This is a genomic window from Bacillus sp. S/N-304-OC-R1 (genome assembly GCF_019749375.1).
Lineage (GTDB): Bacteria > Bacillota > Bacilli > Bacillales > Cytobacillaceae > Cytobacillus.
In genome coordinates this window covers 1-115,343 of record NZ_JACWFE010000021.1, presented here as the reverse complement: position 1 = coordinate 115,343, position 115,343 = coordinate 1, and the positions used below count along the sequence as shown (strand labels likewise).

Below are 115,343 nucleotides of genomic sequence, written 5' to 3'. Positions count from 1 at the left end.
GCAATAATCAGCGCCTCATCTTCTTCTGTTTTTGCATTTAGAATTTGATGTTTAATATTAGCCTTAGTTAAAAATGAAGATAAGCGTTCAGATTGTTCAATAGAAGTTGTTCCAATTAATACTGGGCGTCCTAATTGATTATGCTTGCTCACTTCATCAACAATTTTCTGCACTTTAGAATCATAATCTTTGTAGACTAATGGATCTTCATCCTGGCGGGCATTTGGTTTATTCGTTGGAATAGCAACCACTCGTAAATTATAAGTTTCCCAGAACTCCTGCTTAGCAGGCATAGCACTTCCAGTCATCCCGGCAAGTGTGGTATACATTCTAAAGTAGTTTTGAACTGTAATAGAGGCTTGTGTTTGGTTTTCCTCTTTTATTGTTACGCCTTCTTTTGCTTCAATGGCTTGATGAAGTCCGTCACTGAAAGTACGGCCTTCCATAATTCGACCTGTGTACTGATCGACGAGCATAATCTGATCATTTTTTACAATATAGTCTACATCTTTACGCATAACGACATGTGCTCTTAAAGACTGCATGATATTGTGAAGCAGTTCACGGTGCTCGGCGTCGTACAGGTTTGCAATTCCAAAAGCTTCTTCAAATACGTTCGCTCCATTATCAGCTAGAACGATTTGTTTTGTTTCAGGGTAAAATTCATAGTGATTGCTATCTTCAAAGTCTCTCACAATTTCGGATGTAATTTGAAAGAGTTCGGTAGCAATATCGGATTTACTAGCAATAATTAATGGTGTTCTTGCCTCGTCTATTAATATACTATCAATCTCGTCGACAATAGCATAATGTAAAGGTCTCTGCACTTGATCTTCAAGGCGATTGACCATGTTGTCCCGTAAATAGTCAAATCCAAACTCAGTGCCTGTTCCGTATGTAATATCAGCGTTATAGGCATCCTTTTTCTCAGATTCAGAAATTTGGGAAATGTTTAGTCCGACATTAAGCCCAAGGAATGTCAAAACTTTTCCCATTTGTTCACAGTCACGCTTAGCTAAATATTCATTGGCTGTGATGACGTGAACTCCTTTCCCTTCCAGCGCTTTTAAATAGGTTGGAAGTGTTGCAACAAGTGTTTTACCTTCTCCAGTTGCCATCTGAGCAATACCGCCGTCGAGAAGGACAAGCCCTCCAAGTATTTGGACGTCATAATGACGCATGCCAAGCACGCGATTTGATGCTTCGCGGACAATAGCAAAGGCTTCTTCTTTTAAATTTTGTATGGATACGCCAGAAGCAATTTTTTCTTTAAAGTATTGTGTTGCTTCTTTCAATTCTTCATCACTGAGTTGAGAAACCTTTGCCTCTAATTCATTAATGTTTGTAACATGTTTATATAGACGTTTTAGTTCGGCAGAATCTTCATTAAAAACTCGCTTCATTAAAGATAGCATGTTGTTCTCTCCTAAAACTTTATTTCTAGCTAAATTATAACATATTATGTAGTATAATATATTTTAGTCGGAATACGTCAGTTAATTTTTTACAGATTCTATTATTCTCTATTATTTGAAACCTTTTTCGAGAATATTCGTCAATTTTAGAGGATACTTCCTTTTTAGGTTGAAATGTTATAAAGATTTTTCGATGATTGAGGTGATAGTATAATTAAGGTATTAAATGATGCTGTTTTGTAATTTTTGTAAAAATGAAATTAATTGAATTCTTTTTGATATATGTTAGGATTATTCTAATCGAATTAAACATACCATTTAGAGGGATAATACTTGCCCCTAGCGGGATTACTACGAATACAAGGTGATATCATTGGATATAAAATTTATCGCTGCATTCCTAGCGGCTATAGTAACATCCTTACTTATTACACCCCTAGTCATTAAATTAGCGATTAAGATCGGCGCTGTAGACAAACCAAACAAGAGAAAAGTGCATTCAAGAATCATGCCGCGTCTTGGTGGTTTGGCAATTTTCGGCGGGGTAGTTGCCGGATATTTGGTTGGCGGTCTTTACAATGAAAAAATAACGGGAATTACAGTCGGTGCTATTATTATCATCATTACCGGTATCCTTGATGATAAATATGAATTGTCCGCAAAATATAAGCTTGCTGGCCAGCTTCTTGCTGCTGGAGCTGTTGTCGGAAGCGGATTAAACATCGATCACTTAACAATTCCTTTTGTAGGTACTTATGACATTGGAATATGGACGTATCCAATCACAGTCTTTTGGATTGTGGCTATTACAAATGCTATTAACTTAATTGATGGTCTTGATGGTTTGTCTGCGGGGATTTCCGCTATTGTAATCGGCACAATTGCCTTCATGGCTGGTGTTGCTGGCAAACCGCTGATCTTAATGTTATCACTTATATTATTAGGAAGTACGCTTGGATTCTTGTTCCACAATTTTCACCCGGCGAAAATTTTTATGGGTGATACGGGAGCGCTGTTCCTAGGTTACTCTATTTCTGTACTATCCTTATTGGGTCTATACAAAAGTGTCACGCTGTTTAGTTTTATTGTCCCAATTATCATATTAGGTGTTCCTGTTTTTGACACAACTTATGCAATCATTAGAAGGATTGTTAATAAAAAGCCAATTTCGGCTCCAGATAAGTCACATTTGCATCATAGGCTTTTAGCTCTTGGGCTTTCCCATAGAAAAACCGTATTATGTATATATGGTTTTGGAATTGTTTTTAGCGTAAGTGCCATACTATTCTCAACAGCTACATTATGGGTTAGTATTTTTCTGATCTTCGGTCTGCTGTTAATATTTGAACTGCTTGCTGAAGCAATTGGATTAGTTCATGAAAAGTATAAGCCTGTAATTAAAATTTATCGCAAAGTAACGGGAAGACAATAGAAATTGGCCGTTTGTGGACGCCCGCAAACGGCTTTTTTTAGAAGAATGGTTCGAAAAATGTCATAAAACCATAACGAAAATTGTCTGTTCTGCACCTATTTTGTGTTAAAATAATTTAGTATTTCATCTAGAAAGCTGGAGGAAATGAAAATGAATATTCCTATGTTAGATTTAAGTGAACAGTATCAAGAATTAAAAGAAGAAATGCTTACTGCTTTAGATCAAGTTATGAGTTCTTCCCGATTTATTTTGGGTGATAACGTTAAAAAGCTTGAAGCTGATGTAGCTGAGTTTAGCAATGTTAAACACGGTATTGGCTGTGCAAATGGCAGTGATGCAATACATATTGCTCTTCAGGCTGCAGGTATTAAGTCTGGAGATGAAGTCATTACAACACCATTTACATTCTTTGCAACAGGTGGTTCTATTGTCCGTGCAGGTGCAACACCTGTTTATGTAGACATTGACCCTGTTACGTTTAATATTGATCCTGCAAAAGTAGAAGAGGCCATTACAGATAAGACGAAAGCGATTATTCCGGTTCATTTATATGGACAAATGGCTGATATGGAAAAACTTCGCGAAATCGCAGACAAACATAATTTAGCGATTATTGAAGATGCTGCACAAGCAATCGGTGCAAAGCGCCACGGCAAAACAGTAGGAGAATTAGGAACAGCGGCTACTTACAGTTTTTTCCCTACGAAAAACCTTGGTGCATACGGAGATGCGGGAATGATTGTTACAAACGATGATGAAGTTGCTGAAAATTGTCGCGTTATTCGTGTGCATGGAAGCAAGCCGAAATACTATCATCATGTGTTAGGCTATAATAGCCGTCTTGATGAGCTTCAAGCTGCTGTATTAAATGTGAAATTTCCTCATTTAAATAAATGGAGCGAGTTAAGAAGAGAAAAAGCTGCTGTGTATACTCAGCTTCTTAATGAGCAATTAGGCGAGCTTGTGAAAACTCCAGTCGAAAAAGAAGGAAATTACCACGTTTTCCATCAGTATACGATTAGAGTAGAAAAACGTGACGAGCTTCAAGTATTCTTAAAAGAACAAGGCGTTCAAACGATGATTTACTATCCGCTTCCACTTCATGTTCAGCCTGTATTTAAAGATTTAGGCTATAATGAAGGAGACCTTCCTGAATCTGAAAAGGCTGCTAAGGAAGCATTATCCCTACCGATGTTCCCTGAGCTAAAGCAAGAGCAACAGGAATATGTAGTGGCTAAGATCAAGGAGTTTTACAACAAATAAAAAACCGAATGAAACGTCGCCGAATAGGGGGCGTTTCTTTTACTTGCTTGTGTGATGAACATAGTGCTGAAAAAAATTTTATTATTTAGGCCCTCATGTTGCATCTTTCAAGCACTACAACACAGAACAATGATTATATAAACTTTAAAAGGAATGGTGGTCCTGTTGGCAGAACAAAAAAGGTTTGTTTTATATGAGTACTTATTATTTTTTTGGAAAAAGAAGATATTCTTTATCATAATTCCATTAATATTTATGCTATTAGGGTTTGGGGGCTCATATTTAGTTCCTAAAGAGGGGAAATATGTAGGAACTTCGACTGTTTTTACTGGCTCAGTTAAATTAAAGGCTTTGACGAATCCGACTAATATCGATGCTGAATTTGGAAAAGATGTACACGGCGTCATTGATTCCTATGTTTCAAGCGAAAGTTATATCAAAATTAAAATTTATGATGACAATAAAGAGCGCTTGGAAAAAGATCTTCAAAAGATGACTTCAGGCGTTGAAGAAGCGCTTATAGAAAATTATAACCTTCGCTATAAGAAGACTGAAGAAGGAATTGAGGAAACACAGGCAAAGCTAGACGCCATGAATAATGTATTAAGTTCAGCAAGTAAGAAGATCGAGAGCAAGGACTTAACTATTGATGAAACAGCAAGAATTACTAGTTTACTTGAATGGACTGAGGTAGAAGCTTCAACAGCGTTAGCGTCCATCCAAAAAATGAATACAGATCTGGCCTTTTTCGAAAAGCCTTCAATTGTAAAACAAGACATTAACACAGTCGACACATATAAAAAAGAACTTACCTTAGCAGGTTTACTATTAGGAATCTTTGCGACATTCTTAATCCTGATGCTTTGGAAATATATTATTGAAGCCCGGAGGTATTACCAACATGATTAATTTTGCCATCGTAGGGATGGGCCATATAGCAAACAAACATATAGAGGCAATTCAAAATGCGGAGAATGCCCATTTATTTGCGATTTGTGATACAAATCCATCACGTTTGGAATTAGATCTTCCAGATGTGAAGAAATATACTGATTTACAAAAAATGCTTGAAGAAAATCCAGAGATTCATGTAGTTAATATTTGTGTGCCTTCAGGCCTGCATGCTCTCTTAACAAAAATAGTGGCAGAGAACGGCAGACATATTATTGTGGAGAAGCCGATGTCATTAAAGCTTCAGGACGCTGAGGATATGATCCAATATGCAAATGAGCACGGTGTAAAACTCGCGGTCGTTCATCCAAACCGTTTCAGACCTGCCATTCAAAAATTAAGAGAACAAATGGATGCAGGCGCATTCGGAAAGTTAAGTCATGCCAATGCTACTGTTCGCTGGAATCGCAATCAAGCTTATTATGATCAAGCTGAATGGAGAGGCACGAAAGAATTTGATGGTGGCGTCTTAATGAACCAGGCGATTCATGATCTTGATTTAATGCTATGGCTAATGGGTCCAGTTGAATCTGTACAGGCAATGGCAGCAACTCGTCTTCGTAAGATTGAAACAGAGGATGTAGCCGCAGCAGTCGTTCAATTTAAAAATGGGGCATTAGGTGTGATTGAAGCAGCTACAACGATTTACCCTAAAAACTTAGAAGAGTCTATTGCGATTTTTGGAGAAACAGCTTCGGTAAAAATAAGCGGCCGTAATGCAAATTTCATTGAAACGTGGGACATCGAGGGTGTAACAGAAGAGGAAGCGGACAAAATAAAAGATGAAATTAAAGCAGACCCATTTGGGAAGCCAGGGCATCAATGCATTATCGAGGACATGGCAATGGCAATACAAGAAAACCGTAATCCAATTGTAACTGGCGAAGACGGTCTCGCTCCTGTAAAATTAATACTGGCAATTTTAGAATCAGCCGAAACAGGGAAAAAAGTCGTTTTATAAAAGGAGAAAATAAAGATGGACGTATATACATCATTATTAAATAAAATTGAAAATAAAGAAGCTGTTATTGGAGTAGTTGGACTTGGTTATGTGGGTCTGCCTTTAGCAGTTGAAAAAGCAAAGGCTGGCTATAAAGTAATTGGCTTTGATGTTCAAGCAGCACGTGTTGAACAGGTAAATATGGGTATTAACTATATTGGTGACGTTGTTGACCAAGATTTAGCAGATATGATTAAAAGCGGTCATTTAGTAGCAACAACTGACTATGCACGAATTCAAGAGGTTGACGCTGTTGCCATCTGCGTTCCAACACCGCTTGATATTTATCAGCAGCCTGACACATCTTATGTGAAAAGCTCTTCAAAAGAAATTGCTAAGTATGCACATGAAGGTATGCTTGTCGTGTTAGAGTCCACAACATATCCTGGCACTACAGAAGAAATTGTAAAGCCTGCTCTTGAAGAAAAAGGCTTCAAAGTAGGGGAATCTGTTTTTGTTGCTTATTCACCTGAGCGTGTTGATCCAGGTAATAAACATTTCAAAACAAAGAATACTCCAAAGGTTGTTGGAGGGATTACGGAAAATTGTACGAAGGTTGCAGCAGCTCTTTATCGCAATGTACTTGAAGGTGATGTACACGAAGTATCTTCTCCTGCTGTAGCTGAGATGGAAAAAATCTTCGAAAACACATTCCGTCATATTAACATTGCATTAGCCAACGAAATGGCGATTTTATGCGAGAAAATGGGCATTGATGTTTGGGAAGTTATTGATGCAGCGAAAACTAAGCCTTATGGATTCATGGCATTCTATCCAGGTCCTGGTCTTGGCGGACACTGTATTCCAATCGATCCATTCTACTTAACATGGAAAGCACGTGAATATAACTACCATACGAAATTAATCGAGCTTGCTGGCGAAATTAACAACAGCATGCCTGAATACGTGATTACACGTTCTATGCAAGTTCTAAACGAAGACGGCAAAGCTCTTCGTGGAGCAAAAGTGGCAGTTCTTGGCGTAGCTTATAAAAAGGATATTGACGATGTTCGAGAATCCCCAGTATTAAAGATTGTTGAGCTTCTAGAACACCATGGTGCTGACTATACAGTTGTAGATCCATATGTGAAATCATTTAGATCATGCAATAAAAAGATTGAAACTGTGGATCTGACGAAAGAGCTTTTAAACGATGCGGATCTTGTTTTAGTTACAACTGATCATACTGATTTTGATTACAATATGATTGCACAAGAAAGCAAAGTTATTTTTGATACGCGTAATGCATTAAAAGATATCAATAAGCCTAATAAATATATTAAATTGTAATTTTATTTGGATTCAATAGGACTCCTCTGAATGAGGTTTAGGCTGAATTCGGAGGAGTTTTTTCATAACCTTGGTACCGATTTTAATGCGAAGTTATGCTGGAAACACCTTTCTTTCTGAGCTATTAGTCATTTAAGCAAGATCAGCTTATAATTTTATTGAATTTGGTGAGATTGTAGCTAAAAAAGGTTACTTTCTGAGAAATATTAGCAGACTTCTTCGATATATAGGCGACTTTCGAAATATATCGGCGACTTTCGGGATATATCGGCGACTTTCGGAATATATCCGCCAAATCAATCCAGATATCTGCAACTCTATAATTTTTAAAATAAAGGGAGATATACGAATATGAACTTTATTGATCCTTCCGCTCAATTAGATGCTTCTGTTCAAGTTGGACATTTTTCTGTTATTGAAAAGGATGTAAAGATTGGCAAAAACGTTATTGTTGGTAACCGTGTAACGATTCATGAAGGAACGTCAATCGGCGACAATACAACAATTGCAGATGGTGCTGTTGTAGGTAAACCGCCAAAGCCAGCAAAGACAAGTACAGTTAAGCTTTCTGATTCTATTCCTGCGTTAGAAATTGGGGAAGAGGTAACCGTTGGGGCGAACGCTGTGATTTATCGTGGCGCTAAAATTGGTTCAAGCACGCTGATTGCAGACCTTGCAAGTGTAAGGGAAAATGTTGAAATTGGTAACTTTGTCATTGTCGGCAGAGGAGTAACTGTAGAGAACTATGTGAAGATTGGTGATCGGACAAAAATTCAATCTAACTCGTATATTACAGCTTATACGACTCTTGAAGAGCAAGTTTTTATTGCACCGTGTGTGACGACGACGAATGATAATTTTATGGGAAGAACAGAAGAGCGCTTTGATAAAATTAAAGGTGCCCATGTAAAAAAAGGCGCACGTGTTGGCGGAGCCTCTATTATATTACCTGGAATTACAGTGGAGGAAGAAACATTTGTGGCTGCAGGTGCATTGGTGACGAAGGATACAGAGCCTAAGACATTAGTTAAAGGGGTTCCTGCGAAGTTCTCTAAAATGGTAGACGAGCGGGAGCTGTTATAGGGTGTTCGCCCAAATTAGGCGTTTAGGAGCGGATTCGCTCCTTTACGCATTTATGAACGTAGGAACGAAGCTGATAGCGTTTATCATGCTTCCGATTTACACATCTTTTCTTCCGGATCCTGCTCAATATGGAGTATTAGATTATCTGGATCGCTTTACATCTATGCTAACCTTTGTCGTCATTTTTGGTACGGATTCGGCTCTAGCTTATTATTACTTTGATAGTGAAGATAAGAAGAAGAGGCTTGAATATGTCAGATCGGTAATGACGTTTAGATTGCTGATTGTTTTTATTATTGCGATCGTTTTTCTAATTGGCGGGCAGTGGCTGACTCAGCTCTTAATTGATGACGCGAAACTTTACTACTTATTATATCTATCCATTGGAGTTATGGCCCTAGACACAGTCATCGCTTTAATCTTAACGGTTCTTCGTTATGATTTTTTCACAAAAAAGGTTGTTACCTTTACCATTCTTAAAATGCTTTTAATAGCTGTACTGTCTTATGTATTTCTAGCTTATGTAAGCCCTACGATTGATGGTATTATATACGGACGTCTAATCAGTGTGGGTATTGTTATATTGTTGCTAATTAAACCTGTATTAAAATTTACAAGGTTTACTTTTAATAAGAACCTATTAAAAGAAATCTTAATCTATGCCGCTCCTTTGGTACCTGCTTCTTTGGCTTTTTGGGTGATTGTAAATGCAAATTCATTCCTTTTAAAGGCATTCACTTCTTTACATGAAGTTGGTATATATGGAACAGCAGTTAGATTTGCTTCTTTAATTACTCTACTCACAAGTGGTGTGCAAATGGCTTGGAGACCGTTCTCCATGTCACTCAAGGATAAAAAAGACAGTCCTGTTTTATTTGCTAAGTTGTATTATGGTATTCTGTTGATAGGGACATTAGGCGTTCTATTTGTTGCAACCTTAATGCCATGGATTATTCGTATGTTAGGCAGCGGTTATCATGAAGCTTATCAATATGTTGCCATATTGTCTGCAGTTACCTTCTTAAATTTTTTCTATATGATTATCTCCGTGGGCATTTTCTTTACAAAACAAACGAAAATCATCTCATATGCCTTCGGAATGGCAGCGGTAGTGAATATAGTGTTAAATCTAATGCTAATTCCTTCTTTTTCAATATGGGGAAGTGTTTCTGCTTATTTAATTTCCTACTTGATTGCCATTACTTATATTTTTGTTAAAAGCCAAAAACTGTATCATGTTCCTGTATCCTTCGGGAAAATGGCCTTTTTGTTTCTGTCTTCTCTGTTAGCTACAGCTGCTATCGTCTATATTCAGGAGACAGATATTTCTAATAGCAACATTGTTTTTGCCTGGTTAGGTTATTTCGTTATGATCCTTATATCAAGGCTCGATAAAGATCTATTAAGAAAAAGATCCAAAGCACTATAATTTAAAATAGGTGATAGACTTGCAATTCTGTAAAGTAAAACTAAATACTAGAACCCAATTTAAACAAATGACCTTTCCCTTTGGCCAAATCTACTTTGCTGGATATTTTATCTTTCAAGGAAAGTATTATCCTGCACACGAGGCTTATGAGGTTTTTAAGGAGGAGGGCTTTTTCCTTAGTAACTTACATGAGATCATTGGTGAGTTTGCTTATATATGTGTTGGCCAAAACCAAGTAACTGCTATTGTAGACCGGAAACGAAGTATTCCTTTGTTTTATTATCAAGAGGGTTCAAGCTGGATTATTACCGATAGAATCACGCAGCAAGACGGGACTTCCTTCAATCAGACTGCTGTAAAAGAGTTTTTATTAACGGGCTTCACAGCCAATGAAAAGACACTTTACACGAATGTATTCCAAGTTGAAGCCGGCTCTTATATTCAAATTTCTAAAGCGGGAAAGCTTGAGAACAAAGAATATTATCAATTTTATCACCATCCAGTGGAAAAGGATTTAGAAACATTCAGTGAAGAATTGAAATGTGTTCTTCATGTTGTTTTCGAAGATTTAATCAAACGTTTGATTAATAAAACGCCAATCTTACCTTTAAGCGGTGGATATGACTCAAGAATCATTGCTCTTCTGTTAAAAGAGTTCGGAATAGAGAATATTGCCTCCTTCACATATGGAAAAAAGGAAAATAAAGAGGCCCAGGTTAGCCGTGATATTGCTAATCGGTTAGGGTTGAAATGGGACTTTATTGAATATAAAAAGGATGACTGGTATCGCTGGTACCATTCCAAAGAGTGGAAGAATTATGTTTCTTTCGCCGTTAATGGATCATCCATGGCTCACCTTCAAGACTGGCCGGCTGTTAGAGAAATAATTGGCAAGCAGGATGCCGAATATGTGTTTATCCCAGGCCACTCAGGTGACTTTGTCGCTGGTAGCCATTTGGCGTATGAGATAACAGTTGACCGAGAATTTACAGTGGAGGATGTTCTTCAATTTAATCTTAATAAGCATCATAAATTATGGGAAGTTGAACAGGGTATACACACATCTGCTCAAGATGTCCTGGCAGAAATGAAACGGTCGTTTAAAAATCTTCCTTTCCAAACAAATGAACAAGCGAGTGCCCTGTTTGAGTATTGGGACTGGAGAGAACGCCAGGCAAAATTCATTATTAACTCTGTCCGTGTATATGAGTTTTACGAAAAAAATTGGGATATTCCATTATGGGATGACCGGTTAATGGATTTTTTCAATACAGTTCCTGTTGATTTACGTTTTAAGAAGTATTTATATGATTACACATTAAACAAAATGTACCCAGATTATTTTCCGGAGCCTGTAAAGCCAGTCGGCAAGGAAGCATCCTTGAAACAAAAATATGGGGTCTTCTATAAGACCGCTAAGAAGCTATACAATCGGAAAAAGCTGTACCAGCAATATTACACAGAGCCAATGGAATGGTATGGGATTTATAAGAATTATCCAGAGTATGTAAAAGCATTGTCTTTCAAACATGATGGGCTTAAATATAAACAGCCTTATAATATTAATTCATTTTTAGCAAAAGACTATATTCAAAGCTTGAAAGGTGAATTTAAATGAAAATATTAACGATTCTAGGCGCAAGGCCGCAATTTATTAAAGCAGCACCAGTATCAAGAGTGTTAAGAAAGCATATGGAGGAGAAAATTATTCATACTGGCCAGCACTATGATGCCAATATGTCTGATATTTTCTTCGAGGAGCTTCATATTCCAAAGCCTGATTATCATCTAGGTGTGGGATCTGGTAATCACGGAAAGCAAACAGGTGAAATGCTTGCGAAAATCGAAGAAATCGTTTTAAGCGAGCAACCGGATTATTTAATGGTTTATGGGGATACAAACTCTACGTTGGCGGGCGCACTAGTGGCTGCTAAATTGCACGTTCCAGTCATTCATATTGAAGCGGGTCTAAGAAGCTTTAATAAGAAAATGCCAGAGGAAGTTAACCGCATCATGACAGACCATGTTTCAGAATTCCTTTTCTGTCCAACAGATACGGCTGTAGAAAACTTAACAAACGAAAATATTACCCACAATGTTTTTAACATTGGAGATGTTATGTACGATGCCGTTCTTTATAACCGCGAACTGGCTAAAGAAAAATCAAACATTCTAGAAGAAGCTGGGTTAACATCTAAGAATTATCATTTAATTACGATTCATAGAGCGGAAAATACAGATGATCTTCAAAATATGAAGAATATTTTAGAGGCTTTCTCAAAAATTGAAGATGTGAAGGTATGGCCGATTCATCCAAGAACAAAGCATAAATTAGCTGACTACGGTTTAAATCTTGGTGATGTACCGAACCTGAAAGTCATTGATCCTGTCGGTTATCTGGATATGCTGACTCTCGAAGCGAATGCGAAGAAAATTGTTACAGATTCAGGCGGTGTCCAAAAAGAGGCTTACTTTATGAAGGTCCCATGTGTTACAATTCGCGAACAAACAGAATGGGTTGAAACATTAACAGGAGAAGCGAATATTTTAACAGGAACAGATACAGAAAAAATACTAGCTGCCGTTGAAAAAGAGGTTCACCCGGAATATAAAGAAGTATTTGGTGATGGACAAGCTTCTGAAAAAATTGTTGACTTGCTCAGCAAAAAGTAGGTGCTAACGAATGTTGGCTTTTATTATATGGGTTATTGTTTTAGCCGTTTCCATAAAGCTATTTGCTAGTGTGTCTGGAAGCCTTTCATTAACGAAACCAAATTTAGGTTCATTAATCTTTTATTATTCCTTGCTTGTTTCCAGCTATATAGGCAGCCTGCTCATTGCGCTTGATATTGATCATTATTATATGATTAATAAGCTTCATCATGATGTTTACCGTTATATTGGTTTTGGAGCGGTTTCCTTTGTTATGGTTTTCCTGCCGTTATCTATGCTCCTAGTAAGCAGGCTTGCGGGATTTGACGCGAAAAAGGAATTCAATGATTATTTGAAAAAGCCGGTTGAAAATACATTTAGCCAGAAAAATGAATTCTATCTTCTGTTTCTCGGTTTATCTTTAATAAGTATGCTAGCTGTCGCTTATACTCTTTTAAAGACAAATCAAGTTCCTATTTTCTCACTATTAAAAGGGAACTTTTCAGAATTGGGCTTGCAAAGGATTGAAGCAGCAAGGAATTTTCATGGCAATGTCTATATAAGAAATATTTTTGCAATTGCTTTGACGCCTTTGCTTTCATTGATTGCCTATGTTTATGCGGTCAAAACTAGACATTTGAAATGGATATTCTTATTCTTTGCTCTATTTGCTTGTGCGGTTGCCATTAGTGTATATGATCTTTCAAAATCACCAATTTTCTTCTATATCATTATGTATATTTTTGTCAGATTATACGTAGGGAAGTTAGTCCTGACTTGGAATAAGATCATAGGCTACACGCTTAGCGGAGCCGTGGTTATTGTGGGGATGTATGTATTTATTCAAGGAGTTAAAGATTTAGAAAGCTTTTTCTCCTATTCGTCTGGACCGATTGGAAGAATTATTTTGGCGCAAATTTCGCCTACTTACCTGCACTTAGATTTGTTTGGGAATTCGATTCCATTTTTGAATGGCAGAAGCCTTCCATCCATTGTGATCGGATGGTTTGATTTAGAGCAGGTGCGTTCAGCAAGATTAGTGATGGCGAATGCTTTCCCGAATCGAATTGATGACGGAACAGGCGGAGTGCTGAATACGTTATTTATTGCAGAAGCTTATGCAAATTTCGGGTATTTGGGGATTATTCTTGGAACGATGTACGTAGGAGTTCTTGTTCAGCTTATTTATATCATTTTTATTAGGCTACCAAAGAACCCTGTCTTTTTATGCTTGTTTATTTATTTCTCAATTAATATTCCTCGGACATTAGTAGGTGGATTTACTGATTTTCTCTTTAATCCAATTTGGATTTTTATCACTTGCTTATTCGCTGGGATTCTATTGTTTATTAGATTTCGATTGGATTTGTTCGCTTACTTTTCAAGAAAAAAAGCTGCGGGCAATGAACGATAAGGAGAACACGTATGAAATCAGTTTTGCTTTATTATCCATTTGAAATAGCGGAAAATGCGAATAGCGGATCTAAGCTTCGGCCAAAGGAAATGTATAAGGCATTTCAGGAATGGGGAGCGAAAGAGAATATTGATATTCTGCTGTTGTCAGGAAACTCTTCTGCTAGGGAAGCCCTTTTTGAGCAATGGAAGGCAGAAGGGAAGCTTGAGAATGTTTGGTTTTGCTATATGGAAAACCAAACGATTCCTTTCTGGATGACAGATAAAGGACATATTCCAAAGAAACCGTTTATCGATAAAAAGGTGATGAGCTATTTAAAAGAACGTCATGTACCCGTTGGCGTTTTCTATCGTGATGTGTACTGGAAGTTCGATGAGCTTTATCCGTTAAAAGGGCCGAAAAAAGCAGTCATGAAAACCATTTATCGAATGGAAGAACGTTTCTATAATAAATACTGTCAGGTTATTTTCTTGCCAAGTGATGCAATGGGCAAGTTTGTTAACATACAAAGAACGATGATTTCTCTTCCGCCAGGCGGCAAGGAAATGAATATTGTTAAAAAGGAAAAAAATACTGAGCTGGCTCAGGGGCTTTATGTCGGCGGGATTAATAATGAAGATTACGGGTTGTTTCTTCTGCTCGATGCAATGGAAATCGCTAATGGGCAAGGGAAAGTGGCCGAATTGACAATTGTGTGCCGTGAGGATGAGTATAAGCAATTGCCAGAAGAGAAAAAAGCCCGAATTCAAGAGTTGGATGTGACTGTACGTCATTTGAGTGGAGAAGCCTTAAATGAGCTTTATCGGGAAATGGATTTTGCGTTTATCCCAAGATATCGCAGTACTTACAATGACTTCGCTGTTCCTGTAAAGCTTGTAGAGTATCTCTCTAATGAGCTTCCAGTTATCGCCACATATTGTCAAGCACAAAGAGAGATAATAGAGACAGATGGTTATGGAATTATTTGTGAGGATAAGTCTAATGACATGGCAAGGGCAATTGGAGAAATGGCACAGCATGCTGCGGATTACCGGGCAAACATTCAAAAAACCTTTTTGCAAAAGCATTCATGGGCTGCTAGGGTAGAAAAGGTCAAGAATGCTTTAGTAAAAGAGTAGTTTCAGCGCTCGAGCGCATCTACAGGAGGAAATATGAAAGTTCTAATTTTGGCTCCGAGCAGATCGATTCATACGCATAAGTGGGCCTTATTTTACAAAAACAACGGAATAGATGTGAAGGTCGTTACCTTTGCTGATCATTATTCTGAGGAGAATGCGAAGGAAGTTGATACGATCACACTTCCAAAGCTTTTACCTGGGAAGCTATCCTATTTTTCAAGCGTATTTGCACTTAAAAAAGTATTAAAACAGTTAAAACCGGATATTCTTCATGCTCACTATGTATCCAGCTACGGGTTCATTGGAGCACTTGCGAATTACAAGCCTTTTTATGTATCTGTTTGGGGAAGGGATGTTTTTCAATTCCCTCAGCAAGGCTGCGTAAATCGGAAAATTGTAGAGTATACACTGTCTAAAGCAGATGTGATTTGTTCTACAAGTCATATCATGGCTAAAGAGACAAATAAGTATACGAACAAAAACATTTTCGTCACTCCATTCGGTGTAGATATGGAGAAATTTAAGCCGATTCCAGGTTTAAATTCTGAAGATGATATTACAATTGGTACGGTTAAGGCCTTAGAAGATAAATATGGAATTGGGGATTTAATTCATGCGTTCGCGGAGATCTATTCTGCTACTAGCAATGCACGCCTATTAATTGTGGGAGATGGAAAGCAGAAGGATGAGTATATCCAATTAACACGCGATCTGAAAATCGATGGTGTTACTACTTTTACAGGCCGTGTTCCAAATGATAAGGTTCCTGAATACATAAATAAAATGGATGTATTCGGTGTTCCTTCCACAGAGGACAGTGAAAGCTTTGGTGTAGCGGCGGTAGAATCAATGGCTTGCGGTGTTCCAGTTGTTGTGTCCAATGTCGGCGGCCTTCCAGAGGTTGTCCTGGAAGGGAAGACGGGGTATGTGGTACCGAAGGAAAACCCGAAAGAATTGGCAAAGGCCATTCGCTCTTTAATAGACAACAAAGAAAAAAGCAGAGAAATGGGTCAAGCAGGGATTGACCATGTAAAAGCTCATTATAACTGGGTGGACAATGCTAACGGCATGCTAGATCTATACGATCAAACCTTGAATAGGGGGATGAAATCATGATAAAAAAGGCGGTAATTCCTGCTGCAGGGTTAGGAACGCGTTTCCTTCCAGCAACGAAAGCACAGCCAAAGGAAATGCTTCCGATCGTTGATAAGCCAACGATTCAATATATTATTGAAGAAGCTGTTGAATCCGGCATTGAAGATATTATTATCGTAACAGGAAGAAGCAAAAGGGCGATCGAGGATCATTTTGATAAATCTGTTGAGCTTGAAATGCTGCTTGAAAGAACAGGTAAGCATGATATGCTCGAGATTGTTGAGAATATCTCAAACCTTGTGGATATACACTATGTCCGCCAAAAAGAGCCATTAGGCTTAGGACATGCTGTGTTATGTGCTAAGAAATTTATCGGCAATGAACCATTTGCGGTTCTGCTAGGTGATGATATTGTTGATAGTGAAGTTCCAGCTTTAAAGCAAATGATTAATCAGTATAATGTCGTTCAATCCAGCATTCTTGGCTGTAATGAAGTTCCTCGTTCTGAAGTGAATAAGTATGGGATTGTGAATTACTCAGAGAAAGAGGGCGATTTATACAAAGTCGAGAGCCTTGTTGAAAAGCCATCTATCGAGGAAGCTCCATCCACACAAGCAATTGTAGGACGCTACATTTTATCGCCAGCTATTTTTGAGTTACTGGAAGAAGTTGCTCCAGATAAAAAAGGCGAAATTCAGCTAACAGATGCGATTGACCGTCTATTAGGAAAAGAATCTATCTATTCTTATATCCTTCAAGGAAAACGCTATGATGTAGGAGATAAATTTGGCTTTTTACAGGCGTCCATTGATTATGCCTTAAAACGTCCGGATCTTAAAGATAAGCTAGAAGCTTATATCAAACAATTAAATGTGAACTAATTGGAGATGGGAAAATGAGAGTGATTTATTTGTGTCAGCATTTTCCCCCTGAAACAGGTGCTCCGCAAATTCGTGTGTATGAAGTAAGTAAAGAGCTAATTAGCAGAGGACATCAGGTGGAAGTATTGACGGCCTTTCCTCACCACCCTCATGGTATTATCCCTGAGGAATATCGAGGAAAGTTTTATATGTTTGAAGAGTGGGATGGGATCCCTGTTCATAGATCATGGATTTATCCATCTCCAAAGGGAAGCTTTTGGAAGCGGCTTGCTTCTTATTTTTCCTTCACCTTTAGTGCCTTTTTTTCCATAATGAAATCGAAACCAACCGATGTGATTATCTGTAATTCGCCGCCATTGTTTCTTGGCATTACAGGCTATCTCGGTGCGAAAATGAAGCGGGCTAAGTTTGTCTTTAATGTTGCCGACATTTGGCCAGAATCAGCCGTTGAATTAGGCATCTTGAAAAATAAAAACTTTATTCGCTTAGCAGAAAGGCTGGAAAGATTTCTATACAAGAAATCTTGGAAAATTGCTACTGCAACGGAAGGTATTAAGGATTACATGATTCGGAAGGGGAAAAGCGAATCAGATGTATTTCTTCTACCGAATGGGGTGAATACAGATACCTTTAAGCCGCTGCCAAAGGACCATGAACTATTAGAAAAAATCGGCATCCAAGGGAAAAAGGTCTTTATGTATGCTGGTGCGCTAGGGTATGCTCAAGGATTGGATTCCGTATTGGAAGCAGCGCTATTATTAAAGGACAAGCTTCCAGATGTACATTTTCTCTTTGTTGGAGACGGCCAGGAGCGGGAGAAGCTGTTGAGCATGAAAGAGGAGCTACAGCTTGATAATGTAACCTTCTACGGATCCGTTCCCGTTTCAGAAATGCCAAGGATGTTCTCGATCGCTGATTACAGTGTTGTTTCACTGAGAAATATTGAGCTGTTTAAAGGGGCAAGGCCATCTAAAATTTTCCCAGCCATTTCTTCAGGCGTACCAGTTCTCTACTGCGGAGATGGAGAAAGTGCTGCGATTTTGGAAGAATTCCAGTGCGGAAAAATTGCTCCACCGGAAAATCCAGAGGGAATTGCAGCTGCTATTGAGGAATTAATGAAAGTATCAGATGATGAGTATCAGGTTATGACTGAAAATGGCCGCAAGCTTGCCATTGAGCAGTACTCATGGAAAAGTATTGTGGATGATATACTTGATAATCTTGATACAAAGCAAAAAGCGAAGGAAGTACAATAGGTTTATTAGATGAAGCAAGTGGAGTGTAGGGGCTCTGCTTGCTTTTTTGTTTATTGGACAGCAGTGAAGTATAAGCAGTGCAGCGTGTCCAATAAAGAGGTATATTGGACAACTTCGAAGGAAAAGTCGCTACTCGTGTCCGATAAAGAGGATTATCGGACTGCTTTGACTGTAAAAGCGGTCGCCTGTGTCCGATAAAAAGGTTCATTGGCCAGCTTCGAAGGAAAAGTAGCTACCCGTGTCCGATAAAAAGATTTATTGGTCAGCTTCGAAGGAAAAGTAGCTCCTTGTGTCCGATAAAAAGGTTTATTGGCCAGCTTCGAAGGAAAAGTAGCTCCTTGTGCCCGATAAAAGGGTTTATTGGCCAGCTTCGAAGGAAAAGTAGCTTCCGTGTCCAATAAAAAGGTTTATTGGCCAGCTTCGAAGGAAAAGTAGCTACCCTTGTCCGATAAAAAGGTTTATTGGCCAGCTTCGAAGGAAAAGTAGCCCCTTGTGTCCGATAAAAGGGTTTATTGGCCAGCTTCGAAGGAAAAGTAGCTTCCGTGTCCGATAAAAAGATTTATTGGCCAGCTTCGAAGGAAAAGTAGCCCCTTGTGTCCGATAAAAGGGTTTATTGGCCAGCTTCGAAGGAAAAGCCGCTTCCGTGTCCGATAATAAAATTTATCAGCCAGCCCGGAAGAAGGCTGCCACTGTATCCAATAAAAGGTTTATTGGATGACTGCAAGCAAAGGACAAAAGTTGAGCATCATTCACCATTCCAAAAACTCAATCAACAGTTCAAAGTGATTACGAGCATATAGTTCAACCACAATCGAGCACTTACAACACCAAAAATTCATCTCCAAAAGCCAAAAAGAGCATCCAATTAGCCTAAACTAACTAATGGATGCACCTTTGAAGGTATTACTTAGAAACAGTTGTTCCTTGGAAGTAGTGAGTAATAATTTGTTCAGCTGTCCAGCCTCTTTCAGCTAAGCCTTTTGCTCCATATTGGCTCATGCCGATACGGTGGCCCCAGCCTTTTCCGTTAAGAGTCACAGACGTAATGTTTCCAGTGCCTTCATTTGTGATGACACCGTTTGCTGTTTGAATAGAAACGTTAGAATCGGTTAATGTAACTTCTCCACTTGCTGTTAGTACTTTTTGTCCCTTCATATCTCCAATGGTAGAAGTGCCGCTGTCTGTTTGAACGGAGAGTTCTTGTGAAACAGATCCATTAAGCTGGATGTCAAACCAATTGGATTGTAGTTTATTGTATAGCAAAGGATTGTTGATAGGGAAAAGGTCGCGAATAACGGACTCATTGCCAGTAACCGTTTTGTCGCCAGCAGATGTTTTTAAGGTAACCCCTTTTACTTCTCCGTTTGCCCCAGATTTATTTAATATGACATCATAGATTTGTGCAGATAAATCAGTGAAACCAAATGATTTAAGCAGTGTCTCAGCAGAGAATGTTTCAGTCCAATTACTATACGGAGACGACTCATATGGGTCCTCTACTGAAACAAGATACGGAAAGTTTTCTTGCTTCGAATTCCACACATCTCCTACATTGGCTGTTCTGCCGCCGCTCGTAGAAAAGAAGAATGTTTGAATCGGCTTGCCGTTATATTTAACAAGTAAGCCTTCAGTTTCTTTAATAGCTGCATTCGTTCTAGGATCTTCACCTGTATAACCACGATAGACTTGGCTCGCAGCGGTGCTTGTCAGCATCATCGTATTCGCCGCATAGCTTCTTGCAGAAATGGCTTGGGCTTTTAGGGCTTCTTTATGAAAGGAGGCAGGCATTTCACTAGGAACCACACCTTTTAGATAATCCTCCATATCTAGAAAATTAATAATCTCAATTTTACTTCCATTTGGTTTTAAGAAGAAGCTTCCTCTGTAAGTGATGCCATTGCTGACTCTTACTAGAGAGGTGCTTGAGTTTATTTTCTCTTGTAAATCAAAGCCTTTTACCGCATTTAGGCTTTTCCCGCTGAAAGAAACGTTAACATTTGTATTATCCTTTTTTACTGTTAGAACCGTTCCTTGAGGGATATCGGTTATTTCCCCAGAATCTCTGTTGCTTAATTGATAGTTTCCATTCACAGTCATTGTTACACTTGCCGCTAAATGAACAGAGACATTTACTTCTTGGGGATAGCTGACTAGATCTGCTGCTTTAGAGTTAGTCGGAAGATAGACAAGTAGGATCAATAAACTAGCAAGAATCGCAGTGAATTTTTTCAATTTATTTCACCTCGCTAAGAGTCCCGGATATCCAACCTTTAACTCCAGCAGAAGTTTCAGCATTGTACCAAATTTCGCCTTTTGTATTAGTAAATGTTGAAATATACTTCAGCGTTGTTCCCTTTGGCAGAGTTTGAAGAACAGCATAACTTGTCGTAGCCCCTTTACGTAAATAAACCTCACCAGTCGTTACGACTTGTGTTGGGCCACTCGTGCTAGGCTTTGTTACAGATACTTCGTTAGAGAACACCCATCCTTTTAACGTAGCTGAAAGTTCAACACGATACCATAGGCCGGTAGCTGAATTAAATTTATCAATAACTTTTAGAGACGTTCCTTTTGTTTGAGTAGCAATGACCTTGTAATCCTTTGTTGCTCCTGAGTGAATATTTACCGTTGCATTAGCCGCATATACAGTGGATGGCAGGTCTCCAGTTGCTGGTGGCTCTGTTGTTGTAGGCGGTGGTGTTACTGGGTTTGTGCCTACTTGAGATAATTGTGTTTTAAGACTATTAATCTCTTGCTGCTGTGAATTAATCTTATTCTCTAATTCCGTTAATTTTGTTTTCATTGGATTTAATTGGGATGTAACCCAATCAACACTTGCTAATACAACATTGCTAGAAGCTTTCATAGCCTGGGGAGTTGCCAAAATAGCGCCCGCTCCAATGCTAAGTGTCAATGCTCCAGCAACGATTATGTTTTTAGATCGGTTCATTTTTTTTCCCCCTATGTAGTTTATACGAAAAAAATTGGGTATTTTTAAAGAAATACCCAAATTCATTTTACATATAGTAGATTAACATAATTCCCTTTGTCAGGAAATAGGTTACAAGATTTTAGAAGTTGTTAAAGTATTCCTCTAACCCTTTTGCGATTCCAATAGCTGCTTTTTTACGGAATTCGGTAGTTTTTAACAGTGCTTCCTCTTGTTTATTCGATAGGTACGCTAATTCAACTAGAACACTTGGAAGCTCATTCATACGATTTACATAGAATTCTTGTTCCTTAACCCCTCTGTTATATGTGTTCATTGAAGAGATCATATTCTTCTGAACAGCATCTCCTAGGGTTTTACTCCGTGGACCATTATAATTAACAGTTGAATTATAGTAGGTAGTTGTTCCTTTAGCTGTTGCCGAAGCAGAATCGCTATGAATACTGATAAACGCATCTGCGTGGGACTTGTTGGCAATAGCTGTTCTCTCAGAAAGTTCTAAAAAGATATCCGTGCTACGGGTTAAAGTCACAATGGCTCCATATGCTTCTAGTTGTTCTTTAAGTAATAAGGCGGTCCCTAAAGTCACTTCTTTTTCTCTTAAGCCAGTAGCACCAATTGCACCTGTATCCTTGCCTCCATGCCCGGCATCCACAATAATATGCTTGCCTAGCAACCCAAATGGTACGATCTTGATCGATAGCTTGTCATTATAATTTCTTAATGTAAAAGTGTATCCCGGTTCAAAAGTAATAATAATAGATTGTTCACTTCCAGAAGCAATCGTTTCAATCGACTGAATCCCGGTAATTTTATCTTTTGGCAGATCTACTCCAGTTAATCCTCCAGTCAGCTTTAATCGGTTGGAAGATAAAGTAGAGTAGGAGATAGAAAATTTACTTGATTTTTTCCAATTTAAGTATTGATCTCCTTCTAAGCTTGTCACTTCAGGAGAAAGAAGCTTCTTATCAATTAGTTGAAGGGAATCAATATATGTGCCTTGAATCCAGCCTGTATTCCCTGCTGCACTCTTAACTTGCAGCCATTGCTGGCCAAGAGAATTTGTAAATTCACCTACAATAGTGATTTTACTATTCTTTTTAAGAACTTCTTTGACTTTATATTGTGTGGAAGCTCCTGAGTATAAATTAATACTGGTAGTGTTAACAATTAGAGTTGTTCCAATACTAAAAGAGGGCTGAGTAGAAACGACTGATTCATGGACCCAAACAGTTTGATTGGAGCTGTTAATCGCTTTATACCAAAGATCTCCATTAGCATCATATTCTTTACCTATTGCTTTTAATAGAGTTCCTTTTGTTGCTTGATCAATGACAGATTCATCTGTGGAAGGACCTGTTCGTAAATTCGCAACCGCCACACTAACATATAAATCAAGGTTCAGTGCCTCCGTTGTATTAATGGAATTTGCTGGGATCCAGCCCACTAATGTTGGAGTCACTTCCACTCGTAACCACACTGCACCATTTGCATTAGTAAAGGTATCAATTATTTTTACTTTTTGGTTTAGTGAAAGCTTTGTTACAGATAAATAAGATTCAGTAGCACCTTTCCTAACGTCTAACCCGTTCTGTTGACTGTAAACATAGCTGCCAATCTCCGGAAGTGCTGGTGTGTCAGGAGTTGTTTCAGTATCAGGGGGACTTGGCAGGTTTGCAGCAGGTTTAAATGCATCCTCGTGAATCCATCCCCTAATTGTTCCTAGGTCTGCCCGATACCATGTTTCGCCCGCAGCATTTTTAAAAGTGTCTATGATCGTAACCTTTTGGTTTTTATTTACATATGTAACAATGCTGTAGGAACTAGTGGCCCCTTTTCTAACGGCAGTTTTATCTGACTGAATAAGTTTACTTTCTGTAACAGGTGGGGCAGGCTTTGAATCGCTTACCGGCGTCAAGTAATTTTGTATGACCCATCCTTTTACAGATCCAGTTTCGATTCGATACCATAGTTCGCTGTTACTATTTGTATAGGTATCAATAATCTTAACTTTTGTTCCTTTTGCTAGTTTGGCTACGACTGAATAAGAGGTGGTTGCCCCTTTTCTAACATTTACTTGGTCCTCTGTTATCGTTGCTTGGCTTCCTGCTTGTAATGAAGTCTGGCTGCTTTGCTTAGCTGTAAAATTGCTAGCTAATCCCCATCCTTGTTTGCTACCTAAATCTACTCTATACCATGTTTCTCCTGTTGAGTTTGTAAATTCATCAATAACGGTTACGTTTTTTCCTATCGGAAGAGATGTTATAACAGGATAGGCAGTGGTTGCGCCTTTTCTTATCTCAACATTTTGGTCGGTAAACATGTTGGTCGGAGTAGTCAGGTTCTCAGCTTGTACGAGGGCAGGAAATAAAGCAGCAGTAGCAAGAACAGAAGAAGCAATCAATTTTTTCAAAGTTTTTCCCTCCGTCGACAAATATTATATTGTTTTCTATCTTATTCTAGCGAATTTTGTCTAATGTTCCAACCCGAAAAAGCAAATATAGGCATTTATGATTAGGAAAAATTGTAAGGAGGAAAATAGTGGAGAGTAATAATGAGATAATATGGAATGTTTTGGAGGAGATTTAATAGATTTCAGGCAGATTCCGCGGGTTAAGATGAAGGTTCTAGTAACCTTTGGAGTGTTAAAAATAAAAAAGCCGCCATTGCTGGCAGCCCTATCAAGATCATAATCTGTTAAAAAAAGAAAACTAGTATTTTTCACCTGAAGCTTGTTCAGACGCATTAGAATCCGATGATTGATTATCGGTTATATTGTTAGAAGATATATTGTTTAATGAGTTGTTTAAAATGGTGCTTATTTCTTTAATAGATTCATCTTCCGGTATATAGTAATAAATACCATTTATTGTTTGGTCATAGCCTTTTAAAGCTAGGTTCTGAATTTCTGTGTTTTTTAGCTTTGAATACAACTTTACAAAACTCGCAAACTTAGATGGGGGAATGTTCGTTTTCACATTCTCACCTAAATCACCGAGAATATCATCAATTTTTGTAATAGATCCGAAAGAAGTACCTTTATCGATAATCGCTTTTATTACTTCTTTTTGTCTTTCATTACGTCCCTTATCACCTTGTGGATCCTTTTTTCTCATTCGAACGTAAGCTAACGCCTCGTTTCCGTTTAAATCCATCTTTCCTTCATAAAACGTTTTCCATTTTAAGCTTCCAGTTAATTGAGCTTTAAATGTAAAAGGAACATTTACTTGAACGCCGCCAAGCGTGTTTACGATGTCTTCGAATCCTTCGAAATTTGTGGTGATATAGTAATCAATGGGCACATCCAATAATTGATTAATGGTATCAATAGTAGATTCTACACCGCCATAGCTATAGGACTCAGTAATTTTGGTTTTAAAACCAGCTGAAGGAACCATTGTTCTTGTGTCCCGAGGGATGCTAAGCATGGAAACTTCCTCGGTTTGAGGATTGACGGTTACAAGCATGAGTACGTCCGATCTCTTCCCGCCACCTTGTTCGTCTATCCCTAATAGTAAGATATTAAAAGCATCCTTAGTAATCTTAACGTCTTCTGTCCGATGATTTTTAATTTTATCGCGATCAATTTCCTGATAAATATTGTCACTGGCTAATTTCGCTTGGTAAAATAAATTAAAAACAAAATAGGATCCGCCGCCTATTATGAGGAGCAGAAAAAAGAGAACAGTGTTACGCCAAATGCGCTTTTTCTTGCCCTTTCTCCTATTAGACCTAGATTTAGACATTCTATCCCCACTTTTATCATAATATAGTAATTTTTTGAATTTTAAAAAACACGATGGAACAATAGTTAATTTTACCGAAATTATATGCAATCGTAAATATAATTATTTTCCCACTACTTCCTCCAAATAAAGCTGGTCACCTTTTGAAATAACCCCTTGGCCATTCGTCAACTCAACCATCCAGTTAATAAAATTCTCGGTTTGCTCTTCTTCAACAAAAGTTTCAAATTCTACATTATCGAGATAATGAATGTCCTTAATCGTGTATACGGAGGAGCGCAGTTCATTTTCGAGCTTTCCAAGCCATGTGTAGTCTACTTTCGTGTGCATGACTCTCATTAATTTCCGTTCGACAATGCCCGTTGCATCAATGCCTTCGGAGGTAGCTTTGCCGTATGCGCGGATGAGACCGCCAGCACCAAGCTTAATGCCGCCGAAGTAGCGGGTAATGACGACTACTGTATCTTTTAAATGTTTCTTCTTCAGTACTTCAAGAATAGGAACACCTGCTGTGCCGCTAGGTTCTCCATCGTCATTTGCCTTTTGAATTTGATCGTTTTCGCCAATCATATAGGCTGAGCAGTTATGAGTTGCGTCCCAGTGTTTTTTCTTAATTTGACCAATAAAGTCCTGAGCTTCCGCTTCGGTCTCAGCTCTTGTCACGTAAGCAATGAAGCGAGATTTCTGAATGACAATTTCGTGTTCACCGTAGCCTTTAACTGTATAGTAACGGGGCAGCATTAGAAACCGCTCCTTTCTGTTCTAATTCACCTTTCTTCATTATAATTCGACACGAATCGAAACATCAATGAAAAAGGGAAAAGTAACATCTAATTCCAAAATATAATTAAAATGAAAAATACCCCACGTTTTGTAATGTAATTTTAATATTGCGTATTTGGGGCCATGATATAATAACACTATCTTTGTAGTGGAAATCCATCATATGTATCGTGAGCTAATAAATACTAAATATAGAAGAATGAATTTAGGATTTGTATACAAGTAGAGTCATTATACTAGGATATAAGACACAGAGAAAAAACTCAAGCATGAGTCTTTTTACCGAATTTTGTTCCAATTGGTATATTTTAATGGCAAGAATGATAGTATCTCTTATTAAATAAAGCTAATATAATGAGTATAGGTGAAGGGCTATTATTTTTATAAAGAGAGGTCCAGGAATTAGACTTTTCTGCCCCCTGTAAGGCAAAACAAAGAACATTTGTATGTGCAGGAAGCCTTGCTTGCCGCCAAATTGAGTTAGAGCCTAGTGAATCTGATTTGATTTCACATTTGGGAATTTTTAGGTGTCTAATCATTGGAGGAATCTTATGACGAAGAAATTTGACACGAATACTCTTGATATGATTTTAGAAAAAATGGTTGAAACCGTCGGAGCCAGTAAGGATGAAGTGTTTCGAATTGGTGAGCAATGCCGGAAAGAGCATCTGTCATTAGCAGATGAGCTTAAAGAAGTGAAGGTGCTAGTTAAGAAGTCTATCGATGAAGGGGACAAGCTGGAGGCGCAGACCCGTTTTGCTAGAAAGAAGCTTTCTGAGGTTAGTAAGCACTTTAAGGATTACTCGGAGGCTGAGGTGCGGGAGGCCTATGAGAGGGCCCACCGCCTGCAAATGGACTATTCCATGAATCAGCAGTTAGAGAGGCAGCTTCGGGACAGGCGGGATGATATTGAACGAAGGCTTGTCGGCTTAAATGAAACAATTGAACGTGCTGAGCATCTCATTTCGCAAATTTCAGTCGTCATGAATTATTTAACGAGCGATCTGAGGCAGGTTGGCGAAATGCTTGAAAATGCCAAGCTCAAGCAGGAGTTCGGCTTGAAGATCATTGAAGCCCAAGAAGAAGAACGCAAGCGCCTGTCGCGTGAAATTCATGATGGTCCCGCACAGATGATGGCGAATGTGATGATGCGCTCAGATTTAATTGAACGGGTGTATAAGGAGCAGGGGGGACCTGCAGCGATAGGAGAAATTAGGGATCTTAAGAAAATGGTCCGCAATGCGCTGTATGAGGTTCGCCGGATTATTTATGACCTGCGTCCGATGGCACTTGACGATCTAGGCTTAGTACCTACCCTCAAAAAATACTTAGGAACGATCGAAGAATATCATAAGACCATTCGAATTGATTATTCTGTTATTAAAGAAGAGCAGCGTCTGCCTGCTCAATATGAAGTCGCTCTTTTCCGCCTTATTCAGGAGTCTGTGCAAAATGCATTAAAGCATGCTAATGCCAATCTCATCACAGTTAGGCTTGAAATCAACTGTTCCAGAATAACGGTTGTCATTAAAGACGATGGAAAAGGCTTTGACATGCAAGAAAAGAAAAATAATTCATTTGGCATCATGGGTATGAGAGAACGGGTTGAGTTGCTAGAAGGGCAGCTTTCCATTGATTCTGTTCTTGGAAAAGGGACCATTGTCACTATTCAGGTTCCATTAAATTTGTAGCTAATTGTTTTTACTCTTGTGAAAAATGATTTTCTAAATAAATATTTCTGTATAAAATGAGTTTAGTAAATTTTCAGTAGAGCTGATGCAAGGCATTTACATCGGCTTCCTTACAAGTTATCACAGCAAAGAATTTAAAAAGAAGTAATGAAAAATAGACAAAATTTGATTCAATTATTGGGAGGGAACACTAGTGACTACAAAGATTGTCATAATCGATGACCACCAGTTATTTAGAGAAGGCGTAAAGAGAATATTAGACTTTGAAAAATCATTCACTGTTGTAGCAGAGGGAGATGACGGCTCAGAAGCACTAGGGCTTGTAGAAAAACATCAGCCTGATGTAGTCATCATGGACATTAATATGCCAAATATCAATGGTGTTGAGGCAACTAAACAATTAATTGAAAAGTACCCAGATTCAAAGGTCATCATTCTATCTATTCACGATGACGAGAACTATGTTTCTCACGCCCTTAAGACTGGCGCAAGTGGATATTTATTAAAAGAAATGGATGCTGATGCATTAATTGAAGCTGTTAAAGTTGTTGCTGATGGCGGCTCGTACCTGCATCCAAAGGTTACGCACAACCTTGTGAATGAATACCGCCGCCTTGCTCTAGAAGAGGCAGGCAAGGGTGGAGCGTATACGCAAACAGTAGAAATACGCCGCCCGCTGCACTTACTAACACGCCGCGAATGTGAAGTTCTTCAGCTTTTAGCTGACGGCAAGAGCAACCGTGGCATCGGTGAATCGATTTTCATCAGTGAGAAAACAGTTAAAAACCACGTAAGTAACATTCTTCAGAAAATGAATGTTAATGATCGCACACAAGCCGTTGTTGTGGCGATTAAAAATGGATGGGTGGAAGTTCGGTAATTGGTTCTTTTCACTTATAGAGTTGTTCTATGTACTGGTTTTAGTGAAATCTAATCGAAAACATGTACATAGGGCATTAAATATGCTAGAAAAAAACGCGTGATGGCAAAATGAAATTACAAAGCCATCACGTGTTTTTATTATTTTATTAGGGCAGCTGCCATTGTTTGCAGGAGTGAATTTATTTTCGAACCTCTTTTCCGTGCACATTCAATCATGAGAACTATTTCAATAACTTCTTTAGGAGAAGAAACTTCTAATAACCAGTCCGCCAATTCATTCCCGCTAATACTTCCATTATTTATTGGTACCTTAATGGATTTATAGCGGCTTAGTTCCTTTTTTAATACATTCGTCTTATATTCATAAACCGTTTTAATTGTTGTTTCGCTTGGATTGTTTTTTAAAAAGACGGTTTTCATTCTAATCATTCCTCACAAAAAAATCGGGGACACTACATTAATAACGTTATTTTATCAAAAAACCAAACTTACAATAAACGGTAAATTATGTATATGAAGTTTTATGTGTAAAAAACAGGAACTATCAAGTTTTTATCAGAGGTGCATACCTCCCCTATCTGCCCCTTTTATTATAAATGCATTTCCCTTAAATTTCATATAGAATGGACTTTAAGTATAGAAGAAAATAAGGATGGTAGAAAATGACGAAAACGGCCATTGTTACCGATAGTACTGCTTACATCCCGAAGGAGCTGCGGGAAAAGCTAAATATTCATATGATCCCCCTTAGTGTAAACTTTGGGAATGAAACATATCAGGAAGAAATGGAAATCAGTGCTGCTGATTTTTATGAAGAGGTAAGACGAAGAGACCTTCCGACCACTTCACAGCCTCCTGTCGGTCAATTTGTTGAGCTTTTTAATAACTTGGCAAAGGAAAATGAGGCGGTCGTTAGCATACATCTATCTAGCGGAATTAGCGGAACCTTTCAGGGTGCTGTTTCAGCAGGAAATATGGCAGAGGGAATTGAAGTATACCCGTTCGATTCAGAGATTAGCTGCATGGTGCAGGGCTTTTATGTTCTGGAAGCAGCTGAAATGGCGGCAGCAGGCAAAACTCCACAAGAAATTCTCGCCCGTTTAGAGGAAATGAAACAGTCTGTCCGTGCGTATTTTATGGTAGACGACCTATCTCATCTACAGCGGGGCGGAAGACTTTCCAGTGCACAGGCACTAATCGGCAGCTTACTCCAAGTAAAACCACTACTCCATTTCGTAGACAAGAAAATCGTTCCTTTCGAAAAAATCCGCACACGAAAAAAAGCCTTAAAGCGTGTAGTTGACCTGTTGGCGGAAGACGCTAAATCTGGTGAGCCATACAGAACAGTCATTATTCATGCTAATCGTGAAGAAGAGGCTTATGAGTGGAAATCAGAGCTTGAAGTGCAATTGCCGAATGTTGAATTTATGGTTAGCTATTTCGGTCCAGTTATTGGCACGCACCTTGGCGAAGGCTCGATGGGACTTGGCTGGGTGAAGAAGTAATAGGGATGCGCCATTCGTTTGGGTGGCGCTTATTGGATGGTTTTAATAAATTTGAAGAATGTCTTGGAATATTTTAAATTGAATTTAGTGAAAATTAATCCAATTCGTTACAAATTTTGCGAGAATCAGTGGAAAATAACTTTAAAGTGTATTAAATTTAATAGGATGTTATTTTATATGGGTCTCTTTAGGGGTATATCCGCGACTTTCAAGGTATATCCGTGACTTTCAAGATATATCCGCGACTTTCGAGATATATCCGCGACTTTTCGAGATATATCCGCGACTTTCGAGATATATCCGCGACTTTCGAGATATATCCGCAACATTCAAGATATATCGGCGAATTTCGAGATATATCCGCGACTTTCAGGATATATCGACAACCTTCCGGATATATCAGCGACGTCTAGGATATATCGGCGCTATTCGAGATATATCAGCAACTCCCACAATATATCCCCGAACTACAATTCTATCCACGAGGTGATCAATATTGCGATTTTCCATATCAAATCAACAAATCATTCCTGACCAACTTCTAACTACCTCAGAAAAAACTCTTCAAATCTCAGCTATCGAAAATATTCCTCAACAAACACTAAATCCTAACTTTCCCTTCAATCAAGAACTCCAACTGCAATTAACCGGAAAACAGCTCCTACTAGATGATCTTCCTTATTCTATTGAAATCATTCAAAAACATTATGAAAATGGCTTTCTCGCTTATCGAAAAGGCATTACCAAAGATGGCAGCAAGCATCTTTGCGAGCGATGCGGCAATCGGGACAAGCTGTTTTTGGCATCGTTTCCATGTGCAAGATGTGGGGAGGAATGTGTATATTGCCGGAAATGTTTGATGATGGGGAGAGTGAGCACATGTACTCCGCTAATCAGCTGGACAGGTCCTGCTCTTCATATAGAATGTGCTGACCCCCCACTTTCTTGGGAAGGGACATTATCCGATGGACAGCGAACAGCATCCCAGCGAGTTGTTCAAGCGGTTCAAGAGAACAAGGAACTATTAGTTTGGGCAGTTTGTGGCGCAGGAAAAACCGAGGTGCTTTTTGAAGGAATCAGCGAAGCGCTCTCAAGTGGTAAAAGAGTGTGTCTAGCTACACCAAGAACCGATGTCGTCTTCGAGCTCACTCCAAGACTAAAAAAGGTATTCTCAAATATTCCTGTCGCTTCCTTATACGGCGGAAGTGAGGACCGCTATCTGAATGCACCACTCACTATAACCACCACACACCAGCTCCTTCGCTTTTACGAAGCATTCGACACAGTCATTTTGGATGAAGTTGATGCTTTCCCCTACTCCGTTGACGCAACACTTCAATATGCAGTCCGCCAATCCCGAAAGCCTATATCATCCATGATCTACCTCACGGCTACTCCTAATGAAAAATGGCAAAAAGAATGCCGGCAAGGAAAAAGAGAATTTGTCACCATTCCCGCACGATTTCATCGCCACCCTCTCCCGGTTCCGAGATTCCGATGGTGCGGCAACTGGGAAAAACAGCTTAAAAAAGAACGACTGCCCCCGAACGTCATTCAATGGATCAAACTACGTCTTGATTCCGGAAAGCAGTGTCTCCTATTTGTCCCCAAAATTGATAAAATGGAAAAAATTATTCCCCTCGTAAGAAAATTACACACAAACATAGAAGCAGTCCATGCAGAAGACCCAAAGCGGAAGGAGAAAGTACAAGCGATGAGGAACAAAGAAACCTTAATGCTGCTCACAACAACCATTTTAGAAAGGGGTGTGACCTTCCCGAATATTGATGTAGCTGTTTTAGGAACAGAGGATCGGATTTTTACTGAAAGCGCGCTTGTTCAAATTGCCGGGCGGGTTGGCAGGAGTTCACTAGCTCCAGACGGCGATATTACGTTTTTTCACTACGGAAAAACAGAAGCGATGATCCGCGCTAAAAAACAAATTCTCAAAATGAATGATGAAGCGAGAAAGAAAGGATTGATCGATTATTAACTACTGTCTTGTTTGTCACACAGAGATAACTCCGCAAATAGGCTGGACCGCCTTATTTTCTAGAGAAGAGGATGCTCCGTTATGTACGTCATGCTTTGAAAAATTTGAACTTATTGAAGGGGACACATGCCGGAATTGTGATCGACCATTAGAGAAACTAGAACCGCAATATAAAGTTCAAGATCAATGCCTGGATTGTGTCCGCTGGGAGGAGGATCCTCAATGGGCAGGAGCTTTGGAGAAAAACTACTCTGTTGTCACCTACAATGATTTTGCGAAAGAAGTAATGGCGCAATTTAAATATCGAGGTGACTATGTACTTGCCTACGTTATTGCCCCTTTAATAAAAAAGAAACTTACCTTGATTCCCTTTAACTCCATCGTTCCAATTCCACTAAGTAACGAGCGCCAATATGAACGCGGCTTTAACCAAACAGAAGGGATCATTCGAGCTTGCCGCTACACTCCTGCTGACGTGCTCACCCGAACCCATACTGAAAAACAATCGAAGAAATCCCGCTCAGAACGAATCCATTTAGAGCAAGTCTTTCAAATTAAAAACCCCGTATCTAATCAAAAAATCCTCCTTATAGACGATATTTATACAACAGGCTCCACACTCCGGCATGCGGCTAAATGTTTAAAAGCAGCAGGTGCTCAAACTGTCAGATCTCTTACCTTTATTCGGGGCTAGTAAAAATTCGCTAATCTGCCATTTCTTAAACAAAAATATTTAGATATAATGAAGAAAAAATAGAGACAATCATCATAAGGGGGAGAAACCATGGCAGAACTCATTAATTGCCCAAACTGCGACAGTATTTTTGTCAAAAATAAATTCCGCGACGTCTGTGATAAGTGTTGGAAAGAAGAAGAGAAAGCCTATGAATCTGTCTATAAATTCATGCGCAAGCGCGAAAACCGGGCAGCAACAATGAAGCAGGTTGTAGATGCTACCGGGGTTGAAGAGGAACTAATCTTAAAATTTATCAAAGCAGGCCGTCTTCAATTAACTCAATTCCCGAATCTTGGTTACCCTTGTGACAAATGCGGGGCAATTATCCGTACTGGGAAGTTATGTGATAAGTGTACAGAGGAATTGAAGAAGGATCTGCAAATTCATTCTTCTGAGGAAGAGCGCAGGAAGGAAATTGAAAGAAGAGACAAGCAAGCTACATATTTTGCTGTGGATGAAAAGTTTAGGAAGCGGTAGATTTTAGGATATCTTTATTGATATCCTTATTTTTTTGTCTTTTTCCCCTTCGTCAAAATGCCTCCCCTAATAATATCCAGCCAAACAAAGTTTAATATTATTTGGTTTAATCCGATATAAATTTCAGAAAGCAATGTACGGGAGTGGAACATATGCAAATAAACAATCAGTCGTCTCTTAGTCCTTCAGCTATTTTAGAGAGTTCAATAGAATTAAAGGAAGGCGCAGTTTATCGTGCTAGCATCAAGGAAAGAGTTTCTGATCATGAAGCTATTTTACAAATAAGAGGCAAAGAACAACTTGCTCGTTTTGAAGATGGTGTCCCAGCTTCAGGAAATCGGGTAACGATACAGGTTAATGAAAAAAATGATGGGATCATTAACGTGAAAACTATTGAAGCAGAAAGCGCCAAGCCTTTAGGAAGCTCTCAAGTTTCAAATGAAGAAGCAGTATTAAAAAGCCTTGGACTAACTGGAAAAGAGAGTTCAAGTTTAAAACAGGCTGTACAAATCCTTTTAGACAAGGGCTCTCCTTTATCCAAAGAAACCGTTCAGGATGTTAAAGAGTTCATGGATAAAGCGAACGGAACAATAGAATCCAAAATTGAAACGGTTAAAGCTCTTGCAAACAAACGACTAGAGCCCACACAGCCCCAGCTGCGGGCAATACATGAAGCTTTGCATGGCAAGCCGTTAAATGAATTGCTGACAAACATTGCAAAAGAAATTGATCCGGATTTTAAACTAGAAAGCAATGATACAAAGTTACAAGCAAAAGCAAATACTATTTTGAATCCTGTTGAAACAGAGAAGCCAGCCCAAGTACAGGAATCAATTAGTGAAAACATAAAATCAAAAAACTCAGCTATATCTAATCAATTAAGCGAGCTAGTCCGAAAAAGCCGAGAAATGGTGGAAAAGGAGCCAGATCTTAAAAAAGCCATTCAGCAAATAAAAGAAGAAATTATAAAAAATCCCAAAATGGACCGTAAATTGGCACAAAAGGTTGAAAAGGCTGCAACAGAAGCAGAAAAGCTTCAAACCGTTGGAAGAGATAGACTGCTTCAGGCTTTAAAAAGCGCAGAAGAGCAGCTCATAAGAAAAGAGCAGCAACAGGCCCAAGCAAGCGTCTCAACTACACAAAAAACAGGAACGTTACCAATTACTAAGGAAGGGAATTTGGCTAGCCTTGTATCGGAATTACAAAATGAAGTTTCAAAAAGTCCGAACCTGCCAAAATCCATTGAGCAAATAAAAGAATTAATTGTGGAGAATCCGCGATTTTCTAAGGAAATCGCCGATAAAGCAAGCCAGGCCGTAAAAGAAGCTGTCATTCTAGCAAAACAGGGTAGAATGACAACGGGAAAAGAGGTATTAAATAGAGCGCTAGCTAATATTGCAGAAGCAGTTGAAAGAGCGAATGTTGATTCTCGACCAAGTGATGTGGTTAAAGAGGTTAAAGCAGAAGTGCAAAGGGATCCTGATTTACTGCGGGTTATAGAAAAGGTACGTGACCAAGTCGTTAACAATCCAAAAATAGATCGAGAAGTAGCACAAAAAGTGGAGCAGGCGCTGAAGGAAGCGAATCAGCTCCAGCAGATAGGCAAGGAATCAATTGGTCGAGAACGCCTTCAACAGGTATTAGCTAAGGCAGAAGTTGAGTTAAAGCAGTTAGAATCTCGTCAGCCAGTACAGCAGGCTCAACCTGAACGTGTAACGAATGAACAGCGCCCAAGCGAAGTAGTAAAGAATGTAAAAGTAGAAATCCAAAGAGAACCAGAACTTCAAAAAGCAATAGAAAAAGTTCGTGACCAAGTCGTTAACAATCCAAAAATAGATCGAGAAGTAGCGCAAAAAGTGGATCAGGCGCTGAAGGAAGCGAATCAGCTCCAGCAGATAGGCAAGGAATCAGTTGGTCGAGAACACCTTCAACAGGTATTAGCTAAGGCTGAAGTTGAATTAAAGCAATTAGAATCCCGTCAGCCAGTTCAGCAGGCTCAATCTGAACGTGTAACGAATGAACAGCGCCCAAGCGAAGTAGTAAAGGATGCAAAAGCGGAAATCCAACGAGAACCAGATCTACAAAAAGTAATAGAAAAAGTTCGCGAACAAGTAGTAAATAATCCAAAAATAGACCGAGAAGTAGCACAAAAAGTGGACCAGGCTCTAAAGGAAGCGAATCAGCTCCAGCAGATAGGCAAGGAAGATCGCCTTCAACAGGTATTAGCTAAGGCAGAAGTTGAGTTAAGGCAGTTAGAATCCCGTCAGCCAGTACAGCAGGCTCAACCTGAACGTGTAACTAATGAACAGCGCCCAAGCGAAGTAGTAAAGGATGTAAAAGCAGAAATCCAACGAGAACCAGATCTTCAAAAAGTAATAGAAAAAGTTCGCGACCAAGTCGTCAACAATCCAAAAATAGACCGAGAAGTAGCGCAAAAAGTGGAGCAGGCGTTGAAGGAAGCGAATCAGCTCCAGAAGATAGGTAAGGAATCAGTTGGTCGAGATCACCTTCAACAGGTATTAGCAAAAGCAGAAGTTGAATTAAAGCAGTTAGAATCGCGTCAGCCAGTACAGCAGGTTCAACCTGAACGTGTAAGTAATGAACAGCGCCCAAGCGATGTAGTTAAGGATGTAAAAGCAGAAATCCAACGAGAACCAGATCTTCAAAAAGCAATAGAAAAGGTAGGTGACCAAGTCGTTAACAATCCAAAAATAGATCGAGAAGTAGCGCAAAAAGTGGAACAGGTGCTTAAGGAAGCGAATCAGCTCCAGCAGATAGGCAAGGAAACTATTGGTCGAGATCGCCTTCAACAGGTATTAGCTAAGGCAGAAGTTGAGTTAAAGCTGTTAGAATTGCGTCAGCCAGTTCAGCAAACTCATCCAGACCAAAATATTAATGAACCTCGCCCGAGCGATTCCCGACAACCTTCTCAAACAGTCCCTAGTCAGCAAGCAACCGATATTGAAACAGAATCGAATTTTAAACAAATTGAAAATCCGCTCAATCAAAAAACTCAAATTAGTGATACGATTCAAAACCTTAGAACACAAATACAAACTGAAACTGATACTAATAAAGTTTTACAAAAGGTGCAGGAACTTGTTGTTAACAATAAAGAAATAGACCCAGAAATCTCAAAGGGCATTGAACGACTTGCAAAACAAGCAAACCAATTAGACCAGGCTGGAAGAGAGCGTTTAATTAAAATGCTGCAACAGGTAGAGTCCGCTCTAAAACAGGAGACCCCAGCAGAAGATGGCATCAACACTAACAAGCCGGAACAACCTGGTTCCAAGATAGATCAGGCTTTTAATAACATAAAAAATAGCGAAGCAATAGAGGAAGTTAAGCCACAAGGAGTAAAGGCATCCGAATCATTAAATCAGGCATTGAAATTATTGCAAAAAGAACCAAATTTAGAACAGGCACTTGAGCAAGTTAGAAAGGAAATCACTAGTAACCCAAATGTAGATTTAAAAACCATTGAGCGAACAGAAAAAGCTATCAATCAAGCCAATCAGCTTCTCAATCGTGGTAGAGAAATTGCAGCTCGTCAACAAATGACAAAAGAATTAACTGATTTAGAGCAAGAGATAACAAAATCTGAACCAAAAGCACCTCAAGATTCATCTCAGTATGATCTTGATGAACAGCTGCAATCATTGCAAATCCAATCAAAAGATATTCTGGTTACTAAGGTTACTCAAAAACTAGCTCAAGCCACACAAGATTTTCGTGAACTTAAGCGGGAAATATCCAGAAGTCTTGATAATGTCCATCGCTTAGTTGGAACGTTTAAAAATAACGCCTATCCACAGGCAAAACAAATGCTAGAAACGGCAATAAGTAAGCTTGATAACGCTATATTAAAAAGTGAAATGATGCTTTTTACTGATATGAAAACAGAAAAACAGCTCATGCAGGCAAGTTCTCAACTAGCTGAAGCGAAAAAGCTGCTAGCTAAAGGCGAACATGCTCAAGCAGGAAAAATTGTTAGTGATGTTAAAAATCTTATCGACAAACTAATATTCAAACCGTCAGAACAAAAAATTATGCACTTTGTTAATAAAGAAAGTATGGCTTTGGAAAATCGCTCTTCAGCCCAACAAATGCTTTCACAATTTGGAGAGACCACTCGTGGCTACACTGGTCAAGAAGCATCTCCTCGACAAATGTTTGAAATGGTTCGTTCCCTAGGACTCAACCATGACAGTGATGTAGCACATTCGCTAGTTTTTAATAAAGGTGATCAATCCCAGAATGAACAGCAAGAGCGAAACTTAAAAACTGTCCTGATGAAGTTGGCGCAAGGGGAAGAGACCAAATCAAAAATTGCCCAGCAGGCTGAACAAGCTCTAACTAACCTAACTGGTCAACAGTTACTAAGTAAGTCTGATGCGAGCGGGACATTACAAAGCATGTTTTTCAATCTTCCTATGCTTTTAGGAGGAAAACCAGAGAACTTGCAAGTATTTGTCAACTCAAAGAATGAAGGACAGCAGGTAGACTGGCAAAATTGTAATCTTTACTTTTTGCTTGAAACGAAGAAGCTTGGAGATGTAGGCATTCTTTTAAATTCAACTGACAGAAATTTATCCATTACGATCAAAAATGACCGGCCGGGCTTTAAAGAGAGAATGGAGCCATTGGCGGACTTAACAAAAGAAAAGCTCCAAGAGGTAGGGTACAACGTCAGCAGTCTAAGCTTTACAAGAATGACACCAATTCAAGCAGCTGCTGCACAGCAAATTGATCCAGAAGCACAAGAGAAGCCAACAAGACCAGTCTTTACTGAGAAGGGAATGGACTTTAAAATATGAGAGTTTCAAACTACTACAACCAAAAAAAACGTAAAGAAATCAATGGCCCTTCTGCTGCTGTTATTAAATACGATGAAGAAAATGGTCATGCACCTGTAGTTGTCGCTCATGGAAAAGGCCAAATTGCCCAACAAATTATTGAACTGGCCAGGAAGAATAATGTTCACATGCAAGAGGATTCCTCATTAGTAGCAAACCTACTAGACATGGACCTGGGGGATAATATTCCCCCGCAACTATATGCTGTAATGGCAGAGATTTTAGTTCTTATAGAAGAAATGGAAAAAAACTATTAAACACTTGAAGAAAATGTCGATAAAAGAAGCAGATAACCAATTTGGAGGTATACATACGTGACTGGTATTTTTACAGAGTCAGCCATCCATCAAAAATCACCTCAAGAAATTACAGCGCTCCTTTACGAAGCATGCTTAAACAATCTTGAGGAATCTATTCAAGATATTCAAAGTAAAGATTATGTTATTGCGAACAAAAAACTGCAAAGGGCAAATGATATTTTATATCGCCTTGGTGCGGGGCTTAACTACGATGCGGGCATTATTTCTGATCAATTAGATATGCTCTACAACTATATGGCGGACAAGCTTGTAGAAGCAAATTTAACTAAGGATGTAGAAATTATTCAAAATGTTATACAGACATTAGAAGAAATTAGTTCAGCCTGGAGCAAGGCCATGAAAAACAAAACTCTAGATTCCAAAACAGCCATTCGCCAAAAAACTCTAGCTTATGAAAAAAGTGTTTTAATGGAAGATAACTAAAATAATATATAAAAACGTTTTTATAAGGAGAAGAAAATATGAGAATTAATCATAATATTCAAGCGTTAAATGCATACCGAAACTTATACCAAAACCAATTTAATACGTCTAAAAACCTTGAAAGATTATCTTCAGGTCTGCGCATTAACCGTGCAGCTGACGATGCAGCGGGATTAGCAATTTCAGAAAAAATGCGCTCCCAAATTCGTGGTCTAAAGCAAGCTGAAAGAAACTCATTAGACGGAGTGTCTCTAATGCAAGTAGCTGAAGGTGCTATGACTGAGGTACACTCTATGCTTCAGCGTATGCGTGAGCTTTCTGTTCAAGCGGCTAATGATACAAATACAACTTCAGATAGAACGGCTATTCAGTTGGAAATTGATCAGCTAATTAAAGAGATTGATAGTATTGCAGCAAAGACTGAGTTTAATACGCGTAAGTTACTAGATGGGTCAAGTGCGGCGGATACCCAGTTCTTTACTGGTGAACAGTCTAAAACCAATATTAAAAATGTACCTATTGTAACCGATCCTTCTATGCCATCAGCAGAGTATGAAATCGAAGTTGCATCCGGTAGTATTAATATTGTTAATCAATTAAATCAACCAGGTGCGGGAATAAGTGATAAGGATGTATTAACAGTTAATGACACAAAGGGTGCGAACTTAGCTTTTGGTGAATATACAATTGTTGTTTCTAAATCAGATAAAGAAGGAGAAAGTGCCACAATTGAAGTGTTTGATCCAGACGGTTTTTCAATCGGCCAATTGGCTGCAAATATTGGCTCAGCAAGCGGCGCAGGTGTAAAAACGATTGGAACTGAAACAGGAAGACAAGTTGAAATTAATACCAAATTAATTACCGGAACAGGTACAGCGAAAATTCAGGTTGAAGCCGAGTTGTCTGTTGGAGTTTCACGTGTAGATAAAGTTTCGGGTTCATCTGTTTCTACTCCAATTACCTTTGAGAAAAAACTTACAACAAAAAACGGAAAAATAACACATGGCGGACTAGAAATGGAATTTGGTGCTAATGTTACAGCAGGTAAATCCCAATTCCAGCTTACAAACAAAGCTTTAGCTTTCCAAATTGGAGCGAATACTGGACAAAGCCTTAATATTGATGTCCCTCAATTAAGCACAGTTAAACTAGGAATCGACGAAATTAATGTTCTTGACCACGATTCAGCAAATAATGCGATTTTTAAAATCGAACAAGCAATCAACCAAATTTCAGCAACTCGTGCGAAGCTTGGTGCGACTCAAAACCGTTTAGAGCATACAATCAACAACCTACAAGTAACAAATGAAAACCTAACATCAGCTGAATCTCGTATCCGTGACGCTGATATGGCACTAGAGATGACAGAATTCACGAAGAACAATATCCTTAACCAATCAGCTCAAGCTATGCTTGCTCAAGCAAACCAATTGCCACAAGGTGTTCTTCAATTATTACAAGGATAATATAAACAGAAAAGGCAGGTCCTATTTTTTCGGGACTTGCCTCTATTTTTACATCCTTATACTTCAATTTAACGAGTTGTTAACAAGAAGCTTGAAAAAACTGCTTGTCTCCGTTAACAACATTGAGATCACAGTTCGACTATGAATGCCTTGACTTGTAGTAATGTGAGTACCAGCGAGATAAATTATTCCCGCTGATTGTAATTTGGTTTTATGTTAAAATAATAATTGCAAAAGCATATTAAAGGGGCGTCATTATGGAAGTCCAGAAAATTGGCAAAATGGGTGTAGATAAAATTCAAGGTAAACAAAATATCCCTGCTGAAAGTATTTCTTTTCAGGAAGTCATATCTAAGAATCGTCAACAAACGGTCTATGATAAAATGACAAAAATGGTCCAGGAAATTGAGGATCAAGGAAAGGTTCTTTCTGAAAACCGAACAGTTGATAATCTGCGCAAATATAAAAAAATGGTCAAAAAGTTTATGGAAGATGCTATTCAAAATGGGCTTCAGCTTGAAGAACAACGTGGTTTTAATCGCCGTGGACGGACCAAAATTTATAAAATTGTTAAAGAAGTAGATAAAAAACTCATTGATTTAACCAATACAGTACTAGATAAAGAGAAAAAGTCTCTTGACATTTTAAGCGTGGTTGGAGAAATTCAAGGGATGTTAATAAATATTTATACTTAAGAACTATTAGTGATTAAACTAGTAGTTCTTTTTCGTATAAATTGCATTCCCTTTACAAAAATATAAATTGTTAAAATTCCTTCAATATTTCTCTTTTCTAGCCGATATAAAAGACATATAAAAAGGACTCGTTTTACATCACTAATAAGATAGCGAAGGAGGTAGTTTCCTTGAAAATTAATAACATTGGCCGAATGGGTATGAATCCATATAATAAGCAAATAGAAAAGATGGAAAAAAGTGCTACAGTAAGTAAAAAAGATAAACTAGAGATTTCAACTGAAGCCCTTGAACTCCAAAAAGGCGGCTCTATTGAAGCGCAACGCGAAAAACTAGTTGAAGAATTGAAAAACAAGGTGAACTCAGGTGAGTATAAGATTGAGCCAAAGGAAATTGCAGAAAAAATGTATTCTTTTTGGAATGACAAATTCTAGGAGGAAGTTACCTTGCCTCTTGAAAAAATGATTGAGGGTTTAGAGAAACTTATCACACTTCACAAAAGCTTAAATGAGATTGCGAAGAGAAAAACGAAAATTATCATTAATGGTCAAATTGATCCATTACAATCTATATTAAAAGAAGAAAGTCGGCATACTCATGCTATCCATAAATTTAATAATACTGTGTTAAAAATAGGAAGTGAACTCCTTGGGAAGGACGACTTCCCTATAGAAAATTTAACTTTATCAAATGTAATAAATAATTCGAAAAAAGAAGATAGAGTCATTCTTACTCATTTACAGCAAGAACTCCAAGAACAAGTAGAAGAATTGAACCAACAAAATAAATTAAATCAAGAATTGCTCGATCAATCATTGCAATTAATTAATGTATCTTTAGATTTATTAACACCAGATATGGAGTCGATTAATTACAACCCGTCGACCCAGAATGAGCAAAAAGAAGCCTATTCCATTTTTGATTCAAAGGCTTAATGGAGGTAAATAGTAATGATTTCAACTTTTCACGGCTTAGAGGTGGCTAAACGGGGAATGCAAACACAGCAAGCTGCTCTTTATGTGACTGGGCATAATATATCAAATGCGAATACCCCTGGTTACACGAGACAACGAGTGAACTTTGCGCAGACAAATCCTTTCCCTTCACCAGCATTGAATCGTCCGCAAATTCCAGGACAAATGGGAACGGGTGTTTACGCTGAAAGTATTCAAAGACTGCGTGACAGCTTCGTTGACATGCAATTTCAGACGGAGAGTAGCAAGTTAGGCTATTGGCAAGCGAAATCTGAGATGCTGACACAAATGGAGAATATAATGAATGAACCATCTGATACTGGGCTTGCTCATACATTAGATGAATTTTGGAATGCTTTACAAGACTTAGCAGTTCAACCGCAAAATGATGGGGCGAGACGGGTTGTGCGCGAGCGCGGTATTTCATTGGCAAATACTTTTAACTATACTTATGATTCGTTAAAAGCGATTCAAAAGGACTATCGCAAAGAAATTGATGTAACTCAAGATAGTGTTAATTCATTATTAAGGCAAATTAATCAAATTAACAAACAAATTGGCTCCGTTGAGCCACATGGCTATTTACCGAATGATCTGTATGATGAGAGAGATCGATTAATAGATGATCTTTCTGCTTTAGTCAATATAAAGGTAGATAGACAACCAAGTGGGGGATTAGCATCAGCAAAAGCAGAAGGCTTACTTGATATTTATTTAACAACACCTCAAGGTGACGTATTAAAAGATTCGAACGGCAGACCGATAAAATTAATTGATTCTAAATCTAATACAGCCGTCGGAATCCATATTACTTATGAAAATCGATCAGAATTGGATAGTCCTGTTGAAGGAATTAAGTTTTTTGAACTAAAGGAAAATAATAGCGGTTTTGTAGGGATTAATACGAATATAGAAGCGGATAGCCATAATAAACCTGTTTATGAACTAAATCAGTTTTCTGATTTCAATACAAATGGAAGATTGAAAGGCTTCATAGAAGGGTACGGATATAAATACGATCCGACTCCTGCAGATAAAACAAATAATGATATAGTTGTAAAAGGAACTTATAATGATATGCTGGCAGAACTTGATCAAATGGTCTTTACTTTTGCTAGCCATTTTAATCTAGTTCACCAGTCAGGCTGGAGTCTCAATGAAATTCGTGATGGGGAAAATAAACCTATCGATTTTTTCTCATTAGGCACAGCAACTGAAAATAATTTCAAAGGAATAGCTGGGAAAATTAAGGTTTCAGACGCTATCATGGAAGATGTTCAAAATATTGCGGCTGCAGCAGAAGGAAATGTTCTTGCTGGAACTTTTGATCGTAAAACAGTGGACAAGAATACAGTAGGAAATCCAGTATTTACAGGAATATATAATTCTGAAACTGTACCAGCAGGATGGGAAAATGCAAAGGACATCGAAGTAAATCTGCAGTATACAGGTGGTAAATGGCAATATCAAGTGAAAGCAAAAGATGCGGCTGGAAGTTATTTAACTCCAGAACCGACTGGATTTTCAGATTTTATTTCTAATCCAGAAACAATCTATGGAATAAAGCTGGATGTTTCGAATGTTTCAAATCAAAGTAATGGTGATATCTGGTCGGTATCCTTTACGGCAAAAGGGATGTCTGCAAAAGATGAAGCATTTATCGGAAATGGATCTAATGCTTTGAAATTGGCAAATGTTAAAGATGCTGTTCTAAATTATGGAGGTAATTTAACAAGTGTCCAAACTTTTTACCAAGGGATGGTTGGTAGATTAGGAGATAGTGCTTCAGAAGCGCTTCGTATGGAAAATACGGCATCAGTTTTGAAAGAATCCGTTGAATTTAGAAGAATGTCCATTAGTAATGTTTCACTAGATGAAGAAATGACCAATTTAATTAAATTTCAACATGCCTATAATGCTGCAGCAAGAAATATTACAATGATTGACGAAATGCTCGATAAAATCATCAATGGCATGGGCGTTGTAGGTAGATAAGGATAGGTGAGATCCATTGCGTGTAACACAATCAATGCTAACAAACAGCAATTTACAATATATAAGTCAAAACTATAGTCGCTTTGGAAAAATAAATGACCAAATCATGTCTGGAAAGAAAATAACAAAACCCTCTGATGATCCAGTGATTGCTATGAAGGGGATGCGTTATCGCAGCCAAGTTGTCGAAGTAGAACAATTTAAACGCAATCTTAATGAAGGCTTCAACTGGATGGATAATTCTGATGCTGCACTTGAAGAAACTGGACAAGTTCTTCAACGCATTCGTGAATTAACTGTTCAGGCTTCTAATGACAGCTACGGTTCTGAAGAACGTAAAAATATCGCTAAAGAGATTGAGAGACTTCAAGAACATATCGTTGCCTTAGCGAATACGAAGGTTGGAGACAATTATATCTTCAACGGTACGGACACATCAAAATCACCCGTAAATGAAAACGAAATAAATATGGACTTCAGTCATTTTATGGATGAATTGAAAGCAACTCCTTCTACAATCAATCAAAGTGATTATGTTATTAGTTATCAAGGTCAAACGTATCAATACGATGGACCAAATTCGTTTATTGTTCAGCCTAATATTAAATATAAGGATGCCAATGGGAATGAACATCAAGGTCCCCCAGCTCGAATTGAAATTGATCCGACTGCAGGAACGATAAAACAAACTCGAATTGAAGAACAAAAGAATCTAAATGGAGCAGCGATTGTAGTAAGTAATGAATTAAATGATTTTAATCAGTTTGTTTTAACTAAAAACACGGCAGTTTCATCAAATAAACAAGATGTAAGAATTGAAGTGATGAAAGGTGTTACGATTCCTATAAACATCGATGCTAAACAAGTGTTTTCTACTGATCTGTTTTCCAGTTTAGAATCTATCAAAAAAATGCTAAACAGCCCAGAAACCAAAGGGACTGATATTACGAAAGCACTAGACTCAATAGATTTGATGATGGATAAAGTCGTATCAACTAGAGCGGAACTTGGGGCTCAAGTTAACAGAACAGAAATGGTTCAAAATCGTTTACTTCAACAAGAAGTAGTTGCAAATAAAACGGTTTCCGACAATGAAGATATCGATTTCGAAAGAGTTATTGTGGACCTCAAGACACAAGAAAGCCTCCATCGAGCTTCATTAGCTGCGGGAGCAAGAATCATTCAGCCAACATTAATGGACTTTTTACGTTAAGCTATTCCTGAGGGGATAGCTTTTTTTCTAAAGAAGTTTTATTAAGGGATTCTCTTAGTTAAAATAAAGTAGTGACTAATCCAAATTTTGAATAAGGAGGAGAGCCATTTGCAGCTGCCTCGCTTAGAATTACATAATACATTTGCCAAGCTTGGAATTGAGCAAAGTAGGTCGAAAATTTCAATGAGACAACCAATGGCAGATTTGAAATTTACCCAACCGATGCCGGAAGTAAAAATTCATACATCCAAAAGTAAGCTGGAGATTGATCAAACAGAAGCATTTGCAGATGCCAATTTAAAGAATCCTCTTAGAGTGATGAATGAGTGGGCTGCAAAAGCAAAGCAGAAAATGATTCAGAACATCGCTCAAAAGGCAAATGAAGGCGATAGGATGATGAAAATAGAAGGGACAAGACAAAATGCACTTCCTCAAATTGCAAAGGATAAAAGCCAAACCCCTCCAAAGGAAGTCAATATTGGCTTTATGCCGGAGTCGATGTCAAAGGTAAAGTTTCGCTATCAGCCATCTAAAGTAGATATTAAGGTTAATTTTGGTAAGTTTCGGGCAGATGTAGAAACGCATAGCCCCATAATAAAATTTAATCAAGGCGATTTTCGAATATATTTAAAACAAAAGGCATCCCTCCAAATTAATTCAGTGGGTGCAACTCTTGACCAAAAAATATAAAAGAAATGGTGACGGCAATGAAGATCCAATCGAAATATCATGGTGAAATTAAAATAGAGAAATCAAAAGTTATTCATTTTCCGCAGGGAATTCCTAGTTTTTTAGAGGAAAAAGAATTTTATATTCTTCCGTTCGCTGATGAAGGTCCATTCTTTATCATGCAATCTGTTCTAACACCAAGTCTTGCTTTTGTGATTGTCAGTCCTTTTGACTTTTTCAAGGATTATGAAGTTAAACTTACTGACCAAGTTATTAATTCATTAGACATTAGTAACCAAGAAAATGTTGTGGTGTTTGTAATCTTAACGATTCAAGAACCGTTCCAAAATACAACAGCAAATCTTCAAGGCCCAATTGTTATTAACGATGCAAAAAAGATCGGGAAGCAAGTCATACTGAGCGACTCCCCATACAAAACAAAGCATTTATTATTGAGCCAACTATCTTCTGCCGGTAAGGAGGGCTAAAACATGCTTGTTTTAACAAGAAAACCGAATCAATCGATCCAAATTGGCGACGATATTGAGATCAAAATCATCGCCATAGACGGTGAACAAATTAAAATCGGAATTGAGGCACCTAAGAACATCGAAATTCATCGAAAAGAAATCTATCTTGCCATCCAAGAAGAAAACAATAAAGCCGTAAACACTTCCTTGAACCTATTAAAGCAATTTTCAACCCATTTAAAAAAGTAAATTATTTTATCATAAAATGTCTAAACAACTTAAAAATCCTGTCGATATAAACCTTGTAGATCAGAAATCAGATAGGGCGGCCGACCTATTTGGATTCCTGACTTTAATAAAAACCACATGGATGTGGACTAAAACAATTTCAAGGAGGAAATAAATCATGATTATCAATCATAACTTACCAGCGATGAATGCTTATCGCCAATTAGGATCAAACCAAGTTGGTGCAACAAAATCTATGGAGAAACTTTCTTCAGGTCTTCGTATTAACCGTGCTGGCGATGACGCTGCTGGTCTAGCAATCTCTGAAAAAATGCGTGGACAAGTACGTGGCTTAAACCAAGCTCAACGTAACTCTCAAGACGCTATTTCTTTAATCCAAACTGCTGAAGGTGCATTAAACGAAACTCACTCAATCCTTCAACGTATGCGTGAGCTTGCTACACAAGCTTCTAACGATACAAATACTGATCAAGATCGTAACGAGCTACAAAAAGAGTTAAACCAATTAACTTCTGAAATTAACCGTATTGGTAACAATACTGAGTTTAACCAAAAGAAATTGTTGAATGGTTCTCAAAGCTTGAAAGCAGGCAGCTATGTATCAGAAGCTGGTAATACTTCAGGTAGCAACGGCTTAAAGATGCAAGTTGGTGCAAACTCTATGCAAAACTTCACTGTAGATATCTTTGATATGCGTGCAGAAGCACTTGGGGTTGCAGGTACAGCAGATAGTAATGCTGGCATCGGTTCTGGATCTCATGTTGGTGCGAAAAATGCTTGGGTTGTTGGAGGCACTGCAGGAACAGAAGATTATTACAAGGCTGATGGTGGATTACAAACAGGTGGAGACAAGGTTCTTACAGAGAATGGTACAACTATTGGTGCGGAACTTGTTGCGAAATCAACTGAAGCTAAATTTGCTAATGGTGATGCGAATGCATTAACAGACAAAGGTAATTCTGCTGGAGATGTTGTCCACGCTTTAGATATTACTTCTCATAAAACTGCTACTGCAGCTATCTCTGTAATTGATGCAGCAATCAACCAAGTATCTGCTGAGCGTTCTAAAATGGGTGCGTTCCAAAACCGTCTAGAGCACACAATCAGTAACTTAGGCAACTCTTCTGAGAACCTACAAGCTGCTGAATCCCGTGTTCGTGATGTTGACATGGCTAACGAAATGATGGCGTTCACTAAGAACAATATCCTTTCTCAAGCTTCTCAAGCTATGCTTGCTCAAGCTAACCAACGTCCACAATCAGTATTGCAATTACTTCAATAATTTATTAGCCTCGGCGGAATTTCCGCTGGGGTTTTTTTTTGAATAATCCATAATATACCATAATGAGCATAGTCGAAATACCTTAACTTTTGCTGAATATTGTCGATAAGATACATAGATTAAAGAGGGCGGAGGATAAATTAATGATACTGAATATACTCGAGAAAAACTTTTTATATAATAATAACCAAACTGAGATAGAGGATATTATTGAGAAGATTAATAGTGAGCTATCTAGCCAGAATTTATATTTTAGCCATTTAGTTGTTGATGGAGAAGAGATTCACATTGACCATGAAAATTATTTGTTCGACCATATTAAGGAGATAAATAATATCGAAGTAATGGTTAAAACGATTGAGGAATTTACAGGGAGTTTGTTAGTGTCACTAAATACTTACACACACAGAGCTATTCCAAGTATTGAACAGTTAGTAAAAAACTTTTACCAAGCTGAAACTGATGAAAATTGGCTAATGCTAAACCAGCTTTTAGAGGGAATTGATTGGATTTATCAAACAATAAAGGCTATCGATCAAACACTATATAAAATCGCAAGTTGGGATGAATTTATTAAAGGTAATGCCACTTTCGAAGTTGAACTCCCAAATCTGCTGGAGGCAATCGAGAATAAAGATATCATTCTCATTGCTGATATTATTCAATATGAAATTCTACCACTGTTTAAAGTTATTTATAATGAAACAGAAAAAATCTTTAATGAACAAAAGTAGGTAAGAAAAATGAATGCAAGTATGTATACACAAAAAAAAATACTTATTATAGGCGGTACCGGTACTATCGGAAAATACTTAGTTGAGGAACTTCTTAAGCATAATCCAAGTGTAATTCGAATTTTTAGCAGAGATGAATATAAGCAATTTGAAATGCAGCAAGAATTATCAGAGTATAGAAACATTAGATATTTAATTGGCGATATTCGTGATGAGAAGCGTTTACTCAGAGCGATGGAAGATATTGATTATGTTTTTCATCTTGCTGCGATGAAGCATGTGCCAGCTTGTGAGTATAATCCATTTGAAGCCGTACAAACAAATGTTATTGGAACTCAGAATGTTATTCAATCAGCATTATCTGCAGGAGTAAAAAAGGTCCTGTTTACCAGTACTGATAAAGCGATTGCACCTGCTAATACTTACGGAGCCACAAAGTTAACAGCTGAACGTTTGATTTCCGCAGCTCAGTTTCAAAAGGGTCCTAAAGATACGATATTTAGTTCTGTTAGGTTTGGTAATGTGATGGGTTCTAGGGGTTCTGTTATCCCACTATTCAAAAAACAGATACTTGAGAAAAGGATGGTAACTGTAACTGATAAAAACATGTTGCGTTATATGATGACTCCATCACAAGCCATTTCGTTAATGCTTGAAGCAAATGAAATGGCAAAAGGTGGAGAAGTATTTGTCTTGAAGATGCCTGTAATAAAATTAATTGATCTAGTTGAAGTGTTGATTGAGGAAATTGTTAGTAGGTATTCCATCAATGATGTCATTAAGTTAAAAGAAATTGGACTACGTCCAGGTGAAAAAATGTATGAGGAACTAATGACAGAAGATGAGTTGAGAATAGCATTAGAAACTAAGACTATGTTTATAATAACTCCACCATATGCTGTTAAGAATATTTATTTTAACGCATATTCAATTAAGAAAGCTCCAATTGTTTCATTTGAGCAAGCAATTAGTAAGGAAGTATTAAGTGAGTGGATTTTAAATGAGCAACTTATCTAAATGATAAGGTCTGTATATAGAATACATTGATTATTTGAAAATAACACCTTATAGAAGTTAAGGGTATTTTGTTGTTATTTCGTTTTCATAATCTTAATGTAATTGTTTTTGGAGAGGTGTGAACAGATGTTAGAAGAAAATTATAACCTACTTAAACAGTACGCAACTGATGTTTTAATTGATTTAAAATCTTATGAACAATTAAATTCTGAAAAAGGACTAATATCCGAGGTTATAGACACAAAATCAGGACAAAAGACAATTCAAGTACTAATGAATGGAAGTATGCAGCTACTTCATAGCAAATATGATCCTAAAAAAGAGGCTGAAAAATTTATATCTCAATTTGAAAATATTGTCGATAAATACGAACATGTCTTATTTTATGGTGTTGGTTTTGGCTATCATATAAAAGAATTTATGATAAAATATCCAACCTTTACTTATTCTTTATATGAACCAGAGATTGAGGTTTTTTACCAATTTGTGAAAAATTGTAATTTGAGAGAAATACAATTGGAACGAATTAATGATATATGCATTGAAACAACAAGCGAAAAAGGGAGTAATTTCATAGATATAAAAATACATAACATTCAAGAAAGAGTATTAGTAATAACTCTACCTAGTTATGAAAGAATATTTAAGGAAAAGTTCAATTTATTCTCAAAGAATTTGAAGACTGCAATGGAATCAAAAAGACAGAGTCATAGGATAAACATGAAATATAGTGCCAGGTGGACTTTAAATAGTCTTTTAAATCTTTCGGAGAATTTACAAAACTTTAATATATTAGACGGATACGGATCTTATTTTAAGAATAAACCACTTATCATAGTATCGGCGGGTCCTTCTCTTGATGAAGAATTTGAAAATCTTCGTCTGATTAAGAAAAAGCGATTAGCATATATTTTTGCAGTGGGATCTGCGAACCGTGCGTTGATATCCCAAAACATTATGCCTGACGCAATTTGTACATATGATCCACAGAAACATAATTATGGTGTTTTTTCGAAGATGTATGAAAAAGGTGTGGATTCTGTTCCTTTAATATATGGAACTAGCGTTGGATTCGAAACATTAAAGATGTATAAAGGTCCAAAATATCATATGATAACAGATCAAGATTCAGTCTCTACATACTATTTAAAGAAAAAAAATAAGGATGACCTTAAATTAGTTCAAGATTCTCCAACAATAGCAGCTGTGGCATTTCAGCTTGGAGCTAATTTAGGATGTAATCCTATTGTTTTAGTGGGACAAAATTTAGGTTTTAAAAATGACAAAATATATTCGAAAGATATTGACTACAAGGGACGTTCTGAAAAAGTTATGGATAATGACAGGGTTAATAGTTTTATGGTTGAAGATGTATATGGAAACCAAATTGAAACTAATTCTTCATTTAATAATATGAGACAAAGTATCGAGTGGTGTATATCTAAGTATTCAGGGGTAGAAACTATTAATGCAACAAAAGGTGGGGCTGCTATTTTCGGGGCTAAATTCATCAGTCTAGAAAGCCTTATTAAAAATCGATTGAATGATACAAAAGTAGATGATAGTTGGAGAAACAATAAACCTCAACTATATGATTTGGAATCAATACAAGAAAAAATAAATAATATGGAGAAATCTATTAAGGTATTTCGAAAACAATATATAGATATAGCATTAATGTTTAAGGAGTTAAATTTATATATAAAATCAAATAAAAGTAAAAAAATAGTTGATCTAATGGTGAATTTTGATAAGAAGGTCAAGATGCTGATTGAAACTGATTGTTATAAAGTATATATTGAGCCTGTTAATCGAGAATTTCTTCAAGCATTAAGTATAAAGTCTGCAAGTATTCGAAAACAAACAAATGAGATACTTAAAGCTAAATTAATTATTGAAGCCTTTCAGCCTTATATAGAGCGTTGTAAGCAAACGCTAGAGCAAATTGTTAGTAGTATTTATAGTGTACATAAGATGATTTTGGAGTTGATTGAAAATAATAATGATTATAAATATTACTCAAATGATTGTGGTGTTTTTAAGTATATTGGTAATTGGCGTCGTGTAAATTATGGTCCAGGGAAAAATATTAATTACTACTTAAATCAGACATTAACTAATGTTAAAGAATCCACAATTAGTTTTAGATTTTTGGGGAATACGCTTAGAATATATGGTTCAAGGCATACTGATGGATCAAAGAAAATTGAATTAAAAATTGATGGAAGAAGTATTATGTTTTCTCAGAAGAAAACTGGAGTGGAGACATCTGGAAACCCAAGAGTAAAAGAGGTATTGGTTGAAGTAAATACATCTGAAAATCAAGAACATATAGTCCAAATAATATTGAAAGATGACAATACCTTTATATTTTCTGGAATTGAGGTTAATAGAGAAGGTTATTTATATCATATTGATGAAGTCAGTGATATTAAAGATCTTGTGGTTGGAAAGCGTATTCGTTGCCATTACAAAGCTCCTTATAATAAAGTTGGCGTCTTCAATGGATTAGGGGAAGAAACTAGTACTTTTATTCCGGTTGAATCTAGTGCTTATCCAGATGGAGATTTTTATTTTATTATGGTGGATGGAAATTCAGAAAAGAAAAAATTAATAGCCGACCGAAATATACAAAATTTCATTTCTTGGGAAACTTTAAATCAATTTGGGTTTGGAATTAATAAAGGAGTAATTATCAATCAACTTAATAATAATAATTATAAAGCAAAAATGAACTTATTGTATGGCGATTCTGAAGGTGATTTTATTAATGAGTGGAATCAATATATTATTCAATCGGACTTAGATGGATATATAACCGCAGGTAGTGATTTGGTATGGAATTGGAGCGGGCAAGTGGGGGCTTGGACGAATAGTAATAAGTATAATAAAAATCAACATGGTGAGACTACGATGCCTATTAGGAGCGTATTCTTAAAAGATAAGAATTGGTATGGAGAAAATGCAGAATACTGTTTTTGGGGTTTAACAACAAACGTAAATTCAATTTTCGCATTTAGACCTATATTGTCTCTAAATAATGAGTAACAAATAAATGTAGTTTTCTTTTAATTCTTTTAATAAAACAATATTAGAAATAATTAAAAAGTGGGGAAGTTTACATGAAACCAAAAATTATAGCTGAAATAGGTTGTAATCATAAAGGCGAATTAGAAATTGCAAAAAAAATGATTAAAATTGCTGCTGAATATTGTAAGGTTGATGTAGTGAAGTTTCAAAAGAGAAATAATAAAGAGCTTCTATCTGAGGAACAGTATAATGCTCCACATCCAAATTCTCAAAATTCTTATGGTAAAACATACGGTGAGCATCGTGAATTTTTAGAGTTTAGTGTGGAACAACATAGGATGTTGAAACAGTATTGTGAGGAAAATGGAGTCAAGTATTGTACGTCAGTCTGGGATTTAACTTCAGCAAAAGAAATCGCATCTTTAAAACCGGAGCTCATAAAAATTCCATCAGCAATAAATAATCATTATGAAATGTTAGAGTGGCTTTGCGAAAATTTTGAAGGTGAAATTCATATTTCAACAGGTATGACTAATTATGATGAGATCGAAGAATTGATAAACTTTTTGAGTGTTAAAAAGAGAAATAAAGATATAGTTCTATATAATTGCACTTCCGGGTATCCAGTTCCTTTCAGAGATATAAGACTTAAAGAAATTATAAGACTAAAAGAACGATACGGTAAAGTAATTAAGGCACTAGGATTTTCAGGACATCATATAGGAATAGCAATAGATATGGCCGCTATAGGCTTAGGGGCAGAATGGATTGAGCGTCATTTTACATTAGATAGAAATTGGAAAGGAACTGACCATTCTGCTTCTCTTGAGCCTGATGATCTTCGGAGTTTAGTTGAAGATGCAAATCGTGTAAGTGAGGCACTTCAATTTAAAAATGAAGAGATATTAGATATTGAGTTGGTTCAAAGAGAGAAACTAAAGTTTAGAGGTTTATAGACATGGATAAAAAAATCGTCGCTTTTATTCCTGTACGTGGGGGAAGTAAGTCAATTCCTTTAAAAAATATAAAGGAATTAAATGGTAGGCCACTTGTTTACTGGTCAATTGATGCTGCAGTTGAGTCTAAAGATATAGATGAAGTATATGTAAGTACAGACAGTGAAAAAATTAGAGAAGTTGTTTTGAACTATGATAGAAACTCATATGGAAAGTTAAAATGCATTGGGAGAGATCCTGCAAATGCAACAGATAATGCAACAACAGAATCAGTCCTCCTAGAATTTGCAATTCAAAACCCTGCAGATGTAATAATTTTAATTCAAGCAACAAGTCCATTATTACAGCCGGAGCACCTGCATGAAGCATTGCAAAAATATTCTTTAAATAAATATAACAGTCTTCTTTCAGTAGTACGTCAAAAACGTTTTATTTGGAATGTGAAAGAAGATGAAACTGTAGTTCCATTTAATTATAGTCCAGAAAGAAGACCACGAAGACAAGAATTTAACGGATATTTAGTTGAAAATGGTGCATTTTACATAACAGAAAGAACTAAACTATTGGCTACCAAAATAAGGATCTCTGGTAGGGTTGGTTTTTACGAAATGCCCGAAGAGGCTTTTCTAGAAATTGATGAACCAAATGATTGGCTAATAATAGAACAACTAATCAAAAAAATGAACCCAAAGACAAATTTAAAAGAAAGAATTTCTAATCTTAAAATGCTTGCTACTGATTGTGATGGTGTACTTACTGATGCAGGAATGTATTATTCACATGAAGGTGACTTATTAAAAAAGTTTAATACAAAAGATGGTATGGGATTTTCATTATTAAAACAACAAGGTATTATTCTAGCAATATTAACTGGAGAAAATTCGGGAATAGTAAAAAAGCGTGCAGAAAAATTAGGTATAGAAGATGTTTATTTAGACTGTAAAAATAAATTAGCTGCTATGGAAGAGTTACTCAAAAAATATAATTTGACATTTAATGACGTGGGATACGTTGGAGATGATATCAATGATCTCAACTTATTAAATAAGGTAGGAGTTTCGTTCTCAGTTGAGGATGCTGTAGAAGAAGTGAAAAAATCTGTTGACTATGTATCTAGAAAAAAAGGAGGATCTGGTGCACTGAGGGAAATCGCAGATTTAATTTTAGCACATAGGGTGTGAAAAAATTGACTCTAAAGAAATACTCCATTCAAAATAATGCAACCATTCTTGAAGTGTTAGGGCAAATTGAGGAGAATAAAAAAGGTTTTGTAATTATTGTAAATGAAAAAAATGTAGTAAAAGGAACAATGACAGATGGAGATGTTAGACGTTCTATTTTAAGTGGGAAAAGAGTTACTGATACTATTGATGGGCTCTTTTCTAGTAATTTCACATTTGTTTGTGAAGGAGAATCTTTTGAAAAAGTAATTGAAAAATTTAAATCTAAAAAAATATTATTCTTGCCAGTTTTAAATAAAGATAGAGAGCTTATAAACGTTTTGACTAAGAGTCAATTACATACTGTTTTATTAGAGGGATTAGATTGGAATTATCACTTTGATTTTACTACTATTGATAATAGAGAAAACGACCATGAAATCTATAATCGCCCATGGGGATACTATAAAACTGTTTTTCTTAGTCAATCTACAAGGGCAAAGATAATTTATGTTAATCCCAATGAAGAGCTAAGTTTACAAGAACATAAAAAAAGGGAAGAGCACTGGATTATTATTAAGGGTGAGGGTGAAATGACAATCGGAGAAAGTGTAAAGCCTGTTTTTGCAGGATCTTATTTCTTTATACCCAAGGGTTGTAAACATCGAATTGTTAATGTTTCAGAAAAAAATCCCCTGATTATATCTGAAGTGCAGTTGGGAAATTATTTTGGTGAAGATGATATTATTCGATATTCAGATAAATATGGAAGACTAAATAATTGACTATGAATAGATGACAAGAAAAATTTGGAAATTTAATTGACGCTGCTGGTAGAGAGAGTTTAAAAACAGAACGCACTATTAAAAATATTTAAAGCTAAAAATTTGTTGGCGATATAGATTTAGTAAAAGGGGATATTAATCATACTGTATCAGAATATGTGAAAAAACATCCAGATTAAAGATATCCTTATTACATTTAGATGTGGACGTTTATGAACCTACTTCTGTTTTATTAAAAGAATTATTTTCAAAAGTGGAATTTAAATTTTAGATAATTATGGTGTTTTTCCCGAAGAAAAGCAAGCAGTCGATGAATTTTCTAAAGAGGAAAAAGTTAAAATGAATAAATTCCCTTTTGTTCAACCCTAGGTTTTATTAAGAAATAATGGTTATAATTAGTAATTTATTTTAGTAGGTACATTATTGAATTCTATTTGTTTTACGATTTTGTTACTGGGTTTCGAAGAATAATCTAGCATTACATTTGTAGTTAGGAAAACTAAGGTTTTCGAAGATTAAGTACTATAGTGAATATAAGTGTGTAAGAATACCTTAACTTAATTTATTTGCTTTTAAAAATGAAAAATTCAGGGGTGTCTTACAAGATGATAGAAGAACAAAGTGAAATTACTTTTTTTAATGAAATTGAAGAAAACTATCCAGTCAATCAATGGAAAATAAATGGTGTTGATGTGTGGCCATTAATAAGAATAGTAATTGGTTTTAGGCTAGTGACTACTTCTAGACCCTTTTCTAGTCAAGTCTACGATAAAAGTGACCATAAATTACCAAGACTATCGACCTTGTTAAAGAAGAATGGAGATGTAGATGTATTTGTTTTGTTTGATTCTTTTACAAGGGTCAAGTTAAATGATTGTTGGTATAATCGATTGAGCGGTCCTTTTAATGAGGAAATTAGGAGGATGGGCTTTAATGTTGTAAACTTAGAGTTTAGTAGTCATAATATTGAACGATTTCCTGTGTTTGATGAGTCTTACTCTATTACAAATCAAATTAATTATATTCAAGAATCTCAAGAAATTTGTAACAATAATAATTTGGAAAGATTCAATGAGGTAAAGCGTGAATTTCTCATTAAGTTTGGTGAAGATTTTGATTTTCCGACATACGAATATTTATATAATGAAACATCTCATATACAAAAACTAAGCAGGATGTTTGAGATGCTTTTTATTAAGAAAAAAACCAAACTCGGTTTTTTGATTAATTATTATCAAAAAAACAGCTATGCATTTATTTTAGCAGCTAGGAGAGTTGGCATCCCTACTATAGATATTCAGCATGGAAATCACAGGGACTATTATTATCATAGGTGGAGTAATACACCAGAAAAAGGATATAATATTTTACCTAATTTTTTTTGGTGCTGGGATAAAGATTCTGCTACCAATATAAATGAATGGGCTCTTCAAACTAACGTGCATAAAGCCATAAATGGAGGAAATCCATGGATCGAATTATGGAAAGATGGAAGTCGGCCTTTCGTGAAAAAATATGAATCTATAATAAAAAAGTTTATTAATGATAAAAAAACAAATATACTGGTAACCTTACAGCCTTTATATGGTTTTACGAATTGGGATGAAAACATACCTAGTTGGTTATTAGAAGCAATCGAGAAATCACCTAAAAATTGGAGATGGTTTATCAGATATCATCCATCAATGTTAGGAATTTATCGGAATGAAATGGAGAATTGTGAAAGTATTTTATCGAAGTTAATAGAAACTGGAAAAGTAGAGACTAAACAAGCGACAAGTGTACCAATAATGGCAATTTTGCGAAACGTCGATATCCATATTACCGGATTTTCTACAAGTGGTATTGAAGCAATGCATTTAGGGATCCCAACAATTACAATCCATGACCAGGCTAAGTTGTTTTACAATAATCTTTATAATTTAGGCTGGGCTTTACACGCTAAGAATACTGATGAGATATTAAATGGTATTCAATTTTTGACATTGAAAAATATAAGAGATCAATTACCACTATATGAATCAGAAAATATTGGATTAAACAAAGGGCTAGAAATGGTCTTTGAAAATGATAATGAAGCATGGGGGGGGAATGACTGTATAAATTTAATGGATCAAGAAATGTATTTTGCTGATGGGCTGTACGAACAAATCACTACCGTTTGTCCAAATCAGTTTAAGGATAAAGATAGTTTTATAGTAGGAAGATCTTATGAATTATTAGGGCAAACAGAAAATGCAGCGAAGTACTATAGGATTTTTTTAAAAAAATCTATTGAAGCTCATGAACAAACTAAAATTAATATGAATCAATTGTTACTCATAGATAAATTTTATTATAAAAAAAACATGAGTTTCGAAAAAGAACTATTGGAAGGGTATATTGAAGTTCTAATAAATAAACATGAAAATTTAAGAAGTTCGTTATTTATCAATATTTTTATAAACAATGATGATAACATACAGATTAATAAATGGAAAGACCATACAGGTGAAAACCTTGACGCTATTTATTTTTCTGGACGAACTTTATTAAAATACGGTGATATTGAGCAGGGTACCTGTGTTCTTAATAAATATATGGAAATGCTATCCGAGCCAAATAATAAATTACAAGGACTTACTCTTCAACGAAGTTACAGAGTAAATGCTCATTTTTGTTTAGGAGAAGCGTATTTTAATTTAAATAAATATGAAAATGCAAAGTACCATTTTAATCAGTGCAATAAATTAATTAGAGGCGAACATGGAAAAGCAACCGAATATTTAAAAGCCCTTAATAATAATAATTAAAAACTATCCTAAATTTTAAATGACCGATAAATTGAAAGGCGCAATGGTTTTATGAAAAAAAACATCCTTTTTTTAACATATGATTTCCCTCCCGGTACTAGCAGTGGTGTATTTCGGCCTTTAAAATTTATAAAATATCTAAAAAAAAGTAATTGGAATCCGATCGTTTTGACAATGAAAGAGGAATACTATCAACTGTATGATATATCGCTTTGTTCAGAAATTCCAGATCAATTAGAAATACATCGCTTAGACTCACTCCAACCGCTAAAAGAATACGATGATACTTATAAGGAAATTTATCATCAAATTCAAATTCCGGATCGTGCAGTTGGTTCTATAATGCATTTTGTCATAAAAGGACTCGAAATAATAAAAAAGCAGAATATTGATTTGATTTTTAGTACAATTCCCCCATATTCATTGGCAATTGCAGGTAAAATACTAAAAGAAATATCAGGTATTCCTTTGATCATAGATTATAGAGATGGGTGGACAGAAGCAAATGAAATTACTTTCCGGACTGAAGAAGGAAAGTTAATACAGCAATATCTGGAAAAAAGCCTAATGAATAAAGTTGATGGAATAATAACAGTTGATAAAGGAATAAAGGAAGGATTAGAAAGTTTAGGATTTTATTGTCCTATTAAAATAATTAGGAATGGATTTGACTTGGAGGATATTGGGTACTGTGATTCATCGCCATATGTACATGATAAAGAAACAATAAATTTTAGCTATTGTGGACATGTTTATAAGAAGTATGTAGATTATATCGAGAAATTATTATTTGCTATTGATAAATGGAATAATAGTAAAAATAAAAAAATTAATTTTTATTTAGTTGGTCATTTTCAAGATGATAGAGATCTTGAAATCCTAAACAAATTTAACTTTTTTTATTATAAAGGCCATAAATCATTTAAAGAATCAATTGAATACATCCATTATTCTGATTGTAATATTGCAATAATGACATCAGATATATCTGTAGGTGGAAAGTATTATAATTTAATCGCACACAGTTCATTTATCCTTACTATCATTAATAGTGCTAATGAAAATTTAATAAATCTTTTAGAAGGATTCCCCAATAAAATGGTTTTTTATTTGGATGATAGTGAAGAAAAATTGTTAGAAGGACTATCAAATTTTATAGAAAATAAAAATGGAAAAAATAAATTTAACGGATATCTATTACAAAAATATAAGGTGTACTCTAGACAAGAACAAGCAAAACAACTTATTCAATTTTTTGGGGAGGTTCTCTCAAAAAAACAAACGAAGAATTAAGATTGTGAAGCGAAAAATTATAATTTATTTATAGATTTCCCAGGAGAATCATATGTACCCACTAGTTTCAGTAATTATGCCAGTATACAATGCTGAAAAATATGTTGAAGTTGCAATTGAAAGTGCTTTTAATCAAACGTATAAGAATATTGAGTTAATAGTTATAGATGATGGGTCAACGGATCATTCAAAAGAAAAAATTAGTAAGATGCTCAGCAGAAATGAGTCTGATATTAAGACGTATTATTATTATCAAAATAATCAAGGTCCTTCTGCGGCAAGAAATTTTGGTGTGGAAAAATCATCAGGTACATATTTGGCGTTTTTAGATGCGGATGATTTATATGATCAAGATAAGATTAGAACGCAAGTGAATTTCTTAGAAAATAATGCTCAAATAGATATTGTTTATAATGATCTTCAAGTGGTTGATGCTAAATTAAATCATTTAAATATCTTATATTCTGAAGGGGATTTCCCTGATAAAGAAACCTTTTTAACAAATTTATTTTTTAGACAGATTGTTCCGGCACCTGCAAGTATTATGTTAAAAAGACATTGTTTTGATCGAGTTAGCTATAATCCTAATTTAGTTTATGCTGAAGATTATGATTTCCTTATTAGATTAGCAGAGAATTTTAATTTTGGTTATGAACCTGGTACTTACTATATCTGTAGAAGACATTCTAATAATTTGACAAATAATCATACGAAGCAGGTTGAATCTGAAATTAATATTATAAAATCTTTAGGCGAGAAGAAAATAGAGAATATTGTATTTTCCTCCATTTACGATAACGAAACTCAGGTAGTTATGCTGGCAAAAATTATGCTCAAGGTTGGTAATTATAATAAAGCTGAGCAGCTTTTAAAATCTTTTGAAAAAATTCCTAATGCATATGTTTCCTTTTATTTAGGTAATATCTCGTATATAAATAAGAATTATTTAGATGCTATTAGTTATTATGAAAAAGCGCTACACCTGGATAATCAATTATCTGAGGCCTTTAATAATATGGGCTGCTGCTATGTACTCCTAGAGAATATTAATCATGCAAGGGAGTGCTTTGAAAAAGCTTTGGCTATGCGAACGAATTACCAAGACGCACGGTTTAATTTATCATCTTTAGAAAAAAATAATATAAAGTATAAATTTACGCAGAGAGAACTTCGTAAGCAATTACTAGAGTATCAAAAATAGAATTTACAAAAGGGTCGATTAAATGCTGGAAAATGAGATGATAAGTTTAAAAACTATTGAAGAAGACGATATACAGTTTATTCAAAAGTGGCATAATGATTATGAAGTGACTAAAAATACAACATTAACTTCTTTTTTTCCTCGAAATTTGGAGGAAGAAAAAAAATGGTATGAAAGAAAACTAGTTGATCCAACAAGTAGAGTATTTTTAATAGAATATAAAAATAATAGGTCTAAAGTGGGCTTTGTTTCTTTTTCAAATTTAGATTACCGAAATCAGAAGGTATTATTATCGATTGTTATCGGTGAAATTGAGTATAGAGGAAAAGGAATAGCTACCCAAGCCATAAAATTATTAGAAGAGTTATTAAAAGTAGAGTTCAATATTAGAAAAATTACGGTCCAAGTTTTAGCATTTAATCAACCTTCTTTAACATTGTTTAAACGAAATGGTTATATTGAAGAAGGCGTTTTAAAAGAAGAAATTTATCGTGACGGGAAATTTCATGATTTACTTTTATTGAGTAAATTTGTATAGGTAAGTTAGCGATGGGGAGAGTCTATGCTATATTCAATTATTATCGAAGATGCCAAAAGGGCTGAGGTTCAAAACTTTGTAGATAGTTATGGATTAGTACAACAAGATTTTAGTCTGAAAAGTATTTATAAGGAACAATATAATTTTGAATATAAATATATTTGTTGTTTTAAAGATGGACAAGTTGCTGGAGTTTTCCCATTTGTCCACTACCATTCAAAATTAGGGGATGTTATCCATTCTATGCCTTATATAGGTTATGGTGGTGGCTGTTATATCAACAAAGATTTTAAAGTTTTAAAATCTTTGATTGAAAAATTATATAAATATGCAGAACAATGTAATGTACTTCTTGTGACTATCTGTACACCTCCATTTATAAGAGAGGATATCTCTATTATTAAAGAAATTATCAAGCCGGACTTTATTCATGAAAATTTTTATCAATATATTGATTTAGATGATGACTTTCTTAATGGTATGAATAGTAAAAACAGAAATAACTTAAAGAGAAATTTAAAGATAGCCCAGAATAATGAAGTATATTTAAAAGAAGATTATACTGAAGCGTCGCTCTCATATTGGTATGATTCAATTTATGTACCTCGAATGATTGAAACAAATTGTACAGTTTACCCGTTTTCTGTTTTTAATGAACTAAGAAGAATCATGGGAGGTAAAAGAGCTTTTATCCAATATGCCATGCAAAAAAATAACATTATTGGTGCAGGGATTTTTCTGAAGCAGAACAAATCATTAGATAATTTTATGAGAGTTATTGGTACTGAATATATGAATACAAATGCTGGTGTTATGCTTGATTATTGGAGTATTCAATACGCAAGGCAACATCAGTTTTTATTTTATAATTGGCAATCCTGTGATAGAGTTGATTCTCCAATATTTAAATATAAGAAAACTTGGGGAAGTAAGGTTGATTATCACTATTATTTAACAAAAATAATAAATCCCTTAGATCAATTTAAACAAACTCCATTAAGAGAGATAAAAAAAGAATACAAAGGTATTTATGTACTGCCGTATAGTGAATTCCAATCTTAGTCTGGGAAGAGAAAGAATATTAATGGAGTGTGGACATATGAATATTATCACAATCATCCAAGCACGCATGGGCTCATCCCGTTTGCCAGGTAAAATCTTAAAGCCATTAGGAAATAAAGATGTTTTAACCTATGTCGTAGAGCGGTGTAAAAAAATTCAAGGAATTAACGAAGTAATCGTTGCAACTTCAAATCTGCCACAAGATGATCGGGTTGAAGAGTGGTGCAAGGAAAGAGGAATTGCCTATTTTAGGGGTTCAGAGGAGGATGTATTAGACCGTTATGTTCAAGCGGCCAAAAAGTATGAGCCTGATTACGTTATCCGGGTCACAGCGGATTGTCCTTTTGTTGATTATGAACTTGCTTCTGAATTGGTCCAAAAGATGTCCGAATCCCCTGCGGATTTTATGAGCATTCAGGGGGAACTTCCGAGAGGGTTAGCTGTCGAGTTGTTTACCTATCAATCCCTCCAATACATTCATCAACACGGTCATGAGCACCGCCATCGTGAACATGTAACTTACTATGCTTATGAACATAAAGAGGAGTTTTCTTGGTCATCTGTGAATGCTCATGATGCTCTTCTTCGCCCTGAATTGCGAATTACGTTAGATACAGATGAAGATTATGAACTATGTAAAAGGATTGCAGATCAGTTTAAATGTGAGCTTTTTGTTTCTGCAAAAGAGGTGGTTGAGTTCTTAAAGCAGAACCCAGACATCGCGAAGATTAATGCCCATATCCCACAGAAGCCTGTTGTATAATCCACTATTAAGGTCTTTTGTAAGTAGAAATTGAATTCAATTTGTGGGGATCAGGATGTGCAGTATTGTATGAATATAATCATTAGGGTCGATGCATCCATTGAAATTGGATCAGGTCATGTTATGCGCTGCCTGACTCTTGCGGATTTTCTTCAGGAAAAAGGAGCAGAGGTAGCCTTTATATGTGCTAATCTAGAGGGAAATATGATTGACTTTATTAGAGAAAATAGATATAAAGTGTTTCCAATAGGTAAGGGACTTGGAAATGTTATTGATGCAAAGGCTACGATTGATATACTGAACGAGCATCAAGTTGACTTACTTATTGTTGATCATTATCAAATAGACTCAAACTGGGAAAAAACTATTAAGGAAAAATATTATTCAATTAAACTTATGGTAATAGACGATTTAGCAAACAGAGAGCATGAGTGTGACCTTCTTTTAGATCAAAACTATTTCAAGAATCTTAATAACAGATATGATCATCTCATTCCAGCTCATTGCAGGAAGCTCCTTGGACCTAAATATCTTTTATTACGGCCGGAGTTTTATTTGGGTGACAAAGTAAAAAAGGCTTATAAAACCATTCAAGATATCCTTGTCTTTTATGGGGGATCCGATCCAACAAACGAAACATTAAAAGTGCTGGAAGCATTTGATAGGCTGGAGGTTTCAAATATAAATGTCCATGTTGTCGTAGGATTATCAAATGGGAAACGTGATCATATCAAAGAAATATGCGCGGAAACACAATATTCCTATTATGAACAAATAGATTATATTGCTTCCTTAATGAGAAAGTCAGATTTAGCATTAGGTGCAGGCGGGGTTACGATGTGGGAACGTTGTTTTCTTGGGTTGCCATCAATTGTTACAGTTGTAGCAGAAAATCAAATAGGATCAACTCATGCTGCAGCCGAATATGGAGCTATATGGAACCTTGGGTGGCATGAAAGTGTAAATATGTCTAATTATGTCGATATAATCAATAGAGTTTTAGCTTCTCCTGAAATGCTCACAGGAATGTCAAATCGAGCGAGGAGATTGATGCATTCAGAAATTACCTATCATACACACCCTGTTGTAGAGGCTATTTTGGAGGTTTTAGAATGACAACTGACACAGTAAACATTGCCGGAAAATTAATTGGTACAGGCTATAAGCCATTTATTATCGCAGAAATGTCGGGCAATCATAATCAATCATTGGAAAGAGCTTTACAGATTGTGGAGGAAGCAGCAAAAGCAGGTGTAGATGCATTAAAGTTACAAACTTATACGGCTGATACGATGACCTTAGATATCAACGAGGGTGAGTTTTTCATTAATAATCCAGATAGTCTTTGGAAGGGACAATCTTATTATGAACTATATAAAGAGGCATATACTCCTTGGGAATGGCATGAACCGATTTTTAATAAGTGTCGTGAATTAGGATTAATTGTTTTCAGTTCCCCATTTGATAAAACAGCTGTTGATTTTCTTGAGGAGCTTGATGTCCCTTGTTATAAAATTGCTTCTTTTGAAAATACAGATATTCCACTTGTTGAAAAGGTTGCTTCAACTGGAAAACCTTTAATTATTTCAACTGGTATGGCAACTGTTGCTGAATTGGACGAGACTGTCAGAGCTGCTAGAAACGCAGGTTGTAAGGATATTATTCTTCTAAAATGTACAAGCACATACCCTTCAACACCGGATAATTCAAATCTATTAACAATCCCTCATATGAGAGAGCTATTTAACTGTGAAGTCGGCTTATCTGATCATACGATGGGAATTGGCGTTGGGGTGGCAAGTGTTGTATTAGGTGCCACTGTGATTGAAAAACATTTCACCCTGTCTAGAGCAGAAGGAGGTACAGACGCAGCCTTCTCGATGGAGCCAGATGAAATAAAAGCTCTTGTAATCGAAACAGAAAGAGCTTGGCAGAGTCTTGGACAAATTAGTTATGGCCCTACAAGTGCAGAAATTCCTTCATTAAAGGATCGTCGCTCATTATATGTAGCAGAAGATATTCTTGCGGGACAGGAACTTACGAAAGAGAATATTCGCGCCATTCGACCAGGGCATGGATTGAAACCAAAGCATTTGAAAAGCATATTAGGTAAAACGGCTAAACAGGATATAAAGAAAGGAACTCCATTATCTTGGGAGTTACTGTAAGGTTGGTGAAGAAATGAAAATATTAATAACTGGTGGAGCTGGATTCATTGGACGAGCTGTTGCTAAAAGGCTCCTGGCTGATGGGCATGAGATTTGGATATTAGATGATTTGTCAAATGGAAGAGAAGAAAATATTGAAGAATTTGGAAATGACATACAAGACTTTATTAAAGGTGATATTAAAAATGAGGAATTACTTGAACTGCTATTTAATGAGACAAAATTTGATATTTGCTATCATTTAGGTGCTTCCATTAATGTTCAAGATTCGATTGATGATCCGAGAACGACTTTTAATAATGATACAGTAGGAACATTTTATATTTTGGAGCAATGCCGTAAACACCAAGTAAAGGTAGTTTTTATGAGCACCTGTATGGTTTACGATCGTTGTGTAGATGTGAACGGTATTACTGAAAATCATCCGATTAAACCAGCCTCTCCTTATGCTGGGTCAAAAATTGCCGCGGAGAATATGGTTTTATCTTATTATTATGCGTATGGGCTACCGACAGTGGTCATTCGTCCATTTAATACATATGGTCCCTTCCAAAAAACAGGTGGAGAAGGCGGAGTTGTCGCCATTTTTATAAAGAAAAAGCTAGCTGGTGAAATATTAAATATTTATGGAGAGGGTACCCAAACGAGAGATCTACTCTATGTTGATGATTGTGCTGAATTTGTAGTTCAAGCAGGGTATTCAGATTCAGTAAATGGAGAAATTGTTAATGCAGGGTTAGGCAGAGATATTTCTATTAATGATTTAGCAATGCTAGTAGTGAATGATGAGTCTAGAATTGAACATGTTGAGCATATTCATCCTCAAAGTGAAATACAGAAGCTTTTATGCAATTATGACAAAGCCAAAGTTCTTTTAGGCTGGGAACCAAAAGTAAGTCTTAAAGAGGGAATTAGTAAAACGGAAGAATGGATTAAGACGAGTCACCTCATTTAGGTGGCTCTTTTTGGAGGAATGATTAGTTTATGACTTTGGCGATTTTAGGCGGTAAACCAGTCCGTGATGCCTATTTATCATATGGCCAGCAATGGATTGATGATGACGATATTCAGTCTGTTTTAGAAACTTTAAAAAGTCCTTACATTACACAAGGACCGAAAATAGAAGAATTTGAACAGGCGGTAGCAAGCTATGCGGGCACAAAGTTTGCTGTGGCTTTTTCGAATGGAACAGCAGCCTTGCATGGAGCATGTTTTGCAGCTGGTGTTGGACAAGGAGATGAGGTTATTACTACTCCTATAACATTTGCTGCAAGTTCAAATAGCGTTCTATACTGTGGAGGGAAACCAGTATTTGTTGATATCGATGAGCGCACATATAATATTGATCCAAATAAATTGGAAAAAGCTATAACACCTCGCACAAGAGCCATTATTCCTGTTGACTTTACAGGTCAGCCTGTTGATATGGAGGCTATCAAGCAAATTGCGGACAAATACAAATTAGTAGTCATTGAGGATGGGGCCCATTCGCTAGGTGCAGCCTATAAGGGGAAGAAGGTGGGGGCTCTAGCTGATATGACTATGTTTAGCTTTCACCCAGTTAAGCACATTACAACGGCTGAAGGTGGAATTATTGTTACGAATTCATCTGAATATGCAGAGAAGCTTCGTCTATTTCGTTCACATGGGATAAAAAATTATGATTTATCAAAGGATGAAGGCCCTTGGTACCATGAGATGGTTGAATTAGGGTATAACTATAGAATGACAGACCTCCATGCAGCTCTTGGCATTTCGCAAATGAGAAAATTAGACATGTTTGTTGAAAAAAGAAGAGAAATAGCGAATCTATATAATCAGGCTTTTTCTGAACTGGATGGTGTAAAAATTCCTTTTCAGTTAGAAGGAACAAATTCAAGCTGGCATTTATATATGATTTCCCTGGATTTAGAAAAATTTAGTGTTGGGCGACGAGAAATTTTTGAAGCACTTCGTGCGGAAAATATTGGGGTTCATGTCCATTACATTCCTGTTTATCTACACCCGTATTATCAACAAATTGGTTATAAGAAGGGCTTGTGTCCGGTTGCGGAGAATTGGTATGAAACGGCGTTAACTATACCTTTGTTTCCAAAAATGACCTTTGAAGACATAGATTCTGTGATTAATGGGATAAAAAAGGTATTAGTTTATTACTTAAAATAATATTTTTTTTAGTGTCATCTTTAATTTGTATTTCAAGTTTTCTCTTTTTTAAAAAGGTGATTTTAGAAAAGAGAAAACTGCCTATATTCAATTAAAATAGATTATTTTTACTCTGTAACTTTCTACTTAATAAACTACATAAAAAACCCCAATTTATTTAACAATTTCCTATATAAGCCGATATAATTTTTAGGATTATAACAGGGAGTTGTTCACTATGAAAATTGATGGATTGTCCTCACCTACTCTCTCAGATAAAGGTATGAAAGATTTTGTAACTAATAGAGTAGAGATAACATCATTAACCGAACAACAAGATAAACAGCTAAGTATACATATGGAAAATGATAAAAAAGAATTATCAAAAGAAGAAGCAGAACATGTAATTAAGGGTATGAATGAGTTTTTAAAACCGAAGTTCACCTCTCTAAATTTTAAAATGCATGAAGAATTAGATCGATACTATGTTGAAGTAGTCGATCAGGAAACAAAGAAGGTAATAAGGGAAATCCCTTCAAAGGAATTGCTAGATATGTATGCAAAAATGACTGAGTTTCTAGGCATTTTTATTGATAAAAAGTTGTAGCAAGGAGTGTTATAAAAATGGAATCGATTCGTTTTTCCGGTTTAGCTAGTGGAATGGACACGCAGTCTATCGTAGATGCAATGATGAAGGCTGAAAGAATGCCATTGGACCGCTTAAACCAAAAAAAGCAAGTCCTCGAATGGCAACGTGATGATTATCGTTCGATGAATACGTTATTAAAAGACTTTGATACTTATCTATTTGATAATATTTTTCGGCAGTCAAAGATGTTGAAGAGAACTGCAACTAGTTCCAATTCGGATTTTGTTACTGCTACAGCCTCTGCTTCTGCTGGGAATGTTTCTTACAAAATTGAAAATGTTACATTGGCTACTGCTGCAAGAAGAGAAAGTACTTCAATTAGTGGAGGGACTAAGATTGATCCTTCAAAGAGTTTGTGGTCACAGCAAGCGAACTTTACAAACAGTGGCATGTCTTGGAAACAAGATGCATCATTTACTATGAATAATTTCACTGTACCTGAAAAAGGGGGGAGTGAATTTCAACTAACTAAAGGTGCAATCTCAGATATTTCAGGTGTCGTTACAGAAGGTAAGATAACTGTTAATCTTAGTGATGGGGGAACAAAGGAGTACTCAGTCATTACTGGTGATATACCCAAAGCGGTGGACCGAACCGATAATAACGTTTATATAGACACCAATACAGGTAAAATGGTATTTGGTGGCCCAGCCCTAGCTAAAGATAGCAAGTTTAGTGTCCAATTTAAACAAAATTATTTAGAATTTGATATTAAAACTTTCGATGAAAATGGCAAACCACAATATAAAAATTTTAAATTTGATGGTACAACATCACTAAATAGCATGTTTTCAAAAATAAATCAAGCTAATACAGGTGTTAATCTTTTCTATGATTCCGGTACTGATAAAGTGGTAGCTATGAGAACAGAAACAGGAGACTTTAACCAGGCTAATGGCGGATTTGAAATGGAGTTTGTAAATGTTACTCGTGATGCTAATGGTAAGGTAACGGAAAATACAGACCCTAATCGTTTAAATACATTTTTTAATGATGTATTAGGGCTAAATAATAGTACTGAAACATCAGGTAGTGATGCTAAATTTACAATCAATGGTTTAGAAACAACAAGAAAATCGAATACCTTTACCATGAATGATGTAACCTTTACACTTAAAAAGAATTCATCTGCATCAACAGATAGTGCTACTATTAATATAAAAACTGACACCGATGAAATCGTCAAAACAATAAAGGAATTCGTCGAGAAATACAATGAAATGATTGGTAAAATTAACGGTAAACTAAACGAAGAGCGCTATAAAACGTTTACCCCACTTTCAGATGAACAAAAAGCAGGAATGAAAGAAAAGGAAATCGAACAGTGGGAAGAGAAAGCGAAGAACGGAATGCTGCGCCGTGATTCACTTTTAACTTCTGGACTTTCTAAAATGCGGATGGATTTATATACAGAGGTAAAATCAACAGCAGCTACCTTGACAGATAATAGATACAATCAACTTTCTGAAATTGGAATAAAAACAACGAAAGATTACTTAGATCGTGGAAAGTTAGAAATTGATGAAGATAAATTAAGGGCAGCCATTGAAGATAATCCAGAGGCTGTTTACCAACTGTTTATGGCAGACGGAACATCAGAACTAAATGCAAACGATAAAAATACTACTCCTGTTTTAGGGATTGCACGGAGACTGCGTAATACTATAGCTGAGACAATGCAAAAAGTTGAAAACAAAGCAGGTAATACATTTAAAACCGAGCACAACTATTCAATGGGTAAGGATTTATTAAGAATTAAAGACGATATTACTCGATTGCAAGATCGATTACAGCAAAGAGAAAAACGCTACTGGAATCAATTTAATGCCATGGAAAAAGCGATGCAACAACTGAACAATCAATCTTCACAGCTTTTAGCACAATTAGGAATGAACAATAAATGATAGAACTCAACCCAGTGATTACAGCACTGATTAGCGGAATATAGAATAAGAGGGTGAGTAGAATGGCGATGAATCAACCTTATCAAGCTTATAAACAAAACTCAGTTAATACCGCTTCTCCTGGGGAATTAACGCTGTTGCTTTATAATGGCTGTTTGAAATTTATTAAGTTAGCCAAAATGGGGATTGAAAATAATAATATTGAACAACGTCATATCAATCTTGTAAAAGCTCAAAATGTAATCAATGAATTAATGATTACCTTAGATATGAATGTTGAGATTTCTAAAAGCATTATGCAGATGTACGATTATATTAATAGACGGTTAATTGAAGCTAATACAAAAAACAGCATAGAAATTCTCGATGAAGTAGAAGGGTTTGTTTCCGAATTCCGAGATACATGGAAAGAGGCCATAAGACTTGCTAAAAAACCACAAATGGCTGAGAGTGGACAGGCATAGTGGAGGCGTTAGTTAAATTTATAAAAAAAACAAAGCAGCTATTAACGCATCTTGAAAATGATTTACCTGTAAATGGCCGTGAGGAATATATTGAAACGACTTTGAAGCTTTTAGATGAAAGGGAGCAAATCCTAAAACAATTACCTGATTTAAAAGCACTTGATCAAGATAGCAAAGCAGAATTAGCTAAACTAGAGGGACGAATGCAGACCTTAATATCTAATCATCAAAATGTTATTAAAAAAGATATACAACTATTGCATAAACAAAAGAAAAATACCCATCAATATGCAGACCCTTATGGGAATATTTCAATTGATGGAATGTTTTTAGATAAGAAGAAGTAAACTTTTTTAACATAGGTTCTAATAGGGAGAGTTCATATGGATATTGCATTTCTGTCAGTTGCCTTAAACCAAGGCCAAATACAGCAGCAAGCCTCTATTTCCATCCTAAAAAAAGCAATGGATCAAGGAGAAGGAAATGCTGATTTACTAACCAAAATGCTGTCCGAAGCAGATGTTAAAGCTATCCAACAAGCTGCACAGCCGCATTTAGGTGGAAATATCGATATAAAATTGTGAACAGAGACTTGAGGCTTTTTTATTGCTTCAAAGATAATGCAGCTAGAGAATAACTAATCGTTTTTCTCCGGCTGTTTTTATATTTTTTTGGATTGCAATTTCTCTCCTCTTCCTCTCTCTCGCCCAAATATTTAAGTAGTTGTAATAATAAAAATAAAAGAAAGAGGTGTCCTACTTGATCTATCAATTAAAAATTACCCTGCAGCATGCAAGCCCTCAAGTCTGGAGAAGGATATTAATCAATTAAGATATGCCGCTAGCGGATTTACATAAGATGATTCAACTTGCTTTGAATGGTCTGCTTTCCACTTGCAATGTTTTGAAGAACGGTAAACAAAACGACTAGATTTAACTAGTATGGGTATCTCCATTGGAATCCATGATGATGGGCTGTTGGGCATGAATCTTTTGCACTTTCTCACCGATTATGAATTAACACCCAACTAGTAATTACAATGCACAATGTCTATAATCAATACAATGCCTGTCTACAATCATTAATCTCACACAGGCAATCATATAAAAGGAGGTGAATAAAATGGAACATAGCACAATGCTAAAAGAAATCTTAAGTGCATTAAAAATACACTCCGACCGAATGGAGGCAAGATTCGAACAAATTGATGAAAGATTTGATCGAATTGAAACAAAAATGGATCGGATTGAAACTCGAATGGAACAAATTGAAGAACGTTTAGACCGAATGGACGAGCGCTTAGACCGAATGGAGAAGAAAATGGATGGGTTTCGTGTGGAGTTAACTGAAACACAGGAAACGGTTGATTTTGTCTCGAAAAAGACTTTGCAGCATGAACGGAAAATTCGTGAATTCAATCATCAATAGCCTCTTTTATGTCCACTAACTAAACACACTTCAACTCCTTAGGTAAGTTTCAAAAAACCGACAAATTCCACAAACTTTTTCGCTGTACTAGCAGGAGAATTATGGGGTAAAATAGAACTGTAAACATATAGTCTTATTTAAAAGACTTAGCGCCTTTTTCTTACTTTAAAAATGGCGTAGCATTTGTAAATGAAAAGGAGGAGCTCACTTATGAATTTTAACATTCGTGGTGAAAACATTGAGGTAACTCCAGCAATTCGAGAGTATGTCGAGAAGAAAATTGCTAAGCTTGAAAGGTATTTTACTGAAACTCCTGAATCAACTGTACATGTTAATTTGAAAACGTATCAAGATAAAACATCTAAAGTGGAAGTTACAATTCCAATGCCGAATTTAGTGCTTCGTGCAGAGGAAGTTCACGATGATATGTATGCAGCGATTGATTTAATCACTGATAAGCTTGAGCGTCAAATTCGCAAGCATAAGACAAAGGTGAACCGCAAGTTCCGTGAGAAGGGCAATGTCCCAGCGATGTTCGTCACTCTGGATGAATCTGAAAGAATGCCAGCTGATGAAGATCAAGAGCTTGAAGTGGTTCGTCAAAAGAGCTTCGATTTGAAACCAATGGATAGCGAAGAAGCGATCCTTCAAATGAATATGTTAGGTCACAATTTCTATGTGTTTACAAATGCTGAGACAAGTCTAACTAACGTAGTGTATAAGCGCAAAGATGGCCGTTATGGTCTGATTGAAGCTCAATAACGATAAAGTTTCAGAACCCCGCCTAGTGCGGGGTTTTTACATTTCCTTCGAGTCACGAAAAAAATCTTCCAGATACACCTTAATTTTAAAATAATTTGGTATAATCTAAATAATAAGATTAAGAGGGTGTTGCTAATGAATTTTGATTTTCAGTTTCATCCGTATCCATCACAAAGAACGACTGTCATGGCAAAGAGGGGAATGGTTGCGACCTCACAGCCGCTTGCCGCACAGGCTGGACTGGATATATTAAAAAAAGGCGGAAATGCCATTGATGCAGCGATTGCCACGGCGGCTGCCTTAACCGTTTTGGAGCCGACCTCAAATGGAATCGGTGGAGATGCGTTTGCGCTCGTTTGGACAAACGGGAGTCTTTACGGGCTTGATGCTAGCGGTCCTGCGCCACAAAGTATTTCGATCCAAGCGCTTAAGGAAAGAGGACATGAAAAAATGCCTGTTCATGGCTGGATGCCGGTTACGGTGCCGGGAGCTCCTTCCGGATGGGCTGAGCTTTCGAAAAGATTTGGCAGGCTTTCACTCCGGGAAGTCCTTCAGCCAGCTATTGATTATGCGGAGGGTGGCTACCCGTTAACCCCTGTTTTAGGGAAGTATTGGGATTTTGCTTACCGCAGATTCAAGCAGGTGCTGAAGGGGGACGAATTCCAGCATTGGTTTGATACCTTTGCTCCAAATGGAAGAGCGCCAAAGATTGGTGAGATGTGGCGTTCAGAAGGTCACGCGGCAACATTGAGATCCATTGGTGATACATACGGTGAAAGTTTTTATCTGGGTGAATTAGCAGAAAAGATCGATGCATTTGCGAAAAAATATAATGCATTTCTTTCAATAGATGACTTAGCCGGGTATAAAGCGGAATGGGTAACACCGATAAAGGTTAACTACCGTGGCTATGATGTGTGGGAAATCCCGCCAAGTACACAAGGGCTCATTGCGTTATTAGGTTTAAATATTGTAAGCGGTTACTCCTTTAATCACCGGGATTCTGTGGATACGATACATAAACAAATTGAAGCGATGAAGCTCGCTTTTACAGATGGAAAAGCTTATATTACCGATCCGAAAGAGATGAGAATTGAAATAGAGGAGCTCCTTTCAGATGAGTATGCGGCCAAGAGAAGGGCTGAAATTGGCGAGCAGGCTCTAATACCGAAACCGTATCAGCCTGTTAGCGGAGGAACGATTTATCTTGCTGCTGCTGATGAAGAAGGGAATATGGTTTCGTTCATTCAAAGCAATTACATGGGATTTGGCTCAGGTTTGGTCGTTCCAGGGACAGGCATTGCCTTGCAAAACCGAGGACATGATTTCTCTTTAGATCCTAGCGACCATAATGCTTTAAAGCCAGGGAAGAAGACATTCCATACGATCATTCCTGGATTTTTAACAAAAGGGAATCAGGCTGTCGGTCCTTTCGGGGTAATGGGCGGATTTATGCAGCCGCAGGGACATATGCAGGTAGTAATGAATACCGTTGATTTTCACCTTAATCCTCAGGCTGCTCTAGATGCGCCGAGATGGCAGTGGATGACAGATAAAAAAGTTCGAGTTGAACCACATTTTCCGCTTCCGTTGGCACAGGCTCTGATGAGAAAAGGGCATGAAATTGAAATGATGGCCGACACAGGCGGATTTGGCCGCGGACAAATCATTTGGCGTGATTTAGAAACGGGCGTTTATATGGGAGGAACCGAATCGCGTACGGACGGAGCGATTGCGACTTGGTAAATATTTTTTCAAAAAAAGGGGAGGCATTTAAATGACATTTTCAATTGTTGGTTACGATCCAAAGGAAAAAGAATGGGGCATTGCTGTTCAATCTAAGTTTCTCGGTGTCGGAGCGGTTGTACCGTTTGCCAAAGCAGGAGTTGGTGCGGTTGCCACTCAATCATATGCGAATACATCCTATGGACCGAGGGCGCTCCAGTTAATGGCTCAAGGGAAAACAGCGCAAGAGGTAATGGACATCATCACTGGGGAAGATCCGCAAAAAGATCTGCGTCAGGTTGGAATTATTGATGCTGAAGGGAACACGGCGACCTTCACGGGATCAGGCTGTTACGACTGGGCTGGAGGGGTAGCAGGTCCCCATTTTGCAGCTCAAGGAAATATATTAGTAGACGAAAAAACAGTGAAGGCGATGGCAGACACTTTCCAAAGTGCAGAAGGATCATTGGCAGAACGCTTGCTTGCCGCACTAGATGCCGGACAGGAAGCTGGCGGGGATAGCCGTGGTCAGCAATCCGCAGCGCTGCTTGTAGTAAAAGATAAAGGAGGCTACGGCGGATTCAATGATCGCTATATCGATCTCCGAGTTGACGAACACCCGGAACCGATTAAGGAGCTTATTCGGATTTATGAGCTGCAGCAGCTTTATTTCGCTCCTGCAAAGGAAGGGAATATTGTAGAGATTGCGGGGGAAGTAAAAGAGACGGCAGCCCGGGAATTGGTCCGCCTACAATATTTAGAGACTGAGCATGACGATGAACTGTTCCATAAAGCGTTAACCACATATATTCATACAGAAAACTTTGAAGCACGTGAACAAGCGAAGGGGAAAATTGACCTTGACGTGGTAGAATTTATGAAAAAACAAGGAAGGTAGCGGGGAGGATTCTCCGCTATTTTTTTCTCGATTTTTAGGAATGTGTTAACCCCACCTGTGCAATTAGAAACTCCTTTTACAACTGAAAAATTTGTCAACATGCCTCGCCTCACCCCCATAAGTTGTCACCCCCTAGTGAAAGTGGTAATATTAATAGGTATAATGTGAGAGTTCATGGGAGGATTCAGCCGTTTTGCAGCGAATCTTTTTTTAAACTAGCGGCTTTTTACAATGCCTCTCATATCCAATATAAAGGAGCGTTTTTAATGCTTGGAATTTTAAATAAAGTGTTCGATCAGAATAAACGCGAACTAAAACGCCTAACTAAAATTGCAGAACAAGTTGAGGCATTGGCTTCAGATATGGAAAAGCTTTCGGATGATGAGCTCCGCGGGAAAACAGAAGAGTTCAAAGCGCGCTTTCAAAAGGGCGAATCTTTAGACGACTTACTCGCTGAAGCATTTGCTGTTGTAAGAGAAGGTTCACGCCGTGTGTTAGGTCTATACCCTTACCCTGTCCAAATCATGGGGGGAGCTTCTTTGCATGACGGAAACATCTCCGAAATGAAGACTGGGGAAGGTAAAACACTTACAGCGACTATGCCGGTTTATTTAAATGCGATTTCAGGCAAAGGGGTTCACGTTGTAACAGTCAACGAATACCTTGCTAGCCGTGACGCCAACGAAATGGGTCAGCTGTATGAGTTCCTTGGCCTAACTGTTGGGTTGAATTTAAATGGGCTAACTAAGGAAGAAAAGCAGGCAGCCTATGCAGCAGATATTACGTACAGCACGAATAATGAGCTAGGCTTTGACTATCTCCGTGATAACATGGTTCTGTATAAAGAGCAAAAGGTTCAGCGCCCGCTTTATTATGCTGTTATTGACGAGGTTGACTCGATTTTAATTGATGAAGCCCGTACACCGTTAATTATTTCGGGGTCTGCGCAAAAGTCTACAGCACTTTATATTCAAGCGAACGCTTTTGTCCGCACACTGAAAAAAGATGAAGACTACACATATGATGAAAAAACTAAAGGGGTTCAGCTGACAGAAGAAGGAATGACAAAGGCTGAGCGTGCTTTCGGCATTGAAAACCTTTTTGATATTAGACATGTAACGTTAAACCACCATATTACACAGGCTTTAAAAGCGCATTCCAGCATGCATCTTGATGTGGATTATGTTGTGCAAGAGGGCGAAATTGTCATTGTAGACCAATTTACTGGTCGTTTGATGAAGGGCCGCCGCTACAGCGATGGGCTTCACCAAGCGATTGAGGCAAAAGAAGGTCTAGAAATTCAAAATGAAAGCATGACGCTCGCAACAATTACATTCCAGAACTACTTCCGTATGTACGAGAAGCTTGCCGGGATGACAGGTACAGCGAAGACGGAAGAAGAGGAATTCCGCAATATTTACAATATGAATGTTGTTGTGATTCCGACGAATCGTCCAATTGCCCGTGACGACCGTCCGGATTTAATCTACGCTTCAATGGATGGAAAGTTCCGCGCGGTTTGTGAAGATATTGCGGAGCGCCACAAAAATGGACAGCCTGTTCTCGTTGGTACAGTTGCGATTGAGACGTCAGAGCTTATTTCAAAATATTTAACGAAAAAAGGCATTCGTCACAATGTCTTGAACGCGAAGAACCATGGTCGTGAAGCTGAAATTATTGCAGATGCCGGTGAAAGAGGCGCTGTTACGATCGCTACGAACATGGCAGGACGTGGTACGGATATCAAGCTTGGAGAAGGCGTGAAGGAGCTTGGCGGACTAGCTGTTATCGGTACAGAACGCCATGAAAGCCGACGGATTGATAACCAGCTTCGCGGCCGTTCCGGACGTCAAGGAGATCCTGGTGTAACTCAATTCTACCTTTCAATGGAAGATGAACTGATGCGTCGATTCGGTTCTGATAATATGAAATCCATGATGGCACGTCTTGGCATGGATGACACTCAGCCTATCCAAAGTAAGATGGTATCAAGAGCTGTTGAATCTGCTCAGAAACGAGTGGAAGGCAATAACTTTGATGCCCGTAAACAGCTTCTATCTTATGATGATGTTCTACGCCAGCAGCGTGAAATTCTCTACACGCAGCGTAATGAAGTTTTAGAATCAGAAAATCTTCGTGAAATCGTTGAAAAAATGATTTTAACTTCTCTCGAGCGCAATGTTGAAGCCTTTTCACCGAATACAGGCGATGATGAACAATGGAATTACCAAGGTCTCGTTGATTATGTAAATGGAAACCTCCTTCATGAAGGTGACATTACAATTGATGACCTTCGCGGCAAGGAAACAGAAGAAATCGTAGATGCGATTTTTGCAAAAGTGAAGCATCGTTACGATGAAAAAGAAGAATTGCTTCAGCCTGAGCAAATGCGCGAATTCGAAAAGGTTATCGTTCTTCGTGCTGTTGACTCTAAGTGGATTGACCATATTGATGCAATGGATCAGCTTCGTCAAGGTATTCACCTTCGTGCATACGGTCAAATTGACCCATTAAGAGAATACCAGCATGAAGGCTTCGCGATGTTTGAGCATATGGTTGCTGCCATTGAAGAAGATGTTGCGAAGTACATTATGAAGGCTGAAATTCGCAATAACCTTGAGCGCCAAGAGGTCGCAAAAGGGCAAGCCGTGAATCCAAAGGAAGACGGCGAAAAGGTAAAGAAAAAGCCTGTCGTAAAGCAAATTAGCGTTGGTCGAAATGATCCTTGCATTTGCGGAAGCGGCAAAAAGTATAAAAACTGCTGTGGCGTTTAATTTTTAAAAAAGAGGAGGCCGGCGAGCCGTTGATAACTGGTAAGCCGGCTTTCTTGTGGTTACTTTTAATGTTGAAAATAGACTTAAATTCATACTGAATGAGCGAATTGATAAAAATATGGACGCAATTTTACTAGGTCAAATTGATTTTAGGTGTGAAAATTTTTATCTTAGACAGTATAATAAATATCATGTTTGTAAAAATGAAGGTTATAAAAATTATGAGGTGACGAAATGGAATTAGCAGATATTAGACATGAGTTAGAAAAAGCAGCTAAGCGATTGGCGGACTTTAGGGGGTCTCTTTGACTTAGAAAACAAAGAGGCACGTATTGCAGAGCTTGACGACACAATGCTTCAGCCTGGTTTCTGGGATGATCAGCAACAGGCACAGGTTGTGATTAGTGAAATGAATGCTTTAAAGGATCAAGTTCATGAGCTTTATGATTTAAATGCAATTTATGACAATCTTGAGTTAACTTACGAGCTTGTGAAGGAAGAAAATGATGAGGAGCTTAAGGCAGATCTTGAGACAGAGTTAAAGGAAATGTCTAACCGTTTCAATGAGTTTGAGCTTCAGCTTCTTCTAAGCGAGCCATATGATAAAAATAATGCCATCCTAGAGCTTCATCCTGGAGCAGGCGGAACAGAGTCACAGGATTGGGGCTCCATGTTGCTTCGTATGTACACAAGATGGGCGGAAAAGAAAGGCTATAAGGTTGAAACCCTTGATTACCTTCCGGGAGATGAGGCTGGAATCAAGAGTGTCACTTTAAGTATTAAGGGACACAATGCTTACGGGTATTTGAAAGCGGAAAAAGGTGTACACCGTTTGGTTCGGATTTCACCATTCGACTCTTCAGGCCGACGCCATACTTCATTTGTTTCTTGTGAGATCATGCCGGAATTTAATGATGAAATCGATATCGATATTCGTACAGAGGATTTAAAAGTCGACACATACCGTTCAAGCGGTGCCGGCGGACAGCACGTCAATACAACAGACTCAGCGGTAAGGATTACACATCTTCCAACAGGTGTAGTTGTAACATGCCAAACCGAACGTTCCCAAATTAAAAACCGCGAGCGCGCCATGAAAATGCTCCAAGCCAAGCTCTACCAAAAGAAAATTGAAGAGCAAGAGCAGCAAATGGCTGATATCCGCGGCGAACAAAAAGAAATCGGCTGGGGAAGCCAAATCCGTTCCTACGTATTCCATCCATATTCCATGGTCAAAGACCACCGCACAAACACGGAATCTGGAAACGTCCAGGCAGTGATGGATGGGGAACTCGATCAATTCATCGATGCTTTTTTACGTTCAAAATTAAGCTAAACATTAATAGCCTTTGCCAGCTAATCGAGGCAAAGGCATTTTTATTTGGAAAAATTGGCGTTTGCCTATGATGAAAGTGGAGCAATTACGTGGATTCTTTACGATTATTCCGTTCGATCAATGTGTACGGTTTTTGTTTCTTTTAATATCTAACTTATCAGAAATAATTTGAAAAGCTTCTTCATGCTGATCTAATTTTGATTCAATATGTTTCAAGTGGCTTCTAAACTCCGTCGCATGATTCTGAACAGTCTCTTCCAGCCTGTGAAGACTTTGTTCAACCGTATCGAATCTTTGATCAACCATATCAAATCTTTGAGCTATAGAACTAAATTCTTGATTAACCGCATCAAATCTCTGATCGACGGCATCAAATTTTTGGTCAACCGCATCAAATCTCTGATCGACAGCATCAAATTTTTGGTCAACCGCATCGAATCTCTGATCAACAACTTTAAATTTTTGGTCAACCGCATCAAATCTCTGATCAACCGCATCGAATCTCTGATCAACAACTTTAAATTTTTGGTCAACCGCATCAAATCTTTGATCAACCGCATCAAATCTCTGGTCAACAACTTTAAATTTTTGATCAACCGCATCAAATCTCTGATCAACAACTTTAAATTTTTGATCAACCGCATCAAATCTCTGATCGACAGCATCAAATTTTTGGTCAACCACATCGAATCTCTGATCAATAGAATCAAATCTCTTCGAATGGTCCTTTAACTGGTCTAATATTTCCTTAAGAATTCTCTCCATTTTGTCACCTCCTTATCGTGATTATAACACAGAAAGCTGGCAAGCAATGTTGTTCAATTGGATAAAAAGTGGGAATTGATTTCATTTAGACAAGAACTCTAGACATACTGCAAATTTGCAGAAAAAAACTTGATTTAACTAAATAATAACTTTCTCCTTATAGTTTAAGCCAACGCTTCACAACCTACTACGGAGATACTCTCTCCATTATTTTACCCCTTTAACACAGCAATCTACTGGCATTTACACATAATTCCCACCATGCTATACTCACTGTCGGAAAGTGTAGAGTTAAGCAACACGGAGACTTGTATAAGCATTTTTTTATCGGACAAGAACAATGGAAAAATAGCATGAAGTGGTCAATAAACAATTTTATTGGACAAGTACATAGAAAAAATAACCCGAAGTGGTCAATAAACAATTTTATTGGACAAGTACATAGAAAAATAACCCAAAGTGGGTCAATAAATGACTTTATTTGACAAGTCTATAAATAAAACATCACGTGATGTCCAATAAGCAGCTTCATAACAAAGCCCGAAAGTGATCTTTCTCAAACAGCCAAGTTCATAGTAATACATATACAAGAAATATTAGTTACCTAATAGACATAAACCATAACAAAACCAGCGCAAACATCAAAGGAGAAAACCATGTCAAAAAAACATAATTCATCCCAATCAACTTTAGAAACCATTCAAGAATACTTCTTAATCCTCCTTGGCGCAGCCATAATTGCAATAACATTTAATGTGTTTCTGCTGCCAAACCAAATTGCTTCAGGCGGCGTCAGCGGGATTAGTACGATTTTGGCTGCGGTTGTAGGCTGGGAACCGGCGTATGTGCAGTGGGCTTTTAATATTCCGCTTTTTGTTGCGGGAGTTATTTTTCTCGGAAAACAATTTGGGATAAAAACGCTCGTTGGGACAGTATTTCTGCCGTTTGTCGTGTTTCTCACAAAAGGGTTTGAGCCTTGGACACATGATTCGCTGCTCGCTTCCTTATTTGGCGGAATCGGTGTTGGCCTTGGCTTGGGGATTGTATTCCGCGGAAAAGCGTCAACCGGCGGCACGGATCTTGCTGCACAAATTATTAATAAGTTTACGGGGCTTACACTAGGTACTTGTGTAGCGATCATCGATGGATTGATTGTACTTACAGCTGCAATTGTATTCGATATTGAAAGAGGGCTTTATGCGCTCCTAGCGCTTTATGTGACGAGTAAAACAATTGATATTGTACAGATCGGATTCGGCCGATCCAAGATGGTGCTGATAATTACGGAAAATCAAAATGAAGTTCGTGATGGAATTTTGAATAAAATTGACAGAGGTGTGACAAAACTAACAGCATACGGTGGTTATACTGATAATGAGCGCCCAGTGTTGATGTGTGTTGTTGACCAGACAGAATTCACAAAGTTGAAACAATTGGTCAAAACCATTGACCCGACAGCGTTTGTCGTGGTTACAGATGCCTCTGAGGTGCTTGGCGAGGGTTTCAAACGGGTGTAGAGTATTGGTATAATATAGCTGTAGTATGTAATTTTTCCAGAGGGGGATATTGCGTTGAAAAAGAAGCTTCTTGCACTACTAATGGGTACTTCTCTTGTCCTTGCAGCTTGTGGCGGCGGAGGTAATGCGGACAATAAGAAGGACACGGGCACAACAACAGGCGGAGAAACAACAACAGCTGGAGCAGGAGATGCGGAAAAGCTGTTTAATCAAAAATGTTCAAGCTGCCATGGCGCGAACCTTGAAGGCGGCGTAGGACCTGCACTTAACAAAATTGGTTCCCAGCTTTCTAAGGAAGATATTGAAAACATTCTAGCTAACGGGAAAGGTGCAATGCCTGCGGGACTTCTTAAAGGCGATGAAGCATCAAAAGTAGCAGAGTGGCTAGCTGCTAAGAAATAAGGTTTCCGAAAACGTTCTGTCCACCCGACGGAACGTTTTTATTATTTTTGATGTTCATATGTGGGACGAGAGAACCGTCCCCTCGTCACGTTTCCCTCTATGAAAAGAAAATGTAATATTTTTTCAAAGTAATTAGGCAAGTGTTGATGTTATAATGGAAAAGTATGATTCAATAATTGTCGTTTTCTGGGTGTCGTATTTTATCGAATGTTGTTTTTATATAGACGTTTTTGCCAATTCAGTCGAATTAAACCACAAAAAATTAGGTGATGTATATGATAGAAATGCAGGATGTATATAAAAAGTATCCGAATGGAGTTGTCGCGGCAAACGGGATTGATGTGCATATCAAAGCCGGAGAATTTGTATATGTAGTTGGTCCAAGCGGTGCCGGGAAATCAACTTTTATTAAAATGATGTATAGAGAAGAAAAGCCAACTAGCGGGACGATTATGATCAATGGTGTCAATCTTGGGAAATTAAAGGCGAGCAAGGTTCCACTTCTCCGCCGTAATATTGGTGTCGTGTTCCAGGACTTTAAATTGCTGCCGACGCTATCAGTTTATGAAAATGTAGCTTTTGCACTTGAAGTGACAGAGGAACAGCCGAAATATATTAAAAAGCAAGTAATGGAAACATTGGAGCTTGTTAATTTAAAGCATAAAGCACGCATGCTTCCAACAGAATTATCAGGGGGAGAGCAGCAGCGTGTGTCGATTGCGCGCTCGATTGTGAATGCACCAAAGGTTGTCATTGCGGATGAACCGACAGGAAATCTAGACCCGGATACATCTTGGGAAATTATGAATATCTTCGAAGAAATTAATACAAGGGGCACGACTGTCGTGATGGCTACACACAATAAAGAGATTGTTAATACGATCAAACACCGTGTAATTGCCATTGAAAGCGGAAAGATTGTTCGTGATCAGCAGCGAGGTGATTATGGCTATGAAAGCTAGAACTTTACGACGTCATTTAAGAGAAAGCTTTAAGAGTTTGGCGAGAAATGGCTGGATGACGTTTGCCTCTGCTAGTGCTGTTACAGTTACGCTCATTTTAGTTGGTGTATTTTTTGTCATCATGATGAATTTAAATAAAGTAGCTACTGATCTTGAGGCTCAAGTAGAAATTCGTGTTCATATTGACGTGGCTGCGAGTAAAGAGGATCAAAAAATCTTAGGTCAGAAGATTGAAAAGATTCCTGAGGTGAAATCAGTCAAGTACTCTCCAAAGGATCAGGAGCTTAACAATTTAATTAAGAGTTTTGGAGACGAAGGGGAAGCGTATAAGCTTTTTGAACAGGACAACCCTCTAAATGATGTGTTTGTTGTGAAAACGGTTAAGCCTGAGGACACCATGATGGTCGCGAAAAAGATCGAAAAAATGGAATATGCGTCGAAAGTAAAATACGGCCAAGGAAAAATTGAAAAGCTCTTTTCAATCATCAAAACTAGTCGTAATGTTGGGATTGTTCTAATCATTGGACTGTTATTTACAGCGATGTTCCTGATTTCCAATACAATTAAAATTACAATTGTTGCAAGAAGAAGAGAAATTGAGATTATGAGATTAGTAGGGGCAACAAATGCCTTTATCAGATGGCCATTCTTCCTAGAGGGCCTATGGCTCGGGCTTCTTGGCTCTTTTCTGCCAATCGCGCTGGTTGCCACATCCTATTATTATCTCTACGATTTATTACAGCCAAAGCTTTCAGGAAACTTTATCGAGCTGCTCCATGTTAACCCGTTTATATACCAAATATCTGGATTGCTGCTCCTAATGGGCGCCTTGATCGGTATTTGGGGAAGTATGATGTCAGTTCGAAAGTTTTTAAAAGTATAATGATAATGCAGAAGGAAGGGGCCGAGTCCTCTTCTTTTTTTTGTTTGAAAAACATTCAGAAATGTTCTAATGCTCCCGTTATTGCAATTCTAATAAAAAAACAGTCAAATAGAACGCCTCAATATTCCGAAAATCTCCTCTCCTTAGAAATTTGTTCAAATAGAACGCCTCACCATTTCCGAAAATCTCCTCTCCTAAGAAAATAGGTCAAATAGAACGCCTCAATATACCCGAAAATCTCCTCTCCTAAGAAATTTGGTCAAATAGAACGCCTCACCATTCCCGAAAATCCCCTCTACTAAGAAAATAGGTCAAATAGAACGCCTCAATATTCTCGAAAATTCCCTCTCCTAAGAAAATAGGTCAAATAGAGCGCCTCAATATACCCGAAAATCCCCTCTCCTAAGAAAATTGGTCAAATAACCCGCATCAATGCCCTCAAAATCCCCACTCCCCTCAAAAAACACTCACACAACCCCCCCCACCCATAAAATCTCTCATAACCCGTCCACTTCCCACATATATTGAATTACTAAGGCATCCCTATTAACAAAAAAGGCAGGCATGATACTGGAAAAAAGCCAAGCATTCACGTCGTTAAATATCATTTGAATGTGCAGCGAATAGAAAGGAAGATGGGATGAATAGAAAATGGATGGCTTTATTGATGACCGGTTCGCTTTTGACAGGAGCGGGCGGTACATATGCAGGGATGAAATGGCTGAATCAAGGGACACTCCTCGATGGAGCGGAAATGGATACTTCCCATAAATCGGACAACATGTTGCCACAGGCCTTAGACAGTGGGGTTTTGGGAAAGGTCGAGCAAGCTTACAGCCTTATTCTGAATAGTTATGTGGAAAAAGTAGAGGAAAAGCAGCTTGTCGAAGGGGCGATTCAGGGGATGCTGGCCACGCTTTCCGATCCATATTCCATTTATATGGACAAGGAAACGGTTAGGCAGTTTAATGAGACGCTTGAGTCCTCCTTTGAAGGAATTGGTGCTGAAGTTGGCATGGAGGATGGAAAAATTATTATCGTATCGCCATTTAAAGATTCTCCTGCTGAAAAAGTGGGTTTAAAACCGCGTGATCAAATTTTGAAGGTGGATGGGGAGAGCATAAAAGGGCTGGACCTTTACCAGGCAACGTCTAAAATTCGCGGAAAAAAAGGCACGATGGTGAAATTAGAAATTGGCAGGGAAGGGTTAAAAGAGCCGATCACTGTGCAGGTCCAGCGGGACGAAATTCCTCATATGACCGTGTTTTCTGATCTGAAAAGACAAGATGGAAAAGCGATTGGCTATATTGAAATTACTTCATTTTCTCAAGACACAGCGGATGAATTCAGAAAGAGCTTAAGGTCGTTGGAGAAAAAGGGATTAGAGGGCTTAGTGATTGATGTCCGGGGCAACCCTGGAGGGCTCTTGATTTCGGTTGAGGAAATTTTAAGAGAACTGGTGACGGGTGAAAAGCCGTATATTCAAATCGAAAAGCGTGAAGGCGAGAAGAAACGCTATTTCTCTACTTTAAAAAAGGCAAAAGACTATCCGATTGCTGTGTTAATTGATAATGGCAGTGCTTCTGCATCAGAAATACTGGCAGGTGCTTTAAAAGAAGCTCAAGGGTATCCGCTTATTGGGGTGAATACGTTTGGAAAAGGGACAGTCCAGCAGCCGGTTCCGATGGGGGATGGCAGCAATATTAAATTAACTTTATATAAATGGCTCACGCCGGATGGAAACTGGATTCATAACAAAGGTATCAAGCCAACAATTGAAGTGAAGCAGCCGAAAATATTTCATACCCATCCACTTCAGGTTGAGGATGCATTAGCCAAGGATATGAATAATGAGCAAGTGAAAAATGCGCAGGAAATGCTTGATGGTTTAGGCTATGCTCCTGGCAGAAGCGATGGATACTTTAGTGAGTCGACTGTAACGGCGGTTCGCGCATTTCAGCAGCAGCACGACCTGACACCATCCGGGAAAATTGACAAGAAAACAGCTTCCACACTCGAAAAGGCAGTAATAGCTGAAATGAAAAAAGAGGAAAATGATATGCAGCTTCAAACTGCTTTAAGGTTTTTAGCTCGTCAATAAATTAGTACGTACAGCCCTTTTACTGCGATTAAATATAGTCACCGTTTCAATCGAACGGTGGCTTTTTGCTTTTTCCAATAGCTTGAATTCTAACATTTCTCAAAATGAAAACCATTTCAAAAATATAGCAATAGGCTTTAAGTGGACATTTTGATAGAATATAGAGTAATAGGTTAAAATAGTACGATCAAATAAATTATTTTCTGGTTTTGTACATAGAGGTAGGTGGCTAAGTTGGCTCTTGAATGGCTTATTGAAATATTGAAAGGGACAGGCAAGCTTTTTTTGAATCCGGTTTTCTACTATCTTTTCTTCATAGTAGCTTTATTGGGCGTTTCACGTGTGAAGCGGGAGAGAAAGAACTTTCATGTTCGTGCGGAGAATGCTTATTTTGAGCTGAGGCAGCTGCTTCCGTTAGGCATAATCATTGGACTAGTGCTGTCACTCGTTTCTATCACCGCCGGTCTAGTTGTTCCGCTTGAAACGATTGTATTTACTGCTATTTTTACATTGGTGTGGAGCATCACAACGAGGATTCGGTGGATGGCACCTGCATACACGCTAGGTTTTGCTTTTTTTGCGACCATTTTTGCTGCAGAGCAACAATGGCAGCTACCGGCATTTTTGACATCAATCAAAGACTCAGAGGAAACTGTTTTTCCATCGATCGCTGTTCTTCTAGCTCTACTATTAATCGGTGAAGGGATTTTGATTTTCAAAAATGGACGGAAAGGCTCTTCTCCAAAACTAATAACGAGTAAGCGCGGCCAGAGAGTGGGCATACATGAGGTAAAAAGGCTTTGGATGCTGCCGCTGTTTCTATTGATCCCTGGAGAAGCATTGAAGGCGCCATTTGAATGGTGGCCGGTCTTTACGGTTGGAGGAAGTACATATTCTATTATTCTTGTTCCGTTTGCCATTGGCTTTTTTCAGCGTATGCAAGGCAATTTGCCAGCCGGTGCTGTGAAGAAAATCGGTAAAAAGGTTATTTGGTTAGGTGTTTTCATCGCGCTATTATCGATTTCAGGCTACTGGTATCCGCTCGCATCGATTGTGGTCGTGACGATTGCGATTATTGGACGCGAAATGATTACATTAAGGCAGAGAATCCAAGAGGAAAATCTTCCGTTTTACTTTTCAAAAAGAAACCAGGGTGTTATGGTATTAGGTATTATTCCTGGATCTCCGGCAAGCAATATGGGTTTGAAGGTAGGAGAGCTGATCACGAAGGTCAATGGTCTTGTTGTTCATGACCGGACAAGCTTCTATGAAGCCCTTTTGAAAAATCGCGCGCATTGTAAGCTAGAGGTTTTTGATGTAAATGGACAAATCCGTTTTGCTCAACGAGCTCTATACGAAGGCGATCATCATGAGCTTGGAATTCTTTTTATTCCGGATGAGATAAAAAATGGCAGTGAGGCGGTATAAATAAGAGGCTGTGCGGGAAATTAAAAATGGGGATCGACCTATGTCGGTTCTCATCTTTTTTTGATTAATCTGAAATTATATATAGTCGTAAACAAGGACTTTCGATGGGAGGGGACCAAATTGGAAATGGAGACTGCGGACTTAAAGCAACTGTCCGATTTTGATAATGTATTAGTCGTAGATAAAACGGGGAAGACGATTTTTTATGATTTGGCGGATTTACATATTTTGAAGAAGCTAGGTGAAAAGCCTGAAGAATTTCTTGGGAAAAATATTACAAGCTTCTATAAAAACCTGACAGAAGAAAATAGCACACTTATGCGGGCGATAAAAACTGGGGAAGCCTTAATTAATGTGGAGCAGCAAATGATTTCGAAAACAGGCAGCTCCTATGTGTCAAAAAGTTCAACATATCCGATCAAACAAGGCGATGAAATTGTTGGGGCGATTGAGTTTTCCAAACATTACTTCACGAAAGAAAATATCCAGTTTCTTGACGAATATGCTGGGCATAAGATGTATAGAAAAAATAATACGATCTACACCATTGACGATATTGTCACCGTCAATCCACAAATGATGGCTGTTAAAGAAAAGATAAAAAAGGTAGCCAGAACGGATTCAACTGTCTTAATTTACGGTCATACCGGTACGGGAAAAGAGGTTGTAGCCCAATCAATTCACAATTTAAGTGATCGGTTTGGCAAGCCTTTTATTTCCTTTAACTGTGGAGCGATTCCTGCGAGCCTGCTGGAAAGTACGTTGTTCGGTACGACGAAAGGCAGCTTTACAGGGGCTGAGGATATGCCCGGGCTGTTTGAACAGGCAGAAGGCGGCACATTATTTTTAGATGAAATAAACTCCCTGGACATTAATCTTCAAGTAAAGCTGCTTAAGGCGATTGAGGAAAAAACGATTCGCCGAATTGGTGGGAAGAAGAATATTCAGCTTGATATCCGTGTTCTTTCAGCAACCAATGAAGACCCGGACCTTCTCGTTGAAGAGAAACGCTTACGGCAGGACTTATTTTTCCGTTTAGGGGTTGTACAAATTAACCTGCCTAAACTTTCAGTTAGGCCGGATGATATTGAAGTGCTTTTGAAATACTATATTAATTTTTACAATAATATTATGAATATCTATGTGGAAGGCATGACCGAGGAGGCTCTCCAGTGCTTTAAAAGATATAGCTGGCCGGGGAATATTCGCGAGCTGAAGAATGCAGTGGAAAATGCGTTTAACCAAGTAAACACATCCGAGATTACCATTGATGATATACCAGATCGAATTCGAAACTTTTCCGGTAAAGCGAATGTAATAGAAAAGGTTCCGAAAGTGCAGTCTTTAAGAGATGCGGTTGAAGACTATGAAAAATCCATCATTATGAACGAATGGATTCAAACAAATGGAAAAATTGCTGAAACAGCAAGGCGCTTAGGACTTTCTAAGCAATCTTTAAAATACAAGCTGGAGAAATACAACATAAAATAATTGTGGTAAAAATATTTTTATGGAGAGGGAAAAATTTTTCCCTCTCTTTTTTTTGTCTATTTTATGACGAAAGCATAAATATTTCCATAATTTAAAAAAGTGGAAAGGCTTACTGAAAAAATTTTTAAGTTAAAAAGCTTGTTAAATCCAGTCGCGAGTTGTCAGAGAGTATTCAAAAAAGGCTAAATTTAAAATAAAATCTTCACTCTCATAAAAATATGGCATAAAAATTGCACTCTAAATAGTAATTCAAAGCAACTTTCGCGAAAGTAATAAAAGGAAATGGAAACGTTTCCTAAAAAAAATGAAGGGTATGAGAAATATGAACAAAACAATACAGCACAGTCTTATATTAGGTTTTGCTCTATTTGCGATTTATTTTGGTGCAGGTAACTTAATATTTCCTCCATCGATCGGAAATGCATCAGGTACGAATTGGATTCCTGCTCTAATTGGTTTCTGCGTTACAGGTATTGCTCTTCCGTTATTAGCGGTTATCGCAATCTTGAACGCTGGCGGGAGATTTGAAGAATTAACAAGACCGATTAGCCCATGGTTCTATAAGGCATTTAATCTATTGCTAATGGTTGGCATTGGTATGTTTGTTACGATTCCGCGCATGGCAGCAACGACTCATGAGCTTGGTGTTCACACTTTATTTCCACAAGTTCCTTCCATTGTCACGATCGTTGTATTCTTTGCGGTCAGCTATTATTTTGCAATGGATAAATCAAACGTAATTGAAAAAATCGGAAAATTTCTAACACCGGTGTTAGTAATCATTCTATTGTTTATTGTTGGAAAAGGAATATTTGATCCGATTGGTACGCCAGTGGCAACAGACTTAAAGTCGCCATTTTCTAATGCATTTATCAGTGCTTATCAAACTGGAGATGTTGTAACTGGAATCTTCTGTGCCCCTATTTTTATCGCAGCGATATTAAGCTATGGCTATAAAGGAAAAGGGATGCGCAAAATTGCACTAACAGGTACGGTTATTGCCGGTCTTGGCCTGTTAATTGTTTACGGAGGCTTGCTTTATATTGGTGCTTCCGGCAGCGGAATGTTCCCAAAAGATATTGATAGTACAACGCTTGTATCGGAAATCGTTAATACCCTATTAGGCAGCGGCGGAGCAATTGCTCTATCCATTGCGATTGCCTTAGCTTGTTTAACATCTGCAATTGGTGTTATTGCAGTTATTGCGGAATTCTTAAATGATTTAACGAAAAACAAATTTAGCTATCGTGCTTGGGTATTAGTTGTATGTCTAGCGGGAATCGGAATCGGGTCTCTAGGAGTGGAGAAGATTATTAATTATGCACTTCCAATTTTCCTAGCTCTATATCCAGTTGCCATCGTACTAGTGTTCCTTGGTCTATTTCGAAAAGTGATCCCGAATCCAGGTTCTTATCGTGGCGCCATTCTATTAACGTTTATCGTGAGCGTGCTCGAGACATTAGGGGTAATTGGTGTAAATATTCCAGCCGTACAGAGATTTATTAGCATACTACCATTCAGTGCAAATGGATTTTCTTGGCTCGTCCCAGCTATTATTGGGTTTATTGCGGGAAGCATCATCTATAAATTTACTTCTGCTAAAGAAGGTCAGGACTCTGCTTTAGTGAATAATGATTAACAGCAAATCATTCATCTGTGTTGAGGCATAAAAAGTTAGGAGAGATTTTTAATGATTGTCGAAAAAACTATTTTCCATAATGGACGTATTTTCACATCTAACCCAAATCAGCCATATGCAAGCGCTATGATCGTTAGTAAGGGGCGTATTGAATGGATTGGCGATGAAAAGGATATGGCGGAAATGGAAGGAGGGCGTGTTGACCTTCAAGGGCGCCGAGTACTTCCGGGGTTCATTGATGCCCACCTTCACCCGGTTTATTTAGCTAATGCTGCAAAGCAAATAGCTTGTACAGCACCACTAGTTCATTCAATTGATGATATGGTAAATGAGATTCGCAAACAGCGTGAATTAACAGGAGCAGAAGAATGGATTGAAGGCTGGGGCTATGATGAAGGGAAGCTAACAGACAAACGTGCACCCCTTCGTTCTGATTTAGATAGAGCTGCAGCTGATGTGCCTGTTGTCGTGACTCGGACTTGTGCACATATCATTTCTGTTAATAGCAAGGCTTTAGAGTTGGCAGGGATTACGAAGGAAACACCAGATCCGCCAGGCGGCCAAATTGACCGTGATGCTAACGGGGAACCGACTGGAATACTGCGAGAAAATGCAAAGCATTTAGTCTTAAATGCAATGCCTGCACGCTCAATTGAGGAAAATGCAACACTTCTCGCAGAGCTAAGCCCATTTTTATTTCAGCGTGGAATTACAGCGATTACAGATCTGATGGCATTAAGGAAGCCGATTGATTATTTAGACATGTATAATGAAGCACGTGACCATGGCCTTAAACAGCGAACAGTCCTTTATTATATATGGGAAGATCTAAAGAAGGAAATGATCTTGGACGAGAACAAGACGAATAGGGAAAATCCGGTTCATATCGGGGGCATTAAGCTGTTTGCTGATGGAAGTGTATCCGGGAGAACCGCATGGGTAAACCCTGCATTCCTTGGTGATGATGAAAACTATGGAATTTCTACGACTTCTCAAGAGGAATTACTTGAAGCGGCTGAGGCAGCAGAAAAGCATGGAGTTCAGCTAGTCGTTCACGCCATGGGTGAGAGAGCGATTGATCAGATTATTGATACATTCTACGGTAAAAAAGGCTGGCTGCAGGATGCTCCTTCTATTCGCATTGAGCATGCGGCCATGCCAACTGAGCAGGCAATCAAGCGAGCAGCGGAAACAAACATCGCCTTTGTTCCTCAGCCGATTTTCCTTTTTGCAGAAATTGAGAGCTATTTAAATAATTTAGGGGCAGAACGAACAAAAACAACCTATCCGGTTCAAAAGATGCTTGAAGCAGGCATTAAAGTGGCGTTCTCTTCTGACGCTCCAGCAACCGCTTGGGCAGATCCGGTTGACCCTTTTGTTAGCTTAAAGGCTGCTGTTACACGGATAGCTTATGATGGCACTGATACAGGTCAAGATCAGGGAGTTGATATAGAAACGGCTATTGAGCTCTACACTCGAGAAGCACAGGTGATTACACGCATCCCTGATGTGGGACAATTAAAGCCGGGCTATTATGCAGACTTCATTATACTTGATCAGGATATCCTTGAAGTCAGCCCAGAAAAGATTGATGAAGTAAGTGTAGAAGCAACGTATATGAACGGAGAAAAGGTATTTCAAAAATAATGCAGAGAGAGGCAGAAGATGATTCTGCCTCTTTAAGTTACAATTAGCTATCTTCAAAATAAGACAATATTACTATTTGAAAAATTATTCTGAAATAACCTTTGACTTTTATGCTTTCGCGTTGTAAAGTGTTAATTATGTAAAAGATGAATACGATTTACTTCTTATCGAGAGAGGTTGAGGGACTGGCCCAATGATACCTCGGCAGCAGAATCCATTCGGAAGACTGTGCCAAATCCAGCAAGATGATCTTGATAGATAAGAAGAGGCCATTTATGAGTATGTTGTCCTCTTCTGTTTGTAGAAGAGGTTTTTTATTTTTGAAAAATTTAATAATATTCAATTCTTATCGAGAGAGGTAGAGGGACTGGCCCGATGAAGCCTCGGCAGCGGAATCCGTTTAGGAGACTGTGCCAAATCCAGCAAGCACAATGCTTGGGAGATAAGAAGAGTTCTTTGCCTTTTTCGTTAAAGGATAGCCTCTTCTTGTCTATGGAAGAGGTTTTTTATTTTGAGGTCGATTGTTTAATGAAAAGAGGAGAGAGGTTCATGATTGAATTTCAGGATTTACGAAAGGTGTATGACAGCGGTGGAAAGCAGTTTGCTGCACTGAATGGGATCAATTTAAAAATTAACAAAGGCGAAATTTTCGGGGTCATTGGTTTTAGCGGTGCCGGAAAAAGCTCCCTTCTTCGCTGTGTGAATTTACTCGAGCGTCCAACTTCAGGAAAAGTAATTGTCGATGGCCATGATCTGACGGCCCTTTCCGCAAAGGAGATCAGAGAGATAAAAAGAAACATCGGAATGGTTTTCCAGCATTTTAATCTGCTAAACTCAAAAACTGTTTTTGCGAATGTTGCGATGCCGCTTACTCTTGCGAAAGTGCCGAAAGATGAAATTAAAAAGCGTGTAACTGAATTACTGGAATTTGTCGGGCTTGCTGATAAAGCGAATAATTACCCCGATCAGCTATCAGGCGGTCAAAAGCAGCGAATTGGCATTGCAAGAGCACTAGCGACTCAGCCTAGCATTCTCTTGTGCGATGAAGCAACTTCAGCACTGGATCCGCAGACAACGAGCTCTATCTTGCAACTTTTGAAAAAAATAAACGAGGAATATAACATCACGATTTTAATAATCACTCATGAAATGGCTGTTATAAGAGAAATTTGTGACCGGGTTGCTGTTATTGAGGCGGGACAGATCATTGAGAAAGGCTCCGTTTTTGATGTATTTTCGTCACCGCAAACGCAAACAGCCAAAAATTTCGTCAGCACTGTTATGAATGTTGGAATCCCTGATTCTATTCAGAAAATCGTTGAAAGCGGGCTGCAGAAGGTATACCAGATTAATTTTGTCGGCAGTTCAACAGGCCAGCCACTTCTATCAAAATTAGCCAAGCAATTTGATATTCATGTGAATGTGCTTTTTGGCAATATTACCGAGCTTCAGGGAACGCCATTCGGGAACCTGGTTGTAGAATTCCAGGGTACTGAGAGTGAGATTGATAAGGCGCTAACGTTCATTCACCAAGAGAATGTTTCAATAAAGGAAGTGAAACCAAATGCTAGTTAATCAAGATCAAATCATTGAAGCGTTAATGGAAACGATACAAATGGTTGCTTTCTCGCTCCTGTTTTCAGCGATTATCGGTCTGCCGCTGGGAGTCCTGCTCGTTGTTACAAGGAAGGGGCAGCTGCTTGAAAATCTGCCAGTTTTCAATGTGCTGAACATCATCATTAATATTCTACGTTCTGTTCCATTCATTATTTTATTAGTGGCTATTATTCCTGTAACTAGATTTATAGTGGGGACTTCCATTGGAACGGCGGCTGCGATTGTGCCGCTCGTATTTTACGCAGGTCCTTATATTGCAAGATTAGTAGAAAACTCCTTGCTGGAAGTAGACCCAGGAGTTATTGAGGCGGCAGCAGCGATGGGCGCAACACCGGCTCAAGTGATTTTCAAGTTCCTCATTCCAGAGGCGCTCAGCTCGCTCGTTTTAGGACTAACGATTGCAACGATTGGATTAATTGGAGCTTCCGCAATGGCTGGAGCAGTCGGCGGCGGCGGTCTCGGCGATTTAGCGATTACGTATGGATATCAAATGTTCGATACGACTGTCATGCTGATCACGGTTGGAATTTTAGTCGTGATGGTTCAAGGCTTGCAGTCATTCGGAAATATATTAGCAAAAAGAATTAGAAGACGATAAAGGGAGGAAATAAAATTGAAAAAACTATTACTATCCATTATTATTTTAACATTCGCGATTTTTAGTGCAGCATGTTCAAGCTCTAGTGAAAAAACAGGCGATGAAAAATCAAAAGTCATTAAGATTGGAATTAGTGGTGCAGATGATCGCGTTTGGCAGTTTATGGCTAAAAAGCTTGAAAAGGAAGGCATCAAAATCAAAATTGTCCGCTTCTCTGATTATGTGCAGCCGAATATGGCACTTGCAGAGGGAGAGCTTGATGCAAATGCGTTCCAAACAGTTGCTTATTTCGATGCTTTCATAAAAGAGCATAAATTAGATTTAACGCCAATCGCTACAACGATTATTGCACCTATGGGCATCTATTCTGATAAGTATAAAAAAGTGGATGAAATTCCTGACGGCGGAAAAATCGCGGTACCGAACGAAGCGTCAAACATGGGAAGAGCGCTGCTTCTTCTTCAAGAAGCTGGACTAATTGGGCTTCCAAAAGACTTTGACGGATTAGGAGCGATTGATAAAATCACAGACAATCCGAAACACTTAGAAATTGTACCAGTCGTGCCTGGCCAAACTCCACGAGTTCTTCCGGATGTGGCTGCTTCTGTTATTAATAATGGAATTGCAGTAGATGCAGGTTTTAGCCCAACACAAGACTCAATTTTCCATGAAAGTGCGACAGCTACACCATACATCAATATTATCGCAACAAGAACAGAAGATAAAGATAACCCAACATTGAAAAAGATTGCTGAGCTATTCCAGCAGGATGATGTGGCTGAATTTATCAATAAAGAGTATAAAGGAAATCAAATACCTACATTTGTTCCATTAAGCAAAATTGGCTGGTAGGTTATATAGAGCAAAGAAGGACGGACGGGGCGTTGATAACAGCTCCGTCTGTTTTTTTACACCAGAGTATATGTTTAGTAAAGAATTAAACTAGTTCAGCCCCGATAAATGATTCCGATGCATTAGGTAAAGACTATGAGTAGTCATCTACATGCATTGGGAGGTTCATATGAAAGCGACAGATGTTCTAGTTCATTGTTTAGAAAAAGAAGGTGTGCAATATGTTTTCGGAATAATGGGAAAAGAAACGTTAGATCTAATGGATTCTCTTTCGAAATCAAAGCAAATTCGGTTTGTAAATACGAGACATGAGCAGGGAGCGGCCTTTATGGCAGATGTGTATGGAAGACTTTCTCATAAGCCGGGGATTTGTCTAGCCACGCTCGGACCAGGGGCAGCCAATCTATTAACAGGCATAGCAAGCGCCACACTGGATTTTTCCCCGGTTGTCGCGTTTATTGGTCAAGCTGGACTAGATAGACAGCATAAAGAATCACATCAATATATAGACTTGGTAAAGCTTTTTGAACCTGCAACGAAATGGAGCGCACAAATTAAAGATTCGCAAAGTATTGTAGAAATGGTCCACAAAGCGTTTCGGATCGCAAAAACAGAAAAGCCTGGTGCGGTAATCTTGGAATTGCCGGAGAATTTAGCGCCTCAAATGATTCCTGATAATGCAATGGAATCTCTGCCTCCCCCGACCTATGTACCTTTAACAGAGGATATCCATGCAGCGGTCAAGCGGATTAATGATAGCCAAAAGCCATTTATCATCATTGGGAATGGAGTGATGAGGGGAAAGGCTGAGAAAGAGGTGCAAGCATTTATTGACTATCTTCAGGCTCCGGTAACTCATACGATGAAGGCGAAAGGTATTTTACCTAAAAATCATCCATGCAACTACTTTACCTTTGGATTCAACGAGCACGATGAGGTGCTGCCTGGAATCGAGGAATCGGATCTGCTTATCGTTATTGGATTCGATTTTGTGGAGCGGCTTCCAAAGGAGTGGAACAAAAAGAAGGTGCCAGTAATTCATATTCATGCCGTTCCTGCAGAATCAGACGAATATTATCCTATTGGAATGGAACTGACTGGGGCTATACAGAAAACATGCCAATCTATGAATGAGCTTGATATTAACCCGAAGCCATGGAAGCCCTCAGGAGAATTACGTGAGAAAATCATACAAGCCTATGGGTTAAATGAAACAACCTATTCATCCTTATCTATTACAGCTATTTTGAAAGCTGTTGAAAAACTGACAAATGAAAATACCGTTGTCCTATCAGATGTTGGCTTTCATAAAGTTTCGATAGCTCGTACCTTTCAGCCGAAGAACCCGAATAAATTGATGATTTCTAATGGACTTGCCTCAATGGGAATCGCCATTCCTGGTGCGATTGGAGCGAAGCTGGCATGTCCTGCTGATCCTGTTATTTGTATAACGGGTGATGGGGGAGCTCTTATGAATTTTGCGGAAATCGAAACTGCGGTTAGATTGGGATTATCTTTTATCATCATTGTCCTCAACGATTCCAAGCTGAAATTAGAAGAGAAAATGATGCTGCAATCTTTTTCTCACACGTATGGAACGGATTTTGGCAATCCTGATTACGTTCAGCTGGCGAAAAGCTTTGGAATAAGAGGAATGAGGCCATCCGATATTCATGAATTTGAACAAATGCTTGATGAAGCATTGAGGAAAAATGAGTTAACCTTAATTGAAATAAATCTGGAGGAGTAGAGAGGAAGGTCATCTCGAAAAAGAATGGCGGAGGATTGGAAAGACTGATAGATATGATTTCGGAATACTGGATAAGCCGCCAGAAACAGGCGTCATTTGGAAGGTGACAAAAAGATGATCCTTTTAAATCTTCCTAATAGCTTGCGGATTAAAGCTACCCAAATCCAACTGTAAAAAATAGAACAGATGAATACTGCGGCAAAAACAAGGAAACTAAATGAACTTGAAACAGCAGGTCCTAAAACAGGGAATTTTACAGCATACAACAAAACACTTATCCCGATTATTAATCCTGCTGCACCGCATAATACTTGGCTCCAGATCCCTTTGAATAAATGAAAAGATCCCCCGATAAATAGGCCCAGCAGTCCAGTCGTAAAAGGGAAAATAATGAGCTCAGACGGCTCGAGAATGAATAGTAATAGAGTGATTAATATATAGGAAAGAAAGCCAATCGGGATGGAGAAAATAGAGCAAAGGATGACAGGTGCGGTCGCCAAGGGGCTAATAAAATAACCAACAGCAGGTAAATACCCTCCTGCAGATTGAAAAATGGCCCCAATGCTGCTTAAAAGCGCAACGAGCACAATCTTCTTCGCTTTTGGCCATTTTCCAAATGCAGTTTGGATTTGCAAGATCTCTTTTTTGAAATCATACATAGCGGAACCCTCCTATGCCATCCACTATATGCATGGGACATAGGGACGGTTCCGCAGTCCCGTTGTGAACGCCTCTATTTCTTCATTCGCTCCTGAGCCATGCGGACAAGCTCCTTTACCATACTGCCGCCAATTTTTCCGCCGACCTTACCTGCTTCCCTTGAAGTCAGACGGCCATTATAGCCTTCCTGCAAAGGAACCCCAACTTCACTTGCTACTTCATATTTCACATTGTCAGGATTCTCTTTGTCCACTTGATAGCCTTCATTCGCCATTACCTTATTCTTAAACTGATCGAGAGCACCTCTGGAATCGGGAACGAGAGGTCTGCGCTTTCTTCTAGCCATGATTTACATCCTCCTTTGGTTTTACAAATAGTGTGTACGGAGATAATGGATTTATCCTGCGTACTAGGAGGAATAATCATGTAAAACCTATCACGATAGGGTATTCTATGTTATCTTATAGAAAATGACGGCTTTTCTATTTGATTATTATGTAAAAGAAGGTGTAATCAATGTTATTAAAATTCTTATCAGCTCTGCTGCTGCCTGGCTTGTTAGTGGTGCTGTTTACGAGAGTGGCTTACAATCATGTGATTGGTCTTGTGCTGACGGTCGCATTAATTGCAGCTTCTGTTTATAAAGGCTACACGGATGCGTTATGGTTAATTGTCGTTGATGCATTTTCATTAACGGTTGGCTTCTGGTACGCTAACCGCATGAAGCAGCAAACTCGAAAAAGAGCGTAAAAATAAAAAGGCGATTCTTCCTATCGAAGAGTCGCCTCTTTAAAATCACTTGTAATTTATCCTTCAATCGATTTAGCTTGGTAGCTTTCCTTCTTTTCGAAGTTAAATAGCGATCCAATCACACCGCCTACGATTGCCGGGATAATCCAGCCAATACCAACTCCATATCCAGGAAGGATGGCTGTAAATAAATTGTTTACGGCTTCAATGTTAATTCCAGCCGCATTTAATCCATCAAATACACTTACAATAAAGGTCATGATGATGCTGCCTTGATAAACACCTTTTTTCCCTTTGAAAAGAGGATGCAGGAATGTTAAGGCCATTAAACAGATAGCTAACGGGTAAAGTGCTACTAAAACCGGAACAGAAATAGAGATTAAAGCAGATAACCCAAAGTTTGCGAACACAGCGCTAAAGATGGAGAAAATTACTGCCCATTTTGTATAAGAAAAAGCAGGAACGATCTTATTGAAATAAGAGGCACATGCCGTAATAAGGCCGATGCTAGTTGTTAAGCACGCCGCTATTACGATCACGGCTAGTATAACCTTACCGAATGAACCAAAATAATGATTAGAAACAGCTGCCAGAACCGCGCCGCCATTTTCTAAATGTCCAATCCCTTCAACACTAGAAGCTCCCATAAATGCTAGAGAAGAATAGATAATCGCTAATAGGATTGCGGCAATGGAAGCTACTTTTAAGCTCGCTGTCATAATTTGTTTCTTCGATTGTGCTCCTTTGTCTTTCATTGTATTAACAATAATAATCCCGAAAACAAATGCAGCTAATGCATCCATCGTTAAGTAACCTTCTTGGAACCCTTTGAAGAAAGCATTATCCATATAAGTTTCAGTTGGTGCTTGGATTTTGCCAATTGGGTTAATGAATACAGTCACAATAAGAATACCGATGAAAATTAATAATAATGGCGTTAACACTTTTCCAACGATATCAACAAGCTTAGAGGATTTTAATGAAAAGAATAAAGTAACCCCAAAAAAGATAATCGAAAAAATGAATAATGGCAGAAAACTGTCGGTTTCACCTAAAAATGGTTTAATCCCGATTTCAAAAGATACTGTTCCTGTTCTAGGAATTGCAAATAAAGGACCGATTGATAAATATAAAGCAACTGTAAATAGGATTCCGTAAAAGGGATTCACGCGGCTTGCTAATGATTGTAAATCACTTTTACCTGAAAAGCCTAACGCTAAAATACCAAGCAATGGCAAACCTACACCTGTTACGATAAATCCGGCATTCGCTGCCCAAACATGCTCACCGGCCATTTGACCAAGCATAACCGGGAAAATTAAGTTCCCTGCTCCGAAGAATAAAGCGAATAGCATAAAGCCAACCGCGATTGTAAATGAAAATGACCCTTTCGATGACATTTAATTTCCCTCCTGTAGAATCTTCCAAAATAAAATGCTCGTGTACATGACCGATCATTCTATGAATCTCAAACAGAATCATTTAAAAAATATTAAGAAAATAAATTCTGATACTAGATTTCAGTTGTTGGAATGAATAAAAATTATTTTAATATTAAAAAGACAGTTGTCTTTATTGAAGAAAATATACCATATGAACTATATGTATGCAATATATTTCTGAAAATAAAGTTATATGAAAATATTTTTATGTAAAAATCATATGTAATATATTGTATTCATATTATTAGTTCAATATAATAAAAGCATTATTATGTATAGTGAAAGCGTTTTAATTGTAAAAAAATAACTTAGTTAATGTGACGAAGGGGGTATGAATATGCCAATACCAGCTAATTACTCGACTCCTGCTCGTATGTCTGCAAAAAAGCGTGCATATTCGCAACTTCTAGAATGGATCATTGATGGGACTCTGCACCCTAAAGAAAAATTACATGATGCCGATCTAGCACAGGCATTAGGGGTCAGCCGAACTCCTATTAGAGAAGCGCTACAGCTCCTTAGCTTTCAAGGGTTCGTTGAAATGTACCCAGGGGTTGGCACTCAAGTGACGTCAGTAAATAAAGAAGATATTAGCAAAATTTTGCCTCCATTAGGGGTCCTTCAAGCTTTAGCGGCAGAATTAGCTGCACCAATTATTACACAGGAAAAAATTGATTCCCTTCGTGAAATTAATGAGCAATTTGCACAGGCGGTTAACACAGGTGATTCGTATACAGCCTTAAAGCTTGATGAGGATTTTCATCAAAGCATTGTAGAGGTTACTGAAAACTCGTATATTTCTAGTACAGTATCTACACTCCAATCCCATGTTAGAAGGCTATATTTTCACAATTCCATCATCCTCACTCCTAAGTCTATTGAGGAGCATAATGCTATATTGAAAGCATTCGAGGATAGGAATAAAGAGGAAGCAGCCAGCATCGCCCGACAGAATGTCTTTGAAGCGATTAATATTTATTTTGATTCGCAAGAAAATGAAAAAAGTCAGAAAGAAGAATAGTTGTCACTCTAGTCTGCCCTCATTGAGGCAGGCTTTTTTTATTTGGAGGGAAGTATTTCGGATTGGAATAAAATAATCCGGAACTGGCGGATATAATCGGGAACTGGCGGATATAATCGGGAACTGGTGGATATATCCTGGAACTGGCGGATATATTCTACGTTTGAAGGTTTTAATCAAACGTTTGATTAATTAGTAAAAGATCAATTTAAACAAACGTTTGATTAATAAAGATTTACCTTGATATGTCTGGGGTTAAATGTATTTAAACAAACGTTTGATTAATAAGAATAGAAGCATTTAAACAAACGTTTAATTAATAAAATGATCGGAAAAATAGGAAGACTTTTTTCTCCAACAGGATTAATTTAAAAAATAATCGAATATCCGTTCGTATATTAGTGGTTAGTTTTTAATGCTTTGTGGTAGAATGTGTATAGTATGTTTCTGTGATTAAAGTGATTATTTAATCCTTTCTATATAGAAGAAAGAAACGGGAGGCTTTGTATGAAGGACCAATTTAAACTAGTCTCAAAATATACTCCCCAAGGAGATCAGCCAGAAGCGATCAAAAGGCTAGTAGCGGGGATCAACTCCGGCAAAAAGCACCAAACGTTATTGGGAGCGACAGGTACTGGTAAGACCTTCACAATCTCAAACGTTATTAAAGAAGTGAACAAACCAACTTTGATTATTGCACATAATAAAACACTTGCAGGGCAGCTGTACAGTGAGTTTAAAGAGTTTTTCCCTGATAACGCGGTTGAATATTTCGTCAGCTACTATGATTATTATCAGCCCGAAGCTTATGTTCCCCAGACAGATACATTTATTGAGAAGGATGCGAGTATTAACGATGAGATTGATAAGCTTCGTCACTCAGCAACATCCTCTTTATTTGAGCGGAAAGACGTTATTATCATTGCCAGCGTTTCTTGTATTTATGGCTTAGGTTCTCCTGAGGAATATCGGGAGCTCGTACTTTCACTGAGAACGGGGATGGAGATCGAAAGAAATCAGCTTCTTCATCGTCTTGTGGATATTCAATATGAACGAAATGATATTGCTTTTCAGCGTGGAACCTTCCGGGTGCGAGGAGATGTCGTCGAAATTATTCCTGCTTCTAAAGATGAACGCTGTATTCGAGTGGAATTTTTCGGGGATGAAATTGACCGTATTCGCGAGGTGGATTCACTAACTGGTGAAATCATTGGCGATCGCGAGCATGTAGCCATTTTTCCAAGATCCCACTTCGTAACCCGTGAAGAAAAGATGCGTCTAGCTATTAAAAGCATTGAAGAAGAATTAGAAGTAAGACTGAAGGATTTAAGAGATAATGATAAGCTTCTCGAGGCTCAGCGCCTTGAACAGCGGACCCGCTATGATCTTGAAATGATGAGGGAAATGGGCTTTTGCTCCGGGATCGAAAACTACTCAAGACATCTGACATTAAGACCCCCAGGATCTACACCTTACACATTAATGGACTTTTTCCCAGAAGATTTCTTGATCGTCATTGATGAATCACATGTGACTTTACCGCAAATCCGCGGAATGTATAATGGAGACCAGGCACGGAAATCAGTTCTTGTTGATCATGGCTTCCGTCTGCCATCGGCCCTAGACAACCGTCCTCTTATGTTTAATGAATTTGAAGAGCATATTAAACAAATTGTTTACGTATCGGCAACACCAGGACCGTATGAGATTGAGCATACGCCTGAAATGATTCAGCAAATCATCCGACCGACTGGACTACTCGATCCAACCATCGATGTCCGTCCAATTGAAGGACAAATAGATGATTTAATTGGTGAAATTCATGATCGGATAAAGCGAAATGAACGTGTTCTCATTACGACCTTAACGAAAAAAATGTCTGAAGATTTAACAGATTATTTAAAGGAAATTGGCATCAAGGTGCAATATTTGCATTCTGAAGTGAAAACGTTAGAAAGAATTGAAATTATTCGTGAGCTGCGTCTCGGCACTTATGATGTTCTAGTAGGGATTAACCTATTAAGAGAAGGGATTGATATTCCGGAAGTTTCGCTTGTGGCCATTTTGGATGCAGACAAAGAAGGCTTCCTCCGTTCAGAGAGGTCACTTATCCAGACAGTTGGCCGGGCAGCTCGTAATGCGAATGGTCATGTCATCATGTATGCGGATAAAATGACAAACTCCATGGAATTAGCAATCAGCGAGACGAAACGGCGCCGTGCGATTCAGAAGGAATACAATCAAAAGCATGGAATTACACCACAGACGATTCAAAAGGAAATCCGTGATGTCATTCGGGCCACGATTGCTGCGGAAAACCCGGAAGAATATAAAGCATCAGCGAAAATTGGCAAGCTGAATAAGAAGGAACGCGAAAAACTGATAGAAAATATGGAAAAAGAAATGAAGGAAGCGGCAAAAGCGCTCAATTTCGAACGTGCTGCCGAGCTTCGTGATTTAATTCTAGAGCTGAAAGCGGAAGGATGACGTAAAGATGGCGATGGAAAATCTAATTGTCAAAGGCGCCAGAGCCCATAATTTAAAAAATATTGATGTCACCATTCCGAGAGATCAATTAGTTGTGCTGACAGGACTTTCTGGATCTGGGAAGTCCTCGCTTGCCTTCGATACGATTTATGCTGAAGGGCAGCGAAGATATGTAGAATCATTATCTGCTTATGCACGCCAATTTCTTGGACAAATGGACAAACCGGATGTAGATGCGATTGAAGGCTTGTCTCCTGCGATTTCTATCGACCAAAAAACAACGAGCCGAAATCCGCGCTCGACTGTCGGAACTGTGACCGAAATATATGATTATTTAAGATTATTATTTGCCAGAGTTGGGCGACCAACCTGTCCAAATCATGGCATCGAGATTTCTTCTCAAACAATTGAACAAATGGTTGATAGAATAATGGAATATCCAGACCGAACAAAGCTTCAAGTCCTTGCTCCAATTGTTTCAGGAAGAAAAGGCACTCATGTAAAAGTATTAGATGAAGTGAAGAAGCAAGGATTTGTCCGTGTCCGCATTGATGGGGAGATGCACGACCTTGGTGAGGAATTTGAGTTAGAAAAGAATAAAAAGCATTCGATTGAAGTAGTTGTAGACCGAATTGTCATAAAAGAAGGGATTACTGCTCGCTTAGCTGACTCGATTGAAACCGCCTTAAAGCTTGGAAGCGGAAAGGTGCTAATTGATGTGATCGGTGAAGAGGAGCTTCTATTTAGTGAAAATCATGCATGTCCGCATTGCGGTTTTTCAATCGGAGAGCTTGAGCCGCGGATGTTTTCCTTTAACAGTCCGTTTGGAGCCTGTCCAGAATGTGATGGACTTGGATCTAAGCTTGAAGTAGATGTTGACCTTGTCGTACCTAATCGGGATTTATCCCTACGCCAGCATGCCATTGCCCCATGGGAGCCAACAAGCTCGCAGTACTATCCACAGCTGCTTGAGGCGGTTTGCACCCATTACGGTATTGATATGGATGTTCCGGTAAAGGAAATTCCTGAGCATCTTTTTGATAAAATTTTATATGGGTCCAATGGGGAGAAAATCTTCTTCCATTATGAAAATGATTTTGGCCAAGTAAGAGAAAATCTCATAGAATTTGAGGGAGTTATCCGAAATGTCGAACGCAGATATAAGGAAACAAGCTCAGATTATATTCGTGAGCAAATGGAAAAGTACATGGCCCAGCAGCCTTGTCCAACTTGTAAAGGCTACCGTTTGAAAAAAGAAACGTTGGCTGTTCTTATTTCCGGCCAGCATATCGGAAATGTTACAGAGCTTTCTGTAGAGGAAGCGTTTAAATTCTTTGATGAGTTAAATTTAACAGAGAAAGAAATGAAGATTGCGAATCTTATTTTTCGAGAAATCAAGGAACGCCTTGGCTTCTTAGTGAATGTCGGGCTGGATTACCTGACGTTAAGCCGTGCTGCCGGAACGCTTTCAGGTGGGGAGGCACAGCGAATCAGGCTTGCCACCCAAATCGGTTCACGATTAACAGGTGTGCTTTACATTCTTGACGAGCCATCCATTGGTCTGCATCAGCGTGATAATGACCGGTTAATCGATACGATGAAAAATATGCGCGATATCGGCAATACCCTTATTGTTGTTGAACATGATGAGGATACAATGCTCGCAGCTGATTATCTCATTGATATTGGTCCGGGGGCTGGTGTTCACGGAGGGGAAATTGTTTCGGCCGGAACTCCTGAAGAGGTTATGAATGATCCACATTCTTTAACTGGCCAATACCTATCAGGGAAAAAGTTCATCCCGCTTCCAGTTGAGCGCCGAAAAAATGACGGACGTTTTATGGAAATCAAAGGAGCAAAGGAAAACAACCTGAAAAATGTCAGTGTGAAATTTCCGCTCGGAACGTTTATTTCTGTCACCGGTGTTTCTGGATCAGGGAAAAGTACGTTAATCAATGAAATCCTTCATAAAACGCTGGCTCAAAAGCTTAATCATGCAAAAGCAAAGCCTGGTGAACATAAAGAAATTAAAGGAATTGAGCATTTAGATAAGGTGATCGATATTGACCAATCACCGATTGGAAGAACACCTCGCTCGAACCCGGCAACCTATACAGGCGTTTTTGATGATATTCGCGATGTTTTTGCATCAACAAATGAAGCGAAGGTCCGCGGCTATAAGAAGGGCCGTTTCAGCTTTAACGTTAAAGGCGGCCGCTGTGAAGCCTGCCGTGGGGATGGAATTATTAAAATTGAAATGCACTTCCTGCCGGATGTGTATGTCCCATGCGAGGTATGTCACGGAAAACGCTATAATCGTGAAACGCTTGAAGTGCAATATAAAGGGAAGAACATTTCCGAAATACTTGATATGACTGTGGAAGACGCAGTAGAATTTTTCGAAAACATTCCAAAGATCAGCCGCAAGCTCCAAACGATATATGATGTTGGACTAGGCTATGTCAAGCTTGGACAGCCAGCAACAACCCTTTCTGGAGGGGAAGCCCAGCGTGTGAAGCTCGCATCTGAACTGCATCGCCGTTCAACTGGCCGTTCACTCTACATTTTGGACGAGCCAACGACTGGACTTCATGTCGACGATATTGCGAGATTGCTTATCGTTCTGCAGCGTCTAGTAGAAAATGGCGATACCGTCCTAGTTATCGAACATAATCTTGATGTTATTAAAGCGGCAGACTACATTATCGATCTTGGTCCAGAGGGCGGAGATAAAGGCGGAACGATCATTGCTACAGGTACACCAGAACAAGTAGCGGAAGTTCCAGCTTCCTATACCGGAAAATATTTAAAGCCTATCCTTGAACGCGACCGGGAACGAATGAAAAAACGAATTGAAGAAAAAGTGGCTAGCGTTACACAAGTCTAGTCTTTGTAAGAAGCAGTGTCTATTTTACGGCATTGCTTCTTTTTTTGAAAAAAGCTGCTAAATGTTGTTAATGTTCTCTAAAGGATCGCTTCAAAAAGAAATATCTATGAAAACGCATTGTAAACGAATAGAAACGTCCCTGTAAATATATTCCGTTATACTCTCCCCAAGGATAACTTTGTTAATAAAAAATTATCGTAAGAGGAGGGGCATATATGGAAGCATACTTAGAAAAGTCGTTAGAGGAGTGGAAGGAGGACATTTCGGAAGTTCTGGATCAGATTAATCTCGAATATGAGGAAGTCATGAAGGAACTAAAGGTGTACACCTATAAATATGGGATTACGAAACAAGTCATTCAATCCACGGTGAATGAAGAAATCATTGAGAATATCCGTCAAAGATACCATAAGCCATTTGAAGAGAAATACAGCGAGCTCAAAGAATACATAAAAGACCTCGATGAAAAAAGAAAAGTCTTTCAAATGTTCGTAAATAAAATTGATGAAGTGAAAAGAAAGGAAGCCCCGCGAATCGACCTCGCCGCTGCTTTTAAATAAACTCTAGATTGGTATAAAGCTTTTCTCATGCACTAATTAAATTGGGAAGATAACCTCAATTATTTTCCCAAATTTCGCATGTTCTATCAAAGTTGGGAAGATGACCTCCATTTTATTTTCCCGAAATTCGTATGCTCTACCAAAGTTGGGAAGATAACCCTCAATTATTTTCCCGAAATCCGAATGCTCTATCAAAGTTGGGAAGATAACCCTCAATTATTTTCCCGATTTTCAAATGCTCTATCAAATTTAGGAAGATACCCCCTAATATTCACCCTACTAAAAAAGAAACTTTTTATTTATGAAATGAAAACCTATTTAATTTCATTGAAACCCTAATCAAATAAAAATAGCGCTTCTATATTCAAAAAAATACATCCCAATGCCATCTTCAAATTTCAATATCAGCTTTTTTACGTGGTAAAATGTAGAAAAAGGAATTTTTATGTAGAATTGAGATAACTATTAAAATGGGGCTGAAACACAATGAAAGATGTACTCATGATTGATTGCGGAGAAATTTTATTAAGGGAGTTTACGGTTGACGATGTGGATGCCATCTATGAAATTACGTCTCGGCAAAAAAAAGTAATTGGCTGAAAAATAAAACTTCCTAAAAATGAAACCTTCTCTTTCCGTTTGCGTACATATTGACAAAGGAGCTGTTGAAAATGGAAACAAGCAAAGTGCTTTCAGGGCTTGGTTATTTGAGTGTTTTGTTTGCAGGCATTCTTTTTCCATTAGTTTTATTTTTGGCAACTGAGGATAAACGTACGAAAAAGCATGCGAAAAAGGCTTTTTTATCACAGTTAATTGTACTTATCCCACTGCCTTTTGTTATTTTTGCGGCGATTGATGCAGCCAGGACGAATACACCCGAAATACCTATTATGCTATTGGTAAGCGTCCTATTCACTATAGTTGTAAGCCTTATTGTGGCTATATGGAATATTATTAAAGGCATTCAGGTTTTTACATCAGACAATTTTTAAGAAACATAAAATCGATGTGGAGGGATTATGATGCAAGCAGAGCGCAAACGGATATTGAAAATGGTTGAGGATGGAAAACTTACGGTGGATGAGGCTCTTTTCTTATTAGAAGAGCTGGAAAAGACGAATAAAGTAGCCGAGGAAAAGAAGGGTGATCTTGTTCAGGAATTGTCCACTACCGTCAAATTTGAAGAAGCTAAAAAAGAGGATGCTTTCAATTACAAGTTTCAATCTGCGAAGGATAAGATTCTTGATTTTGTTGATACAGCCTTTAAGAAAATCAAGGATATGGATTTAGATTTTAACTTTGGCCATTCTGCTGACATCACACATATTTTTCAGCAAAGCGATGTATCCATACAAGATGTAGACATTGATATTGCCAATGGGAAAATTGAAGTGATCCCGTGGGGACAAAATGACGTTCGAATTGAGTGTAAGGCGAAGGTATATCGGGTAGAAACACAGGAAGAAGCGCGCAGAAACTTTTTAAATGATGTTGCGTTTGCAATTGATGGACAAAAGCTTCGTTTTGCCACACAGCAAAAGTGGATGAAGGTAGAAGCTGTTGCCTATATTCCTCAATCCGAATATGATAAAGTAAAAGTGCGCTTGTTCAATGGGGCCATTGACAGCCAACGCTTAAACGTAAAAACATTTAAAGCGAAAACAGCAAATGGAAAAGTTTCATTGCAAGAAATGAACAGCAAATATACAGAAGTAGAAACCGCAAACGGAAAAATTTCTATTCTGAAGAGCCACATTGACCAAATTGAAGCGGAGACACTTAATGGTTCGATTCATGTTGATGGGGCATATGAAAAAATTGATCTTCAATCCTTTAATGGTGATGTTTTCTGTGCTGTGAATGAAGGAAAATGTGAGATTATTGATGTGAAGGCGGTTGCTGGCAAGATTGAACTCGAGCTGCCTGAGCGTATAACTGTTAATGGTGAGCTGAAAACAAATCTTGGCAGCCTGCATGTCAATCTTGATGGCATTCAGATTGTTGAGGATAAAAGCGATGTCATTCAAAAGGTGCTGCGCTTCCAATCTGTTAACCAATCAGAACAGTCATTAAGATTGAATGCTGAAACGAAAACTGGCGCCATTCATATTAATAAGGCAAAATCTGTACTTTTTTAAACTCAAATTTTAGTATGCGATTACGAGGTGTTTTTCGATGAGATGGGTTGCAGGAATATTAATTAATGCTATATTATTTGTCGCTATAGCTGGCTTTTTAGATGAATCCTTTTACGTATCGAGCTTCGGAGCTGCTGTTGGGGCAAGCGCGATCCTGTCGATATTAAATATCCTCGTAAAGCCGATATTAATTATCCTAACGTTGCCGGTTACCTTACTGTCACTCGGGTTATTTCTATTTGTGATTAACGCCATTACTTTGTTGATTACAGATGAAATCATGGGAAGTTCATTTGAAATTGCTGGCTTTGGGACTGCACTGCTCATGGCGGTTGTCATGTCCATTGCAAATCTCATTATCCAAAAAGCAATACTTGACCCTGCCAAAGACAAATAGTAGTTTAAAACACTAAAGGGGCAGCTCTAAGCCGATTTTTTCAGCTTGGAACTGCCCCATTTCTATTCAAAATATATATATGGCGAATAGCCAAGCTTCTTTAATGCATGCACAAGCTCTTCTGCATTTTTTCGTTCTTTAAAAGCCCCTGCTTGAACTTTGTATAGCCCTTCTTTTACCTGAGCTGATGGGGATGAGCCGCTCGATTTATTTGCTGCTGTTTTTAGAACAAAGCCGTATTGATCAGCAAGAGCCTTTACAATGGCCTCCGCACATGTCTTTCGATACGTTTCCGATTTCAGTAAAGCGGCTTCTTCACGGTTTGTCATAAAGCCGCATTCTGTTAAGACTGCTGTCATATTTGTTTCTCGAAGCAAGTGAAAATCGGCTGTTTTCACCCCGCGGTCTCTCAATCCTGTGGCAATGACTAAATTTCTTTGAATTTTTTGAGCAAGTTCAACCGCCTCTTTCGGCTTAGTCGAATATACATATGTCTCAATGCCATTTGCCTCGTTCCATGTTGAACCGTACGCATTTGCATGAATCGCCACATAAACATTTGCCTTGAGCACATTCGCTTTATTTGTCCGCTCTTTAAGAGGGACATCTTGAACGTCAGAGTGAGCAAAATAAACAGTTATATTTTGATAGTTTTCTAATAATGGTTTAGCATAGTGAGCAACAGCTCGGTTAAATTCATATTCCTGCATTCCATCAGGGCTTCGCTTACCGGGCGTATGATAGCCATGGCCAGCGTCCAGTATGATTTTCATAAGTCTGGTCCTTTCCTTTTAAAAAATTATCTATTCATCTTTACCATATAAATAGATTTTATAAATGGACATGGAGCATAAAAAATAGAAAAGGAGATGGCTGTTTCACCATCTCCTTAACATCCTATACAAGCTTAAGTGCTTCTTCATCTGCAATAATCGTAAAATTTTGATGATTTTTTAGTGCAGATGCAGGTATGCTTTCATTAATTTCTCCATTAATCAGCTCACTAATGGCTTTTGCTTTAGACGCTCCAGATGCGAGTAAGATTACTTCTTTGCTAGCCATGATTGTTGCAATTCCCATAGTGACCGCATGAGTAGGAACTTCATCAAGCGAATTGAAAAATCTTGCATTTGCCTGACGGGTATTTTCTTCAAGCTCGATCATATGTGTTTTGCTGCTAAAAGGAGTTCCGGGCTCGTTAAAGCCAATATGTCCGTTTTCTCCGATGCCAAGCAGCTGCAAGTCAATTCCTCCAATGGATTGGATCAACGCCTCATAACGATCGCATTCTGCTTGTAAATCTTCAGCAGTACCATTCGGAAGATGGGTTTGGGAATGTGGGACATCAATATGATCTAAAAGCTCTTCCTTCATAAAATAATGGTAGCTATTCGGGTCATGTTCATCGATTCCAACATACTCATCAAGATTAATAGTTGTTATTTTACTATAAGAGGTTTGATTTTGAACATGGTCTTCGATTAGCTTCTTGTAAACTCCTTTAGGCGTACTGCCGGTTGCAAGGCCAAGAGTGATTTCCGGATTATTTCGTATCCGGTCAATCATCATTTCTGCTGCTTTCAAGCTCATTTCTTCATAGTTAGCGGTTCGAATAATTTTCATTCGTTTCCTCCTTTGATGTAATACTACATTTTTACTCATTATACTTTCATTTTCATTTAGTGAAGATTGTCATCATTTTTATCTTTTATCAAGAAATCTATTAATGATCATATTCATTTTATTATAAAATCATTTATATGATGCTGTCTATTTCGAACTGGGACTGACATCCAGTCAATATTAATTTTTCGAATGTTTCAGAACGAAGAATTTGGTTCTGTCTTAAAAAATGCTAAAATAGGTGATATGTGAAAAACTTTATAGCCGCAAGTGACTGATGGGATCATTTTTTAATAAGGCGGTTTACAATAGATAAAACAGCCTTTAGTAAATCAAAAGTACAAAAATAACTATTATTGATTCGCAATGGGGTTAACTGATTTTCCTAGTAAATAAGAAAATAAAAGCTCCACCTTTTTTCAAGAGGAGGTAATGGAAATGGCTAAAGTCTGTACGAAAGACATAGTAGAAAATTTTGGCCTTGAGTTAATTTGCGGGGAAGAGGGAATCAATCGGCCGATAACTACGAGTGATATTTCCAGGCCTGGCATTGAAATAGCGGGATATTTTGAATTTTATCCGGCTGAACGAATTCAACTAATTGGGAAAACAGAACTCACGTTTACGAAGGAATTAAGTATAATTGAACGGCAGCTTCGCTTCGAGCGATTATGTACGGATATTACTCCGGGCATTATTATTTCCAGAGGCTTAGAGATTCCTGAAGAGTTAATTGTTGCCTCTGAGCGTGAGGCGGTTCCACTACTTAGAACAAAGCAAAAAACAACTAGATTTTCGAGCTTGCTGACAAATTATCTTGAAAGCAAACTAGCTCCAACTACAGCTGTTCACGGGGTTCTTGTGGATATATATGGTGTAGGTGTACTGATTACAGGGAAAAGCGGTGTCGGTAAAAGTGAAACAGCCCTTGAGCTTGTCAAACGGGGCCATCGCCTTGTAGCAGATGATTGTGTGGAGATTAGGCAGGAGGATGAAAACACTCTTGTCGGCACATCGCCGGAACTAATTGAGCATCTGCTTGAAATCAGGGGACTCGGCATTATCAATGTTATGACGCTGTTCGGTGCAGGAGCGGTTCTTAGCAATAAACGAATTTCCATTGTGATGGATTTAGAGCTATGGAATCCAAAAAAGCAATATGAGCGCCTTGGGCTGGATGAGGAGAAAATGAAGATTATTGATGTTGATGTTCCGAGATTGACCATTCCGGTTCGCCCCGGCCGGAACTTAGCTGTTATTATTGAGGTAGCAGCGATGAACTTCCGGTTAAAGCGTATGGGTGTCAACGCAGCGGAACAATTTACGAGCCGCCTCGCAGATGTCATTGACGACGGCAAAGAATAGGTGTCAGACACCCTTTGTGGACATTTGAAGGGTTTGTCTCTGTGTGATGGACATAGCTTTTATCGTAAAAAATGAAGATGTAAAGGAGCAATGACTATGGAATCAACAATTCAGCCACTAAATCCAATTGCGATTTCTCTAGGGCCGATCGAAATCCGCTGGTACGGAATTATTATTGGCATTGGTATTGCCTTGGCTCTAATTCTTGTCATGAGAGAAGCAGAGAGAAGGGGACTGCAAAAGGATTTATTTGCAGATTTAATGCTATGGGCTATTCCAATCGCGATCATTTCAGCACGAATTTATTATGTTATTTTTCAATGGGATTATTACAGTCAAAATCCAGGGGACATCATTAAGATTTGGGAAGGCGGCATCGCGATTCATGGTGCCTTGATTGGCGCAGTCATTACGACCTATGTTTTTGCGAAAAAGCGCAGTGTTTCATTTTGGAAGCTGGCTGATATCGCTGCACCGAGCATCATTTTAGGGCAGGCCATTGGCAGATGGGGCAACTTTATGAATCAGGAAGCCCATGGGAGAGAAGTAGCACGTTCTTTTTTAGAGGGTTTGCATTTGCCGGACTTTATTATTAACCAAATGTATATTAACGGCACTTACTATCATCCTACTTTTTTATATGAATCGCTTTGGAATATTGCCGGTTTCGCCATTCTTCTATTATTAAGAAGAGTAAATTTGCGCCGCGGCGAGCTATTCCTAACTTATGTTATCTGGTATTCCATCGGGCGCTTCTTTGTTGAAGGCATGCGTACGGATAGCTTGATGCTTACAGAACACCTAAGAATCGCCCAGACGATCTCAATTGTTCTTATTATTGGATCAGTCGTTTTGCTCGTGTTAAGAAGGATGAAGGGTTATTCTAATGTCCGTTATTTAGATAATGGAGCTTAAAATATATAACATTAAGGGAGAATAGAAATGTTACTACAATCGTCCAAAAAAGGGATATTGGTCGGGTTGAAGACATCTTGGACGCTTGGGAAGGTTATTTTTCCCGTCACATTGATTGTCGCAATCCTGCAGCATACGCCTGTCCTGCCATGGATCATTAAGCTGATCACTCCGCTTATGAACCTTATTGGCTTGTCAGGAGATGCAGCCATTCCGATCGTTTTAGGAAATTTGCTTAATTTATATGCGGGGATTGGAGCAATTCTATCTCTCGATTTAACAGTAAAAGAAGTATTCATTATTGCCGTTATGCTGTCGTTTTCGCACAATTTGCTCATTGAATCCAGCGTCGCGGTCAAAGTTGGAGTAAAGCTGTGGATTATGATTGCTGTAAGACTTGGATTAGCTATTATTTCAGCGATCATTATCCATTTAGTTTGGCACGGCGGATCGGAAATAGCCAAGTACGGAATAATCCCGGCAAAAGAAGAACAGCTGTCTGGCTGGGGCTCCATTGTGCTGGATGCTTTGCAAAAAGCAGGACTTGGCGTCTTTCAGCTTGCCATTATCGTTATCCCGCTTATGGTTGTGATTCAATTATTAAAAGACTTGAACTGGCTGGCTGTTTTTTCAAAGTGGATGGCACCTGTGACAAGACTGCTGGGCATGAAGGAAAATACCTCGACAACGCTTGCGGCCGGTTTACTTTTCGGTTTAGCACTTGGAGCGGGCGTCATGATTGCAGCGGTTAAAGAGGATGGAGTCAGCAAGAAGGACGCTACTCTTGCATTTATTTTTCTTGTGGCCTGCCATGCTGTCGTTGAGGACACGCTCATATTTGTGCCGCTCGGCATACCGGTGCTTCCGCTTCTGCTCATTCGTTTAGGAGTCGCCATTCTGTTAACGTTAATCGTTTCACTCATCTGGAATCGAGTCCATGCCAATAAAAGAAAGGAAACAGTATATGAACACACAAGTTAATACAATCTTATTTGATTTAGATGGAACACTGATCGATACGAATGAACTCATCATTTCCTCTTTTTTGCATGTATTAGGAAACTATTACCCAGACTGCTATAAGCGAGAGGATGTCATTCCTTTTCTCGGACCGACATTAAGGGAAACATTTGAATCTATTAATCCGGAAAAAGTGGAAGAAATGATTGTGGCATACAGAGAATTCAACATTGGAAACCATGACCTGCTCGTAAAAGAGTTCCCGGGTGTATTTGAAACAGTCAAAACGTTAAAGGAATCCGGCTATAAAATTGGAATCGTGACGACAAAGATGTTAAAAACCGTTAAAATGGGCCTTTCCCTAACGAAACTGGATCAATTTTTTGATGTTGTCGTTGCATTAGATCACGTACAAAAACCTAAGCCAGATCCTGAGCCGATATTAAAAGCATTGGAGCTGCTGCAATCTAAGCCGGAAGAGGCTATCATGGTGGGAGATAATTCTCATGACATTTTAGGCGGAAAAAATGCCGGCACGAAAACAGCTGGTGTTGCTTGGAGTGTAAAGGGTAAAGAGTTTTTACAAGGATTCCAGCCAGATTATATGTTAGACAATATGGCTGATTTACTCGATATTCTTAAGGTAGAGTCAAGATGAGGAGAACGGAGCGTTTTCCAGTAGAGGGGGGAAATTCCCTCTGGCATGTGTACAAAACCGTTCCATTTTGGAAAGTCGTGAAAAATTTCGCTGTCATTCAGCTGGCACGCTATACCCCGTTTCTGGGTATGAAAAATTGGCTTTACCGGACTTTTTTGCGAATGAAGGTGGGGGACCAAACATCCTTCGCGCTCATGGTTATGCTGGATGTCATGTTTCCGGAAAAAATCAGTGTTGGCCGAAATACCGTCATTGGCTATAACACGACAATTCTTGCCCATGAGTACTTAATTAAGGAATACAGGCTTGGAAATGTGGAGATTGGCAGTGAAGTCATGATTGGCGCCAATTCCACTATTCTGCCTGGCGTCACAATCGGGGACGGAGCGATCGTGTCAGCAGGCACGCTTGTCCATAAAGATGTCCCGCCTGGCACCTTTGTTGGAGGAAATCCGATGAGGGTCATTTATACAAAAGAAGAACTAGAAAAACGGTGGGCAGACGACCCGATTTATGGTGTAAATAAGGAATAATGTATGAAGCTCTGGTTAGTGTAAATGAACTGCCCCCTGTCAAATAGACAGTGG

98 protein-coding genes, 2 pseudogenes and 2 riboswitches (1 of these 102 running past the window's edge) are annotated in these 115,343 nt (G+C 38.1%); of the genes and pseudogenes, 87 read left to right on the top strand and 13 right to left on the bottom strand.

What is annotated here, in order from left to right; all coding sequences use genetic code 11:
• Nucleotides 1–1,415, bottom strand: partial view of an accessory Sec system translocase SecA2 gene (secA2, locus tag H0173_RS16650; RefSeq protein ID WP_221847640.1) — the 5' portion only. Its footprint begins 940 nt before the window's first position; the window shows 1,415 of its 2,355 coding nt (coding positions 1–1,415); the start codon lies at nucleotides 1,413–1,415; its stop codon lies off the left edge, out of view.
• A 373-nt stretch (nucleotides 1,416–1,788) separates the two neighbouring features.
• Here secA2 and H0173_RS16645 point away from each other — a divergent pair, with 373 nt between their 5' ends.
• The 14 genes from H0173_RS16645 (at nucleotide 1,789) to H0173_RS16580 (ending at nucleotide 18,279) form a co-directional block, all read left to right on the top strand.
• On the top strand, nucleotides 1,789–2,847 hold the full coding sequence (locus tag H0173_RS16645; RefSeq protein ID WP_221847639.1) for a glycosyltransferase family 4 protein: 1,059 nt from the start codon (nucleotides 1,789–1,791) through the stop codon (nucleotides 2,845–2,847).
• Between the two features lie 150 nt (nucleotides 2,848–2,997).
• Nucleotides 2,998–4,110, top strand: a complete 1,113-nt coding sequence (locus H0173_RS16640; RefSeq protein WP_221847638.1) for a DegT/DnrJ/EryC1/StrS family aminotransferase — start codon at nucleotides 2,998–3,000, stop codon at nucleotides 4,108–4,110.
• Between the two features lie 165 nt (nucleotides 4,111–4,275).
• Complete coding sequence (locus H0173_RS16635) at nucleotides 4,276–5,019, top strand: hypothetical protein (RefSeq protein WP_221847637.1); 744 nt, start codon at nucleotides 4,276–4,278, stop codon at nucleotides 5,017–5,019.
• The gene (locus tag H0173_RS16630; protein WP_221847636.1) at nucleotides 5,012–6,022 is read left to right on the top strand and encodes a Gfo/Idh/MocA family protein; all 1,011 of its coding nucleotides are present in this window, start codon (nucleotides 5,012–5,014) and stop codon (nucleotides 6,020–6,022) included. Before H0173_RS16635 ends, H0173_RS16630 begins: the two co-directional genes overlap by 8 nt.
• A gap of 15 nt (nucleotides 6,023–6,037) precedes the next feature.
• Nucleotides 6,038–7,351, top strand: a complete 1,314-nt coding sequence (locus H0173_RS16625; RefSeq protein ID WP_221847635.1) for a nucleotide sugar dehydrogenase — start codon at nucleotides 6,038–6,040, stop codon at nucleotides 7,349–7,351.
• Between the two features lie 351 nt (nucleotides 7,352–7,702).
• Complete coding sequence (locus H0173_RS16620) at nucleotides 7,703–8,434, top strand: acyltransferase (protein WP_221847634.1); 732 nt, start codon at nucleotides 7,703–7,705, stop codon at nucleotides 8,432–8,434.
• 1 nt (nucleotide 8,435) lies between these two features.
• The gene (locus H0173_RS22550; protein ID WP_221847633.1) at nucleotides 8,436–9,863 is read left to right on the top strand and encodes an oligosaccharide flippase family protein; all 1,428 of its coding nucleotides are present in this window, start codon (nucleotides 8,436–8,438) and stop codon (nucleotides 9,861–9,863) included.
• Nucleotides 9,864–9,882: 19 nt separating this feature from the next.
• Nucleotides 9,883–11,481 (top strand): asparagine synthetase B family protein, encoded by a 1,599-nt coding sequence (locus tag H0173_RS16610; protein WP_221847632.1) that lies wholly within the window; start codon nucleotides 9,883–9,885, stop codon nucleotides 11,479–11,481.
• Nucleotides 11,478–12,536, top strand: a complete 1,059-nt coding sequence (wecB, locus tag H0173_RS16605; protein WP_221847631.1) for a non-hydrolyzing UDP-N-acetylglucosamine 2-epimerase — start codon at nucleotides 11,478–11,480, stop codon at nucleotides 12,534–12,536. The genes H0173_RS16610 and wecB overlap by 4 nt, the downstream gene beginning before the upstream one ends.
• Nucleotides 12,537–12,546: 10 nt before the next feature.
• The gene (locus H0173_RS16600; RefSeq protein ID WP_221847630.1) at nucleotides 12,547–13,929 is read left to right on the top strand and encodes an O-antigen polymerase; all 1,383 of its coding nucleotides are present in this window, start codon (nucleotides 12,547–12,549) and stop codon (nucleotides 13,927–13,929) included.
• An 11-nt stretch (nucleotides 13,930–13,940) separates the two neighbouring features.
• Complete coding sequence (locus tag H0173_RS16595) at nucleotides 13,941–15,047, top strand: glycosyltransferase (RefSeq protein ID WP_221847629.1); 1,107 nt, start codon at nucleotides 13,941–13,943, stop codon at nucleotides 15,045–15,047.
• A 33-nt stretch (nucleotides 15,048–15,080) separates the two neighbouring features.
• Complete coding sequence (locus tag H0173_RS16590) at nucleotides 15,081–16,163, top strand: glycosyltransferase (protein WP_221847628.1); 1,083 nt, start codon at nucleotides 15,081–15,083, stop codon at nucleotides 16,161–16,163.
• A complete protein-coding gene (gene galU / locus H0173_RS16585; protein WP_221847627.1) occupies nucleotides 16,160–17,023 on the top strand; it encodes a UTP--glucose-1-phosphate uridylyltransferase GalU in 864 nt (287 codons plus the stop codon). Before H0173_RS16590 ends, galU begins: the two co-directional genes overlap by 4 nt.
• A 14-nt stretch (nucleotides 17,024–17,037) precedes the next feature.
• The gene (locus tag H0173_RS16580) at nucleotides 17,038–18,279 is read left to right on the top strand and encodes a glycosyltransferase family 4 protein (protein WP_221847626.1); all 1,242 of its coding nucleotides are present in this window, start codon (nucleotides 17,038–17,040) and stop codon (nucleotides 18,277–18,279) included.
• 903 nt (nucleotides 18,280–19,182) lie between these two features.
• Here the strand turns inward: H0173_RS16580 and H0173_RS16575 are convergent.
• The 5 genes from H0173_RS16575 to H0173_RS16555 form a co-directional block, all read right to left on the bottom strand.
• Nucleotides 19,183–20,511 carry a SpoIID/LytB domain-containing protein gene (locus tag H0173_RS16575; RefSeq protein ID WP_221847625.1) on the bottom strand — a complete coding sequence of 443 codons (1,329 nt, stop codon included), beginning with the start codon at nucleotides 20,509–20,511 and terminating at the stop codon, nucleotides 19,183–19,185.
• Nucleotide 20,512: 1 nt separating this feature from the next.
• Nucleotides 20,513–21,229: an SH3 domain-containing protein gene (locus H0173_RS16570; protein WP_221847624.1), complete on the bottom strand. Its 717-nt coding sequence runs from the start codon at nucleotides 21,227–21,229 to the stop codon at nucleotides 20,513–20,515.
• A 121-nt stretch (nucleotides 21,230–21,350) separates the two neighbouring features.
• On the bottom strand, nucleotides 21,351–23,642 hold the full coding sequence (locus H0173_RS16565) for an N-acetylmuramoyl-L-alanine amidase family protein (protein ID WP_260631228.1): 2,292 nt from the start codon (nucleotides 23,640–23,642) through the stop codon (nucleotides 21,351–21,353).
• A gap of 298 nt (nucleotides 23,643–23,940) precedes the next feature.
• Entirely contained in the window at nucleotides 23,941–24,975 is a 1,035-nt protein-coding gene (locus H0173_RS16560; RefSeq protein ID WP_221847623.1) for an LCP family protein, read from the bottom strand.
• A 102-nt stretch (nucleotides 24,976–25,077) separates the two neighbouring features.
• On the bottom strand, nucleotides 25,078–25,716 hold the full coding sequence (locus H0173_RS16555) for a YigZ family protein (protein WP_221847622.1): 639 nt from the start codon (nucleotides 25,714–25,716) through the stop codon (nucleotides 25,078–25,080).
• 593 nt (nucleotides 25,717–26,309) lie between these two features.
• Here H0173_RS16555 and H0173_RS16550 point away from each other — a divergent pair.
• On the top strand, nucleotides 26,310–27,449 hold the full coding sequence (locus H0173_RS16550; protein WP_221847621.1) for a sensor histidine kinase: 1,140 nt from the start codon (nucleotides 26,310–26,312) through the stop codon (nucleotides 27,447–27,449).
• Nucleotides 27,450–27,642: 193 nt separating this feature from the next.
• Nucleotides 27,643–28,329: a response regulator transcription factor gene (locus H0173_RS16545; protein ID WP_221847620.1), complete on the top strand. Its 687-nt coding sequence runs from the start codon at nucleotides 27,643–27,645 to the stop codon at nucleotides 28,327–28,329.
• A 140-nt stretch (nucleotides 28,330–28,469) separates the two neighbouring features.
• Here the strand turns inward: H0173_RS16545 and H0173_RS16540 are convergent, their stop codons facing one another.
• Complete coding sequence (locus H0173_RS16540) at nucleotides 28,470–28,751, bottom strand: hypothetical protein (protein WP_221847619.1); 282 nt, start codon at nucleotides 28,749–28,751, stop codon at nucleotides 28,470–28,472.
• A 242-nt stretch (nucleotides 28,752–28,993) separates the two neighbouring features.
• Between H0173_RS16540 and H0173_RS16535 the strand changes: the two genes are divergently transcribed.
• From H0173_RS16535 to prfB, 45 genes and pseudogenes are all read left to right on the top strand, one after another.
• Nucleotides 28,994–29,836 (top strand): DegV family protein, encoded by an 843-nt coding sequence (locus H0173_RS16535; protein ID WP_221847618.1) that lies wholly within the window; start codon nucleotides 28,994–28,996, stop codon nucleotides 29,834–29,836.
• 496 nt (nucleotides 29,837–30,332) lie between these two features.
• Entirely contained in the window at nucleotides 30,333–31,829 is a 1,497-nt protein-coding gene (locus H0173_RS16530) for an ATP-dependent helicase ComFA (RefSeq protein WP_221847617.1), read from the top strand.
• A gap of 235 nt (nucleotides 31,830–32,064) precedes the next feature.
• Entirely contained in the window at nucleotides 32,065–32,523 is a 459-nt protein-coding gene (locus tag H0173_RS16525; RefSeq protein ID WP_260631227.1) for a ComF family protein, read from the top strand.
• Nucleotides 32,524–32,613: 90 nt separating this feature from the next.
• Complete coding sequence (locus H0173_RS16520) at nucleotides 32,614–33,042, top strand: TIGR03826 family flagellar region protein (RefSeq protein ID WP_221847616.1); 429 nt, start codon at nucleotides 32,614–32,616, stop codon at nucleotides 33,040–33,042.
• 152 nt (nucleotides 33,043–33,194) lie between these two features.
• The gene (locus tag H0173_RS16515; protein ID WP_221847615.1) at nucleotides 33,195–37,862 is read left to right on the top strand and encodes a hypothetical protein; all 4,668 of its coding nucleotides are present in this window, start codon (nucleotides 33,195–33,197) and stop codon (nucleotides 37,860–37,862) included.
• Nucleotides 37,859–38,158 carry an EscU/YscU/HrcU family type III secretion system export apparatus switch protein gene (locus H0173_RS16510; RefSeq protein WP_221847614.1) on the top strand — a complete coding sequence of 100 codons (300 nt, stop codon included), beginning with the start codon at nucleotides 37,859–37,861 and terminating at the stop codon, nucleotides 38,156–38,158. Before H0173_RS16515 ends, H0173_RS16510 begins: the two co-directional genes overlap by 4 nt.
• A 57-nt stretch (nucleotides 38,159–38,215) precedes the next feature.
• Nucleotides 38,216–38,644 (top strand): flagellar export chaperone FliS, encoded by a 429-nt coding sequence (gene fliS / locus H0173_RS16505; RefSeq protein ID WP_221847613.1) that lies wholly within the window; start codon nucleotides 38,216–38,218, stop codon nucleotides 38,642–38,644.
• Between the two features lie 38 nt (nucleotides 38,645–38,682).
• A pseudogene (locus H0173_RS22800) lies at nucleotides 38,683–39,090 on the top strand (flagellin N-terminal helical domain-containing protein); the annotation flags it as partial.
• Nucleotides 39,091–39,858: 768 nt separating this feature from the next.
• Nucleotides 39,859–40,110: pseudogene (locus H0173_RS22795) on the top strand (flagellin); the annotation flags it as partial.
• A 257-nt stretch (nucleotides 40,111–40,367) separates the two neighbouring features.
• Complete coding sequence (locus tag H0173_RS16495) at nucleotides 40,368–40,805, top strand: YaaR family protein (RefSeq protein ID WP_221847611.1); 438 nt, start codon at nucleotides 40,368–40,370, stop codon at nucleotides 40,803–40,805.
• A 170-nt stretch (nucleotides 40,806–40,975) separates the two neighbouring features.
• Entirely contained in the window at nucleotides 40,976–41,239 is a 264-nt protein-coding gene (flgM, locus tag H0173_RS16490; RefSeq protein ID WP_221847610.1) for a flagellar biosynthesis anti-sigma factor FlgM, read from the top strand.
• A 12-nt stretch (nucleotides 41,240–41,251) separates the two neighbouring features.
• Nucleotides 41,252–41,740, top strand: a complete 489-nt coding sequence (gene flgN / locus H0173_RS16485) for a flagellar export chaperone FlgN (RefSeq protein WP_221847609.1) — start codon at nucleotides 41,252–41,254, stop codon at nucleotides 41,738–41,740.
• Nucleotides 41,741–41,755: 15 nt separating this feature from the next.
• Nucleotides 41,756–43,774 carry a flagellar hook-associated protein FlgK gene (flgK, locus tag H0173_RS16480; RefSeq protein ID WP_221847608.1) on the top strand — a complete coding sequence of 673 codons (2,019 nt, stop codon included), beginning with the start codon at nucleotides 41,756–41,758 and terminating at the stop codon, nucleotides 43,772–43,774.
• A 16-nt stretch (nucleotides 43,775–43,790) separates the two neighbouring features.
• Nucleotides 43,791–44,987, top strand: a complete 1,197-nt coding sequence (flgL, locus tag H0173_RS16475) for a flagellar hook-associated protein FlgL (protein ID WP_221847607.1) — start codon at nucleotides 43,791–43,793, stop codon at nucleotides 44,985–44,987.
• 108 nt (nucleotides 44,988–45,095) lie between these two features.
• Nucleotides 45,096–45,677: a DUF6470 family protein gene (locus H0173_RS16470; protein WP_221847606.1), complete on the top strand. Its 582-nt coding sequence runs from the start codon at nucleotides 45,096–45,098 to the stop codon at nucleotides 45,675–45,677.
• A gap of 17 nt (nucleotides 45,678–45,694) precedes the next feature.
• Nucleotides 45,695–46,144 carry a flagellar assembly protein FliW gene (fliW, locus tag H0173_RS16465; RefSeq protein WP_221847605.1) on the top strand — a complete coding sequence of 150 codons (450 nt, stop codon included), beginning with the start codon at nucleotides 45,695–45,697 and terminating at the stop codon, nucleotides 46,142–46,144.
• A gap of 3 nt (nucleotides 46,145–46,147) precedes the next feature.
• Nucleotides 46,148–46,375: a carbon storage regulator CsrA gene (gene csrA, locus H0173_RS16460; RefSeq protein ID WP_221847604.1), complete on the top strand. Its 228-nt coding sequence runs from the start codon at nucleotides 46,148–46,150 to the stop codon at nucleotides 46,373–46,375.
• A 157-nt stretch (nucleotides 46,376–46,532) separates the two neighbouring features.
• Complete coding sequence (locus H0173_RS16455; protein ID WP_221847603.1) at nucleotides 46,533–47,657, top strand: flagellin N-terminal helical domain-containing protein; 1,125 nt, start codon at nucleotides 46,533–46,535, stop codon at nucleotides 47,655–47,657.
• Between the two features lie 143 nt (nucleotides 47,658–47,800).
• On the top strand, nucleotides 47,801–48,391 hold the full coding sequence (locus H0173_RS16450) for a DUF8042 domain-containing protein (protein ID WP_221847602.1): 591 nt from the start codon (nucleotides 47,801–47,803) through the stop codon (nucleotides 48,389–48,391).
• Nucleotides 48,392–48,400: 9 nt separating this feature from the next.
• A complete protein-coding gene (locus H0173_RS16445; protein ID WP_221847601.1) occupies nucleotides 48,401–49,408 on the top strand; it encodes an SDR family NAD(P)-dependent oxidoreductase in 1,008 nt (335 codons plus the stop codon).
• 126 nt (nucleotides 49,409–49,534) lie between these two features.
• On the top strand, nucleotides 49,535–52,456 hold the full coding sequence (locus H0173_RS16440) for a motility associated factor glycosyltransferase family protein (protein WP_221847600.1): 2,922 nt from the start codon (nucleotides 49,535–49,537) through the stop codon (nucleotides 52,454–52,456).
• Nucleotides 52,457–52,530: 74 nt separating this feature from the next.
• Nucleotides 52,531–53,394, top strand: coding sequence for an N-acetylneuraminate synthase family protein (locus H0173_RS16435; RefSeq protein ID WP_221847599.1), 864 nt, complete (start codon nucleotides 52,531–52,533; stop codon nucleotides 53,392–53,394).
• A gap of 2 nt (nucleotides 53,395–53,396) precedes the next feature.
• Nucleotides 53,397–54,575 carry an acylneuraminate cytidylyltransferase gene (locus H0173_RS16430; protein WP_221847598.1) on the top strand — a complete coding sequence of 393 codons (1,179 nt, stop codon included), beginning with the start codon at nucleotides 53,397–53,399 and terminating at the stop codon, nucleotides 54,573–54,575.
• A 5-nt stretch (nucleotides 54,576–54,580) separates the two neighbouring features.
• Nucleotides 54,581–55,339 carry a cupin domain-containing protein gene (locus H0173_RS16425; RefSeq protein WP_221847597.1) on the top strand — a complete coding sequence of 253 codons (759 nt, stop codon included), beginning with the start codon at nucleotides 54,581–54,583 and terminating at the stop codon, nucleotides 55,337–55,339.
• A gap of 605 nt (nucleotides 55,340–55,944) precedes the next feature.
• The gene (locus H0173_RS16420; protein ID WP_221847596.1) at nucleotides 55,945–58,131 is read left to right on the top strand and encodes a tetratricopeptide repeat protein; all 2,187 of its coding nucleotides are present in this window, start codon (nucleotides 55,945–55,947) and stop codon (nucleotides 58,129–58,131) included.
• A gap of 51 nt (nucleotides 58,132–58,182) precedes the next feature.
• The gene (locus tag H0173_RS16415; RefSeq protein WP_221847595.1) at nucleotides 58,183–59,424 is read left to right on the top strand and encodes a glycosyltransferase; all 1,242 of its coding nucleotides are present in this window, start codon (nucleotides 58,183–58,185) and stop codon (nucleotides 59,422–59,424) included.
• A 52-nt stretch (nucleotides 59,425–59,476) separates the two neighbouring features.
• A complete protein-coding gene (locus H0173_RS16410) occupies nucleotides 59,477–60,625 on the top strand; it encodes a glycosyltransferase (protein WP_221847594.1) in 1,149 nt (382 codons plus the stop codon).
• Nucleotides 60,626–60,647: 22 nt separating this feature from the next.
• Entirely contained in the window at nucleotides 60,648–61,163 is a 516-nt protein-coding gene (locus H0173_RS16405) for a GNAT family N-acetyltransferase (RefSeq protein ID WP_221847593.1), read from the top strand.
• 24 nt (nucleotides 61,164–61,187) lie between these two features.
• Entirely contained in the window at nucleotides 61,188–62,225 is a 1,038-nt protein-coding gene (locus H0173_RS16400; protein ID WP_221847592.1) for a hypothetical protein, read from the top strand.
• A 37-nt stretch (nucleotides 62,226–62,262) separates the two neighbouring features.
• Nucleotides 62,263–62,988 carry a cytidylyltransferase domain-containing protein gene (locus H0173_RS16395; protein ID WP_221847591.1) on the top strand — a complete coding sequence of 242 codons (726 nt, stop codon included), beginning with the start codon at nucleotides 62,263–62,265 and terminating at the stop codon, nucleotides 62,986–62,988.
• 69 nt (nucleotides 62,989–63,057) lie between these two features.
• On the top strand, nucleotides 63,058–64,104 hold the full coding sequence (gene pseG / locus H0173_RS16390; RefSeq protein WP_221847590.1) for a UDP-2,4-diacetamido-2,4,6-trideoxy-beta-L-altropyranose hydrolase: 1,047 nt from the start codon (nucleotides 63,058–63,060) through the stop codon (nucleotides 64,102–64,104).
• The gene (gene pseI, locus H0173_RS16385) at nucleotides 64,101–65,156 is read left to right on the top strand and encodes a pseudaminic acid synthase (protein ID WP_221847589.1); all 1,056 of its coding nucleotides are present in this window, start codon (nucleotides 64,101–64,103) and stop codon (nucleotides 65,154–65,156) included. Before pseG ends, pseI begins: the two co-directional genes overlap by 4 nt.
• Nucleotides 65,157–65,169: 13 nt before the next feature.
• The gene (locus H0173_RS16380; RefSeq protein WP_221847588.1) at nucleotides 65,170–66,111 is read left to right on the top strand and encodes an SDR family NAD(P)-dependent oxidoreductase; all 942 of its coding nucleotides are present in this window, start codon (nucleotides 65,170–65,172) and stop codon (nucleotides 66,109–66,111) included.
• A gap of 29 nt (nucleotides 66,112–66,140) precedes the next feature.
• On the top strand, nucleotides 66,141–67,322 hold the full coding sequence (pseC, locus tag H0173_RS16375) for a UDP-4-amino-4,6-dideoxy-N-acetyl-beta-L-altrosamine transaminase (protein ID WP_221847587.1): 1,182 nt from the start codon (nucleotides 66,141–66,143) through the stop codon (nucleotides 67,320–67,322).
• A gap of 217 nt (nucleotides 67,323–67,539) precedes the next feature.
• On the top strand, nucleotides 67,540–67,908 hold the full coding sequence (flaG, locus tag H0173_RS16370) for a flagellar protein FlaG (RefSeq protein WP_221847586.1): 369 nt from the start codon (nucleotides 67,540–67,542) through the stop codon (nucleotides 67,906–67,908).
• A 17-nt stretch (nucleotides 67,909–67,925) separates the two neighbouring features.
• Nucleotides 67,926–69,854 carry a flagellar hook-associated protein 2 gene (locus H0173_RS16365; protein ID WP_221847585.1) on the top strand — a complete coding sequence of 643 codons (1,929 nt, stop codon included), beginning with the start codon at nucleotides 67,926–67,928 and terminating at the stop codon, nucleotides 69,852–69,854.
• Between the two features lie 62 nt (nucleotides 69,855–69,916).
• Nucleotides 69,917–70,318: a flagellar export chaperone FliS gene (gene fliS / locus H0173_RS16360; protein WP_221847584.1), complete on the top strand. Its 402-nt coding sequence runs from the start codon at nucleotides 69,917–69,919 to the stop codon at nucleotides 70,316–70,318.
• Nucleotides 70,318–70,665: a flagellar protein FliT gene (gene fliT / locus H0173_RS16355; RefSeq protein WP_221847583.1), complete on the top strand. Its 348-nt coding sequence runs from the start codon at nucleotides 70,318–70,320 to the stop codon at nucleotides 70,663–70,665. The genes fliS (H0173_RS16360) and fliT overlap by 1 nt, the downstream gene beginning before the upstream one ends.
• Nucleotides 70,666–70,701: 36 nt before the next feature.
• On the top strand, nucleotides 70,702–70,902 hold the full coding sequence (locus H0173_RS16350; protein WP_221847582.1) for a YjfB family protein: 201 nt from the start codon (nucleotides 70,702–70,704) through the stop codon (nucleotides 70,900–70,902).
• Nucleotides 70,903–71,440: 538 nt separating this feature from the next.
• On the top strand, nucleotides 71,441–71,746 hold the full coding sequence (locus H0173_RS16345; protein ID WP_221847581.1) for a hemolysin XhlA family protein: 306 nt from the start codon (nucleotides 71,441–71,443) through the stop codon (nucleotides 71,744–71,746).
• Nucleotides 71,747–71,956: 210 nt separating this feature from the next.
• Nucleotides 71,957–72,508 (top strand): ribosome hibernation-promoting factor, HPF/YfiA family, encoded by a 552-nt coding sequence (gene hpf, locus H0173_RS16340; RefSeq protein WP_221847580.1) that lies wholly within the window; start codon nucleotides 71,957–71,959, stop codon nucleotides 72,506–72,508.
• Nucleotides 72,509–72,643: 135 nt separating this feature from the next.
• Entirely contained in the window at nucleotides 72,644–74,254 is a 1,611-nt protein-coding gene (locus tag H0173_RS16335; protein WP_221847579.1) for a gamma-glutamyltransferase family protein, read from the top strand.
• A 31-nt stretch (nucleotides 74,255–74,285) separates the two neighbouring features.
• Entirely contained in the window at nucleotides 74,286–75,131 is an 846-nt protein-coding gene (locus tag H0173_RS16330; RefSeq protein WP_221847578.1) for a DUF1028 domain-containing protein, read from the top strand.
• A 266-nt stretch (nucleotides 75,132–75,397) separates the two neighbouring features.
• Nucleotides 75,398–77,905: a preprotein translocase subunit SecA gene (gene secA / locus H0173_RS16325; protein WP_221847577.1), complete on the top strand. Its 2,508-nt coding sequence runs from the start codon at nucleotides 75,398–75,400 to the stop codon at nucleotides 77,903–77,905.
• 234 nt (nucleotides 77,906–78,139) lie between these two features.
• A protein-coding gene (prfB, locus tag H0173_RS16320; protein ID WP_221847576.1) for a peptide chain release factor 2 occupies nucleotides 78,140–79,241 on the top strand; the annotation gives its coding sequence in 2 pieces (ribosomal slippage) (nucleotides 78,140–78,211 and nucleotides 78,213–79,241; 1,101 coding nt in all).
• Nucleotides 79,242–79,358: 117 nt separating this feature from the next.
• On the opposite strand, the gene H0173_RS16315 is transcribed toward prfB, so the two are convergent.
• Nucleotides 79,359–80,006, bottom strand: a complete 648-nt coding sequence (locus H0173_RS16315) for a hypothetical protein (RefSeq protein WP_221847575.1) — start codon at nucleotides 80,004–80,006, stop codon at nucleotides 79,359–79,361.
• A gap of 656 nt (nucleotides 80,007–80,662) precedes the next feature.
• Here H0173_RS16315 and H0173_RS16310 point away from each other — a divergent pair.
• From H0173_RS16310 to H0173_RS16250, 13 genes are all read left to right on the top strand, one after another.
• Nucleotides 80,663–81,523: a YitT family protein gene (locus H0173_RS16310; RefSeq protein ID WP_221847574.1), complete on the top strand. Its 861-nt coding sequence runs from the start codon at nucleotides 80,663–80,665 to the stop codon at nucleotides 81,521–81,523.
• Between the two features lie 54 nt (nucleotides 81,524–81,577).
• Nucleotides 81,578–81,925 (top strand): cytochrome c551, encoded by a 348-nt coding sequence (gene cccB / locus H0173_RS16305; protein ID WP_221847573.1) that lies wholly within the window; start codon nucleotides 81,578–81,580, stop codon nucleotides 81,923–81,925.
• Nucleotides 81,926–82,200: 275 nt separating this feature from the next.
• Nucleotides 82,201–82,887: a cell division ATP-binding protein FtsE gene (gene ftsE / locus H0173_RS16300; protein ID WP_221847572.1), complete on the top strand. Its 687-nt coding sequence runs from the start codon at nucleotides 82,201–82,203 to the stop codon at nucleotides 82,885–82,887.
• The gene (gene ftsX, locus H0173_RS16295; protein WP_221847571.1) at nucleotides 82,877–83,770 is read left to right on the top strand and encodes a permease-like cell division protein FtsX; all 894 of its coding nucleotides are present in this window, start codon (nucleotides 82,877–82,879) and stop codon (nucleotides 83,768–83,770) included. The genes ftsE and ftsX overlap by 11 nt, the downstream gene beginning before the upstream one ends.
• A 640-nt stretch (nucleotides 83,771–84,410) precedes the next feature.
• Nucleotides 84,411–85,871 (top strand): S41 family peptidase, encoded by a 1,461-nt coding sequence (locus H0173_RS16290; RefSeq protein ID WP_221847570.1) that lies wholly within the window; start codon nucleotides 84,411–84,413, stop codon nucleotides 85,869–85,871.
• A gap of 234 nt (nucleotides 85,872–86,105) precedes the next feature.
• A complete protein-coding gene (locus tag H0173_RS16285) occupies nucleotides 86,106–87,299 on the top strand; it encodes a PDZ domain-containing protein (RefSeq protein ID WP_221847569.1) in 1,194 nt (397 codons plus the stop codon).
• A gap of 126 nt (nucleotides 87,300–87,425) precedes the next feature.
• A complete protein-coding gene (locus tag H0173_RS16280; protein WP_260631230.1) occupies nucleotides 87,426–88,790 on the top strand; it encodes a sigma-54 interaction domain-containing protein in 1,365 nt (454 codons plus the stop codon).
• A gap of 322 nt (nucleotides 88,791–89,112) precedes the next feature.
• Complete coding sequence (gene brnQ, locus H0173_RS16275) at nucleotides 89,113–90,429, top strand: branched-chain amino acid transport system II carrier protein (protein ID WP_221847567.1); 1,317 nt, start codon at nucleotides 89,113–89,115, stop codon at nucleotides 90,427–90,429.
• Nucleotides 90,430–90,480: 51 nt separating this feature from the next.
• Nucleotides 90,481–92,076 (top strand): amidohydrolase, encoded by a 1,596-nt coding sequence (locus H0173_RS16270; protein ID WP_221847566.1) that lies wholly within the window; start codon nucleotides 90,481–90,483, stop codon nucleotides 92,074–92,076.
• A gap of 161 nt (nucleotides 92,077–92,237) precedes the next feature.
• Nucleotides 92,238–92,341: riboswitch (SAM riboswitch) on the top strand.
• A 78-nt stretch (nucleotides 92,342–92,419) separates the two neighbouring features.
• Nucleotides 92,420–92,525, top strand: a riboswitch (SAM riboswitch).
• Between the two features lie 100 nt (nucleotides 92,526–92,625).
• Entirely contained in the window at nucleotides 92,626–93,651 is a 1,026-nt protein-coding gene (locus H0173_RS16265) for a methionine ABC transporter ATP-binding protein (protein ID WP_221847565.1), read from the top strand.
• On the top strand, nucleotides 93,641–94,291 hold the full coding sequence (locus H0173_RS16260) for a methionine ABC transporter permease (RefSeq protein WP_221847564.1): 651 nt from the start codon (nucleotides 93,641–93,643) through the stop codon (nucleotides 94,289–94,291). Before H0173_RS16265 ends, H0173_RS16260 begins: the two co-directional genes overlap by 11 nt.
• A gap of 15 nt (nucleotides 94,292–94,306) precedes the next feature.
• On the top strand, nucleotides 94,307–95,143 hold the full coding sequence (locus H0173_RS16255; protein ID WP_221847563.1) for a MetQ/NlpA family ABC transporter substrate-binding protein: 837 nt from the start codon (nucleotides 94,307–94,309) through the stop codon (nucleotides 95,141–95,143).
• A 169-nt stretch (nucleotides 95,144–95,312) separates the two neighbouring features.
• Nucleotides 95,313–96,893 carry an acetolactate synthase large subunit gene (locus H0173_RS16250; RefSeq protein ID WP_221847562.1) on the top strand — a complete coding sequence of 527 codons (1,581 nt, stop codon included), beginning with the start codon at nucleotides 95,313–95,315 and terminating at the stop codon, nucleotides 96,891–96,893.
• A gap of 92 nt (nucleotides 96,894–96,985) precedes the next feature.
• Here H0173_RS16250 and H0173_RS16245 read toward each other — a convergent pair whose 3' ends face one another.
• Entirely contained in the window at nucleotides 96,986–97,552 is a 567-nt protein-coding gene (locus tag H0173_RS16245) for a hypothetical protein (RefSeq protein ID WP_221847561.1), read from the bottom strand.
• 74 nt (nucleotides 97,553–97,626) lie between these two features.
• Nucleotides 97,627–97,899 carry an alpha/beta-type small acid-soluble spore protein gene (locus H0173_RS16240; protein ID WP_221847560.1) on the bottom strand — a complete coding sequence of 91 codons (273 nt, stop codon included), beginning with the start codon at nucleotides 97,897–97,899 and terminating at the stop codon, nucleotides 97,627–97,629.
• A gap of 170 nt (nucleotides 97,900–98,069) precedes the next feature.
• Here H0173_RS16240 and H0173_RS16235 point away from each other — a divergent pair, with 170 nt between their 5' ends.
• Nucleotides 98,070–98,303: a CsbA family protein gene (locus H0173_RS16235; protein WP_221847559.1), complete on the top strand. Its 234-nt coding sequence runs from the start codon at nucleotides 98,070–98,072 to the stop codon at nucleotides 98,301–98,303.
• A gap of 56 nt (nucleotides 98,304–98,359) precedes the next feature.
• Here H0173_RS16235 and brnQ (H0173_RS16230) read toward each other — a convergent pair whose 3' ends face one another.
• A complete protein-coding gene (brnQ, locus tag H0173_RS16230; RefSeq protein WP_221847558.1) occupies nucleotides 98,360–99,703 on the bottom strand; it encodes a branched-chain amino acid transport system II carrier protein in 1,344 nt (447 codons plus the stop codon).
• 379 nt (nucleotides 99,704–100,082) lie between these two features.
• Between brnQ (H0173_RS16230) and H0173_RS16225 the strand changes: the two genes are divergently transcribed.
• From H0173_RS16225 to H0173_RS16195, 7 genes are all read left to right on the top strand, one after another.
• The gene (locus H0173_RS16225) at nucleotides 100,083–100,766 is read left to right on the top strand and encodes a GntR family transcriptional regulator (RefSeq protein ID WP_221847557.1); all 684 of its coding nucleotides are present in this window, start codon (nucleotides 100,083–100,085) and stop codon (nucleotides 100,764–100,766) included.
• 507 nt (nucleotides 100,767–101,273) lie between these two features.
• On the top strand, nucleotides 101,274–103,253 hold the full coding sequence (gene uvrB, locus H0173_RS16220; RefSeq protein WP_221847556.1) for an excinuclease ABC subunit UvrB: 1,980 nt from the start codon (nucleotides 101,274–101,276) through the stop codon (nucleotides 103,251–103,253).
• Between the two features lie 7 nt (nucleotides 103,254–103,260).
• Nucleotides 103,261–106,140 (top strand): excinuclease ABC subunit UvrA, encoded by a 2,880-nt coding sequence (gene uvrA / locus H0173_RS16215; protein WP_221847555.1) that lies wholly within the window; start codon nucleotides 103,261–103,263, stop codon nucleotides 106,138–106,140.
• 215 nt (nucleotides 106,141–106,355) lie between these two features.
• On the top strand, nucleotides 106,356–106,700 hold the full coding sequence (locus H0173_RS16210) for a hypothetical protein (RefSeq protein ID WP_221847554.1): 345 nt from the start codon (nucleotides 106,356–106,358) through the stop codon (nucleotides 106,698–106,700).
• 671 nt (nucleotides 106,701–107,371) lie between these two features.
• Nucleotides 107,372–107,692 (top strand): magnetosome magnetite crystal formation protein family, encoded by a 321-nt coding sequence (locus tag H0173_RS16205; protein WP_221847553.1) that lies wholly within the window; start codon nucleotides 107,372–107,374, stop codon nucleotides 107,690–107,692.
• A 30-nt stretch (nucleotides 107,693–107,722) separates the two neighbouring features.
• Complete coding sequence (locus tag H0173_RS16200; RefSeq protein WP_221847552.1) at nucleotides 107,723–108,838, top strand: DUF4097 family beta strand repeat-containing protein; 1,116 nt, start codon at nucleotides 107,723–107,725, stop codon at nucleotides 108,836–108,838.
• A 37-nt stretch (nucleotides 108,839–108,875) separates the two neighbouring features.
• Nucleotides 108,876–109,235, top strand: coding sequence for a phage holin family protein (locus H0173_RS16195; RefSeq protein ID WP_221847551.1), 360 nt, complete (start codon nucleotides 108,876–108,878; stop codon nucleotides 109,233–109,235).
• A gap of 62 nt (nucleotides 109,236–109,297) precedes the next feature.
• Here the strand turns inward: H0173_RS16195 and H0173_RS16190 are convergent, their stop codons facing one another.
• Nucleotides 109,298–110,008 (bottom strand): N-acetylmuramoyl-L-alanine amidase, encoded by a 711-nt coding sequence (locus tag H0173_RS16190; protein WP_221847550.1) that lies wholly within the window; start codon nucleotides 110,006–110,008, stop codon nucleotides 109,298–109,300.
• Nucleotides 110,009–110,132: 124 nt separating this feature from the next.
• Complete coding sequence (nagB, locus tag H0173_RS16185; protein ID WP_221847549.1) at nucleotides 110,133–110,858, bottom strand: glucosamine-6-phosphate deaminase; 726 nt, start codon at nucleotides 110,856–110,858, stop codon at nucleotides 110,133–110,135.
• Between the two features lie 438 nt (nucleotides 110,859–111,296).
• Here nagB and hprK point away from each other — a divergent pair, with 438 nt between their 5' ends.
• From hprK to H0173_RS16160, 5 genes are all read left to right on the top strand, one after another.
• Nucleotides 111,297–112,223: an HPr(Ser) kinase/phosphatase gene (gene hprK, locus H0173_RS16180; protein WP_221847548.1), complete on the top strand. Its 927-nt coding sequence runs from the start codon at nucleotides 111,297–111,299 to the stop codon at nucleotides 112,221–112,223.
• A 96-nt stretch (nucleotides 112,224–112,319) separates the two neighbouring features.
• Entirely contained in the window at nucleotides 112,320–113,138 is an 819-nt protein-coding gene (gene lgt, locus H0173_RS16175; protein ID WP_221847547.1) for a prolipoprotein diacylglyceryl transferase, read from the top strand.
• Between the two features lie 27 nt (nucleotides 113,139–113,165).
• Nucleotides 113,166–114,119: a nucleoside recognition domain-containing protein gene (locus tag H0173_RS16170; protein WP_221847546.1), complete on the top strand. Its 954-nt coding sequence runs from the start codon at nucleotides 113,166–113,168 to the stop codon at nucleotides 114,117–114,119.
• The gene (gene ppaX, locus H0173_RS16165) at nucleotides 114,103–114,756 is read left to right on the top strand and encodes a pyrophosphatase PpaX (protein WP_221847545.1); all 654 of its coding nucleotides are present in this window, start codon (nucleotides 114,103–114,105) and stop codon (nucleotides 114,754–114,756) included. The genes H0173_RS16170 and ppaX overlap by 17 nt, the downstream gene beginning before the upstream one ends.
• The gene (locus H0173_RS16160) at nucleotides 114,753–115,289 is read left to right on the top strand and encodes an acyltransferase (RefSeq protein ID WP_221847544.1); all 537 of its coding nucleotides are present in this window, start codon (nucleotides 114,753–114,755) and stop codon (nucleotides 115,287–115,289) included. Before ppaX ends, H0173_RS16160 begins: the two co-directional genes overlap by 4 nt.
• The last annotated feature ends 54 nt before the right edge of the window (nucleotides 115,290–115,343 follow it).

What these genes read in the sequence shown, in the direction of transcription:
- H0173_RS16535 (WP_221847618.1), top strand. Translation starts at nt 28,994, where the DNA reads ATGACGAAAACGGCCATTGTTACCGATAGTACTGCTTACATCCCGAAG.
- H0173_RS16640 (WP_221847638.1), top strand. Translation starts at nt 2,998, where the DNA reads ATGAATATTCCTATGTTAGATTTAAGTGAACAGTATCAAGAATTAAAA.
- H0173_RS16510 (WP_221847614.1), top strand. Translation starts at nt 37,859, where the DNA reads ATGAGAGTTTCAAACTACTACAACCAAAAAAAACGTAAAGAAATCAAT.
- nagB (WP_221847549.1), bottom strand. Translation starts at nt 110,858, where the DNA reads ATGAAAATTATTCGAACCGCTAACTATGAAGAAATGAGCTTGAAAGCA.
- H0173_RS16560 (WP_221847623.1), bottom strand. Translation starts at nt 24,975, where the DNA reads ATGTCTAAATCTAGGTCTAATAGGAGAAAGGGCAAGAAAAAGCGCATT.
- H0173_RS16210 (WP_221847554.1), top strand. Translation starts at nt 106,356, where the DNA reads ATGGAAGCATACTTAGAAAAGTCGTTAGAGGAGTGGAAGGAGGACATT.
- H0173_RS16310 (WP_221847574.1), top strand. Translation starts at nt 80,663, where the DNA reads ATGTCAAAAAAACATAATTCATCCCAATCAACTTTAGAAACCATTCAA.
- H0173_RS16515 (WP_221847615.1), top strand. Translation starts at nt 33,195, where the DNA reads ATGCAAATAAACAATCAGTCGTCTCTTAGTCCTTCAGCTATTTTAGAG.
- flaG (WP_221847586.1), top strand. Translation starts at nt 67,540, where the DNA reads ATGAAAATTGATGGATTGTCCTCACCTACTCTCTCAGATAAAGGTATG.
- H0173_RS16540 (WP_221847619.1), bottom strand. Translation starts at nt 28,751, where the DNA reads ATGAAAACCGTCTTTTTAAAAAACAATCCAAGCGAAACAACAATTAAA.
- H0173_RS16555 (WP_221847622.1), bottom strand. Translation starts at nt 25,716, where the DNA reads ATGCTGCCCCGTTACTATACAGTTAAAGGCTACGGTGAACACGAAATT.
- H0173_RS16595 (WP_221847629.1), top strand. Translation starts at nt 13,941, where the DNA reads ATGAAATCAGTTTTGCTTTATTATCCATTTGAAATAGCGGAAAATGCG.
- H0173_RS16395 (WP_221847591.1), top strand. Translation starts at nt 62,263, where the DNA reads ATGAATATTATCACAATCATCCAAGCACGCATGGGCTCATCCCGTTTG.
- H0173_RS16450 (WP_221847602.1), top strand. Translation starts at nt 47,801, where the DNA reads ATGATACTGAATATACTCGAGAAAAACTTTTTATATAATAATAACCAA.
- H0173_RS16190 (WP_221847550.1), bottom strand. Translation starts at nt 110,008, where the DNA reads ATGAAAATCATACTGGACGCTGGCCATGGCTATCATACGCCCGGTAAG.
- H0173_RS16350 (WP_221847582.1), top strand. Translation starts at nt 70,702, where the DNA reads ATGGATATTGCATTTCTGTCAGTTGCCTTAAACCAAGGCCAAATACAG.
- pseC (WP_221847587.1), top strand. Translation starts at nt 66,141, where the DNA reads ATGACTTTGGCGATTTTAGGCGGTAAACCAGTCCGTGATGCCTATTTA.
- H0173_RS16415 (WP_221847595.1), top strand. Translation starts at nt 58,183, where the DNA reads ATGAAAAAAAACATCCTTTTTTTAACATATGATTTCCCTCCCGGTACT.
- H0173_RS16400 (WP_221847592.1), top strand. Translation starts at nt 61,188, where the DNA reads ATGCTATATTCAATTATTATCGAAGATGCCAAAAGGGCTGAGGTTCAA.
- uvrB (WP_221847556.1), top strand. Translation starts at nt 101,274, where the DNA reads ATGAAGGACCAATTTAAACTAGTCTCAAAATATACTCCCCAAGGAGAT.
- H0173_RS16200 (WP_221847552.1), top strand. Translation starts at nt 107,723, where the DNA reads ATGCAAGCAGAGCGCAAACGGATATTGAAAATGGTTGAGGATGGAAAA.
- pseI (WP_221847589.1), top strand. Translation starts at nt 64,101, where the DNA reads ATGACAACTGACACAGTAAACATTGCCGGAAAATTAATTGGTACAGGC.
- H0173_RS16495 (WP_221847611.1), top strand. Translation starts at nt 40,368, where the DNA reads ATGGAAGTCCAGAAAATTGGCAAAATGGGTGTAGATAAAATTCAAGGT.
- H0173_RS16195 (WP_221847551.1), top strand. Translation starts at nt 108,876, where the DNA reads ATGAGATGGGTTGCAGGAATATTAATTAATGCTATATTATTTGTCGCT.
- H0173_RS16440 (WP_221847600.1), top strand. Translation starts at nt 49,535, where the DNA reads ATGTTAGAAGAAAATTATAACCTACTTAAACAGTACGCAACTGATGTT.
- H0173_RS16160 (WP_221847544.1), top strand. Translation starts at nt 114,753, where the DNA reads ATGAGGAGAACGGAGCGTTTTCCAGTAGAGGGGGGAAATTCCCTCTGG.
- H0173_RS16455 (WP_221847603.1), top strand. Translation starts at nt 46,533, where the DNA reads ATGATTATCAATCATAACTTACCAGCGATGAATGCTTATCGCCAATTA.
- H0173_RS16315 (WP_221847575.1), bottom strand. Translation starts at nt 80,006, where the DNA reads ATGGAGAGAATTCTTAAGGAAATATTAGACCAGTTAAAGGACCATTCG.
- H0173_RS16335 (WP_221847579.1), top strand. Translation starts at nt 72,644, where the DNA reads ATGAATTTTGATTTTCAGTTTCATCCGTATCCATCACAAAGAACGACT.
- H0173_RS16405 (WP_221847593.1), top strand. Translation starts at nt 60,648, where the DNA reads ATGCTGGAAAATGAGATGATAAGTTTAAAAACTATTGAAGAAGACGAT.
- H0173_RS16270 (WP_221847566.1), top strand. Translation starts at nt 90,481, where the DNA reads ATGATTGTCGAAAAAACTATTTTCCATAATGGACGTATTTTCACATCT.
- H0173_RS16235 (WP_221847559.1), top strand. Translation starts at nt 98,070, where the DNA reads ATGTTATTAAAATTCTTATCAGCTCTGCTGCTGCCTGGCTTGTTAGTG.
- H0173_RS16420 (WP_221847596.1), top strand. Translation starts at nt 55,945, where the DNA reads ATGATAGAAGAACAAAGTGAAATTACTTTTTTTAATGAAATTGAAGAA.
- H0173_RS16600 (WP_221847630.1), top strand. Translation starts at nt 12,547, where the DNA reads ATGTTGGCTTTTATTATATGGGTTATTGTTTTAGCCGTTTCCATAAAG.
- pseG (WP_221847590.1), top strand. Translation starts at nt 63,058, where the DNA reads ATGAATATAATCATTAGGGTCGATGCATCCATTGAAATTGGATCAGGT.
- H0173_RS16240 (WP_221847560.1), bottom strand. Translation starts at nt 97,899, where the DNA reads ATGGCTAGAAGAAAGCGCAGACCTCTCGTTCCCGATTCCAGAGGTGCT.
- H0173_RS16570 (WP_221847624.1), bottom strand. Translation starts at nt 21,229, where the DNA reads ATGAACCGATCTAAAAACATAATCGTTGCTGGAGCATTGACACTTAGC.
- flgK (WP_221847608.1), top strand. Translation starts at nt 41,756, where the DNA reads ATGATTTCAACTTTTCACGGCTTAGAGGTGGCTAAACGGGGAATGCAA.
- hpf (WP_221847580.1), top strand. Translation starts at nt 71,957, where the DNA reads ATGAATTTTAACATTCGTGGTGAAAACATTGAGGTAACTCCAGCAATT.
- ftsX (WP_221847571.1), top strand. Translation starts at nt 82,877, where the DNA reads ATGAAAGCTAGAACTTTACGACGTCATTTAAGAGAAAGCTTTAAGAGT.
- fliW (WP_221847605.1), top strand. Translation starts at nt 45,695, where the DNA reads ATGAAGATCCAATCGAAATATCATGGTGAAATTAAAATAGAGAAATCA.
- brnQ (WP_221847558.1), bottom strand. Translation starts at nt 99,703, where the DNA reads ATGTCATCGAAAGGGTCATTTTCATTTACAATCGCGGTTGGCTTTATG.
- H0173_RS16520 (WP_221847616.1), top strand. Translation starts at nt 32,614, where the DNA reads ATGGCAGAACTCATTAATTGCCCAAACTGCGACAGTATTTTTGTCAAA.
- H0173_RS16580 (WP_221847626.1), top strand. Translation starts at nt 17,038, where the DNA reads ATGAGAGTGATTTATTTGTGTCAGCATTTTCCCCCTGAAACAGGTGCT.
- H0173_RS16345 (WP_221847581.1), top strand. Translation starts at nt 71,441, where the DNA reads ATGGAACATAGCACAATGCTAAAAGAAATCTTAAGTGCATTAAAAATA.
- H0173_RS16260 (WP_221847564.1), top strand. Translation starts at nt 93,641, where the DNA reads ATGCTAGTTAATCAAGATCAAATCATTGAAGCGTTAATGGAAACGATA.
- fliS (WP_221847584.1), top strand. Translation starts at nt 69,917, where the DNA reads ATGGCGATGAATCAACCTTATCAAGCTTATAAACAAAACTCAGTTAAT.
- H0173_RS16290 (WP_221847570.1), top strand. Translation starts at nt 84,411, where the DNA reads ATGAATAGAAAATGGATGGCTTTATTGATGACCGGTTCGCTTTTGACA.
- H0173_RS16265 (WP_221847565.1), top strand. Translation starts at nt 92,626, where the DNA reads ATGATTGAATTTCAGGATTTACGAAAGGTGTATGACAGCGGTGGAAAG.
- wecB (WP_221847631.1), top strand. Translation starts at nt 11,478, where the DNA reads ATGAAAATATTAACGATTCTAGGCGCAAGGCCGCAATTTATTAAAGCA.
- secA (WP_221847577.1), top strand. Translation starts at nt 75,398, where the DNA reads ATGCTTGGAATTTTAAATAAAGTGTTCGATCAGAATAAACGCGAACTA.
- csrA (WP_221847604.1), top strand. Translation starts at nt 46,148, where the DNA reads ATGCTTGTTTTAACAAGAAAACCGAATCAATCGATCCAAATTGGCGAC.
- H0173_RS16590 (WP_221847628.1), top strand. Translation starts at nt 15,081, where the DNA reads ATGAAAGTTCTAATTTTGGCTCCGAGCAGATCGATTCATACGCATAAG.
- H0173_RS16620 (WP_221847634.1), top strand. Translation starts at nt 7,703, where the DNA reads ATGAACTTTATTGATCCTTCCGCTCAATTAGATGCTTCTGTTCAAGTT.
- H0173_RS16550 (WP_221847621.1), top strand. Translation starts at nt 26,310, where the DNA reads ATGACGAAGAAATTTGACACGAATACTCTTGATATGATTTTAGAAAAA.
- H0173_RS16365 (WP_221847585.1), top strand. Translation starts at nt 67,926, where the DNA reads ATGGAATCGATTCGTTTTTCCGGTTTAGCTAGTGGAATGGACACGCAG.
- H0173_RS16445 (WP_221847601.1), top strand. Translation starts at nt 48,401, where the DNA reads ATGAATGCAAGTATGTATACACAAAAAAAAATACTTATTATAGGCGGT.
- H0173_RS16630 (WP_221847636.1), top strand. Translation starts at nt 5,012, where the DNA reads ATGATTAATTTTGCCATCGTAGGGATGGGCCATATAGCAAACAAACAT.
- H0173_RS16625 (WP_221847635.1), top strand. Translation starts at nt 6,038, where the DNA reads ATGGACGTATATACATCATTATTAAATAAAATTGAAAATAAAGAAGCT.
- galU (WP_221847627.1), top strand. Translation starts at nt 16,160, where the DNA reads ATGATAAAAAAGGCGGTAATTCCTGCTGCAGGGTTAGGAACGCGTTTC.
- ppaX (WP_221847545.1), top strand. Translation starts at nt 114,103, where the DNA reads ATGAACACACAAGTTAATACAATCTTATTTGATTTAGATGGAACACTG.
- H0173_RS16225 (WP_221847557.1), top strand. Translation starts at nt 100,083, where the DNA reads ATGCCAATACCAGCTAATTACTCGACTCCTGCTCGTATGTCTGCAAAA.
- H0173_RS16280 (WP_260631230.1), top strand. Translation starts at nt 87,426, where the DNA reads ATGGAGACTGCGGACTTAAAGCAACTGTCCGATTTTGATAATGTATTA.
- H0173_RS16170 (WP_221847546.1), top strand. Translation starts at nt 113,166, where the DNA reads ATGTTACTACAATCGTCCAAAAAAGGGATATTGGTCGGGTTGAAGACA.
- H0173_RS16245 (WP_221847561.1), bottom strand. Translation starts at nt 97,552, where the DNA reads ATGTATGATTTCAAAAAAGAGATCTTGCAAATCCAAACTGCATTTGGA.
- ftsE (WP_221847572.1), top strand. Translation starts at nt 82,201, where the DNA reads ATGATAGAAATGCAGGATGTATATAAAAAGTATCCGAATGGAGTTGTC.
- H0173_RS16330 (WP_221847578.1), top strand. Translation starts at nt 74,286, where the DNA reads ATGACATTTTCAATTGTTGGTTACGATCCAAAGGAAAAAGAATGGGGC.
- lgt (WP_221847547.1), top strand. Translation starts at nt 112,320, where the DNA reads ATGGAATCAACAATTCAGCCACTAAATCCAATTGCGATTTCTCTAGGG.
- uvrA (WP_221847555.1), top strand. Translation starts at nt 103,261, where the DNA reads ATGGCGATGGAAAATCTAATTGTCAAAGGCGCCAGAGCCCATAATTTA.
- brnQ (WP_221847567.1), top strand. Translation starts at nt 89,113, where the DNA reads ATGAACAAAACAATACAGCACAGTCTTATATTAGGTTTTGCTCTATTT.
- H0173_RS16250 (WP_221847562.1), top strand. Translation starts at nt 95,313, where the DNA reads ATGAAAGCGACAGATGTTCTAGTTCATTGTTTAGAAAAAGAAGGTGTG.
- H0173_RS16430 (WP_221847598.1), top strand. Translation starts at nt 53,397, where the DNA reads ATGGATAAAAAAATCGTCGCTTTTATTCCTGTACGTGGGGGAAGTAAG.
- H0173_RS16410 (WP_221847594.1), top strand. Translation starts at nt 59,477, where the DNA reads ATGTACCCACTAGTTTCAGTAATTATGCCAGTATACAATGCTGAAAAA.
- H0173_RS16435 (WP_221847599.1), top strand. Translation starts at nt 52,531, where the DNA reads ATGAAACCAAAAATTATAGCTGAAATAGGTTGTAATCATAAAGGCGAA.
- hprK (WP_221847548.1), top strand. Translation starts at nt 111,297, where the DNA reads ATGGCTAAAGTCTGTACGAAAGACATAGTAGAAAATTTTGGCCTTGAG.
- H0173_RS16380 (WP_221847588.1), top strand. Translation starts at nt 65,170, where the DNA reads ATGAAAATATTAATAACTGGTGGAGCTGGATTCATTGGACGAGCTGTT.
- H0173_RS16205 (WP_221847553.1), top strand. Translation starts at nt 107,372, where the DNA reads ATGGAAACAAGCAAAGTGCTTTCAGGGCTTGGTTATTTGAGTGTTTTG.